Source organism: Pseudomonas sp. GM33, from assembly GCF_000282295.1.
GTDB classification, from domain to species: Bacteria; Pseudomonadota; Gammaproteobacteria; order Pseudomonadales; family Pseudomonadaceae; genus Aquipseudomonas; species Aquipseudomonas laurylsulfatiphila.
Genome location: NZ_AKJO01000003.1, coordinates 1 through 111,830, shown reverse-complemented (window position 1 = coordinate 111,830; position 111,830 = coordinate 1). Strand labels below are relative to the sequence as shown.

Sequence of the window (111,830 nt, the reverse complement as noted above, 5' to 3'; positions counted from 1 at the left end):
CAGGCGTTTCCAGAGTTTGCCGAAATGCTGAATCAATTCGGGGTTTTCTACGTCACCCAAACCTTTGCGCGCGACGATAACAATGTCCCAGCCGACCAGTGAATCCTGGTTCAGGCGAAACGATTCGCGCATCAGACGTTTGAGGCGATTGCGCTCGACGGAGAGCTTTACGCTCTTTTTCCCGATAACCAACCCGAGACGGGGGTGATCAAGATCGTTGTTGCGCGCAAGGAGCAGGAGATTTTTCCCCGGAACCTTGCCGGTAGGGGAGTCAAAGACTGCCTTGAAATGCCGGGGAGTAAGCAGACGCTTTTCCCGACTGAAGTCCTGACTCACCTCCAGTGCCGGCTTATCAAACTGCCAGACGCGCACGACCTTTGGCGCGACGACGCGACAGTACGGCACGACCGTTCTTGGTAGCCATGCGAGCACGGAAACCGTGGGTACGAGCGCGTTTGATAGTGCTTGGTTGGAAAGTACGTTTCATTGTCGTGTTACCTGGTTCGTCCACAACGGGCCGGAATGGCCCCCGTTTTAAGAGACCGGGGATTCTAGAGAAAGCAAGCCTTCAGGTCAATTTCCAACCAGCGTTTCCTTATAAATAGATCTCCAGGCGTTTTGCGCTGAACGAACCGCCGCTAAATATAAAAATAAGAAAGGAAAGTATTTAAAGCTTTTCTGTAAAGCTTATAAAAGCTGGGCCCGCACCATTCTGTGGATAAGTGGTTTCAGGCCTTGTTTTACCTAGTGTACAGAGAATGACAACTACAGTGGAAAACCGTGTTCAGCCTGTGCTGCGCTATCGGATAACCTGTGTGTGGAAAGCCAGTTTATCCACAGGCCGGTTATCCACCGACTTTCGCCCCCACTTGTGCAATGACCTTAACCCCGGTTATCCACAGAGCTTATGCACAGACCACTGGTCGTCTTTTTTGCGTATGAAACGGTGATTCTTCTTGGTCGATGAACCACCTTCGTGTGGATAAGTCGGCGTCTGGTCGCTACAATGGCCGCTTGTTTTTGCCTCACCGGCTTTCAACTTAGGGGATATCCGTGTCAGTGGAACTTTGGCAGCAGTGCGTGGAGCTTCTGCGCGATGAGCTGCCTGCCCAACAATTCAACACTTGGATCCGTCCACTACAGGTCGAAGCCGAAGGCGACGAGTTGCGTGTCTATGCACCCAATCGTTTTGTTCTGGACTGGGTCAACGAAAAGTACCTGGGGCGTGTTCTCGAATTGCTCGATGAGCACGGCAATGGCATGGCGCCTGCGCTCTCCTTATTAATAGGCAGCAAACGCAGTTCGGCACCGCGTGCCGCGCCAAATGCTCCCCTGGCAGCCGCGGCTTCCCAGGCCCAGGCTGCTCAAACACTTGCCAGCCCGCCGCCGCCAGCACCTGCTGCGGCTTCGACCAAGCGCGCCACGCAAAAAGTGGCCGAGGTCACCGAGGAAGAACCTTCCCGTGACAGCTTCGATCCGATGGCCGGCGCCAGTTCGCAACAGGCCCCGGTTCGCGCCGAGCAACGTACCGTGCAGGTCGAAGGTGCGCTCAAGCACACCAGTTACCTGAACCGCACCTTTACCTTCGAGAATTTCGTTGAAGGTAAATCCAACCAGTTGGCGCGCGCCGCCGCCTGGCAGGTGGCCGACAACCCGAAGCACGGTTACAACCCGCTCTTCCTTTATGGTGGTGTGGGCCTGGGTAAAACCCACTTGATGCACGCTGTGGGTAACCATCTATTAAAGAAGAACCCGAATGCCAAGGTGGTGTACCTGCATTCCGAGCGATTCGTGGCGGACATGGTCAAGGCCCTGCAACTGAACGCGATCAACGAGTTCAAACGCTTCTACCGTTCAGTGGATGCGTTGCTGATCGATGACATTCAGTTCTTCGCCCGTAAAGAGCGTTCCCAGGAAGAATTTTTCCACACCTTCAACGCCCTGCTCGAAGGTGGCCAGCAGGTCATTCTTACCAGTGACCGCTACCCGAAAGAAATCGAAGGCCTTGAAGAACGCCTCAAATCCCGCTTTGGCTGGGGTCTGACCGTAGCGGTCGAGCCACCGGAGCTGGAAACCCGTGTGGCGATCCTGATGAAGAAGGCCGATCAGGCCAAAGTCGAGCTGCCGCATGACGCCGCGTTCTTCATTGCCCAGCGTATTCGCTCCAACGTCCGTGAGCTGGAAGGCGCGCTCAAACGCGTGATCGCCCACTCGCACTTCATGGGGCGCGATATCACCATCGAGCTGATTCGCGAATCCCTGAAGGACTTGTTGGCGTTGCAGGATAAACTGGTCTCTGTGGATAACATTCAGCGCACCGTCGCCGAGTACTACAAGATCAAGATCTCCGACTTGCTGTCCAAGCGTCGTTCTCGCTCGGTCGCACGTCCGCGTCAGGTTGCAATGGCCTTGTCCAAAGAGTTGACTAACCACAGCCTGCCGGAAATCGGCGACGTGTTTGGCGGCCGCGACCATACGACTGTTTTGCACGCCTGCCGCAAGATCAACGAACTTAAGGAATCCGACGCGGACATCCGCGAGGACTACAAGAACCTGCTGCGTACACTGACCACTTGATGAACACCAGCGCAGCTAATTAAGGCAAGGGACTAGACCATGCATTTCACCATTCAACGCGAAGCCCTGTTGAAACCCCTGCAACTGGTCGCAGGCGTCGTCGAACGCCGCCAGACCTTGCCGGTGCTCTCCAACGTGCTGCTGGTTGTCGAAGGCCAGCAATTGTCGCTGACCGGTACCGACCTGGAAGTCGAGCTGGTCGGTCGTGTTCAACTCGAAGAGCCGGCGGATCCGGGTTCCATCACCGTGCCTGCGCGCAAGCTGATGGACATCTGCAAGAGCCTGCCAAACGATGCGCTGATCGACATCAAGGTCGATGAGCAGAAGCTTGTGGTCAAGGCCGGCCGTAGCCGCTTCACCCTGTCGACCCTGCCGGCCAACGACTTCCCTACCGTGGAAGAAGGCCCTGGCTCGCTGACCTGCAGCCTGGAGCAAAGCAAGCTGCGCCGTCTGATCGAGCGCACCAGCTTCGCCATGGCCCAGCAGGACGTGCGTTACTACCTCAACGGCATGCTGCTGGAGGTTTCCGCGGGTGTGATCCGCGCCGTGGCCACCGACGGTCACCGCCTGGCCATGTGCTCGATGCAGGCCGATATCGGCCAACCGGATCGTCACCAGGTCATCGTACCGCGCAAAGGTATCCTTGAACTGGCACGCCTGCTCACTGAGCCGGATGGCAATGTCAGCATCGTGCTGGGTCAGCACCACATCCGCGCCACCACCGGTGAATTCACCTTCACCTCGAAACTGGTCGACGGCAAATTCCCGGACTACGAACGCGTTCTGCCAAAAGGCGGCGACAAGCTGGTACTGGGCGATCGCCAGGCGCTGCGCGAAGCCTTCAGCCGTACCGCGATCCTCTCCAACGAGAAGTACCGTGGTATCCGTCTGCAACTGGCCAGCGGTCAGTTGAAGATCCAGGCGAACAACCCGGAGCAGGAAGAAGCGGAAGAAGAAGTGGGCGTTGAATACAACGGTGGCTCTCTGGAAATCGGCTTCAACGTGAGCTACCTGCTCGACGTGTTGGGCGTGATGACCACCGAGCAGGTTCGTCTGATCCTGTCCGATTCCAACAGCAGTGCGCTGGTGCAGGAATCGGATAACGATGACTCGGCCTACGTTGTCATGCCGATGCGTCTGTAATCATGCCCAGCAGAAGCTAGATGTCCTTAAGTCGCGTCTCGGTCACCGCGGTGCGCAATCTGCACCCGGTGACCTTCTCCCCCTCCCCCCGCATCAATATCCTTTACGGCGCCAACGGCAGCGGCAAAACCAGTGTTCTGGAAGCCATCCATCTGCTGGGGCTTGCCCGTTCGTTTCGCAGCACCCGATTGTTGCCGGTCATTCAATACGAGCAACTGGCGTGCACGGTCTTTGGCCAGGTTGAACTGGCCGAGGGTGGGCACAGCGCGTTGGGCATTTCGCGGGATCGCCAAGGCGAATTCCAGATCCGTATCGATGGGCAGAACGCCCGTAGCGCCGCGCAACTGGCGGAGATATTGCCGCTGCAACTGATCAACCCGGACAGTTTTCGATTGCTGGAAGGTGCGCCGAAGATTCGCCGACAGTTTCTCGACTGGGGCGTGTTCCACGTGGAACCGCGCTTCATGTCAACCTGGCAGCGCTTGCAGAAGGCCCTGCGCCAGAGAAACTCTTGGCTGCGGCATGGTACACTTGACGCCGTTTCGCAAGCGGTTTGGGACAGGGAACTGTGCCAGGCCAGCGCTGAAATTGATGAATACCGCCGCGCTTATATCAAAGCCTTGAAACCAGTCTTTGAACAAACCTTGAGCGAACTGGTTGAGCTTGAAGGCTTGACGCTCAGCTATTACCGCGGCTGGGACAAGGACCGTGAACTGAGTGCTGTGCTCGCCGGGTCTTTGCAGCGGGACCAGCAAATGGGGCATACCCAGGCCGGACCACAACGTGCTGATTTGCGTCTCAGGCTGGGCGCACACAACGCTGCGGACATCTTGTCCCGTGGCCAGCAGAAGTTGGTGGTTTGCGCATTGCGGATTGCCCAAGGGCACCTGGTCAGCCAGGCTCGACGCGGTCAGTGTATTTATCTGGTGGATGACTTGCCGTCCGAGCTGGACGAGCACCACCGTCGCGCGCTTTGCCGCTTGTTGGAAGACTTACGCTGCCAGGTATTTATCACCTGTGTAGATCACGAATTATTGAGGGAAGGCTGGCAGACGGAAACGCCAGTCGCTCTGTTCCACGTGGAACAGGGCCGTATCACCCAGACCCACGACCATCGGGAGTGAAGGCATTGAGCGAAGAAAATACGTACGACTCAACGAGCATTAAAGTGCTGAAAGGCCTGGATGCCGTACGCAAACGTCCCGGTATGTACATTGGTGATACCGACGATGGCAGCGGTCTGCACCACATGGTGTTCGAGGTGGTCGATAACTCGATCGACGAAGCGCTCGCCGGCTACTGCGACGACATCAGCATCATCATCCACCCGGATGAGTCCATCACCGTTCGCGACAACGGCCGTGGCATCCCGGTAGACGTACACAAAGAAGAAGGCGTTTCGGCAGCCGAGGTCATCATGACCGTGCTGCACGCCGGCGGTAAATTCGACGACAACTCCTACAAGGTTTCCGGCGGCCTGCACGGTGTGGGTGTGTCGGTCGTGAACGCCCTGTCGGAAGAGTTGGTTCTGACCGTTCGCCGTAGTGGCAAGATCTGGGAACAGACTTACGTCCACGGTGTTCCGCAAGAGCCGATGAAAATCGTTGGCGACTCCGAAACCACCGGCACGCAGATCCACTTCAAGGCTTCCAGCGAAACTTTCAAGAACATCCACTTCAGCTGGGACATCCTGGCCAAGCGGATTCGTGAACTGTCCTTCCTCAACTCCGGTGTCGGTATCGTCCTCAAGGACGAGCGCAGCGGCAAGGAAGAGCTGTTCAAGTACGAAGGCGGCCTGCGTGCGTTCGTTGAATACCTGAACACCAACAAGACCCCGGTCAACCAGGTGTTCCACTTCAACATCCAGCGTGAAGACGGCATCGGCGTGGAAATCGCCCTTCAGTGGAACGACAGCTTCAACGAGAACCTGTTGTGCTTCACCAACAACATTCCACAGCGCGACGGCGGTACTCACCTGGTGGGTTTCCGTTCCGCACTGACGCGTAACCTGAACACCTACATCGAAGCAGAAGGCCTGGCGAAGAAGCACAAGGTCGCCACTACCGGTGACGATGCCCGTGAAGGCCTGACCGCGATCATTTCGGTGAAGGTACCGGATCCGAAGTTCAGCTCCCAGACCAAAGACAAGCTGGTGTCTTCCGAAGTGAAGACTGCGGTCGAACAGGAAATGGGCAAGTACTTCTCGGACTTCCTCCTGGAAAACCCGAACGAAGCCAAGCTGGTCGTCGGCAAGATGATCGACGCGGCCCGTGCCCGTGAAGCGGCACGTAAGGCCCGTGAGATGACCCGCCGCAAAGGCGCGCTGGACATCGCCGGCCTGCCGGGCAAACTGGCGGACTGCCAGGAAAAGGACCCTGCCCTGTCCGAACTGTACCTCGTGGAAGGTGACTCCGCGGGCGGCTCTGCCAAGCAGGGACGCAACCGCAGGACCCAGGCGATTCTGCCCCTCAAGGGTAAGATCCTGAACGTCGAGAAGGCACGCTTCGACAAGATGATCTCTTCCCAGGAAGTAGGCACCCTGATCACCGCGCTCGGCTGCGGCATCGGTCGCGAAGAGTACAACATCGACAAGCTGCGCTATCACAACATCATCATCATGACCGATGCTGACGTCGACGGTTCGCACATCCGTACCTTGCTGTTGACCTTCTTCTTCCGTCAGTTGCCGGAGCTGATCGAGCGTGGCTACATCTACATCGCCCAGCCGCCGCTATACAAAGTGAAGAAAGGCAAGCAAGAGCAATACATCAAAGACGACGACGCCATGGAAGAGTACATGACGCAGTCGGCCCTGGAAGATGCGAGCCTGCACCTGAACGAGGAAGCACCGGGTATCTCCGGCGAAGCCCTTGAGCGTCTGGTGAACGACTTCCGTCTGGTCATGAAGACCCTCAAGCGTCTGTCGCGCCTGTACCCACAGGAACTGACAGAACACTTCATCTACCTGCCGGCGGTCAGCATGGATCAACTGTCCGATCACGCAGCGATGCAGGATTGGTTGGCCCAGTACGAAGTGCGTCTGCGCACCGTCGAGAAGTCGGGTCTGGTCTACAAGGCCAGCCTGCGTGAAGACCGTGAGCGTAACGTCTGGCTGCCAGAGGTCGAACTGATCTCCCATGGCCTGTCGAACTACGTCACCTTCAACCGCGACTTCTTCGGCAGCAACGACTACAAGACCGTGGTTTCCCTGGGCGCTCAACTGAGCACCTTGCTGGACGACGGCGCGTACATCCAGCGTGGCGAGCGCAAGAAGCAGGTCACCGAGTTCAAGGAAGCCCTTGAGTGGTTGATGGCCGAAAGCACCAAGCGCCACACCATCCAGCGATACAAAGGACTGGGCGAGATGAACCCGGATCAGCTGTGGGAAACCACCATGGACCCGGGCTCGCGCCGCATGCTCAAAGTGACCATCGAAGACGCCATTGGCGCGGACCAGATCTTCAACACCCTGATGGGTGATGCGGTCGAACCTCGTCGTGACTTCATCGAGAGCAACGCACTGGCGGTGTCCAACCTGGACTTCTGATCCCGGTCGCCCCGCCATACAAAAGGCCAACGCTCATGCGTTGGCTTTTTATTTGTTGAGGTCAAAAGATCGCAGCCTTCGGCAGCTCCTACAGGCTGCGATCTTTTGATTTTTCCCCACCGGTTTCACTCTCGACTCGCTTTGTACACCGCCTGAAACATCCACATTACGGGCATAAAAAAACCGGCTATATCAGCCGGTTTTTTTACGTCCGAAAAAAACTTATGCACGTTTTTATGGGATTTATCATTCTAAGAAATATGTAAAAAAATCATAAAGTTACGTGCAAATAACAACGGTTTTAAAGGAAACGGTACACAGGTTATCCACAGAATCTCAGACAGTCACCTGATCGTTTGAAACCGGCGCTTTCGGAGCCGGTGGCAGTGAGCCCATATCCCGTTGCATCTGCTCGTTCCACGCCTGGACCCGGTCGTTCAATTCAGCAATGGCTCGCGGTCCGGTGCCTTCGGCATACATCGGTGTGCCAATGATCACGGTGATGACGCCCTGCTTCTTCGCCCAACCGGTTTTCGGCCAGAACTTGCCGGCGTTGTGCGCAATCGGCAGCACGGGCAATTCGGCGTTGACCGCCAATGCGCTGCCACCGCGCGAGAACTTTCCGATGGTGCCGTAAGGAACGCGCGTGCCTTCGGGGAAGATCAGCACCCAGACATTGTCCTTGAGCAACTCATCGCCTTTCTGCGCTACATGCTTGAGTGCGGCTTTCGGGTTGTCGCGATCGATGGCGATCGGTCGCAGCATGGCCATGGCCCAACCGAAAAACGGCACATAGAGCAATTCACGTTTGAGCACCTGGCTCAGCGGTGAGAAGTAGGCAGAGAGAAAGAACGTCTCCCAGGTGCTTTGGTGGTTCGACTGAATGACGCAAGGCCGTTCAGGGACGTTCTCGGCACCCTTCACTTCGTAGCGGATACCCAGAAACACTTTGCTCAGCCACAAGGCGCAGCGGCACCAGTACACGTTGATGAAGCGATAGCGTGCCTTGAACGGCAGAAACGGCGCGATAAAAAAGCTCAGGCTGCACCACAGCAAGGAGCTGGTGCCCAGCAGCAGGTAAAAGAGGAATGTTCTGATGGCCTGCAGTATCGACATGGTGACGTTTACCAATGCGGGCAATGCCCGTCTATATAAAGCGCACTTCCCTTTCATCCTTTGTCAGGAACAATCGAAGCGCACCACTTATTAACGGCAGTTGTGGATAAGTTCTGCGGCAATCGCCGCCAGATCGTCAAAAATCAAGGTGCCTGCCGGAAGGGTCTTGCCCAAAGTCTTTTCGCCTTTTCCGGTCTTTACCAAAACTGGCTGTGAATCGACGGCTTTAGCGGCTTCCAGGTCACCAAGGCTATCGCCGACGAACCATAGATCAGTCAGCGACACGTTGTAATGTGCGGCGATGTTTTTCAACATCCCGGGTTTCGGCTTGCGGCAATCGCAGCCTTCGTCCGGCCCGTGGGGGCAGTAGACGATCAGGCCGACTTCACCACCCTGCTCCGCCACCAGCGCGCGCAAGCGCTCGTGCATGGCATCCAGGGTGGCGAGGTCGTAGTAGCCGCGAGCGATGCCCGACTGGTTGGTAGCGACGGCTACCGTCCAGCCGGCCTTGCTCAACTGCGCGATGGCTTCGATCGAACCGGGGAGTGGGATCCACTCCTCCACCGACTTGATGTAAGCGTCGGAGTCGTAATTGATCACTCCGTCCCGATCGAGAATCAGCAGTTTCAAACAGTCTTACCCCAGCAACGAAATATCGGCGACGCCGAGGAACAACCCACGCAGACGCGCCAGCAACGCATAACGGTTGGCGCGGACTTTGGCGTCCTCTGCGTTGACCATCACGGCTTCGAAGAACGCATCCACCGGCTCGCGCAGGGCGGCCAGGCGTGCCAGGGATTCGCTGTACTGACGCGAGGCGGCCATTGGCTGTACAGCCTGGTCAGCCTGCTGGATCGCCGAGTACAGGGAGAACTCGTTGGCATTGTCGAAGTACTTGGCTTCCACGACGGTAGGCACCGAACCTTCGACCTTGCTCAGCAGGTTCGACACACGCTTGTTCACCGCGGCCAGGGCAGCGGCTTCCGGCAATTTGCGGAAGGCCTCTACCGCTTGCACGCGCTGGTCGAAGTCCAGGGCCGAGCCTGGTTTCAGGGCACGTACCGACAGGTAGGTGGCGACATCGACGCCTTCGTCTTCGTAACGGGCACGCAGACGGTCGAAGATGAATTCCAGTACCGAGTCGTTGAGGCCGGCAGCCTTGACCTTGGCACCGAACGCATCCACGGCGAAGGCCACGGCCTCGGTCAGGTCCAGGTCCAGTTGCTTCTCGATCAGGATGCGCAACACGCCCAGTGCGGCACGGCGCAGGGCATACGGATCCTTGCTACCGGTCGGCAGCATGCCGATGCCGAAAATACCAACCAGCGTATCGAGCTTGTCGGCGATGGCCACGGCCGCACCGGTCAGGGTGGACGGCAGTTCAGCGCCGGCACCGCGCGGCATGTACTGCTCGTTCAGGGCCAGGGCGACGTCTTCCGGCTCGCCATCATTGAGGGCGTAGTAGTAACCGGCGACACCTTGCATCTCCGGGAACTCACCGACCATTTCGGTCGACAGGTCGCACTTCGACAGCAGGCCGGCACGAGCGGCCCACGCGGCGTTGCCGCCGATGCGTTGAGCGATGAACGCGGCCAGTCTGGAAACACGTTCGGCCTTGTCGTAGACGCTGCCGAGTTTTTCCTGGAACACCACGTTCTGCAGGCGCAGGTTGAAGTCTTCGAGCTTCTGCTTCTTGTCCTGCTTGAAGAAGAACTCGGCGTCGGTCAGGCGTGGGCGAACCACTTTCTCGTTACCGGCGATGATCTGCTGCGGGTCTTTGCTTTCGATGTTGGCCACGGTAATGAAACGTGGCAACAACTTGCCGTCGGCGTCCAGCAGGCAGAAGTACTTCTGGTTGTCTTGCATGGTGGTGATCAGGGCTTCTTGCGGCACGTCGAGGAAGCGTTCCTCGAACGAGCACACCAGCGGCACCGGCCATTCGACCAGAGCAGTCACTTCGTCGAGCAGGGCCGGCGGAACGATTGCCGTGCCTTCCTGGCGGGTGGCCAGTTCTTCGGTGCGCTTGCTGATGATCTCGCGACGCTCGTTGGCATCGGCCAAAACGTAGGCGGCACGCAGGTCGGCCAAGTAGCTGGACGGCGAACCGATACGCACGCTTTCCGGATGATGGAAGCGGTGACCACGGGAATCGCGACCGGCTTTCTGGGCGAGGATGGTGCAGTCGATGACCTGGTCACCGAGCAGCATCACCAGCCATTGGGTCGGACGCACGAACTCTTCCTTGCGCGCACCCCAACGCATGCGTTTCGGGATCGGCAGGTCGTTCAGCGAATCTTCGACGATGGTCGGCAGCAGGCTCGCGGTCGGCTTGCCGGCGATGCTCTGGCTGTAGCGCAGTTTCGGGCCGCTCTGATCGATTTCGCTCAGTTCGACGCCGCACTTCTTGGCGAAACCCAGGGCTGCCTGGGTCGGGTTGCCTTCGGCATCGAATGCAGCCTGACGTGGCGGGCCATCGAGGTTGATGCTGCGATCCGGCTGCTGGGTGGCCAGCGAGGTGATCAGCACAGCCAGGCGGCGTGGCGCGGCATAAACGGTTTTAGTCTCGTAGTTCAGGCCGGCAGCTTGCAGGCCCTTGTCGATACCGGCAAGAAACGCCTCGGCCAGGGTATTCAGGGCTTTGGGTGGCAGTTCTTCAGTGCCCAGTTCAACCAGAAAATCCAGAGCACTCATTGTGCAGCCTCCAGCTTGGCCAGTACTTCGTCACGCAGGTCCGGGGTCGCCATCGGGAAGCCCAGCTTGGCGCGAGCCAGCAGGTAGGCTTGCGCAACGGAACGCGCCAGGGTGCGCACACGCAGGATGTATTGCTGACGCGCGGTCACGGAAATTGCCCGGCGTGCGTCCAGCAGGTTGAAGGTATGGGAAGCCTTCAACACCATTTCGTAGCTCGGCAACGGCAGCGGCTGGTCGAGTTCGATCAGGCGCTTGGCTTCGCTTTCGTAGAAATCGAACAGTTCGAACAGCTTGTCGACGTTGGCGTGTTCGAAGTTGTAGGTCGATTGCTCCACTTCGTTCTGGTGGAACACATCGCCGTAGGTCACTTTGCCGAACGGACCATCAGCCCAGACCAGGTCGTAGACCGAGTCCACGCCTTGCAGGTACATGGCCAGACGCTCGAGGCCGTAGGTGATCTCGCCGGTCACCGGGTAGCACTCGATGCCGCCCGCTTGCTGGAAGTAAGTGAACTGGGTCACTTCCATGCCGTTGAGCCAGACTTCCCAGCCCAGACCCCAGGCGCCGAGGGTCGGCGATTCCCAGTTGTCTTCGACGAAGCGGATGTCGTGGACCAGCGGGTCCAGGCCGACATGCTTGAGGGAGCCCAGGTACAGTTCCTGGAAGTTGTCCGGGTTCGGCTTCAGGACCACCTGGAACTGGTAGTAGTGCTGCAGACGGTTCGGGTTTTCGCCGTAGCGGCCGTCAGTCGGACGGCGGCTTGGCTGCACGTAGGCGGCGTTCCAGGTTTCCGGGCCAATGGCGCGCAGGAATGTAGCAGTGTGGAAAGTGCCGGCGCCTACTTCCATATCGTAGGGCTGAAGTACCACACAACCTTGCTCGGCCCAGTATTGCTGGAGGGCGAGGATCAAGTCTTGGAAGGTACGCACGGCTGGCGTAGGCTGGCTCACGAAATTCACCTGTTTCTTGGGCTGCGATTTAAAGAGCGGGAGTATACCCGATTCATTGCTGCGCACGCCCCCTGGAGCCTTATGCCACGCTGCTTTTGGTGTTCCGAAGATCCGCTGTACATGGCTTATCACGATCAGGAGTGGGGCACGCCGCTACGCGATGCGCAGGGATTGTTCGAGTTGCTTTTGCTCGAAGGGTTCCAGGCCGGGCTTTCCTGGATCACCGTGCTGCGCAAACGCGAGCATTATCGTCAGGTGATGTTTGGTTTTGATGTCCAGCGCGTGGCGCAGATGAGCGATGCCGAAATCGACGAGTTGATGCTTGATCCGGGCATCATCCGCAACCGCCTCAAGCTCAACGCGGCCCGGCGCAATGCCCAGGCCTGGCTGGCGCTGGAGGACCCGGTGGCGTTTCTCTGGTCGTTCGTCGGTGGCAGGCCGGTGATCAATCATTTCAAGGACCGCAGCGAAGTCCCGGCCGTGACGCCGACCGCCGTGGAAATGAGCAAAGGCCTGAAAAAAGCCGGTTTCACCTTCGTCGGACCGACCATTTGCTACGCGCTGATGCAGGCCTCGGGCATGGTCATGGATCACACTCGGGACTGCGACCGCTACGCGCAGTTGGCGAACGGCGGTTAGAATGGCCGCCTCGCGCACAGCACAAGATCAGGAGTGACCTGTGGATAAGTTGAAAGGCGCCTTGCTGGTAGGCGCTCTGCGGCTGTTTGCCCTGCTTCCGTGGCGGGCCGTGCAGGCCGTGGGCTCGGCGATTGGCTGGGTCATGTGGAAAACCCCGAACCGTTCCCGCGACGTGGTACGGATCAACCTGTCCAAGTGTTTCCCGGACATGGACCCCGCCGCGCGTGAACGTTTAGTCGGACAGAGCCTGAAAGACATCGGCAAGTCCCTGACCGAAAGCGCCTGCGCCTGGATCTGGCCGGCCCAGCGCTCCATCGACCTGGTGCGCGAGGTCGAAGGCCTCGACATTTTGAAGGACGCCCTCGCCTCCGGCAAAGGCGTGGTTGGCATCACCAGCCATCTGGGCAATTGGGAAGTGCTCAATCACTTCTATTGCAGCCAGTGCAAACCGATCATTTTCTACCGCCCGCCAAAATTGAAGGCGGTGGACGAGTTGCTGCAAAAGCAACGGGTGCAACTGGGTAACAAAGTCGCCGCTTCCACCAAGGAAGGCATCCTCAGCGTCATCAAGGAAGTGCGCAAAGGTGGTGCAGTGGGCATTCCTGCTGACCCGGAACCGGCCGAATCCGCCGGGATCTTCGTGCCGTTCTTCGCCACCCAGGCACTGACCAGCAAGTTCGTACCCAACATGCTCGCCGGCGGCAAAGCGGTTGGCGTGTTCCTGCATGCGCTGCGCCTGCCAGACGGTTCAGGCTACAAAGTGATCCTGGAAGCCGCGCCAGAGGCCATGTACAGCACCGATACGGCGGAATCCTGTGCGGCCATGAGTAAAGTGGTCGAGCGTTATGTCGGGGCTTACCCGAGCCAGTACATGTGGAGCATGAAGCGCTTCAAGAAGCGGCCACCGGGTGAAGAGCGCTGGTATTGATTCAATTGGCATGATCTGTGGATAACCCGGGATTCGGGGTTATCCACAACCGTTCATCAAAGGGCGCAGAAGATGTCCGAACATCGCAAGTCATTCCGCATCAAGATCAGTCACGAAAACATCGGCGAATGCCTGGGCCAGACGCGCAATCTGTCGACCACCGGGGTGTACGTCAAGCATCCGAAACTGTCGTCGTTGCCCCGGGGCGCGGTGGTCTACGGGCAGGTGCAAGACTTACCCACAGGCGCACCGCGGGTACGCATGGAAGTGGTGTTGGTGGATGCCGAAGGGATTGGCTTGCGCTATCTCTGAGCGGTGCGGTCCAGCTTTTTCAGAAACACCGTCATTTCCTTTTCTGCCTGCTTGTCGCCATGGTTGCGTGCGGCCTCCAGGCCTTGTTCCCAGGCCTGACGCGCGGCCGCAAAGTCCGCTAGCGCCAGATGGGCCTTGCCCAGCAGTTTCCACGCCGCCGAATACTTCGGATCGAACTCGACGCAGCGTTGAAAATGCTCCGCCGCCTTGGCGTTCTCCCCCAGATCCAGATAACCCTTGCCCAGGCCGAAGCGCAGCAATGAGTTATCCACACCCTTGGCGAGCATTTTTTCCAGGGATTCGATCATCGGTGGATTCCTTTTTGAGGTAGGTCGGTTAGAGGTCAGGTGCCAGTCCGACCGCTATCGCGAGCAAGCTCGCTCCCACAGGGGTTTTGTGATCGACATATAACCAATGTGGGAGCGAGCTTGCTCGCGATGAGGCCAGTCTGATCACCGAAAAATCCGGATCAGAAAAAGCTCAACCCCACATGGAACAACTTCTCCACATCGCGAATATGCTTTTTATCCACAAGGAACAGAATCACATGGTCGCCCGCTTCGATCACGGTGTCATCGTGGGCGATGATCACTTCTTCGTCGCGGATAATCGCACCGATGGTGGTACCCGGCGGCAGGCCGATGTTCTCGATGGCCTTGCCGATCACCTTGCTTGATTTCGCATCGCCATGGGCAATCGCCTCGATGGCTTCCGCCGCGCCCCGGCGCAGCGAGTGCACGCTGACGATGTCGCCACGGCGCACGTGGGCCAGCAAGGTGCCGATGGTCGCCAGTTGCGGGCTGATGGCGATGTCGATGTCGCCGCCCTGGATCAGATCGACATAGGCCGGGTTGTTGATGATGGTCATCACCTTCTTCGCACCGAGGCGCTTGGCCAGCAGCGACGACATGATATTGGCTTCGTCGTCGTTGGTCAGTGCGAGGAACAGGTCCGCGTCGGCGATGTTCTCCTCCAGCAGCAGGTCGCGGTCCGAGGCGCTGCCCTGCAACACCACGGTGCTGTCGAGGTGGTCCGAGAGATGGCGGCAACGTGCCGGGTTCATCTCGATGATCTTTACCTGATAACGGCTTTCGATGGCCTCGGCCAGACGCTCACCGATCTGCCCGCCACCGGCGATGACGATGCGCTTGTAGGTTTCGTCGAGACGGCGCATTTCGCTCATGACCGCGCGAATGTTCGCTTTGGCGGCGATGAAAAACACCTCGTCGTCGGCCTCGATCACGGTATCGCCCTGGGGCAGGATCGGCCGGTCGCGGCGGAAAATGGCGGCCACGCGGGTTTCGACGTTCGGCATGTGTTCACGCAACTGTCGCAGTTGCTGGCCTACCAGCGGCCCGCCGTAATAGGCGCGAACCGCGACCAGTTGCGCCTTGCCTTCGGCGAAGTCGATCACCTGCAAGGCGCCCGGATGCTGGATCAGACGCTTGATGTAGTTGGTGACCACTTGTTCCGGGCTGATCAGCACGTCCACCGGAATCGCTTCGTTCTGGAACAACTGCTCTTCGCGGGTCAGGTACGCAGCCTCACGAACCCGGGCGATCTTGGTCGGGGTGTGGAACAGGGTATGGGCGACCTGGCAGGCGACCATGTTGGTTTCGTCGCTGTTGGTCACGGCGACCAGCATGTCGGCGTCGTCGGCGCCGGCCTGGCGCAGCACGGTCGGAAACGAACCGCGGCCCTGCACCGTGCGGATGTCCAGGCGGTCGCCAAGGTCTCGCAGGCGTTCGCCATCGGTATCGACCACGGTGATGTCGTTGGCTTCGCTGGCCAGGTGTTCTGCCAGCGAACCGCCGACCTGCCCTGCGCCGAGGATGATGATTTTCATCCAGTCACTCCATTGAATCCGTTTAACCGCGCGCGGCGGCGATCTTGATCAGCTTGGCGTAGTAGAACCCGTCGTGGCCGCCTTCCTGGGCGAGCAACTGGCGACCATGGGGCTGCTTGATGCCGGCCGCCGTGGCAAGGTCCAGTTCACGGGCGCCCGGCGTGCGGGCGAGGAACGCTTCGATGACTTCGGTGTTCTCGGTCGGCAGCGTCGAGCAGGTGGCGTATAGCAGAATGCCGCCGACTTCCAGGGTGTTCCACATGGCGTCGAGCAGCTCGCCTTGCAGCAGCGCCAGAGCGGCGATGTCGTCGGGCTGTCGGGTCAGCTTGATGTCCGGATGACGACGGATCACGCCCGTCGCCGAGCATGGCGCGTCCAGCAGGATGCGCTGGAACGGCTTGCCGTCCCACCACGCCTGCGTGTCGCGGCCGTCGGCGGCAATCAGTTCGGCGCTCAGTTTCAGGCGTTCGAGGTTTTCCCGCACCCGCACCAGACGCTTGGCTTCCAGGTCTACCGCCACCACCCCGGCCAGTTTTGGCTCGGCTTCGAGAATATGGCAGGTCTTGCCGCCGGGTGCGCAGCAGGCGTCCAGTACCCGTTGGCCCGGTGCCAGGTCGAGCAGATCAGCGGCCAGTTGCGCAGCTTCGTCCTGCACGCTGATCCAGCCCTCGGCGAAACCCGGCAGGCTGCGCACGTCGGCGGCGGCTTCGAGCACGATACCGTCACGGCTGTAGACACAGGGTGTGGCGGCGATACCGGCGTCGATCAGCAAACCGAGGTAGGCATCCCGGCTGTGATGGCGACGGTTGACCCGCAGGATCATTGGCGGATGCGCGTTGTTGGCGGCGCAGATGGCTTCCCATTGCTCTGGCCAGAACGCCTTCAGGGATTTCTGCAGCCAGCGTGGGTGGGCGGTTCGCACCACCGGATCGCGTTCCAGTTCGGCGAAAATCGTTTCGCTTTCGCGCTGAGCGTTACGCAGGACAGCGTTGAGCAAGGCCTTGGCCCATGGCTTTTTCAACTTGTCGGCGCAACCGACCGTCTCGCCAATCGCGGCATGGGCCGGGACGCGGGTGTAGAGCAACTGATAGAGGCCGACCAGCAGCAGCGCCTCGACATCGGCATCGGCAGCCTTGAACGGCTTTTGCAGCAACCTGGCCGCCAGCGCCGACAAGCGTGGCTGCCAGCGTGCGGTACCGAACGCCAGGTCCTGGGTGAAGCCGCGATCACGGTCCTCGACCTTGTCCAACTGCGTTGGCAGCGAACTGTTGAGCGAGGCTTTTCCGCTCAGGACGGCGGCAAGTGCCTTGGCGGCGGCCAGACGCGGATTCATTGAGCGTCCACCGCTTGACCGAGGACAGTGCCGGTGGCGAATTTCTCACGGCGGCTGTTGAACAGGTCGCTGAAGTTCAGCGCCTTGCCGCCGGGCAATTGCAGACGGGTCAGGCACAACGCCTGCTCGCCGCACGCGACGATCAGGCCATCCTTGCTGGCGCTGAGGATTTCACCGGGTGCACCTTTGCCCTCTGCCAGGTTCGCGGCCAGCACTTTCAGGGCTTCGCCATTCAGGGTGCTGTGGGTGATCGGCCACGGGTTGAAGGCACGCACCAGGCGTTCCAGCTCAACCGCCGGGCCACTCCAGTCGATGCGCGCTTCGTCCTTGTTCAATTTGTGCGCGTAGGTGGCCAGGCTGTCGTCCTGCACTTCGCCTTCCAGCGTACCCGCGGCGAGGCCGGCAATTGCCTGAACCACGGCCGGTGGACCCATTTCGGCCAGACGGTCGTGAAGGCTGCCGCCAGTGTCTTCGGCGCTGATCGGCGTGGTGACTTTAAGCAGCATGGGCCCGGTGTCGAGGCCGGCTTCCATACGCATCACGGTCACGCCGCTTTCGGCATCACCTGCTTGCACGGCACGCTGGATCGGCGCCGCACCGCGCCAGCGCGGCAACAGCGAGGCGTGGCTGTTGATGCAACCCAGGCGCGGAATATCCAGCACCACTTGCGGCAGGATCAGGCCGTAGGCGACCACCACCATCAAGTCCGGTTTCAGCGCGGCCAGTTCGGCTTGCGCGTCTTCGTTGCGCAGGGTTGGCGGCTGCAACACCGGGATGTTGTTCTCCAGCGCAAGCTGCTTGACCGGGCTCGGCATCAGTTTTTGCCCGCGACCGGCCGGACGATCCGGTTGGGTGTAGACCGCGACGATCTCGTAAGGGCTGCTCAGCAGGGCCTTGAGATGTTCGGCGGCGAATTCCGGGGTGCCGGCAAAGACAATGCGCAGTGGCTCAGTCATGGGTGACGTCTCTTGAAAAGAAAAAGGCTTGCCGCAGCAAGCCTTTGAAGATGGGCATCAGGCGTTCTGGCGATGAAGCTTTTCCAGTTTCTTCTTGATGCGGTCGCGTTTGAGCGTGGACAGGTAATCGACGAACAATTTGCCATTGAGGTGGTCGCATTCGTGCTGGATGCACACCGCGAGCAAATCTTCGGCGATCAGTTCGTATGGCTTGCCGTCGCGGTCCAGTGCCTTGACCTTGACCCGTTGCGGGCGATCGACGTTTTCGTAGAAGCCCGGCACCGACAGGCAGCCTTCCTGGTACTGGCCCATGTCGTCGGTCAGCGGTTCGAGCTCGGGGTTGATGAACACTCGCGGCTCGGTGCGGTCTTCGGAGAGGTCCATCACGACGATACGTTTGTGCACGTTGACCTGGGTAGCGGCGAGGCCGATGCCAGGCGCTTCATACATTGTTTCAAACATGTCGTCGACCAACTGACGCACTTCGTCGTCCACTACGGCCACTGGCTTGGCGATAGTGCGCAGACGCGGATCAGGGAATTCGAGGATGTTTAAAATGGCCATAAGCTTGATCAGTGCACGTGTGAAGTAAGGTCGGGTCGATGGCCTGGCGGGTCCGAAGAAATGCAGGCTACCGTTGTAAAACGTAGCTCCCTTCTGTTGACAAGCAAGTTTTGACAAGCAAGCCGGGAGCGAGCCACTGACGGCTCTGGCGTTTCACGCGAATGCACATAATAAAGGGATTCACCGCATGAGGAAATCACTACTCGCCCTGCTGCTCCTGGCGTCGGCAGGCTGGGCGTACGGGCAGGGGCAACTTCGGGAAGATATTCCCACCATAAAGCTGTCGCCTCAGGTTCGCAGCAGCCCGGTGGCCGAGGTTATCCCCGGCATTGCGCTCAAATCGATCAACAGCTTTCTGCTGAGCAACCGCATCGTCGACAAGGCCGAGGATTTCACCAAGGCGCCTTACATCGTCGCTGGTGATTCCGAACGGGTGCTCAGCGGCGCGGGTGACCGCATCTTTGCCCGCGGCCAATTCGATCCGGCGCAACCGGCGTACGGTATCTTCCGCCAAGGCAAGGTCTACACCGATCCGCAGAGCAAGGAAATCCTGGGGATCAACGCCGACGACATCGGCGGCGGCGATGTCGTGGCCATTGAAGGTGACGTCGCTACCCTGGAGTTGCAACGCACGACCCAGGAGGTCCGCCTCGGCGATCGCTTGTTCAGCGGTGAAGAGCAGGCGATCAACTCGACCTTCACGCCCAGGGCGCCGAGCCAAGAAGTCAACGGTTTGATCATCGATGTTCCGCGCGGGGTCACGCAGATCGGCGAGTTGGACGTGGTTACCCTGAACAAGGGGCAGCGCGACGGTCTGGTCGAAGGCAATCTGCTGGCAGTGATGAAAACCGGCGAAACAGTGCGGGACCGGATCACGGGCCAGCCATTGAAGATTCCCGATGAGCGCGCCGGTCTGCTGATGGTTTTCCGTACCTACGACAAACTCAGTTATGGGCTGGTGCTCAGCGCTTCGCGCTCGCTGTCGGTGATGGACAAGGTACGAAATCCGTAAGAGTGCTTCACAAGTTACCAACAGAGTTATCCACAGCTTATTCCCGTTTGTACGGGTGCTCATAACGATCAAGGATGATCCATGTCGCTGCCTGCCGTTACACCGGTTTCCCCCGCGGAACTGGAAGCTCGTTTACGTCTGCACCGTTTGCCGGAACTCGGCCCGGCGCGTTTCAAGAAATTGCTCGAAGCCTTCGGCTCGGCATCCAAAGCCCTCAGTGCACCCGCCAGTGCCTGGCGCGCGCTGGGTTTGCCATTGACCTGTTCCGAGGCCAGGCGTAGCGCTGAGATCCGTGACGGCGCCAGTCATGCATTGGCCTGGCTGGAGCATCCGGCCCAGCATTTACTGATGTGGGACCAACCGGACTACCCGGCGCTGCTGGCACAAATCAGCGATGCACCACCGCTGTTATTTGTCGCCGGCGATCCCGGCATTCTGGAAAAACCACAACTGGCGATGGTCGGCAGCCGTCGCGCTTCCCGGCCGGGGATGGACACCGCTGCCGCGTTTTCCCGCAGCCTGGCGGGTGCCGGTTTTGTCATTACCAGCGGCCTGGCCCTGGGCATTGACGCCGCCGCACATCAGGCCGCATTGGATGTCGGCGGGCAAACGGTGGGTGTGCTCGGCACGGGGCTCGAGAAGTTTTATCCACAGCGAAATAGACGTCTGGCGGACGCCATGATCACCTCGGGCAGCGCGGTACTTTCGGAGTTTCCGCTGGATGCCGGCCCCAGCGCAGGCAACTTCCCCCGGCGCAACCGGATCATCAGCGGTTTGTCCCTCGGCGTGCTGGTGGTCGAAGCCAGTGTCGCCAGCGGTTCACTGATCACCGCGAGGCTGGCGGCGGAACAGGGACGCGAGGTGTTTGCTATGCCCGGGTCGATCCATCATCCCGGTGCCCGCGGCTGCCATCAGTTGATTCGCGACGGTGCGGTGCTGGTGGAAACCATCGAACATATCCTCGAAGCCTTGCGCGGCTGGCAACGACTGCCGTTATCCACAGAATCCTTTACCCCTGAAACGACTCACCCCCTGTTGAAGTTGCTGCATGCCGCACCTCTGACCAGTGAAGCGCTGGCCGACGCAAGCGGCTGGACCTTGCCGAAAGTGCTGGCGGCGTTGACGGAACTGGAAATGGATGGTCGCGCTATTTGCGAAAGCGGGCGCTGGTTTGCACGGGTGAGCTAGGTTTTATAAACAAGATCGGTAAACTGCGCAGAGCCTTATTCTGGAGAGTTTTTCATGGTCAACAGTTGGCGTGTGCAACAAGCCGCGCAAGCAATTCGCGCCGGGGCGGTGATTGCCTACCCAACCGAAGCAGTCTGGGGCCTGGGTTGCGACCCGTGGGACGAGGAAGCGGTGGAGCGTCTGCTGCTGATCAAGGGGCGGTCCGAGGATAAAGGGCTGATCCTGGTCGCGGACAACATCCGTCAGTTCGATTTCCTCTTCGATGACTTCCCCGAGTTGTGGATGGACCGCATGGCCAGTACCTGGCCAGGTCCGAACACCTGGCTGGTGCCGCACCAGAACCTGCTGCCGCAGTGGATTACCGGTGTGCATGAAACCGTGGCGCTGCGGGTCAGTGATCACCCTCTGGTGCGGGACTTGTGCGCACTGGTCGGGCCGCTGGTGTCGACGTCGGCCAACCCGCAGGGACGCCCGGCGGCACGCACGCGGCTTCGCGTCGAGCAGTACTTCCGTGGGCAGTTGGATCTGGTACTGGGTGGCAATCTGGGCGGGCGCAAGAACCCGAGCGTGATTCGCGATCTGGCGACCGGCAAGGTTGTGCGCCCGGACTGAGACCGGGTTGACCTCCTTCGCGAGCAAGCCCGCTCCCACACTGGATCTGTGAACGACACAGATCCAGTGTGGGAGCGGGCTTGCTCGCGAAGGGCCCTACCAGTCAACTACCCATTCAGGGCAACAGAACCACCGAACCCGTCGTACGCCGTGCCGACAACTCGGTCTGCGCCTTCGCCGCGTCAGCCAGTGGAAAACGCTGACTGATGTCCACGGTCAGCTTGCCGCTGATGATCATCTCGAACAACTCGTCGGCCATGCGTTGCAGGTTCTCGGCGTTGTTCGCATAAGTGCCCAGGGTCGGCCGGGTCACGTACAGCGAGCCTTTCCCCGCCAGGATCCCCAGGTTCACACCGTCGACCGCACCGGACGCATTGCCAAAACTCACCACCAGGCCACGCGGTGCGGCACTGTCGAGTGATGTCAGCCAGGTGTCCTTGCCAACGCCGTCATACACCACCGGGACTTTTTTGCCGTCGGTCAATTCCAGCACGCGCTGGGCGACGTTTTCATGGCTGTAGTCGATGGTCGCCCAAGCGCCGTTGGCCTTGGCCAGTGCGGCTTTCTCGGGCGAACTGACCGTACCGATCAGCTTCACGCCCAAGGCCCTTGCCCACTGGCAGGCCAGTGAGCCTACCCCGCCGGCTGCGGCGTGGAACAGGATGGTTTCGCCACCCTTGAGCTCATAAGTCTGACGCAGCAGGTACTGCACGGTCAGGCCCTTGAGCATTACGCCAGCGGCCTGTTCGAAGCTGATGGCGTCCGGCAGTTTCACCAGATTGGCCTCGGGCAACACATGAACTTCGCTATAGGCGCCCAGAGGGCCGCTGCCATAGGCCACGCGATCGCCGATCTTGAAGCGGGTCACGTCGCTGCCGACCGCCTCGACCACGCCCGCACCCTCCGAGCCGAGGCCAGATGGCAGGGATGGCGGCGGGTACAGGCCGCTACGGTAATAGGTGTCGATGAAGTTCAGGCCGATGGCCTTGTTGGTCACGCGCACTTCCTTCGGACCTGGCTCGGCAGGTTGGTAATCCACATACTCGAGCACTTCGGGGCCGCCATGGGCACGGAACTGGATACGCTTTGCCATCGGAACTCTCCATAGGTCGTTTTGCCAAGCGCCCTATCGGACTCCTAAGCTTGATTTTCGTCAACTGCGAAGGGGTAACTTGCGATGTTATGCTACGCGCCCATTTGCGCAGGCTGAGCTCCAATGGAGCGCCGCGTTGTTTTGCCCGATTCAAGGTGATGACATGACGACCCGCACCGAGGCCGTAAAAGCCTACCTGCTCGACCTGCAAGACCGTATCTGCGCCGCCCTGGAAGCCGAAGACGGTGGCACGCAATTCGTCGAAGACGCCTGGACCAGGCCGGCCGGCGGTGGCGGTCGCACCCGCGTGATTGAAAACGGCACGGTGATTGAAAAGGGTGGCGTGAACTTTTCCCACGTCTTTGGCAGCGGTCTCCCACCCTCAGCCAGCGCCCACCGGCCGGAGCTGGCGGGCCGTGGCTTTGAAGCCTTGGGCGTGTCGCTGGTGATTCACCCGCACAACCCCCATGTGCCGACTTCCCACGCCAACGTGCGCTTTTTCATTGCTGAAAAAGAAGGTGAAGAACCGGTCTGGTGGTTTGGCGGCGGCTTTGACCTGACCCCGTATTACGGTAACGAGGAAGACTGCATCCACTGGCATCGCATCGCCGAGCAGGCCTGTGCACCGTTCGGCCCGGACGTCTACTCGCGTTACAAGGCCTGGTGCGACAGCTACTTCCACATCAAGCATCGTCACGAGCCGCGTGGCATCGGCGGGCTGTTTTTCGACGACCTGAACGAGTGGGATTTCGACACCAGCTTCGCCTTCATGCGCGCCATTGGCGACGCGTACATCGATGCTTACCTGCCGATCGTGCAGCGCCGCAAGAACGACGCGTTCACGGCCAAGCAGCGCGAGTTCCAGGAGTTCCGCCGTGGCCGCTACGTTGAATTCAACCTGGTCTACGACCGCGGCACGTTGTTCGGCCTGCAATCGGGCGGGCGTACCGAGTCGATCTTGATGTCGCTGCCACCGCAAGTGCGCTGGGGCTACGACTGGAAGGCCGAGCCTGGCAGCGAAGAAGCGCGCCTGACCGAGTACTTCCTGCAGGACCGCGATTGGTTGGCCGAAGCTTGAACGAGGAATCCTGATGGACCGTTATGTCGTATTCGGTAACCCGATTGGCCACAGCAAATCACCGTTGATCCACCGCCTGTTCGCCGAGCAGACTGCGCAAAAGCTGGACTACAGCACAATGCTGGCGCCACTCGACGACTTTTCCACCTGTGCCCGGACGTTTTTCCTTGAGGGACGCGGTGCCAATGTGACGGTGCCGTTCAAGGAAGAAGCCTACCGGCTGGCGAACAGCCTGACGGCGCGGGCGCAGCGCGCCGGTGCGGTCAATACCTTGAGCAAACTGGCCGATGGCAGCCTGCTGGGCGACAACACCGACGGTGCCGGGCTGGTGCGGGACCTGACGGTCAACGCCGGATTCAGCCTCAAGGGCAAACGCATCCTGCTGCTCGGCGCTGGCGGCGCGGTGCGCGGTGCTTTGGAGCCGTTGTTGGCCGAGCAACCGGCTTCGGTGATCATCGCCAACCGCACGGTGGACAAGGCCGAGTTGCTCGCGGAGCTGTTCTGCGATCTGGGGCCGGTCTCGGCCAGTGGCTACGACTGGTTGCAGGAGTCGGTGGACCTGATCATCAACGCGACTTCCGCGAGCCTCACGGGCGATGTGCCGCCGATTGCGCCCAGCCTGATCGAACCGGGCAAAACAGTGTGCTACGACATGATGTACGGCAAGGAGCCGACTTCGTTCTGCCGCTGGGCCAGCGAACACGGGGCTGCGGTGTCGATGGATGGCTTGGGGATGCTGGCCGAGCAGGCCGCGGAAGCGTTTTTCCTGTGGCGCGGCGTGCGACCGGATACAGCACCGGTGTTGGCTGAGTTGCGTCGGCAGTTGGCCCTTTAAAAGCTTCGCGAGCAGGCTCGCTCCCACAGGGGGCACCAAAAACCTGTGGGAGCGAGCCTGCTCGCGAATGGTGCGACACCGATTTCGGCTCAGTCCTCAAACCGGATCGGGCATTTCTCCGCGCCTTCGAGCTTCCTCAGCTCTTCCACCACCTGCGGCCGGGCCCGGCGCAACGTCAGGCTGCGGTCCTGGCGCAGCAATCGTCGCGCTTCCTGGTGCAGCATTTCCACCCCTGAGTAATCGATGAAGTTGATCTGCTGCGCCTCGATCACCACGCGTGCGCCGTGCATGCGTTGCAGGCGTACTTGCAGGTAGTGGCTGGCACCGAAAAAGATCGAACCGCCGACCCGCAGAATGTCCTCCTCGCCATCGCGTACGTGCTGCACCCGTGGCTGCGATGTGCGTTTGAGATAGAAAAAAAGCGAGGCCAATACGCCAGCGTAGATCGCCGTCTGCAACTCCAGCAGCAGCGTGGCGACGCAGGTCAGCGCCATGACCACGAACTCGGCGCGGCTGACCCGCAACAATGCGCGAATGCCACGATGGTCCACCAGGCCCCAGGCGATCAACAGAATGCTGCCGGCCATGGCCGGAATCGGGATGTGTTCGATCAACCGCGCGCCGAATAGGGCGAACATCGCCACCCACAGTGCCGAAAAAATCCCCGCCAGCGGTGAGCAGGCGCCGGCCTCGTAGCTGAGACCCGAGCGGGTGAAGGAGCCAGCGGACAGCGATCCGGAAAAAAACGCGCCGACCATGTTCGACAAGCCCTGAGCACGAACTTCCTGGTTGGCGTCGAGTAATTGCTGCGAACGTGCAGAGATCGAGCGGGCAATCGACAGACTGGTGACCAGCCCGAGCATGCCGACCGCCACGGCGCTGGGCAGCAGGCGCAGGATCAGATCGAGATCCAGCGGCAAAGGACTGAAAGGCGGCAGCTTGCCGGTGAAGGCGCTGACCAGTTGCACGTGCCCGAACATCGATGGCCAGAGCCAGACCAGCAATCCGCCAAGGATCAGGGTGATCAGCAGCGTCGGCCAGCGTGGCAGCAGCTGTTTGAGGATCACGCCCACCACCACCGTTGCCAGTCCCAGCGCCAGCGAAGGTTTGTCCATTTCGCCGAGATGGCGCAATAACGTGATGAAACTGTCCAGCGCGGTGGCTTGGCTGGGCAAGTCCAGTCCCAGCAGGTTAGGCAATTGACCGATGGCAATCACCACGGCAGCACCCAGGGTGAAGCCGAGCACCACCGAGTGCGAGACGAAATTCACCAGCGCGCCAAACCGCAACAAACCCAGCAGCCATTGAAAGATGCCGGCCAGGAAGGTGAGCAACAGGATCACGGTGACGTAGTCCTGCGTCGCCGGAACGGCCAGAGGACTGACGCTGGCGTACAGGACAATCGAGATGGCCGCTGTAGGACCGCAGATCAAATGCCACGACGAGCCCCAGAGGCAGGCGATCAGCACCGGGATGATTGCGGCGTACAGGCCGTATTCCGGTGGGAGACCGGCGATGAGCGCGTAGGCAATGGATTGAGGCAACGCCAGAATCGCGCCGCTGAGGCCGACGACCAGGTCACGGCCGACGCTGGTGCGGGTTTGCTTGGGCAACCAACTGAGGAATGGAAAGAGTGAATGGCGGCTTGGCAGGGCCATGGGGCCTCTCGGTGAATAGACGGCGCAATTATGTCAGGGTGGTGGGTCAGAACCAGTTGTGCAAGGGCGACCATCGAATCGCGGGCAAGCCCGCTGCCACAAGGATCTCCGAAAACCTGTGGGAGCGGGCTTGCCCGCGATGGCGTCCTTGACGGTTACAACTTGGCTTTGACCGCCGGCAGCGCGTCCTTGCCATCCACGGTCTTCACGCCATCAAGCCACTTGTCTAACACCGCCGGGTTGGCCTTGATCCATGCCTTGGCTGCGTCGGCGTTACTGACCTTGTTGTTCACCACCTCGGCCATGATGCTGTTTTCCATGTCCTGGGTGAAGCTCAGGTTGGTCAGGAGTTTGCCGACGTTCGGGCAGGCCTGTGCATAACCTTTGCGGGTCAGTGTGTGCACGCTGCCGGTGTCGCCGAAGTATTTCTCGCCGCCCTTGAGGTAATGCATTTTCAGCTGCACGTTCATCGGGTGCGGGGTCCAGCCGAGGAAGGTCACGAATTTCTGCTTTTTCACCGCGCGGGACACTTCCGCCAGCATGGCCTGCTCGCTGGACTCGACCAGTTTCCACTGGCCCATGTCGAAATCGTTTTTCTTGATGATCTCTTGCAGCGAGATGTTCGCCGGTGCGCCGGAGCCGATGCCGTAGATCTTGCGGTCGAACTTGTCGGCGTATTTGTTCAGGTCGGCAAAGTTATGCACACCCGCGTCCCACACATAGTCTGGAACGGCAAGGGTGAACTCGGTGCCGTCGAGGTTCTTCGCCAGTTGCGTGACATCGCCATTGGCGACGAATTTGTCATAGAAGCCCTGCTGCGCCGGCATCCAGTTACCCAGGAACACATCAACCTGGCCATCCTTGAGCCCGCCAAAAGTGATCGGCACCGCGAGGGTGTCGACCTTGGCCTTGTAGCCCATGCCGTCCAGCAGGAACCCGGTGATGGCATTGGTCGCGGCGATGTCGCTCCAACCCGGGTCGGCCATCTTCACGGTCTCGCAACTCTGGTCGGCAAACGCCGATGCGCTGCCCAGAGCCAGGAGCCCGACCGTCAGTACTGTGGATAACCTTTGCATGGACTTCCCCTTACATTATTGGTTTTGGCAGGGTTGTGGATAACGTGCTTTACGTTCCAGATCGTCGAGGTCGATGTGGTTGCGCATGTACTGCTGACTGGCGTCTACCAGCGGCTGGTGATCCCAGCTCTTCAGCTTGCCGAGGGTCAGCGCCTCGGCCACGAAACGCCGGCGTCGCTGGCTGGCGAGCACCTGCTGGTGGATCGCCGGAATGTTCCATTTCGCCCGCGCCTCAGCGAGAAAATCGTCGAACAGCTGGCGATGTTGCGGCGAATGGCTGAGTTCTTCCAGTTCGCGAGGGTCATTGTTTACGTCGAAGAGCAGACAAGGATCGTCTTCGCTGTAGATGAATTTATAGGCACCGCGGCGGATCATCATCAGCGGGCTGATGGTGCCTTCGGCCATGTATTCGCCGAATACTTCATCGTGGCCACCCTGCCCTTGCAGGTGCGGCACCATCGAACGGCCATCCAGCGGCAGGCCTGGTTCCAGCGAGCCGCCGGCCAGTTCGACGAATGTCGGCAACAGGTCCGCCGTGGAAACACTGGCGCTGACCCGGCCAGCGCCAAACTGCCCCGGTGCGCTGATCAGCAGCGGCACCCGTGCGGCCATTTCATACCAGTGCATTTTGTACCAGAGGCCGCGCTCGCCGAGCATGTCGCCGTGGTCACCGGAAAACACGATGATGGTGTCATCGATCAGCCCTGTGTCCTCGAGGGTTTGCAGGAGTTTGCCGACGTTGCTGTCGATATAGCTGCACGCGCCGAAATAGGCACGGCGGGCATCGCGAATCTTGTCCACAGGCAGTGGCTTGTCCCACAGGTCATAGACCTTGAGCAAACGCTGCGAGTGCGGATCAAGGTCATGCGGGTCCGGGGTTGCAGGCAGCGGGATATCGGCATCGTCGTACAAATCCCAGAAAGCCTTGGGAATCGTGTACGGATCGTGTGGGTGAGTCATGGAAACGGTCAGGCAGAACGGCTGGTCGCCCTCCTCGCGGATATGGTCGAACAGGTACTGCTGAGCCTTGAATACCACCTCTTCGTCGAAATCCAGCTGGTTGGTGCGCACGCACGGGCCGGCTTGCAGAACCGAGGACATGTTGTGGTACCAGGTCGGCCGCACATCCGGTTCATCCCAGTTCACTGCCCAGCCGTAGTCGGCCGGGTAGATGTCACTGGTCAGGCGCTCTTCGTAGCCGTGCAACTGGTCCGGCCCGCAGAAATGCATCTTGCCCGACAGGGCGGTGCGGTAGCCGAGGCGGCGTAAATAATGGGCATAGGTCGGTACGTCGGCGGGGAAATCGGCAGCGTTGTCATAGGCGCCGATCTTGCTCGGCAACTGGCCGCTGACCAGGGTGAAACGCGACGGCGCGCACAGCGGGCTGTTGCAATAAGCCGAGTCGAACACCACGCCTTGTGCGGCGAGGCGGCTGAGATGGGGCAGCTTGATGGGCGATGGACCGTAGAACGGCAACATTGGCGCGGCCATTTGATCGGCCATGATGAAAAGAATGTTCTTGCGCTTCATGTGATCGCGGCATTCCATAGTGGATGTTTATGCGAGAGTGCTGGCTTCGAGAATGAAACCCAAGCTCTTCACGGTAAAGCCCATGCACGGCAATGACTAGGATAAGCACAGCTTATGTATGACGCCCTTGGTGACCTGTCACTGGACCTGCTTCGTGCCTTCGAAGCGGCAGCCCGTCAGCGCAGCTTCACCGCGGCGGCGGTTGAGCTCGGCACCACGCAGCCGGCCATCAGTCAGCAGATCAAGCGCCTTGAAGAACAACTGGCGACCCGATTGTTCGACCGCATTTATCGAGGAATCGAACTGACTGAGGCCGGGCTGATACTTTTTCAGCAGGTTCAGCTCGGATTGCAGAATATCGACGCAGGATTGAGCGCAATCAGCACCCAGCAACAGCATGAGGTGCTGCAGGTGGCCACGGATTTTGCCTTCGCCGCCTATTGGTTGATGCCGCGTCTGCACCGCTTTCACGCGGCCAATCCGCAGGTGGATGTCAGCCTGGTTACCAGTGAGCGTAGCCATAACATGCTACGTACCGATATCGACGTGGCGATATTGTTCGGCGATGGCCGCTTCAAGCAGGGTGAAAGCCATTGGCTGTTCAGTGAGGAAGTGTTTCCGGTGTGCAGCCCGCAGTTGCTGGGTGAGCGTTCCCTGCCTTTGCCCCCCCAGGCATTGCTCGAGTTTCCGTTGCTGCATCTGCGTGGGGAACACAGCAGTAACTGGTTCGACTGGAGCGGTGTATTCCGCGAGTTGGGCATCACCTCGCCCCCGGCACCCGGTCAACTGCGTTTCGACAACTACACCTTGCTGATTCAGGCGGCGATTGGTGGTCAGGGCGTGGCCATCGGCTGGCGCCACCTTGTGGATAACTTGCTGGCGCAAGGATTGTTATGTCGACCGATCGGCGAAACGGTGATGTCCCGGCTGGGCTATTACGTGGTTTTGCCCCAGCGTAAACGGCGCGGGGTGTTGATCCAGCAGTTTGTGGACTGGTTGATGGCTGAGCAGGCGGGTAGCGCGGAGTCGTTGACGGGGTTGGCGTTTCCTTCGATTGCGGTTTGAGTGTCAAAAGATCGCAGCCTTCGGCAGCTCCTACAGGAGCAGCCGATTCAAGGTTCCGAGGTCGCGATGAAACTGACGTGCTCGCCGATGTGCAGTTTCAGGTGCAATTCATCGGCAATGCCCACGGCAGTGCGGGCCAATCGCCCAAGCGGTTCGGCCAGCCCCGGCTCGAGGTTGCCGCCGGGTTTGGCGAAATGTTCGATGGTCAGCCCCGGTACCCCGCGCGGTTCGTTGACCAGCGTCCACTGCAAAGGACTGCTTTGCAGTGCCTCGCGAATTTCCTCTGCGGCGTGACGTTGCAGGCTGTCCTCGAGCTCCGGCTCGTCCAGCACCGCGAAATCTCCCACCAGAAACAACCGGGCAACGCCTGCCCCCTGCAGGCCTTCAATCAAGGCGTCGACTGCCAGCACTTGCTCGACCGGACCCGGTACGATGGTTTTTTCCACGTGTTCGCTGTTGAACGGTAAGCCCGGGGCGTCCAGTAAGCAGATGACCACGGAGCTGCCGGCCACACTCTGCTTGACCCGTTGCGCGTCAAACAGGTCGCCAGTCTTGGTGCGCAGCCCCGGACGAGGTGCCAGCGCATTGAGGTCATCGAGAATCGCGATCACTTCATGCTGGCGCCGCAGCATTTCAGCCATCAGCGCACTGCCCAGGCTACTCATGGCACCATAAAGCACCACTTTCACAACGGGGGTTTCGGCATTTTTCATGGCTGAACCCTTTTTCCAGCGTCTATATGATGTGTGACCCGCAGGAAAGGGTGAGGGTTCGAACAGCTTTCAGAGGGATTGCAATGCAGCAGATCACGGGCTATCACGCCCATGTTTACTTCGATGCCGACTCGATCGGGCAGGCGCGGGCGCTGTGTGAGCAGGCGGCGCAATTGTTTCCAGTGAAAATGGGCCGTGTGCACGAGCGCCCGGTCGGTCCACACCCGGACTGGAGCTGCCAGTTGGCGTTCGAGCCGCAGGTGCTGGGCGAAGTGCTGCCGTGGCTGGCGCTCAACCGCAAGGGCCTGGTGGTGTTTTTACACCCGGACACCGGCGACGATCTGCGTGACCACACCGAGCATGCGATCTGGATGGGTGCGATTCGACCGCTGGACCTGTCTATTTTTTGATCAGAGTGTTTCTTCGGCTTCGCCGGGCAAGTGTTCGTCCAGATGCAGCCATGGCAAGCGGCTGTCGGTCCAGATGTGCCGCTGCGCCGGTGCCTGCTCAGGGTGGTCAAGGGTGGCGATGGTCAGGTCGATGCTGTCCGGGCTCAGGTGCGTTACCACCGCCAGCTGCGCCCCGCAGTGACCGCAGAAATAACGCGCGCAGGTGGATGAAGAGTCGTACCGCGACGGTGTCCCGGCCAGCCATTTAAAGGCGGATGCCGGCACGGTGATCCAGGTGGTGACGATGCCGCCGCTGACCCGTCGGCAAATCGAACAATGACAGTGGACGATGTCGTGCAGTGGCCCGCTGAATTGATAGCGCAGCTGCCCGCAGTGGCAACCGCCGGTGTGAACATTGTTCATGACATTCCTCCTGCTGTGTAATGACTGACGCCTTCGCGAGCAAGCCCGCTCTCACATTGGCTTTGTGTACGACACAGATCCGGTGTGGGAGCGGGCTTGCTCGCGAAGGCCGTAACCCGGTTCACCTCCCTGCTCCCGTCCGACGACCGGTCGTGCATCCGGTCAAAGCTTTTAATTGCGAAAGCTGGCTGAAAGCTTCCCCGATTAGGATCGCCGCCACTACCGGCAAAAGACCGGTGGCCAATGCGAGTGTTCGATTGCTCGAAAGGCCCATTTAACAACAACAATGGTGATTCTGATGTCCTCTTCTACCCGCCACTTCGCTGTGCCTCCGTCCGTACCTCTCGTGCTTCCCGTTCTGCGCTGATCCCGCCCGATCCGCCCATTCCCTAGCCGCGCTACGCCTGGAGTACTCCCATGCTGACTTTCCTTGGCTTCGCCATGGTCATCACGTTCATGTTCCTGATCATGACCAAGCGCTTGTCTGCGCTGATCGCCCTGATCCTCATTCCAATCATCTTCGCCCTGTTCGGCGGCTTCGGCCCCAAAATCGGCCCGATGATGCTCGAAGGCATCACCAAGCTCGCGCCGACCGGCGTGATGCTGATGTTCGCTATTTTGTATTTCGCCCTGATGATCGACTCCGGCCTGTTCGACCCGGCCGTGCGCAAGATCCTGAAAATGGTCAAGGGCGACCCGCTGAAGGTGTCGGTCGGCACCGCTGTGCTGGCGCTGGTCGTTTCCCTCGATGGTGACGGCGCGACCACCTACATGATCTGCGTGGCCGCCATGCTGCCGCTCTACAGTCGCATCGGCATGAGCCCGCGGATCATGGCCGGCCTGATCATCCTCGCCGGTGGCGTGATGAACATGACCCCATGGGGCGGCCCGACCGCCCGTGCCGCCAGCGCACTGCACGTGGATCCGTCGGCTATTTTCGTCCCGATGATCCCGGCGATGCTGGCCGGTGTGGTGGCGATCCTGGCCATCGCCTACTTCTACGGCAAACGTGAACGTGCGCGCCTGGGTGAATTGCACCTGGTGGGCGATGAAGTCGACCACAGCGAAATCAGTGTTTCGCAGTTCCCGGATGCCCGTCGTCCGAAGCTGATCTGGTTCAACGGTGCCCTGACACTGGGCCTGATGTGCACCCTGATTGCCGGCCTGCTGCCGTTGCCGGTGTTGTTCATGGTGGCATTCAGTATCGCCATGATCGTCAACTATCCTTGCCTGCAACAGCAGAAGGATCGCGTCGCGGCTCACGCCGGTAGCGTACTGGCCGTGGTCGGGCTGATCTTTGCGGCCGGCATCTTCACCGGTATCCTGTCGGGCACCGGCATGGTCGATGCCATGTCGAAAAGCCTGTTGTCGGTGATTCCGGATTTCCTCGGCCCGTACCTGGCGGTGATCACGGCGCTGGTAAGCATGCCGTTCACCTTCTTCATGTCGAACGATGCATTTTATTACGGCGTGTTACCGGTACTTGCCGAAGCCGCCAGTCACTACGGTATAACCGCAGTGGAAATGGCACGTGCCTCGATCGTCGGTCAGCCCGTCCACCTGTTGAGCCCGCTGGTTCCATCGACTTATCTGTTGGTGGCCCTGGCCGGTATCGATTTCGGTGACCACCAGCGCTTCACCCTGAAGTGGGCAGTGCTGGTTTGTATCTGCATACTGATTGCTGCACTGCTGTTGGGGACTTTCCCGATGTTCAGCACTCTATAAGCCCAAGACTCACCACGTCGGGTCCAGGCTTCGCTGTTTGAAGCCCGGGCCCTTTGTGGTTTAACAATCGCTCAAAGGAATACACATGGAATGGCTGACCAACCCTGAAATCTGGGTTGCCTTCTTTACCCTGACCGCCCTGGAAATCGTTCTGGGCATCGATAACATCATCATGATTTCGATCCTGGTCAGCCGCATGCCCAAACATATGCAGGCGCGCACCCGGATTTTCGGTCTGGCGCTGGCCATGATCACGCGAATCCTGCTCCTGCTGTCGATCACCTGGGTCATGCGCCTCACCGCCGACCTGTTCGTCGTGTTCGGCCAGGGCATCTCCGGACGTGACCTGATCCTGTTCTTCGGTGGTCTGTTCCTGCTGTGGAAGAGCTCGCAAGAGATGTACCACGCGCTGGAAGGTGAAGACGAAACCAACGAAGAGCCTTCGGGCAAGGGCGGCAACTTCCTCTACACCATCATCCAGATCGCGATCATCGACATCGTGTTCTCGCTGGACTCGGTCATCACCGCGGTCGGCATGGTCTCCCATGTACCGGTCATGGTCGCGGCGATCATCGTGGCGGTGTTGGTGATGATGTGGGCTTCCGGCACCATCAGCGAGTTCATCGACAAGCACCCGTCGCTGAAGATGCTGGCGCTGTCGTTCCTGCTGATCGTCGGTACCGTGCTGATTGCCGAATCCCTCGACGTGCACGTGCCAAAAGGCTACGTCTACTTCGCCATGGCGTTCTCGCTGGCGGTGGAAGCGATCAACATCAAGATGCGTACGGCCATCGCGAAAAAGAAGAAACAGCAGGATCCGGTAAAGCTGCGCAAGGACATTCCGGGCCAGTAACCCGGTAGTACGCAATACCCTGTGGGAGCGGGCTTGCTCGCGAAGGCGGTGTGTCAGACAACATTAATGTCGACGGACACGACGCCTTCGCGAGCAAGCCCGCTCCCACTTTGTTTTTTGCGGGTTGCTTAAACGGGATTTCATGACAGTTTTGTTTCTATCCCTTCTTTGGCTGTGCGATGCTGGCGCGCAGACCGTTAGCCAACTACAGCTTAAGTACAGAACGTAGAACGTCGCGCGGTACCGTCAATTTGCTCCTTTGGGGCGCTACACCACAGGGGGTCATTATGCTCACCCTGCTCAATTTGCTATCCGCCGTGGCCCTGCTGATCTGGGGCACGCACATCGTCCGAACCGGCATCCTGCGGGTCTACGGCACCAATTTGCGCCATGTCATCAGCCATAACATGGCCAACCGCTGGCTGGCTTTCGCCTCCGGGATCGCTGTGACGGCGATGGTCCAGAGCAGCAACGCCACTGCCATGCTCGTCACCTCCTTTGTCGGCCAGGGCCTGATGGCGCTGACCCCGGCGCTGGCCACCATGCTTGGCGCGGACGTCGGTACGGCGCTGATGGCGCGGGTGCTGACGTTCGATCTGTCATGGCTGTCGCCATTGCTGATTTTTGTCGGGGTGATTTTCTTTCTGTCGCGCAAACAGACCCGGCTCGGGCAGTTGGGCCGTGTCGCCATTGGCTTGGGGTTGATCATTCTGGCGTTGCAACTGATTGTCGAGGCGGCGCATCCGATTACCCACGCCAAAGGAGTGAAGGTGATTTTCGCCTCGCTCACCGGCGACATCCTGCTTGATGCCCTGGTCGGGGCGTTGTTCGCGATGATTTCCTATTCCAGCCTGGCCGCCGTCCTGCTGACCGCGACCCTGGCGGGTGCCAACGTGATCAGCCTGCCGGTGGCCATCGGACTGGTGATCGGTGCCAATATCGGCAGCGGCGTACTCGCCTTCCTCAGTACCAGCATGCAGAACGCCGCCGGACGCCAAGTGGCGCTGGGCAGCCTGCTTTACAAAATGATTGGTCTTTTATTGATCATTCCGGTGCTCGACCCGCTGGTGCACTGGCTCGATGGCCTGGATTTCAGCCCTCAGGAAATGGTCATTGGCTTTCACCTGCTCTACAACACCGTGCGTTGCCTGATCCTGCTGCCCAGTCTCGAGCCGATGGCCAGGTTTTGTGCCTGGGTGCTGCCGGAGCGCCCGCAAGCCAACGGCACGGCCAAGCCCCGGCATCTTGACCCCACGGCCTTGGTCACACCGGGTCTGGCGCTGGCCAACGCGGCCCGGGAAACCTTGCGCATGGGCGACCTGATCGACAACATGCTCGAAGCCATGCTCGACGTGTTGCGTGGCAAGCAAACCGCCGTCACCCAGGAAGTCCGCCGCCTGTGCGACGATGTCGAAGCGCTCTACAGCGCGATCAAGTTGTACCTGGCGCAAATGCCCCGGGAAGACCTCAGCGATCAGGACAGCCGGCGCTGGGCGGAAATCATTGAGCTGGCGATTAACCTGAAGCTCTCCAGCGACTTGATCGAACGCATGCTGCGCAAGATTCAGCAGCAGAAAACATCGCAGCGCCGGTCGTTTTCCGAAGTCGGGCTGGACGAACTGACCGGACTGCATACTCAGTTGATTTCCAGCCTGCGGCTCGGGATGTCGGTGTTTCTCAGCGGTGATCCGGAAAGTGCGCGCCAACTGGTGCGTGAAAAACGTCGTTTCCGCGCACAGGAACGGCGCCTGGCCCACGCTCATGTCAGCCGTTTGCAACGTAAAATCGTGCAAAGTATCGAAACCAGCTCGTTGCACCTGGAGTTGATCGCCGACATGAAGCGTCTGAACTCGCTGTTTTGCAGCAGTGCCTATGTGGTGCTGGAAACATCGGACACTGGTGCGCTGGTGGTCGACGATTTGAGCGACATCACTCATTCACCCTGAACGTCCACAGTCGCCTGAAGTCTGTTGAACTTACGCTGGTCGTATGGAAACTTGTTATGCGTTGTCTGTTGTTCGCCTGCCTGCTGCTTGGTTCTCTCCCGTCATTCGCCCTGGATCGCTTTCAGGTCGAGGGCTACACGCTGCCCAACGGCTTGCAGTTGCTGCTCAAACCCGGCACTGATCGCGGGCATGTGGCAATCCGGCTGGTGGTCGGCGTTGGCCTGGACGATTTCGGCTGCGAAGAAAAGGAACTGCCACATCTGCTGGAACACTTACTGTTCAGCGGCATCGACGCCAGTGGCGAAGGTGGCCTGGAGGAGCGCATGCAGGCCTTGGGCGGAGAGTGGAATGCCTTCACCAGCAATGCCGATACGACTTTCGTCATCGAGGCCCCGGCGAAAAACCAGCGCAAGGTACTCGACCTGTTGCTGGCGCTGTTGACCCAGACCCGCTTCGACGACAGCGCCATCAACGCGGCCAAGCAAGTGGTCGAGCGTGAAGATGGCGGTCACTACTCGCACCTGCAACGCTGGCTCGATCGCCAGGACCTCGGCCACACGGCCAGCAACCAGCTGGCCGTCGAGCTGGGCCTAAAATGCCAGGAGCGTGCGCAAGTCGATGACTTGACCCGTGAGCAACTGGAGCAGGTGCGCAAGGACTGGTATGCGCCGAACAACATGACCCTGATCGTGGTCGGCGACCTCGACAAGTTGCTGCCAGCCTATCTGGAGCGGGCGTATGGCGCGCTGGAAGCGATCACCCCCGGCGAGCATCCGCCGCTGCCGCAAATCCGGGCCAGCGCCGCCCATGAGCGCACCTTGCCCCACGGTCTGGTCGGCAACGGCGCCAAGTTGCACTGGCTGGTGCCGGAGCCGGTGCTGGAAGACGGTCACGACCAAACCTTCGATTTACTCAAGGACTATCTGGATTGGGCGCTCTATCGCCAACTGCGCCTGGCTCATGGTTTGTCCTATGGCCCGTGGGCGGAACGCGAAGTGTTCGGCGGCGTGGGTTTCATGAGCCTCAATGCCGACCTTGAACGCGACGACGTGCCAGAGGCCGAGCAAGTGCTCGATGACTTGAAGGCCGAACTGCTCAGGGACGGCCTCAATGCCGACACGTTCAACCGCCTGAAACAGGCCGCGATCGCCCGCCAGACCTGGGCCGTACAAGGCAACAGTGCGTTGGCCGACTACTACTGGAGCGCCATCGGCGACTACGAGGACGGTCGCTTCACCAATCTGGCCAGGGAGCTGCAGGGGGTGACGCTGGAAGAGGCGAACAAGGCGGTGCGTGAACTGCTGTTGCAGCCGGGGTATTTGCGGATCGAGAAGCCGTTGTTCAGTTATGACCAGTTGATGTGGTTGGTGGTTGGTGGGGCGGGCTTGATCGCGTTGATGCTGGTGGGCTGGCGTTTGCATCGCAGGAAGTAACTATTCTGTTTGGCAAGAAAACTCCTTGTGGGAAACACAATCCCCTGTGGGAGCGAGCTTGCTCCGGGCGGCGTTCCGACGATGAGGCCATGTCATTCAACATCAAAGTTGACTGATCCGTCGCCATCGCGAGCAAGCTCGCTCCCACAGGTTGCGTGGTGTAACTGACCGTGAACCCTCGCCACAGCGCCGCACCAGCGGTACCCTGTCGAGGTTTTTTCCTACAACCACTGTGAACCCGCCGAATGCAAAACCTGACCCGTTTCGTACAGCGCATCCTCGAATTGATGAAGCGCTACCCCGGGGTCATTGCGCTCGCCGGTTTCATCTCCGGGGTCGGCAGCTTCATCCTGGTCGATCGCCAGCAAGGCCTGGCGAGCTGGATCACCACCATCATGCTGATCAGCTGGATCTGGCTGATGCTGGAGAACAGCCTGACCAAGTTGTTCACGCGCATTTTCAAGCGTGAAATTCCGGAACCCTTGCTGCGTTACGCAACGCAGATGATCCATCAGGAAAGCCTGTTCTTTGTCCTGCCGTTCTTCTTCATCACCACGACGTGGAACAGCGGGCAGTTGTTTTTCACCGGGCTGCTGGGCGTCGCGGCACTGATTTCGATCATCGACCCGTTGTACTACAAGTGGCTGGCGCCACGGCGCTGGGCGTTTCTGGCCCTGCACACCCTGACCCTGTTCGCCGCGCTGCTTACCGCGTTGCCGGTGATCATGCACCTGACCACCGCGCAAAGTTTCAAATGGGCGCTGGGTATCTCGGTGCTGCTGTCGTTCCCGAGCCTGGCGTCGATCTTCCCGATTCGTACCCTGCGCAGTGCGCTGGCGATTTTGAGTATCACCCTGGGCATTGGCGCCGTCGGGTGGGAGCTGCGCTCGTGGGTACCACCGGCGACGCTGTGGATGACCGACGTGGCCATCAGTACGCAAATGCAGGACCGCACGCCTGGTGCCAGCCTCGACGAAGTCAGCGCCGAGCAGATCCGCAATGGCGGGCTTTACGCCTACACCGCGATCAATGCCCCGCGTGGCCTGGACGAGCGGATTTATCACGTCTGGCAGTTCAACGGCAAAGAGGTCGACCGCATCCCTCTGGATATTCGTGGCGGGCGCAAGGAAGGTTACCGGGCCTGGACCCACAAGCAGAATTTCCCGGGCAACCCGGCCGGCAAATGGCAGGTCCGGGTGTTGACCGAAGATGGCCAGGTCATCGGTGTGCTGCGTTTCAAGGTCACGGACAGCACAGCGATCAAAGAAAAGTAGTACGGTTCGTGCTATTACGTAGAGCTGCCTAATCACTGAACAAGCACGGAGCTTATGATCAGCAGCACGATGGCCGGCAACGCCCGATTGGACACGTCGTTCACCCCTGCACGGTTGCGGGTGACGGGCGATTGGACGCTTGCCCACTACGCTGACCTCAAGCTGGTGAGCGAAAAACTCCACGGCCAGTACGACGCCAACACCCCTATCGACCTCAATGGTCTCGGCGCCCTCGACACCGCTGGCGCCTCGCTGTTGGTCGAACTGCTCGGCTCCGAGCGCCTCGGTCGCTCCGCCGAACATCCTGATTGCACACTCTCCGCCGCCGATCGTGCGTTGCTGCAAACCGTCTACTGTTCGTTGACCGATTTCTGCGTACCGATCAAGGAACCGGAAATCAGCGTTTCCATTCAGTTGCTGACCCGCATTGGTCGGGCGGTGGACGCCGTCTGGCAGGACACCCTGCAACTGCTGGGTTTCGTTGGCCTGATCATCGAAACCATCGTCCGCGGCCTGTTCCGTCCCAAGCGCTGGCGCGTCACGCCGATGATCGCCCACATCGAACAGACCGGTCTCGACGCCGCGCCCATCGTTGCGTTGCTGACTTTTCTGGTGGGCGCCGTCGTGGCGTTCCTCGGGTCGACAGTGCTGGCCACCTTCGGCGCCACGGTCTTCACCGTGGACCTGGTGGGATTTGCCTTCCTGCGCGAATTCGGTGTGTTGCTGACCGCGATCCTGATGGCCGGGCGCACCGCCAGTGCGTTCACGGCGCAAATCGGTTCGATGAAGGCCAACGAGGAAATCGATGCCATCCGCACCCTGGGCCTCGACCCCGTGGAGTTGCTGGTGGTGCCGCGGGTCCTGGCGTTGCTGATCGCCTTGCCGATGCTGACCTTTCTGGCGATGCTGTCGGGGATTATCGGGGGTGCTGTGGTCTGCGCGGTGGCGCTGGATATCTCGCCGGCGATGTTCCTGTCGCTGCTGCAAACGGACATCGGCGTACAGCACTTTCTGGTGGGGATCGTCAAAGCGCCCGTGTTCGCCTTCCTCATCGCTGCCATCGGTTGCCTCGAAGGCTTCAAGGTCAGCGGCAGCGCCGAGTCTGTGGGCGCGCACACCACGTCGAGTGTGGTGCAGTCGATTTTCGTGGTGATCGTGATGGATGCGGTCGCCGCGATGTTTTTCATGGAGATGGGTTGGTGAGTCGTATCCCCAGAGCGCCCTCCGAGGCGGTGATTGAAGTCCGTGGACTGTGCAACCGCTTTGGAAGCCAGAGCGTGCACGAGAACCTCGACCTGGACTTGTACAAGGGCGAGATCCTCGCTGTGGTCGGCGGTTCCGGCAGCGGCAAATCGGTGCTGCTGCGCAGCATTGTCGGGTTGCGTCAGCCCAGCGAAGGGGTGGTGAAAGTCTTCGGCAAGAACCTGCCAAGCTTGTCCGAGCACGAGCGCTCGCTGGTGGAGCGGCGATTCGGTGTGCTGTTCCAGAAAGGCGCGCTGTTCTCTTCGCTGACCGTGACCGAGAATGTTGCCCTGCCGCTGATCGAGCACGCCGGCTTGAGCCGCAGTGACGCCGAGCATCTGGCAGCGGTGAAAATGGCCTTGGCCGGGTTGCCGCTGTCGGCGGCGGAGAAGTACCCCGCGTCGCTGTCCGGCGGCATGATCAAGCGTGCCGCGCTGGCCAGGGCATTGGCGCTGGACCCGGACATCCTGTTTCTCGACGAACCCACCGCCGGTCTCGACCCGATCGGCGCTGCCGCGTTCGACCAATTGATCCTGACCCTGCGCGATGCCTTGGGCCTGAGTGTCTTTCTGGTGACCCACGATCTCGACACGCTCTACACCATCACCGACCGGGTGGCGGTGCTGGCGCAGAAAAAGGTGCTGGTGGCGGACGCCATCGACAAGGTCTCGGAAACCAACGATCCGTGGATTCACGAATACTTCCATGGCCCTCGCGGCCGCGCGGCGTTGACGGCCGCCCAACAGCTCAACGAGGTCTGACATGGAAACCCGAGCCCATCATGTATTGATCGGCCTGTTCACCGTGATTGTGGTGACAGCCGCGCTGTTGTTCGGTCTGTGGCTGGCGAAGTCCAGTGTCGACACCGAGTTCAAGGACTACGAGGTCGTATTCAACGAGGCGGTCAGCGGTTTGTCCAAGGGCAGTTCAGTGCAGTACAGCGGGATCAAGGTCGGCGATGTGATCTCGCTGCGCCTGGACCCGAAAGACCCGCGCCGGGTGTTGGCGCGAATTCGCCTGGCTGGCGATACCCCGGTCAAGGAGGACACCCAGGCCAAACTGGCCCTGACCGGTGTTACCGGGACCTCGATCATCCAGCTCAGCGGCGGCACGCCACAGAGCCCGACGCTCAAGGGCAAGGACGGCCACCTGCCGACCATTGTCGCCTCGCCCTCGCCCATCGCCCGTCTGCTCAATGACAGCGAAGACCTGATGGCCGGGGTGAGCACGCTGATGCATAACGCCAACCTGATGTTCTCCACGGAAAACATCGCGCGCATCAGCAACACCCTGGAGCATCTGGAGCAAACCACCGGAACCATCGCCGAACAGCGCGGCGATATCCGCCAGGCCATGCAGCAATTGGCTTCGGTGGGCAAACAGGCCAACAACATGCTGGAGCAGACCACGACGCTGATGCGCAATGCCAACGGGCTGCTCAACGAGCATGGCAAGGAAGCGCTGGGCAGCGCCGAGCAGGCGATGAAGTCGCTGCAGGAGAGCAGCGCCACCCTCAACACACTGATCAGCGCCAATCAGGATTCGCTCAACAGCGGCATGCAAGGCCTCAATGGCCTGGGCCCGGCCGTGCGCGAGATGCGTGAAACCCTGTCCTCGTTGCGCGTCATTACCAAACGTCTGGAGGCCGACCCCAGCGGTTACCTACTGGGCAGTGACAAGACCAAGGAATTCACGCCATGAAGCTGATTCGGATTGCCCTCCTCGCTGGCTTCACGCTGATCGGCGCGTGCTCGATACTGCCCAAGCCAGAGCTTTTCGAGGTCTATCGATTGCCCTCAGCCCAAAGCAGCACGGCGGCCAGCCATGGCACGCCGCAGCACTGGTCGCTGCGCCTGACCAAGTTCCAGTCCAGTGAAGCGTTGAACAGTCCGAACATTGCAGTCATTCCTCAGGGCGACGTGATCAGCCACTACAAGGGCTCGCGCTGGAGCGACCCGGCGCCGGTGCTGGTGCGCAATCGCCTGTTGCAAGGTTTCCAGCATGACGGGCGTGTGCCGTTGTTGAGCACCGATGACAGCATTTTCCAGACCGATCTTGAATTGGGCGGCAGCCTGCAGGCTTTCCAGACTGAATACCAGGGTACGAGTGCCAGCGTGGTCGTGCGTCTGGATGCATTACTGGTGCGCAGTTACGACCAGCGAATCCTCGCCAGTCGCCGCTTCGAAGTGCGCCAGCCGTTGAGCGATGTGCAGGTCCCGGCGGTGGTGGTCGGGTTCGGTCAGGCGAATGATCAGTTGACCACGCAGGTGGTGGATTGGGCGGTGGAGCAAGGACAGAAACTCGCACCGCCACCTCGGCCATGAAGGCCTGCGCAATTCCTTTGTAGGAGCGAGCTTGCTCGCGAAAAACCTGAGAGCGCCGCGGGGCGTCAGGCTTCCAGCGTTATCGTTCACGACCATCGCGAGCAGGCTCGCTCCTACAGGGAGACGTCGTATCAGCGCAAAAACGCCTGATGCAACTCAGCCAGCGTTTCAAAGTGATACGCCGGCCCTTCGGCGCTCAGTTCTTCGTGGCTGCCGAACCCGTAACCCACCGCTGCCGCATCCAGGCCGTTACTGCGCGCGCCGATGAGGTCGTGCTTGCGGTCGCCGATCATCAGGGTGTTGGCCGGGTCCAGGTTTTCTTCGGCCATCAGGTGAGCAATCAGCTCGACCTTGTTGGTCCGGGTGCCGTCCAGTTCGCTGCCGTAAATCACCTTGAAGTGTTTGGCAAAGTCAAAATGCCGGGCGATTTCACGGGCGAACACCCAGGGTTTCGAGGTCGCGATGTACAGCTGCCGGCCTTGTCCGCTCAGGGTCTCCAGTAGCGGCGTGACGCCGTCGAACACACGGTTCTCGTAGAGTCCGGTGACCTTGAAGCGCTCGCGGTAGAAATTCACCGCCTCCCACGCCCTGGCTTCATCGAAGTCGTAGAACTGCATGAAGGCCTGCAACAGTGGCGGGCCGATGAAGTGTTCGAGTTTGCCCAGATCCGGCTCATCGATACCCAGTTTGCCCAGGGCGAACTGGATCGAACGGGTGATGCCCTCGCGCGGGTCGGTCAGGGTGCCATCGAGGTCGAACAAAACGGTTTGGTAATGCATGTTGAGTCCTGAATAAGGGGGCCGGGTCAAAGCTGGTCGTAGCCTTCGGCCAGATGCAGATCCTTGAGCTTCACGTAGTTCGCCGCACTGTAGGTGAAAAAGGCGCGTTCCTTGTCCGTCAGCGGGCGGATCTGCTTCACCGGGCTGCCCACATACAGGAAGCCGCTTTGCAGATGCTTGCCCGGTGGCACCAGGCTGCCGGCGCCGATGATCACGTCATCGTCGACCGCGGCGCCGTCCATGACGATGCTGCCCATGCCGATCAACACCCGGCTGCCCACCGAACAGCCATGCAGCATGACCTTGTGGGCGATGGTCACGTCATCGCCGATCAGCAACGGAAAGCCATCAGGGTTGAACGGGCCGGCGTGGGTGATGTGCAACACACAACCATCCTGCACGCTGGTGCGCGCGCCGATGCGGATGCGGTGCATGTCGCCACGGATCACCGTCAGCGGCCAGACCGAGCTGTCTTCGCCGATTTCGACGTCGCCGATCACCACCGCCGAGCCATCGACAAAAGCGCCTTTACCCAACAGCGGCGTGTGGTTCTGATACTTGCGAAGGTTCACGATAGGGTTTCTCTCTGTTGCTGATAGCTGCGGTGAACGTCGATTGTAATTAAGATGGCTGCATGTTTCTCCAGCCAAGGTATCAACCGTGAGCGTGAACAACCCTCTTTTGCAGTCCTATGACCTGCCGCCGTTCTCCGCCATCCGCGCCGAACACGTACAACCGGCCATTGAACAGATCCTGGCTGACAACCGCGCCGCCATCGTCGAGATCCTCAAGACCCAGGCCAAGCAGCCAACGTGGGCCGGCCTGGTGCTGGCGATGGACGAACTCAACGACCGCCTGGGTGCCGCCTGGAGCCCGGTCAGCCACCTCAATGCCGTGTGCAACAGCGCCGAACTGCGTGAAGCCTACGAGTCGTGCCTGCCTGCCTTGAGCGCCTATTCCACCGAAATGGGCCAGAACCGCGAGCTGTTCCAGGCCTTCGAAGCCCTGGCCAGCAGTCCCGAAGCCGCCGGTTTCGACGTGGCGCAGAAAACTATCCTGGAACACTCCCTGCGTGACTTCCGTCTGTCGGGTATCGACCTGCCGGAAGCCGAGCAGAAACGTTACGCCGAAGTGCAGAGCAAGCTGTCGGAACTGGGCAGCCGTTTCTCCAACCAGTTGCTCGATGCCACTCAGGCGTGGACCAAGCACGTCACCGATGAAGCCGCCCTCGCCGGCCTGACCGATTCGGCCAAGGCGCAAATGGCTGCCGCGGCGCAGGCCAAGGACCTGGACGGCTGGCTGATCACCCTGGAATTCCCGAGCTATTACGCAGTGATGACCTATGCCCAGGACCGCGCACTGCGCGAAGAAGTCTACGCGGCTTACTGCACCCGTGCGTCGGACCAGGGGCCGAATGCCGGCCAGAACGACAACGGCCCGGTCATGGAAGAAATCCTCGATCTGCGCCAGGAATTGGCAAAGCTGTTGGGGTTCAGCAGTTTCTCCGAGCTGAGCCTGGCGACCAAAATGGCCGAATCCAGCGATCAGGTGCTGAGCTTCCTGCGTGACCTGGCCAAGCGCAGCAAGCCGTTCGCCGCCCAGGATCTGGAACAGCTCAAGGCCTACGCGGCCGAGCAAGGTTGCCCGGACCTGCAAAGCTGGGACAGCGGTTTCTACGGCGAAAAACTCCGTGAACAACGTTACAGCGTGGCTCAGGAAGCCCTGCGTGCCTACTTCCCGATCGACAAGGTGCTCAGCGGCCTGTTCGCCATCGTCCAGCGCCTGTACGGCATCGAGATTGCCGAGCTCAAAGGCTTCGACACCTGGCACCCGGATGTGCGCCTGTTCGAAATCAAGGAAAACGGCCAGCACGTCGGCCGCTTCTTCTTCGACCTCTACGCTCGCGCCAACAAGCGCGGTGGTGCCTGGATGGATGGCGCCCGCGACCGTCGCCGCACGGCTGGCGGCGTGCTGCAAAGCCCGGTGGCGAACCTGGTGTGCAACTTCACCCCGGCTGACAGCGGTAAACCTGCGCTGCTGACCCACGATGAAGTCACCACCCTGTTCCATGAATTCGGTCACGGCCTGCATCACCTGCTGACCCGCGTCGAGCATGCTGGCGTGTCCGGCATCAACGGTGTGGCGTGGGATGCCGTCGAACTGCCAAGTCAGTTCATGGAAAACTGGTGCTGGGAGCCGGAAGGCCTGGCGCTGATTTCCGGTCATTACGAAACCGGTGAGCCACTGCCTCAGGACTTGCTCGGGAAAATGCTCGCGGCGAAAAACTTCCAGTCCGGCCTGATGATGGTCCGCCAACTGGAGTTCTCGCTGTTCGACTTCGAACTGCACGCGACCCATGGCGACGGCCGCAGCGTGCTGCAAGTGCTCGAAGGCGTGCGCGACGAGGTCTCGGTGATGCGTCCGCCGGCCTACAACCGCTTCCCCAACAGCTTTGCGCATATCTTCGCCGGCGGTTATGCCGCGGGTTACTACAGCTACAAATGGGCGGAAGTGCTCTCGGCCGATGCGTTCTCGAAGTTCGAAGAAGAAGGCGTGCTCAACGCCGACACCGGCCGTGCCTTCCGCGAAGCGATCCTGGCCCGTGGCGGTTCCCAGGAGCCGATGGTGCTGTTCGTCGACTTCCGTGGCCGTGAGCCATCGATTGACGCACTCTTGCGCCACAGCGGCCTGAGTGAGGACGCGGCAGCATGAGTGAGGGACCTGTGATTACGAAAAAACGCTTTATCGCCGGGGCGGTCTGCCCGGCATGCAGCGAGCCGGACAAGTTGATGATGTGGAACGAAGACCAGGTCCCGCACCGGGAGTGCGTGGCCTGCGGTTATTCCGACACACTCAATGAGCAAGGGCTGTCGGTGCCCAAGGAGTTAGGTACGCGGGTCAACACCACCGCACCCAAAGCCCCGGACACCAAGGTTCAGGCGGTTCAGTTCTTCCCGAATCCGAAGCTGAAGAAAAAGCCCGACGAACAGCACTGAGTGTAAAAAAGCCCCCGTTGCTCCATGCAACGGGGGCTTTTTTATTCGATATGAGCGGACTTGAACCAGCTCTTCATCGAGCACGCGGCAAACGGGCTGGTGCTGCAATCGCCATTGGCCAGGGCCGTGCGCAGTTTTTCGACGTCGGCCTGCATCATGTAGCGGATGCCGTCCTTGAAGTGGGTACTGTCACCAAAGCCGCCCTGGGTCATTTCGTTCAGGGCCTCTTCCTTGCTCCAGCCCTGGATGACAACCCGATACATGGCGGCCATCAGTCCGGTACGGTCAGAGCCGTGTTTGCAATGCATCAGCACCGGGCCTTTGGCTTCGGCAGACTGGATGGCGCGCAGGGCCTTGAGCACATCGGCGTCATCCACATGGTTGGTGCGATAAGGCAGTTGTACTTGCGTGATGCCTGGCGTGGACAGCCAACTGGAGTCCGTTTCAGGCAGGAAGTTTATCACCGTACCGACCTTGAGTTTCTCCAGCAAAGGCATCGCGTCCTTGTCCGGCAAGGCGCTGCGGTAGAGGGTTGGCGACATTTGAAAGAGGTTGTATTGCTTCTCGATCGGTTGAGCCCAGTCTGCCGGACGGTGCATCGCGCTGTCGTCAGCAAGTGCCGGTGTCAGGTTAACAAGTGTGATCAGCGACAGGCATATTGCAGATAAAAAACGTGATAGAGGCATGCTTGAGCGACCGTTCTGAAAGGGACGGGAAGATGCTGGCAAGGATCAGGCATGCACGGTCAAAGGCCTGTGAGCGGACCGTCAAAGAATCGTGAAGTCCGTGCTCAGGTTACAGTTTCAGTTTGGTGAATGCTTTGAGTAACTCGTTCAGTGCGGACCCATAGTCAAACATCTGTCCAGTTTCAGGGTTGCGCTTACTACCTTCAAAAGGTGAGCCAGAATCCGCAGATCGGGTGTCGTACACACCAAGGCTATACAGTTGATGGTCCTCTACATCAATGTCAAATTCCTCAATATCTACTCGAAGTCTTGGTGGTTCAGCGGGAAGACGATAAAGATACGCTATGCCCTCTGGAGTAATTACTTGTTGATGATAAAAAGCGAGTGCAAGTTGTGTAAGCGCGGCAATGTCCTTTTCGTCGATGCTATTGTCTGGGATGACATCAATATCGGACCATGGGTCAAAATCAAGCGTTGAGGTCTTGCCATCGTCTTTTATATGGAGTGTCACAGAGGGGGCATTTGCGAGAACATCAGCGAACTGCTCCATTGTTTTGTTCGGATGCTCGCCTGCCCTTATTAACTTGATAATTACCTGAGCATCTTTCGGTGTTTCTATTAGTTGTAAAAAAGCACCTGTTTTTATGAGCATGGACATTTTTTATCCTCTTGGCTGTCTGGAATGCATGCGCGAGTCCGCATGCATTCGGCGATAGCGCTATTACAGTGATCGGAAAGTCATGACTCAGGGATTGACGATACTGGCATAAGCCTTTGCCAGCGCCTTTAACTTGGCTTCGTCATCGGCACCGATGGTCCCGTCTCCATCGACATCCTTGCCCACGGTCTCGATGCTGAAAGAGTTGCCAAGATCGGTGGATTTGGCAGTGTAGTAAGTTGAGTCGACCAGTTCTTCAATTTGCATTTTATTTTCCGCATCCCAACTCAACTCTTTGCGAGCCAGTTGCAAAGAAACACGGGTGTTGGGTTCGGAAGGGCTTGGTTGCATGAGTTGAAGGAAAATACCGCGCTGATTAAAGAAAGACATTAATAAATCCTTTTATTTGATTTCTGTTGAGGGTGTTGCGTGTCGGGCTGAATATACGGAGGGGTATTGATTCTAACCAGTGACTATATGTTTCCTCAGTTTTCTGATTATTAGTAAAAAACTAAGCACATGATGTCCTGTTGTCAGATGAAGGGCTGAACGGTACTGGTCGAAAGGTAGTGAATCGGCTACTGTATTAATATACAGTTAAAAGGAGTCCGCTGATGGTTAGCTCTCTGCCTCCCCGGGGCCGCGGCACTGCGACCAACCTGCACAACCGTTTCGCCCCCAGTCATTCGGTGGCCGAAGACGACGGCTGGTATCAGGAAGTACCGCTCACCCAGGGCACCGAGGTGCGCATTGAAACGGCGAAAACCATCATCACCCGCAACACGTCGCCGGACTTGCCCTTCGATCGCTCGATCAACCCCTATCGCGGTTGCGAGCACGGTTGCATTTATTGCTACGCAAGGCCAAGCCACGCCTTTTGGGATATGTCGCCGGGGCTGGATTTTGAAACCAGGCTGATCGCAAAAACCAACGCTACGGACGTGCTTGAGGAGCAGCTGTCCAAACGTGGTTATCAATGTGCGCCGATCAACCTCGGTTCCAACACTGACCCTTACCAGCCGATCGAGCGCGAATACCAGATCACCCGCAAGACCCTTGAGGTGCTGCTGCGCTATCGGCATCCGGTGACCATCGTGACCAAGGGCTCGCTGATTCTCCGCGACCTGGACCTGCTGACCGAGCTCGCCAGCCAAAGACTGGTGGCGGTCATGATCAGCCTGACCACACTGGACGACGAGCTCAAGCGCATCCTCGAGCCCCGCGCCGCAGCGCCCAAGGCGCGGCTGCGGGCGATCCGGGTGATGCGCGAGGCGGGTATCCCGGTCGGCGTTCTGTGTTCACCGATGATCCCGATGATCAATGACAGTGAACTCGAAAGTCTGCTAACCGAGGCCCATGCGGCCGGGGCGCAGAGTGCCGCCTACATGATGCTGCGCTTGCCGCTGGAGGTGGCGCCGCTGTTCGAAGAATGGCTGGGTGCCCACTATCCGCAACGGGCGACGCATGTGCTGAGCCTGATTCGCCAGAGCCGTGGTGGTGAACTCTATGACAGCCGCTTTGGCGCTCGAATGCGCGGCGAAGGTCCCTTCGCCGACCTGTTGGCACAGCGCTTTGCCAAAACCATCAAGCGCCTGGGGCTCAATCACCGGGAAGGCTTTGACCTGGACTGCAATGCCTTTTGTCCGCCCGGTCGCCAAATGTCGTTGATTTGAGGACAATTGACCTATGGTTGAGTACTGAAGATTGCGCTCGAGCTTTAGGCTGGTCACTTTTTTTGTGACCTGGAACACGCATTCTAGAGCGTTTTATTCAGTTTCAATTAAGATTCGGCCGCTACCTTGTTCATCGAGTGACTGATGGGTCGAGATGTTTGGCCTGGATGTTTTTTAACCAGCCACTGGCTTCACACCGGACCGCACGGGATGACTCCCTGAGCCCGCCAATGAGGATGAATTGATGAGTGACAAGGATAAACAGCCGTTGGCTGCGTCGGCTTCAGCCCAACCCGAGGCCGAAACCGCCGATGCAGCGTTGCAGCATATCGTTGACGGTTTTTTGCATTTTCATCACGAGATCTTTCCTCAGCAGGAAGAGCTCTTCAAGAAACTCGCCACGGCCCAGCGGCCACGCGCGATGTTCATCGCCTGCGCCGATTCGCGCATCGTTCCTGAATTAATCACACAAAGCTCCCCGGGCGATCTGTTCGTGACCCGTAACGTCGGCAACGTTGTGCCGCCTTACGGGCAAATGAACGGTGGTGTTTCCACGGCCATCGAGTACGCCGTACTGGCTCTGGGGGTGCATCACATCATCATCTGCGGGCATTCCGACTGCGGCGCCATGCGCGCGGTACTCAACCCGGACAGTCTGGAGAAAATGCCCACGGTCAAAGCCTGGCTGCGTCATGCCGAAGTGGCCAAGACCATGGTGCAGGAGAACTGCAACTGCTCTAACGAAAGCGAAAGCATGCACATCCTCACCGAGGAGAACGTGATCGCCCAATTGCAGCACCTGCGTACTCATCCGTCGGTTGCCTCGCGCATGGCCAACGGTCAGCTGTTTATCCACGGCTGGGTTTACAACATCGAAACCAGCGAAATCAAAGCGTACGACGCCGATCAGGGCTGTTTCCTGCCGCTCAATGGCAGCCTGCCAATTCCCGTGGCGACGCCCAAAGCGCGCTTCTAACTCCTCCTAAATCGTTGTGTGGTTTAGCCGAGGCTGCCGTTCAGGCAGCCTGGCTTTGCCATGCCTGAAGAAAACTTCGGGAGACTCATCATGCGTGCTGCTCGACTCAAAGCTGTTCTGCCACGGGAGCTGTTGGCTTCGGTGGTCGTGTTTCTGGTCGCCCTGCCCCTGTGCATGGGCATCGCCATTGCCTCGGGGCTGCCACCGGCCAAAGGTTTGATCACCGGCATCATCGGCGGTCTGGTGGTCGGCTGGTTGGCCGGCTCGCCGCTGCAAGTCAGTGGCCCCGCGGCGGGGCTGGCCGTTCTGGTCTTCGAATTGGTCCGTCAACACGGTATCGCCATGCTTGGGCCCATCCTGTTACTGGCGGGTTTGCTGCAACTGGTGGCGGGTCGATTGAAGCTGGGATGCTGGTTTCGGGTGACGGCGCCTGCGGTGGTGTACGGTATGCTGGCCGGGATTGGTGTGCTGATCGTCCTGTCCCAAGTGCATGTCATGCTGGATGCCGTGCCCAAACCTTCGGGCCTCGATAACCTGGCAGCCTTCCCGGCGGCGCTGGCTCAGGCATTGCCCACGTTTGGCTGGCAAGCCGGTTTGCTCGGGCTGTCGACGATTGCTGTCATGTGGCTGTGGGAAAAATTCCGTCCGCAATCCCTGCGCTTCATTCCCGGTGCGCTACTGGGTGTCGGTCTGGCCACGCTTGCCAGCCTGGTGCTGGCGTTGCAGGTCAAGCGGGTTGAGGTACCGGCCAACCTGACGGAGGCCATCGACTGGCTGAAGCCGGTGGACCTGCTCAACCTGGCCGATCCGACATTGCTGATCGCGGCGTTTGCCGTGGCCTTTATCGCCAGCGCCGAAACCTTGCTCTCAGCCGCGGCAGTTGATCGCATGCACAGCGGCCAGCGCTCGGACTTTGACCGGGAATTGTCGGCGCAAGGTATCGGCAACATGCTGTGTGGCCTGCTTGGGGCATTGCCGATGACCGGGGTTATCGTGCGCAGTTCGGCGAATGTTCAGGCCGGAGCAACCACGCGGTTTTCGACCATATTCCACGGCCTGTGGCTGCTGGCGTTCGTGCTGTTGCTGTCCAGCGTCCTGCAAAGCATCCCGGTGGCAAGCCTGGCGGGTGTGCTGGTGTACACCGGCTTCAAACTGGTGGATCTCAAGGTCTTTCGGGGTTTGGGCCGGTATGGTCGGGCGCCGATGTTCACTTACGCGGCAACCGCGTTGGCCATCATTTTTACCGACCTGCTGACGGGCGTGTTGATTGGCTTTGGCCTGACCCTGGTGAAACTGGCGCTGAAAGCTTCGCGCTTGAAGATCAGTTTGATCGACCTGCCCCGGGAAGGGGAAATGGAGTTGCGCCTGACGGGCGCGGCGACCTTCCTCAAAGTACCGGCGCTGACTCAGGTGCTGGGCAGCATTCCGGTGGGTACGACGGTGCATGTGCCGCTCAATAACCTGAGCTACATCGATCACTCGTGCCTGGAGTTGCTGGAGGAATGGGGACGAGCCAATGCGGGCAAGGGTTCGAAGCTGTTGATTGAATCGCGCGGGTTGAAGCGTCGGCTTGAGGGGCGGGTGCGGACGAATACCGGCGTCGGTGCGACTGGCTGAGGTACCTGTGTGGGAGCGGGCTTGCTCGCGAATACGGTCAATCATTCAACGTTTATGTCGACTGACACGCCGCATTCGCGAGCAAGCCCGCTCCCACAGGTTTCAGGGATCAAGCCGCCGGCTGATCCAGCTCCAGGCCTACGCCCAGGCGGCGGGACATGCACGGCCAGCGTTTCCATGCGGCGCCGGTGTCCGGGCTGTTGAGCTTCTCGCGGTAGGCTTCCACCGACTCCAGTGCGAAGCTTTCGTCGTTGAGCATCTCGTCGATGGCGTGATGCACCACTTCGTCCAGTTGGTTGGCGAACGACTCACCGATCAATTGGTGAGCAATCAGGTTGGCGACAGTCATGTCCAAGGGGATCAGTGGCTGGCCGAAATGCTTGATGTACAGGTCGTTGACCTCTTCGACAAACCGGTGTGCCAGATAGGCTTCATCCAACAGGCTGTCGAGCCCGACATGGCCGGCCATGATGGCTGGCGGCTGGAGGAAGTACTGCTCGGCAATTTTCAGCACCGGTTTGATCTGTGACTCGATGCCCGCTTCCCTGGCGACTTCATTGGCTGCATCCAGCAGATCGGGCACTTCTTCGATGTAGGCGGCGACAAATCGCGTCAATACGCCGTTGGTATCGGCCTCCGGCAATTGGATCGCCGGGTGCAGATGAGGCAATTTACTTTCCAGCTGACGCGTCAGCAGGCCGGTCTCGGCTTCGTGTTGTTGGGCTTTTTGGATCTGCTCGCGCAATGCGGCGGTGTTCATGAAAACTCCAGGAAACAAGGCAATGAAATAGGGAAGACATAACTTAGCTGGCTTACGAAAAATGCTAAGACGCATTTGTCATAATTATTTCATCCTTGAGACGGCCCCGTTATATCGGTTTGCCACCATTCGTCTGCATCCTTCTCCATTCGTGCCCTGCAATGCAAGTTAATGCTGTTTCAGATGATTTACGCCTTCGCATTGCGAGGTCGGAGGTGCTGTCTATACTCGGGGTGGAATGGAGTTAGCTGATGACGCCCGACTGCATATGCAGCAAGGCCCGGTGCTCAAGTTCGTAGTCTGATGCAGCCGCTCCCTTGCCGCAGGTGAAAGCCGGCGGGATAACAAGAACGATAAGGGGAACCCGCAATGATGCGACATCCACATGTCTGGATGGGCCTCCTGTTGTGGTCGATTTTCAGTCAGGCGCAAGCGGCCTGGACTGTGAATATGGCGCCTGGAGCGACTGAAATCAGTCACGCAGTATTCGACCTGCACATGACCATTTTCTGGATCTGTGTGGTGATCGGCATCATCGTTTTTGGTGCCATGTTCTGGTCGATGATTCTCCACCGCCGCTCGACCGGGCAGGTGGCCGCCAAATTTCATGAAAGCACCACCGTCGAAATCCTCTGGACCATCGTACCCTTCCTGATCCTGGTGGCCATGGCGGTTCCCGCTACCGCGACCCTGATCAAGATGTACGACGCCAGCGAACCGGAGATCGATATCCAGGTCACCGGCTACCAGTGGAAGTGGCACTACAAATACCTGGGCCAGGACGTCGAGTTCTTCAGCAACCTGACCACCCCCCAGGATCAAATCCACAACAAGGAAGCCAAGGGCGAGCACTACCTGCTCGAGGTCGACAAGCCATTGGTGCTGCCGGTCGGCACCAAAGTGCGCTTCCTGGTGACCTCTGCCGACGTGATCCACTCCTGGTGGGTGCCGGCTTTCGCGGTCAAGCGCGATGCGATACCCGGGTTCGTCAATGAAGCCTGGACCCGCATCGACAAGCCCGGCATCTACCGTGGCCAGTGCGCCGAGTTGTGCGGCAAGGATCACGGCTTCATGCCGACCGTGGTCGAGGTCAAGGAAAAGGCCGATTACGAAAAATGGCTGGCCGATCGCAAGGTCGAGGCCGCGCAGCTCAAAGAGCTGACCAGCAAGGAATGGACCCTCGACGAGCTCAAGGAGCGCGGCGACAAGGTCTATCACACGACCTGCGTGGCCTGTCACCAGGCCGAAGGTCAGGGCCTGCCGCCGATGTTCCCGGCACTCAAGGGCTCGAAAATCGCCACCGGACCGAAAGAAGGTCACCTGAGCATTGTCTTCCACGGCAAGCCTGGCACCGCCATGGCCGCGTTCGGCAAACAGCTCTCGGAAGTCGATATCGCAGCGGTCGTGACCTATGAACGTAACGCCTGGGGCAACAACAAGGGCGACATGGTCACGCCAAAAGAAGTGCTGGAGCTGAAACAGGCGGAAAGCAAATGACCCGGTCTATTGCGCACGTAAGGAACCGGTCGGGGCTACGCATCCCGACCTGCCCAGCCCATCTGTTTGCAGGAGACAGGACATGACTGCTGTAATCGATGAACATGTTCATACCGCCACCGACCACGCCCACGGCCCCGCCAAAGGCCTGATGCGATGGGTGCTGACCACCAACCACAAGGACATCGGCACCCTGTACCTGTGGTTTGCGTTTTCCATGTTCCTGCTCGGCGGCTCGTTCGCGATGGTGATTCGCGCCGAGTTGTTCCAGCCGGGGCTGCAGATCGTCCAGCCGGAATTCTTCAACCAGATGACCACCATGCACGGTCTGGTGATGGTCTTCGGTGCGGTGATGCCGGCCTTCGTCGGCCTCGCCAACTGGATGATCCCGCTGATGATCGGCGCGCCGGACATGGCCCTGCCGCGAATGAACAACTTCAGCTTCTGGCTGTTGCCGGCGGCGTTCCTGCTACTGGTTTCGACCCTGTTCACCCCCGGTGGCGGACCGAACTTTGGCTGGACGTTCTACGCACCGCTGTCGACGACCTACGCACCGGAAAGCGTGACCTTCTTCATCTTCGCCATTCACTTGATGGGGATCAGCTCGATCATGGGTGCGATCAACGTGATCGCCACCATCCTCAACCTGCGCGCCCCCGGCATGACGCTGATGAAAATGCCGCTGTTCGTCTGGACCTGGCTGATCACCGCGTTCCTGCTGATCGCGGTGATGCCGGTGCTGGCCGGTTGCGTGACGATGATGCTGATGGACATCCACTTCGGCACCAGCTTCTTCAGCGCCGCCGGTGGCGGTGACCCGGTGCTGTTCCAGCACGTGTTCTGGTTCTTCGGCCACCCCGAGGTGTACATCATGATCCTGCCGGCCTTCGGCGCCGTCAGCTCGATCATTCCGGCCTTCTCGCGCAAGCCGCTGTTCGGCTACACCTCGATGGTCTACGCCACGGCGAGTATCGCGTTCCTGTCGTTCATCGTCTGGGCGCACCACATGTTCGTGGTCGGCATTCCGCTGGTGGGCGAGCTGTTCTTCATGTACGCCACCCTGCTGATTGCGGTGCCAACGGGCGTGAAGGTGTTCAACTGGGCCAGCACCATGTGGCAGGGTTCGCTGACGTTCGAGACACCGATGCTGTTTGCCGTGGCGTTCGTGATCCTGTTCTCCATCGGCGGTTTCTCGGGATTGATGCTGGCCATCGCCCCGGCGGACTTCCAGTACCAGGACACCTACTTCGTGGTCGCGCATTTCCATTACGTGCTGGTACCGGGGGCGATCTTCGGGATCTTCGCCTCGGCCTACTACTGGTTGCCGAAATGGACCGGCCACATGTATGACGAAACCCTCGGCAAGCTGCATTTCTGGCTGTCGTTCATCGGCATGAACCTGGCCTTCTTCCCTATGCACTTTGTGGGGCTGGCGGGCATGCCGCGACGGATTCCGGACTACAACCTGCAGTTCGCCGACTTCAACATGGTGTCGTCGATCGGCGCATTCATGTTCGGCGCCACGCAGATCTTCTTCCTGTTCATCGTGATCAAGACCATTCGCGGCGGCCCGCCGGCACCGGCCAAACCGTGGGATGGGGCTGAAGGCCTGGAGTGGAGCATCCCGTCGCCGGCGCCGTATCACACCTTCACCACGCCGCCGGAAGTGAAATGAACGCCTGCCCCTTTGTAGGAGCGAGCTCGCTCGCGATGGTCGTCAACGATAACGCTGGAAGCCTGATGCCCCGCGGCGTTCTCAGGTTTTTCGCGAGCGGGCTCGCTCCTACAGGGGTTGGCGTAGAGGTTTGCAATCATGGCTGACTCGATTTCGCTGAAGAAACTGGTCACCCGTCTATTGCTGGTAGTGGGGGCAATGTTTGTGTTCGGGTTTGCGCTGGTGCCGATCTACGACGTGATGTGCAAGGCCTTCGGCATCAATGGCAAGACCGCCGGGCAGTACGAGGGGGAGCAGACAGTCGACATCTCGCGGCAGGTGCGTGTGCAGTTTCTGTCGACCAACTCCGCCGATATGCCGTGGGATTTTTACCCCAAGCATGACGAACTGACCGCGAACCCGGGGGCGGTGAACGAGATGATCTTCATCGCCCACAACCCCACCGATAAGCCGATGAGTGCCCAGGCCGTGCCGAGCATCGCGCCAAGCACCGCGGCGGCGTACTTCCACAAGACCGAATGTTTCTGCTTTACCCAGCAAGTGCTGCAGCCCGGTCAACGGATCGAGATGCCGGTACGTTTCATCGTTGACCGTGACATGCCCAAGGATGTGAAGCACCTGACGCTGTCTTACACGCTGTTCGATATCACCGCCCGACATCCACCGGTAGCTGTAAACACTGGCGGCTGAGCGTGCCCGATAAGGAGAACAATAAATGGCAACTCATGAGCATTATTACGTACCGGCCCAGAGCAAATGGCCAATCATCGCCACGGTCGGCATGTTCGTCACGGTGTTTGGCCTGGCCACCTGGTTCAACGATCTGAAAGCGGCGCGCCCGGAATCCCACGGGCCACTGATCTTTTTCGTCGGCGGGTTACTGCTGGCCTACATGTTGTTCGGTTGGTTCGGCACGGTGATCAAGGAAAGTCGCGGCGGCTTGTACAGTGCGCAAATGGATCGCTCGTTCCGCTGGGGTATGAGCTGGTTCATTTTCTCGGAGGTGATGTTCTTCATCGCCTTTTTCGGCGCACTGTTTTATGTGCGCCACATCTCCGGGCCGGCGCTTGGCGGTGAAGGCGCCAAAGGCATCGCGCACATGCTGTGGCCGAGCTTCCAGTTCACCTGGCCGCTGCTGGACAACCCCGACTCGAAACTGTTTCCGCCACCCAAGGAGGTCATCAGCCCCTGGGGCCTGCCGCTGCTCAACACCGTGTTGCTGGTGAGCTCCAGCGTGACGGTGACCATCGCCCACCACGCCTTGAAAAAAGGCCATCGCGGCGCACTCAAGCTGTGGCTGGCGCTCACCGTAGTGTTGGGCTGTGCATTCCTCACCTTCCAGGCCGAAGAGTACATGCACGCCTACCGCGAACTGGGCCTGACCCTGGGTTCGGGCATCTACGGCGCGACGTTCTTCATGCTCACCGGGTTCCACGGCGCCCACGTGACCATCGGCACCATCATCCTGTTCGTGATGCTGATGCGAGTCATGCGCGGGCACTTCGACAGCGAGCACCAGTTCGGCTTCGAAGCGGCGAGCTGGTACTGGCACTTCGTGGATGTGGTGTGGATCGGGTTGTTCGTTTTCGTCTACGTACTGTAGGAGCGAGCTTGCTCGCGAAGGTGTGTCAGTCGAAATCAACGTGTCTGACACACCATCGCCAGCACGGCTACCAGGGGGCATGAGAAACCAGCTGGCCGCTGAAAAAACCCCAGGTGATCAGACCGAGGGTAATGGCGGCCAGCGTGACACGCACACTCAAGGCAATGACGAGGCGGTTTGAGCGGCTGTCGTCCTTGACCAGAAAAAACAGGCCGCTGAACAGGCTGACAACCGTGGCAATCAGCATCAGGACGATGGCTGCTTTGAGCATGGTGGGACTCCGGGGGACAGGCGATGCACTTGAGTATAGCTATCGCGATGACCGACTTTCTGGCGATGCCATGAAGCGCTTTCGGCCGGGTATCGTGCCAACGCTGGTGGTCGCACTGTTGCTGCCGCTACTGGTGTCCCTGGGGTTCTGGCAATTGAGCCGGGGCGCAGAAAAAAGCGCGCTGCTGCAAACCTACGCCGAGCGCCGGGCCGCCGAGCCGATGGCCAGCACCGAACTGCAATACACCGCTGACCCGGCTTTCCGCCGGGTTCGCCTGCACGGCCGCTTCGATGCCGAACACAGCCTGCTGCTCGACAACAGTCAACGTAACGGCAGGGTCGGCGTCGAGCTGTTGCAACCCTTTCATGATCAGGCCAGCGGGCTCTGGTTGCTGGTCAATCGCGGCTGGCTGCCCTGGCCGGAACGCCGCATACCCGTGCAATTCAAGACACCTGCCGAGGCCGTCAGCTTCGACGCGTGGGTCTACGTCTCCCCCGGTGCGCCGTTTCAATTGCATGCAGACCCGGCGACAGCGACGTGGCCGAAGCTGATTACCGCCGTTGAACCGGCCAGTCTCTGGAAGACGCTGAACCGCGAAGGCTTTGCCTTTGAGCTGCGCGCAGAATCCGGCCCGGCCACCTATCAGGCCGACTGGCCAGTAGTCGCCACGGGCCCGGAAAAACACATCGCTTATGCCGTGCAGTGGTTCGCCATGGCGATCGCCCTGTTCGGTCTTTATCTCTATCTAGGCTGGCACAACGCAAAGGAGAAACACCATGGGAGCGGCCATGAATCCACCCAGCATGTCTGAGGCGAAACCTTCGGTGAACCGGCGCAAGGGCCGTATGCAACTGTTGCTGATCCTGCTCGGGGTGATCGGTCCGATGATCCTTGCCACCGGCATGTACAAGCTGAATTTCTGGGTGCCCGAGGGTCGCAGTTATCACGGCGAACTGATCGGCAACGGTCAGACTCGCGCGGACATTGGCGTGCAGGCCCAGGAAGAGCGTTGGCAGATCCTGGTGACCGCGCCCAAGGATTGCGCGGTGGACTGCCAGCAACTGGTGTACCTGGCGCGGCAGATCCAGATCGGCCTCGGCCGCGATGCGTCCCGCGCCAGCCATGCATTGGCCGCCGCGCAGACGCTGAACAGCGATTACGAGACTAAACTTCAACGCGAGTACCCGCAGTTGCAACGCTATCCACTGGACTTGCCTGCCTACACAAAAGGCGCTCAGAGCAATGACGCGCCGCACCTGTGGATCATCGACCCCCACGGCAATCTGGTGCTGCGCTACGACCCGTCGGTGAAGGGCAAGGACCTGCTGAACGATCTACGCCACCTGCTGAAACTGTCGAACATCGGATAAGGGCATCGTCATGGCCAAGCCTGGATTTCGTCTCGCATTGTTTGCCACCTTGCTGGCACTGATCGTGGTATTGCTCGGCGCCTACACCCGCCTGACCCACGCCGGCCTCGGCTGCCCGGACTGGCCTGGCTGCTACGGTTTCATCAGCGTGCCGAAAAGCGAAGCCCAGCTGGCCCATGCCGAATTGCATTTCCCGGACGCTCCGGTCGAGGCCCACAAGGGCTGGAACGAGATGATCCACCGCTACTTCGCTGGCACGCTGGGCGTGTTGATTGCGGTGTTGGCCGGTCGCGCGTGGTTGCATCGCCGTCATCCGGGGCAACCGGTGAAGTTGCCGTTGTTTCTGTTGGCGGTGGTCTTTGGCCAGGCCGCGTTCGGCATGTGGACGGTAACGCTCAAGCTTTGGCCGCAGGTGGTCACCGGGCATTTGCTTGGCGGCTTCGCGACCTTGAGCCTGTTGTTTCTGCTGACCTTGCGCCTGTCCGGCGTACTGCCGGCGCTGACCGTGCCACGACGTTTGCAGCACTGGGCGACGGCGGGGCTGTTGTTGGTGATCGGGCAAATCGCCCTCGGTGGCTGGGTCAGTTCCAACTACGCCGCCGTGGCCTGCATCGACTTTCCAACCTGTCACGGCCAATGGCTGCCGCCTGCCGATTTTGCCAATGGCTTTCATCTGACCCAACACATCGGCCCGAATTACCTCGGCGGGCAACTGGACAGCGACGCCCGTACGGCCATCCACCTGACCCATCGCATCGGTGCCTTGCTGGTCACCCTGGTATTGCTCGGCCTGGCCTGGCAATTGAAGGCGGTCGGCATGACGCGCCTGGCAGGCCTGGTGCTGATTGCCCTTGGCGCACAAATCACCCTGGGCATCAGCAACGTGCTGTTCCATCTGCCGCTACCGGTGGCCGTCGCGCATAACGCGGGCGGCGCCGCGCTGTTGCTGACCATGGTGCTGGTCAACTACCACGCCCGAACCAGTCTGGTCCGGGTCAAGCAGCCAACGCGCTGGCGCTTCAGCCTGCGTAAACACTCAGCCGGGCCCATAACAATAAAAGGAGAGATGCCATGGCGATTCTGATCGGCGAACGTCCCAGTCAGGCGATCTGGCGTGATTACCTGGAGCTGACCAAACCCAAGGTCGTGGTGCTGATGCTCATCACTTCGCTGGTGGGGATGTTCCTCGCGACCCGTGCCGGGGTGCCGTGGACGGTGCTGGTGTTCGGCAACCTGGGCATCGCCCTGTGTGCCGGTGGCGCCGCGGCGGTCAATCATGTGGTGGACCGGCGCATCGACGCGGTGATGGCGCGCACCCACAAACGGCCGCTCGCCGAAGGCCGGATTTCTCCGACTGCTGCGCTGACGTTCGCGCTGGTATTGGCGGCCCTCGGGCAAGCCATGCTGCTGGCGTTTACCAACCCGCTGACCGCGTGGCTGACCCTCGCCTCGCTGCTTGGCTATGCGGTGATCTACACCGGATTCCTCAAGCGTGCGACCCCGCAGAACATCGTCATCGGCGGTCTGGCCGGTGCCGCGCCGCCCTTGCTCGGCTGGACCGCCGCCACCGGTCACGTCAGCGCCGAACCGCTGCTGCTGGTGCTGATCATCTTCGCCTGGACCCCGCCGCACTTCTGGGCGCTGGCGATTCATCGCAAGGAGGAATACGCCAAGGCCGACATCCCGATGCTGCCGGTCACCCATGGCGAGCACTACACCAAGATTCATATCCTGCTGTATACCTTTGCGCTGCTCGCCGTCAGCCTGATGCCCTACGTGATCCACATGAGCGGTACGCTCTACCTGGTCTGCGCGCTCGGGCTGGGGGCGCGGTTTCTGCAATGGGCCGTGGTGTTGTACCGTGGCACTCGGCCGCACGCGGCAATCAACACGTTCAAGTACTCTATTTACTACTTGTTCCTGCTGTTTATCGCCCTGCTCGTAGACCACTACTTACTGTTGAACCTATGACTCGAACCCAGAAAACCGTCTTCATCCTCGTCGCCCTGGTCGCACTGATCCTGGGCCTGACCGTCAACAAGGTGCTGTCCGGAAAAAACCAGGGCGATCCGACGGCGCTGATCGACGCCGGTATCATTTTGCTGCCGCAGAGCCGCAATCTGCCGGACGTGACGATGACCAATCAGGACGGCCAGCCGGTCACGATCAATGAATTGAAGGGTAAGTGGAGCCTGCTGTTCTTCGGCTACACCTTCTGCCCGGACGTCTGCCCGACCACCCTCGCCCAGCTGCGACAGATCAAGAGCGAGTTGCCGCCCGAGGCGGTGGACAAGCTGCAGATCGTGCTGGTCAGTATCGACCCCAATCGCGACACGCCCCAGCAGCTCAAGCAGTACCTGAGTTACTTTGACCCGCAGTTTGTCGGCCTCGCGCCAAAGTCGATCGATGAGCTGCAAAAGGTCGCCAACGCGGTGAGCATTCCGTTCATTCCGGCGGACACCAACAAGCCAAACTACACGGTCGACCACAGTGGCAACCTCGCGGTGATCGGGCCGGACGGCACGCAGCGCGGCTTCATCCGGGCGCCGTTGAACAACGCGAAGCTGGTGGCGCAGTTGCCGGTGATGCTCAAGCGCAACTAAAGACACCGCTAAACCTGTGGGAGCGAGCTTGCTCGCGATGAGGCCGTAATATTCAACATCTACATTGACTGATACACCGCCATCGCGAGCAAGCTCGCTCCCACAGGGGGACGTTGTTTCAGGCACAAAAAAGGGCGCATTCAATGCGCCCTTTTTTCGTTGCAGCAATGGATCAGAACGCCGGCACTACCGCGCCTTTGTACTTCTCGAGGATGAAGGCCTTCACTTCCGGGCTGTGCAAAGCGGCAACCAGCTTCTTCATCGCGTCGCTGTCCTTGTCATCCGGGCGAGCCACCAGGATGTTCACGTACGGCGAGTCGTTGCCTTCGATGACCAGCGCGTCCTTGGCCGGATCGAGCTTGGCTTCCAGCGCGTAGTTGGTGTTGATCAGCGCCAGGTCGACCTGGGTCAGCACGCGCGGGATGGTCGCGGCTTCCAGTTCGCGGATTTTCAGGTCCTTGGTGTTCTCGGTGATGTCCTTCACGGTCGACAGGATGTTGTTCGAATCCTTCAACTTGATCAGCCCGGCCTTGGCCATCAGCAACAGTGCACGGCCGCCGTTGGTGGCGTCGTTGGGGATCACCACGTTGGCGCCGCCAGGCAGTTCAGCGAGGGTCTTGTACTTGCTGGAGTAAGCGCCCAGGGGTTCCAGGTGCACACCGGCGACGGATACCAGGTTTGTGCCCTTGGCCTTGTTGAACTCATCCAGGTACGGCTGGTGCTGGAAGAAGTTGGCGTCCAGGCGCTTTTCCGCGACCTGCACGTTCGGCTGGATGTAGTCGGTGAAGACCTTGACCTTCAGGTCCACGCCTTCTTTGGCCAGGGTCGGCTTCACGAATTCGAGGATCTCGGCGTGTGGCACCGGGGTGGCCGCGACGGTCAGGGTGTCAGCCGCGTGGGCCGAGAATGCAGCAACGGCAGCGAAGGCGACGAGTAGTTTTTTCATTCAGCTAACTCCTTGTGAGGCGCCCGTTTGGCGCCTGCCAGCGAATGGCCGGCTCATGTCTTACTTACGGGAAAAGTGGACGACCAACTTGTCGCCAACGGTTTGTAGTACCTGGACCAGGACCAGCAGCAACACCACCGTCACGACCATCACATCGGTCTGGAAACGCTGGTAACCGAAGCGGATCGCCAGGTCACCCAGGCCACCGGCGCCGACGACACCCGCCATCGCCGTGTAGGACACCAGTGTAATTGCGGTCACCGTAATCGCCGCGAAGATGCCCGGACGGGCCTCAGGCAGCAGCGCATTGGTGATGATCTGTCGCGTGGTCGCACCCATGGCCTGGGTGGCTTCGATGATGCCGCGGTCCACTTCACGCAGGGCGGTTTCCACCAGGCGCGCGAAAAACGGCGTGGCGCCCACCACCAGCGGCGGGATCGCACCGGCAACACCGAGGGATGTGCCGGTGATCAACACGGTGAACGGAATCATCACGATCAACAGGATGATGAACGGCAGCGAACGCAGAACGTTCACCACCAGCGACAACATCGCGTAGACACCTTTGGCTTCCAGCAACTGGCGCGGGCTGCACAGGAACAGCAGCACGCCCAGCGGCAGGCCGAGCAACACTGTGAACAACAGCGAACCGCCGAGCATCAGCAGGGTGTCGCCAGTGGCCAGCCAGATTTCGAACCAGTCGATATTGGCGAAGAAACTTGTCAGGGCTTCCATTAGCGCAGCACCTCCATGTGGACGTCGGCTGCGGTGAAGCGGGCGAACGCCGCCTCCATGTCACCGCCGGTCACGGCCAGGGTCAGTTGCCCGTAAGGGATGTCTTTGATGCGGTCGATACGGCCGGCCAGGATGCTGTAGTCCACCCCGGTTTCCCGGGCGACGGTGCCCAGTAACGGCGCGTAGGTCGCTTCGCCCTGGAAGGTCAGACGCACGATGCGACCCGGTACGTGAGCGAAGTCGTCACGCTGTTCGCTTTCGTCGATCTGCTCGTCTTCCTGCACAAAGCGTTTGGTGGTCGGGTGTTTCGGATGCAGGAACACTTCGGCCACCGAGCCTTGCTCGACGATCACACCGGCGTCCATCACTGCCACCTGGTCGCAGACCCGGCGGATCACGTCCATTTCGTGGGTGATCAACACGATGGTCAGTTTCAGCTCGCGATTGATCTCGGCCAGCAGTTGCAGGACTGATGCAGTGGTTTGCGGGTCGAGGGCGCTGGTGGCTTCATCGCACAGCAGGATTTTTGGCTTGGTCGCCAGGGCGCGGGCAATGCCGACACGCTGCTTTTGCCCGCCGGACAATTGCGCCGGGTACTTTTTCGCGTGGTCGGACAAACCGACTCGCGCCAGCAACTCGGCCACGCGCGAATCGATCTCGCTGCGCGACAGTTCGCCGGCCAGGGTCAGCGGCAGTGCGACGTTGTCGGCGACGGTCTTGGAGGCCAGCAGGTTGAAGTGCTGGAAAATCATCCCGACCTGCTGACGGAAGCGGCGCAGACCGTTGGCGTCGAGCGCGGTGACTTCTTCACCGTCGACGGTGATCTTGCCGCCACTGGCGTTTTCCAGGCGATTGATCAGACGCAGCAGGGTACTTTTTCCTGCGCCGGAATGACCGATCAAGCCGAAAACCTGCCCGTTCTCAATCGTCAGACTGGTCGGATGCAGCGCGGGGATTTCCTTACCGGCGACGCGGTAGGTTTTATGGACGTTTTGAAACTCGATCACGTAGCGAACCTTGTGGGGCGCGTTGGAAAAGGGTCAGCGGTTAGCCGGGCGCGCATTTTAGCCTGTCCGTATAGAGGTTCTTAGCATTTATTTCGCATTTGTCCTGTCATTTGGCAATAACGCGATCAAAGGTCAGAAAAAAGGAACGGCTGAATAAGCTCGCCAGTCACTACTTAGGCCACTGGAATATGCCTGAGGAGTTCACGCCTGATGAGTACCAAGAAGCCTGCCGCCACCAAGAGCGTCCTGGCCGGGACCGATGCCCCGGACCGCCGCAACACCAACACCAAGCTCGACAGCCTGGAAACATTTCGCTCCGATGCCACTGAGCAGGCCTTGCGCACCAACCAGGGCGTGAAGGTGGCGGACAACCAGAACACCCTGAAGGCCGGGGCCCGAGGGCCGTCGCTGCTGGAAGACTTCATCATGCGTGAAAAGATCACGCATTTTGATCACGAGCGCATTCCCGAACGCATCGTTCACGCTCGCGGCACCGGCGCCCATGGTCATTTCCAGAGCTATGAAAACCACTCGATGCTGACCAAGGCCGGTTTCCTGCAGGACCCCGCAAAGAAAACCCCGGTGTTCGTGCGCTTTTCCACGGTACAGGGGCCGCGAGGGTCAGGCGATACCGTGCGTGATGTGCGGGGTTTCGCCGTGAAGTTCTTCACCGACGAAGGCAACTTCGACCTGGTGGGCAATAACATGCCGGTGTTCTTCATACAGGATGCGATCAAGTTTCCCGACTTCGTGCACGCGGTCAAACCCGAGCCGCATAACGAGATCCCTACCGGCGGCTCGGCCCACGACACTTTCTGGGACTTTGTTTCGCTGGTGCCGGAGTCGGCGCACATGGTGATGTGGGCAATGTCCGACCGGGCGATCCCGAAAAGCCTGCGCAGCATGCAGGGCTTTGGCGTGCACACCTTTCGCCTGATCAATGCCGAGGGCAAGTCGCGCTTCGTCAAGTTCCACTGGCGCCCTACGGCCGGCACTTGCTCCCTGGTGTGGGACGAAGCGCAGAAGCTTGCGGGAAAGGACGCCGACTACCATCGGCGTGATCTGTGGGAGTCGATTGAGATCGGCGACTATCCGGAATGGGAGTTGGGGGTGCAGGTCATCGAAGAAGAAAACGAACATGCCTTCGATTTCGACATCCTTGACCCGACCAAGCTGATCCCCGAAGAACTCGTGCCCATCACGCCGTTGGGAAAGATGGTGCTGAACCGCAACCCGGACAACTTCTTCGCCGAAACCGAGCAGGTTGCCTTCTGCCCCGGACATATCGTTCCGGGGATCGATTTCTCCAACGACCCTCTGCTGCAAGGCCGATTGTTTTCCTACACCGACACGCAAATCAGCCGACTCGGCGGTCCGAACTTTCACGAGATCCCGATCAACCGCCCGGTGTCGCCGTTCCACAACGGCCAGCGGGATGCCCAGCACCGCACCACCATCGACAAGGGGCGTGCGTCTTATGAGCCGAACTCCATCGATGGCGGCTGGCCAAAGGAAACGCCTGTTTCGGCGCAGGATGGAGGCTTCGAGAGCTATCCGGAGCGCATCGACGCCAACAAGATTCGCCAGCGCAGCGAATCGTTCGCTGACCACTTCTCCCAGGCTCGCTTGTTTTTCCACAGCATGAGTGAGCATGAACGGGAGCACATCATCTCGGCCTACAGCTTTGAGTTGGGCAAGGTGGAGCGTGAGGCGATCCGCGCCCGGGAAGTGAACGAAATTCTCGCCAATATCGATCTGGAGTTGGCCAAACGCGTGGCGCAGAACCTTGGGTTGCCTGCGCCGGCTCGAGGAACCGTCGAGGTGCGTAAAACCGCACCGGATCACTCGCCGGCATTGAGCCAGGCCAATCTGTTGCCGGAGAACATCAAGACGCGAAAAGTCGCAATTCTGGCGGCCAATGGCGTTGATAGCGCTGCGATTGATGCGATGAAGAAAGCGCTTGCAGCTGAGGGGGCTCACGCGAAGTTACTGGGGCCGACCTCTGCACCCGTGAAAACCGCCGATGGCAAAACCCTGGCGGTCGATGCTTCGATGGAGGGCTCGCCGTCGGTGGCATTCGACGCGGTGTTCGTGCCGGGCGGAGCCGCGTCGATCAAGGCGCTGAGTACGGACGGCGTGGCGTTGCATTACCTGCTGGAGGCGTACAAGCATCTCAAGGCTATCGCTTTGCAGGGTGAAGCGAAGCAGTTGCTGGATGTGTTGAAGCTGGAGGCTGATGCGGGATTGATCGTGGGGACGGATGGCAAGCTGATCAAGCCGTTTCTGACCGCGATCGGGCAGCATCGGGTTTGGGACAGGGAGGTGAAGGCCAGGGCGATTCCGGCCTGAGGATCTTCGGAGCTAGATAGATCATCGCGAGCAGGCTCGCTCCCACATTGGATCTGTATAAAGACGCAGAACCATTGTGGGAGCGAGCCTGCTCGCGAAGCTTTTTAAGGTTTACGCGGACTCAGAACCATCTGCGCCGGAACACTGCGCAAAATCTGCCGCTCCAGCTTCAGGTCAAACTCGGGATCGAGCTTTTTCACCCGTTTTGTCAGCAATGTCGCCAGCCAAGGGTAATCATTGGTGCGTGGAGCCTGAATGCTCACCTCGCACTGAAAATTCACCACATCGGCGGCGATGGCATCCAGTTGGCGACGCAGTTTGCCCATATCGTTGATATTCAGCGAGACCGTGGTGCTTTCAGCCGTCAGATCGATGACCTTGGCTTTTGGCTTGGCTTCGGCAGCTTTCAGGGCCGCTTCGGCTTTTTCCAGCTCGGCCTTGCGCGCCTGGGCAATCGAGCCGTTGACTCCGCCGGTCAGTGCCGGAGCCTTGGGCATCAGCGCGCGGGCACGGCTCAGGGCGGTCGCAGCGGCATCCACATCACCCTTTTGCAGCACGATCTGGCTGCGGCGCAGGTAGGCTTCGGCCAGTTGCCGCTGGTACTGCTCAAGGGAAGCATCGTTGGGCGTTTCGGCCTGCAAGGCCGCCAATTGGTCTTCGGCGGTGGCCAGTTCATCGCTGGCGATATTTTGTTCCAGCTGTACGATGGCCGTGGCCCGCGCATTGGCGGCCTCGGTGGCCGCCGGTGGCGTGCTTTGGCAGGCGCCCAGCAGCAAAGAAAATGCGACAAGGAGCAGATAACGGGAGGCGAACGACTTCATTCCTGCGACTCTCTATTTGCGCAAAAAACGAGCAAGTCTACACCCCTCGACGGGGCAGAACAAAACTCAGCAGAAACAGCGCGGCGGCTGCCACCACAATCGACGGGCCGGCCGGGGTGTCCTTGAACCAGGACAGCGCCAGCCCGCCACACACGGCGAGTATGCCCAGCAGGCTCGCACCCAGTGCCATCTGCTCCGGCGAGCGGGCGTGACGTTGTGCCGCAGCCGCCGGGATGATCAGCAACGAAGTGATCAGTAATACGCCGACGATTTTCATCGCCACGGCGATTACCACGGCGATCAGCAACATCAACGCCAGGCGCAATCCGGCTACCGGAAGGCCTTCGACCCTGGCCAGTTCTTCATGCACCGTGATCGCCAGCAATGGCCGCCACAATGCAATCAGCAAGGCCAGCACGGCCGCACTGCCGCCAAGAATCCAGGCCAGATCGGTTGGACTGATTGCCAGCAGGTCGCCGAACAGATAGGCCATCAGGTCAATCCGCACTTCGTGCATGAAGCTTAGTACCACCAGGCCCAGAGAGAGCGTGCTGGGTGCGAGAATTCCCAAAAGCGTATCGGATGCCAAGGGCTGACGTTGTTGCAAGGTCACCAGTAACACCGCCAGCAGCAGGCAACCAACGGTCACGGCAACCGTCGGGCTGACATCCAGCAGGAAGCCCAGGGCCACACCGAGCAATGCCGCGTGGGACAGGGTGTCGCCAAAATAAGCCATGCGCCGCCAGACCACGAAAGACCCCAACGGGCCTGCGACAACGGCCAGGGCCAGGCCTGCAAGCAGGGCGTAGAGCAGAAAATCAGCCATGCTTGCAGCCATCTCCGTGAACATGGGGTTGGCCCGGTGCGGGCGCCTTGACCACCGAGCCATGCAAGTCGTGGGCGTGGTCGTGATGGTGGTGATAAATCGCCAGGCTTTGTGCGTTTTTCCCGAACAGCTCGACGAACGCCGGATCGCCGCTGACCTGCTCGGGATGGCCTGAACAGCAGACGTGACGATTGAGGCAAACCACTTGATCCGTGGTGCTCATCACCAGATGCAAATCGTGGGAGACCATCAGCACGCCGCAACCGTGACGGTCGCGCAGGCGGGTGATCAGGCTGTACAGCTCCGCCTGGCCGGCCACGTCGACACCCTGTACCGGTTCGTCGAGTACCAGCAGTTCCGGTTCGCGCAACAAGGCCCGGGCCAGCAGCACGCGTTGCATTTCGCCACCGGAAACACTTTGCACCGGGCTGTCGATGACCTGTTCGGCGCCGACTTCCTTGAGTGCCGCCAAGGCCATCGCACGATCTACGCCCGGCACCAGGCGCAGGAAGCGCAGCACCGACAGCGGCAGGGTCGGGTCGACATGGAGTTTTTGCGGCATGTAGCCGACCCGCAGTTTCGGCTTGCGCCAGACGTTGCCGCTGTCCGGTTTCAACAGCCCGAGCACGGCACGTACCAGTGTGGTTTTGCCGGCGCCGTTGGGGCCGATCAGGGTCACGATCTGCCCCGGCTCGACACTCAGCTCAATGTTGTCCAGCACCGGTTGCCCGGCGAACGTGACGGCAACCTGCTCTAGACGGATCAGCGCGTTGCTCATCAAGCCCCCTGGCAACCCGAGCACAGACCGACCACTTCGACGGTCTGGCCTTCGACGATAAACCCGACATCCCTGGCGCTGGCGATGATCGCGTCGCTGATGGACTTTTGTTCGAGCTCGATGGCGGCGTGGCACACACGGCAGATCAGGAACTGACCCTGGTGTGCATGTTCCGGGTGATTGCAGCCGATGAAGGCGTTGAGCGAGGAAATGCGATGGACCAGGCCGTTTTCCAGCAGGAAATCCAGCGCGCGATAGACCGTCGGCGGCGCGGCGCGGCGACCGTCCTGCTCGCTGAGGACCGCGAGAATGTCGTAGGCACCCAGCGGCTTGTGGCTTTGCCACACCAGTTCCAGCACCCGCCGACGCAATGCGGTCAGGCGCAGGCCTTGACGAGCGCACAGGGCATCGGCCTCGGACAAAGCGCTGTGAACGCAATGTGAGTGGTCGTGGGGGCGGCTGGCAATCGGTGTTTTTAGCATGAGCGGCGACGAGTTTTGTGAGAGACGTTATTATGTTACCCGTTCTCGCCTCTTCGAGTGGTCATCGTGTCCCGTCTTTTTTCTATCTTTGTCGCATTTTTCGCAAGTTTTCTGCTGATCGGTCCGGCGCAGGCCGAGGTCAAGGTCCTTACCAGCATCAAGCCCCTGCAGTTGATCGCCGCGGCGGTGCAGGACGGCGTGGCGATTCCTGAGGTCTTGCTGCCACCGGGTGCCTCGCCGCACAACTATGCGCTGCGCCCTTCCGACGTACGCAAGGTGCAATCGGTGGACCTGCTGTACTGGATCGGCCCGGACATGGAAGGTTTCCTGCCTCGCGTGCTCAATGGGCGTACGCTGCCCAGCGTGGCCGTGCAGGATTTGCCAGGCATGAAACTGCGTCGTTTTGCCGAAGATAGCCACTCCCACGCCGAAGAAGCCGACGATCACGACCACGATCATCGCCCAGGCAGCCTGGATGCGCATTTGTGGCTGTCGCCGGTCAACGCCCGGGTCATCGCCACGAAAATGGCGGCTGACCTAAGTGCCGCCGATCCCGACAATGCCGCGCGCTATCAGGCCAACCTGAAAGCCTTCGACGAGCGTCTCGATGCGTTGGATGCGCGCCTGAAGAAACGCCTGGCCGATGTTCAGGGCAAGCCTTACTTCGTGTTCCACGAAGCGTTCGATTACTTCGAAGACGCCTACGGCCTCAAGCACGTGGGTGTGTTCAGCGTCGCGGCCGAAGTGCAACCCGGTGCCCAGCATGTCGCGGCGATGCGCGCGCGCTTGCAGGAAGTCGGCAAGACCTGCGTGTTCAGCGAACCACCGCTGCGTCCGCGCCTGGCGGAAACCCTGGTGGCGGGTTTGCCCGTGAAGCTGGCGGAACTGGATGCGTTGGGCGGGTACACGCCGGCGACGGCCCAGGGCTATGAGCAGGTGCTGGAGAAATTGGGGAATGATCTGGCGGGGTGTCTGGAGTCGTTGTAACCGCTGAAACAAAAAGATCGCAGCCTTCGGCAGCTCCTACAGAGATCGGTGTAGGAGCTGCCGAAGGCTGCGATCTTTTGCTTTTTAAAGGGCGAAAGGCAACGGCGTATTGACCGTCTGCCGCTGCGCCAGGCGCAGCTGGAACTCCATCGGATCGTGAATCAACACGTCCTGCCCGGCGAACGACTCCGCTGCGATCAGGCGTGACAACCAGAACCGTACGCAAGCCACCCGCAGCATGGTCGGCCACAACTCGGCTTCGGCAGCGGTGAACGGTCGCAGGGCCGCATAAGCGCCCAGCAAGGCCCGTGCTCGGGGCCCATCGATTACGCCATCGTCGTCCGAGCACCAGTCGTTCAAGGCAATCGCCACGTCGTAGAGCATCGGCCCGGAGCAGGCGTTGTAGAAGTCGATCAGTCCGGTCAGGTGGGTGCCTTCGAACATCGCGTTGTCGCGGAACAGGTCGGCGTGAATGTTCGCCCGCGGCAGAGCGAGGATTTTTTCTTTCTGTCGGGTGATTTCTTCCAGCGCCCGTTGCAGCAGGTCTTTCTGTTCGGCATCGAGGTGCGACAGGAACTGCGTGCCCTCTTCCAGCATCCAGTCCAGGCCGCGATCGGTTTTGCGTTTGATCATGTTGGCCTGGGTCGCCAGGTGCAGATGGCCGAGCAGTTCACCGACCTGAGCGCAATGTTGCGCGTTGGCTTGCTTGATATGCTTGCCGGCCAGGCGTGGTTGCAGCAACGCCGGTTTGCCCGCCAGTTCGCGCAAGGCCACGCCGTCGGTGGTGCGCAGGGCGTAAGGCACCGGCAGGTCGGCACCGTGCAGCACGTCGAGCAACTCGATGAAGAACGGCATTTCCTGAACCGGGCCGCGCTCGACCAGGGTCAGGACAAATTCGCCCTGCTCCAGGCTGATAAAGAAATTGGTGTTTTCGCTACCGGCGGCAATCCCCTGGAAATCAAGCAGGCGGCCGAGGCCATAAGGGGCGAGAAAAGCTTCCAGCTCGGGCCGAGCCAGGGGGGTGAACACAGACATGTTTAAACTGCCAGTACGGGCGCCGCTGTTGAGCCAGCGCCGATTAAAGTTAGGGACGACTTACCACTTAAAAATTTCCCACGCCGGAATCAGCATATCCGGGTAATCAGAGCGGATGAAGTTTCCCTCCGAGCCATCCGCACGCACCAGGAAATACGGTTTGCCAACCTTTGGGGTGACCTTGATGGCGTACAAAAAGCCGTTTTGCCGGTATTCCTGAATGGTTTTATCGCCTTCCGTGCGAATGGTCACATCCGGGTCTGCCGACGGTGCATCATCCGCCGCCATGACGGTCAATGGTGTGATTGCAAACATGCCAGCCAGCAACAGGCGATTTAGTGTGCGCATGATAACCTTGTCCCTTTGTCGTCAACGGTCCCGCTATTCTAGCGCCGGACCCGCCGAAAAGGTTGATCCTGCTCATGAGCCAAGCCCCCCTCGTCCTGGTGGACGGTTCTTCTTACCTGTACCGCGCCTTTCACGCACTGCCGCCGTTGACCACGTCCAAAGGCCTGCCGACCGGCGCGGTCAAGGGCGTGTTGAACATGCTCAAGAGCCTGCGCAAGCAATATCCGAACAGTCCGTTCGCCGTGGTGTTCGACGCCAAGGGTGGGACTTTTCGCGATGACATGTACGCCGAATACAAGGCCAACCGTCCGAGTATGCCTGACGACATGCGTGTGCAGATCGAGCCGCTGCATCAGAGCGTGATCGCCCTGGGCTTCCCGCTGCTGTGCGTCGAAGGCGTCGAGGCCGATGACGTGATTGGCACCTTGGCCCGCAGCAGCGCGGCGGCGGATCGTCCGGTAATCATCTCCACGGGCGACAAGGATATGGCGCAACTGGTCGATGGTCACATTACCTTGGTCAACACCATGACCGGTAGCAGCATGGACGTGGAGGGCGTGAAGGAGAAATTCGGCGTCGCTCCGGAGCAGATCATCGATTATCTGGCGCTCATGGGCGATTCTTCCGACAACATTCCGGGTGTTCCGGGGATTGGCCCGAAGACGGCTTCAGGCCTGCTGGTTGGTGTGAACGGCGGTCTGACCGAGCTCTATGCGCAGCTCGACATCGTGCCGACCCTGCCGATTCGCGGTGCCAAGACCCTGCCGGCCAAGCTTGCAGAGCACAAGGAAATGGCCTTCCTGTCCTATCAGTTGGCGACCATCAAGGTCGACGTGCCGCTGGACATTGGCCTCGACGACTTGCAAATGGGCGCGGAAGATCCGGCGAAACTCTACGAGTTGTACAGCCTGCTGGAGTTCAAGAGCTGGTTGAACGACCTTGATCGCGATGCCAAGCGCCTGGAGCTGAGCACTCCCGCCGAGCCTGCGCCGGCCGTCGATCTGTTCAGCGAACCAGAGGCCGAAGCACCCACCGCCGCTGCTGAAGCCGCCTATGAAACCATCCTCGATCAGGCGCGTTTCGATGCCTGGCTGGAAAAGCTGAACAACGCCAAACTGTTTGCCTTCGACACCGAAACCACCGGCATCGACGCGCAGCAGGCGCAATTGGTGGGGCTGTCATTCGCGGTTCAGGCTAACGAAGCGGCCTACATCCCGTTGACCCATTCCTACATCGGCGTGCCGCAGCAACTGGACCGCGACACGGTCCTGCGCGCGCTCAAGCCGATTCTGGAAGACCCGAACAAGCTCAAGGTCGGCCAGCACGCCAAGTTCGACATGAACATCCTGGCCAACTGCGCCATCGGCGGCGTACAGGACAACGGCATCACCGTGCGCGGCATCGCCTTCGACACCATGCTCGAGTCCTACGTGCTCAACTCCACGGCCACGCGCCATGACATGGACAGCCTGGCGCAGAAGTATCTGGACCACACCACGGTGAGCTTCCAGGACATCGCCGGCAAAGGCGTGAAACAGCTGACGTTCGATCAGATCGCCCTTGAGCAGGCCGGGCCTTACGCCGCCGAAGATGCGGACATCACCCTGCGTCTGCACCAGGTCCTGTTCGAAAAACTCTCGGCCATTCCGAGCCTGGCCAGTGTGCTGACCGACATCGAAATCCCGTTGGTGCCAGTGCTGGCGCGCATCGAGCGCCAGGGCGCATTCGTCGACGCCGCCCTGCTGGGAGTGCAAAGCATCGAACTGGGCGACAAGATGGTCGCACTTGAACGCGAAGCCTTCGAGATTGCCGGCGAGGAATTCAACCTCGGTTCGCCCAAGCAGCTCGGCGTGATCCTCTACGAAAAACTCGGCCTGCCGGTGCTGAAAAAGACTGCCAAGGGCCAGCCGTCCACGGCCGAAGAGGTGCTGGCCAAACTGGCGGAAGACGACTATCGACTGCCGAAAGTGCTCATGGAATATCGCTCCATGAGCAAGCTGAAAAGCACCTACACCGATCGTTTGCCGGAACAGATCAACCCGCGCACCGGGCGGATCCATACGTCGTACCACCAGGCTGTCGCCTCCACCGGGCGCCTGTCCTCCAGCGATCCGAACCTGCAGAACATCCCGGTGCGCACCGCCGAAGGGCGTCGCATCCGCCAGGCCTTCGTGGCTCCGGCCGGCTACAAGCTGCTGGCGGCGGACTACTCGCAGATCGAGTTGCGGATCATGGCGCACCTGTCACGGGATGAAGGGCTGATGAACGCCTTCCGCCACAATCTGGACGTACACACCGCGACCGCCGCCGAAGTGTTCAAGGTCGAACTGGCCGATGTCACTTCCGACCAGCGCCGCAGTGCCAAGGCGATCAACTTCGGCCTGATCTACGGCATGGGGGCGCAGAAGCTCGGCAAGGACATTGGCGTCGACACCAAGACCGCCAAGGCCTACATCGATACCTACTTCGCCCGATACCCCGGCGTACGCCAGTACATGGACCGCACGCGGGCCCAGGCCGCCGAGCAAGGTTATGTCGAGACGTTCTTCGGTCGTCGCCTGTACCTGCCGGACATCAACTCCAACAAGCCGCAAGAGCGTGCCGCCGCCGAACGCACGGCGATCAACGCACCGATGCAAGGCACCGCGGCGGACATCATCAAGAAAGCCATGGTCGCTGTGGATAACTGGCTGACCGCATCCGGTCTCGACGCCAAAGTCATCTTGCAGGTGCACGATGAACTGGTGCTGGAGGTGCGTGAAGACCTGGTCGACCAGGTTCGCGATGAAATTCGCGTACACATGAGCGAGGCCGCGAAGCTGGATGTGCCGTTGCTGGTGGAAGTGGGAGTTGGAAATAACTGGGATGAGGCTCACTGAGCCTTCCTGTAGGAGCGAGCTTGCTCCTACAGAAAAATGTCGTGTTCTGCTGCGGCATGGTGCCGCGGCAGAAAGGCGTAAACAACTTAGTCCGGAAGGTTATCGGGGTTATTTCAAAGCTATTTGAAAAAAATCTGAACTAATCTTGCGAAGCACTACTCAGAGGTACTGAATGGCTGGTGAAGCCCTTCGATGCTCCTATGTTGTGTTAAGTGTTGGCAGATATCTGGACCCCGCCCTAGCGGTCTAGAGCTTGAACCCCGGAACTTCTCCCTCCCCATATGAAGTCCGGGGTTTTTTTTGCCTGCAGAAAGCTGTCTGGGGGTGCCCCAGACAGCTTTCGCGGCCTTACCGGGTTTCTACCTCGACACCCTTGTCCGCCAGCTCCATCCAGCCTGCCAGTACGGTATAGGCTTCTTCCAGGCCCATGCGTTTCGGGGCCGAGAACAGCTGAATCGTCACCAGATCGCCCCAGCCCTTGCGGATTTCCGCCTGAACCTTGAGCAGCGTGTTCTTGGCCGCGCCATAGGTCAGCTTGTCCGCTTTGGTCAGCAGAATGTGCATCGGCATGCCGGCAGCCACGGCCCAATCGAGCATCAGCAGGTCGAAATCGGTCATCGGATGGCGGATGTCCATCATCAGGATCAGGCCTTTCAAACTCTCGCGGCCACCCAGGTACGCTTCCAGGTGACGCTGCCAGTGTTGCTTGAGCGGGATCGGTACTTTTGCATAACCGTAGCCCGGCAGGTCGACCAGACGGCGTTCATCGTCTAGCTTGAAGAAATTCAACAGTTGCGTGCGCCCCGGGGTTTTCGAGGTGCGCGCCAGGCTGGCGTGGGTCAGGGTGTTCAAGGCACTCGATTTGCCGGCGTTGGAACGCCCGGCGAAGGCGACTTCGAAGCCCTCGTCATCCGGACATTGGTCGACTTTGGCGGCGCTGAGCATGAAGGTGGACTGTTGGCACAGACCGAGGATGGGATTCTTGAGTTGCATGGGATTTCCGATGTGGGCGGCGCCAGGAATGGGTGCGGCAAGCAGTGTCGCTTCCGTTTCAGTGACGCCAGTATATAATGCCGCAGATTTTGTGTGCGCTTTGTCCCAGCGTAGGATGAAGTTCACGAGAGCGACAGACCTTGATTGCGCACTAGAACGCAGCACGCTCTCAACCCTGAAAAGGTCGTTTTATGACGAAATGGCTGCTAGCTGCCGGTGTCTTGATACCGCTTTACAGCGCTCAGGCTACACAGGATCCGGAAGCTGTGTACAACCGTGTTTGTGGTGCCTGTCATTCCGGCCAATTACCCATGGCGCCGAAAAAAGGCGATCAGGATGCTTGGACGCCGAGGTTGGCGAAAGGTATGGAGACGCTGGTGCAACACGTGACCCAGGGTTTCAAGGCGATGCCGCCGCGTGGTTTGTGCATGGACTGCAGTGCCGAGGATTACCAAGCCATCATCCATTGGATGAGCGAGTAAGCCCGGTCCATAACTCTTAACCCTTAGCCGTAGTTGGATTAGCTGATGAAGAAATTGATCGTGAGTCTGCTGTTGACCGTGGGCATCTCCGGCATAGCCCATGCTGCAGGTGAGGCAGTACAACCGGGTGATGCTAAAGCTGGCCAGGCCAAAGCCGCCGTCTGTGGCGCCTGCCACGGCCCGGATGGCAACAGCATGGCGCCAAACTTTCCAAAACTGGCGGGTCAGGGTGAACGCTACCTGACCAAGCAATTGCACGACATCAAGTCGGGCAAGCGCACCGTTCTGGAAATGACCGGCCTGCTGACCAACCTGAGCGATCAGGACCTGGCGGACATCGCCGCCTACTTCGCCAGCCAGAAAGGCAGCGTCGGTGCCGCCGATCCTAAAGTCGTCGCTCGTGGTGAAGCCCTGTTCCGTGGGGGTGACCTGGCCAAGGGCCTGCCATCCTGCACCGGCTGCCACTCGCCAAATGGCGCAGGTAACGCACCAGCGGGCTTTCCGCACTTGGGTGGCCAGCACGCTCAATACGTCGCCAAGCAACTGACCGATTTCCGCAAGGAAGAAGGCGGCCGCACCAACGACGGCGATACCAAACCTATGCAGAGTATTGCCAAGAAGCTGAGCGACGAAGACATCGCTGCGGTGTCCAGCTACATCCAGGGCCTGCACTAAGGCCGGCGGATCGGGCGTTGAGCGCTGTACATATCGCCTGCAACGTTAACGCTCGATTAATCCGTTGCAACGAGTATAAAAAGGGTGGCCTTGGCCGCCCTTTTTTGTGGCCGCTGCCGTTACACTACAGAACTCAAGCCCGCCAGGACCTGTCTGAAAACACGTCGCGCGAGGCGAAAAATTTGTCCAGGAGTGAAGCATGCGTAATCTGATCATCAGCGCCGTTTTTGCCGCTGCCAGCCTGTTCGGCATGACTGCCCAGGCCGCTGAAGCCCCCGCCGCACCTTATGTCGAACTGAGCAATCCGGTTCCGGTCGCCGTGCCTGGCAAGATCGAAGTGGTAGAGCTGTTCTGGTACGGCTGCCCGCATTGCTATGCCTTCGAACCGGTGATCAATCCCTGGGCCGAGAAGCTGCCTTCGGACGTGAACTTCGTGCGCATTCCAGCCATGTTCGGTGGCCCGTGGGACGCTCACGGCCAGATGTTCCTGACCCTTGAAGCCATGGGTGTCGAGCACAACGTTCATGCTGCGGTGTTCAACGCGATTCAGAAAGAGCACAAGAAACTGACCGACAAGAATGACATGGCCGACTTCCTCGCTACCCAAGGCGTGGACAAGGACAAGTTCCTCGCGACTTTCGACTCTTTCGCTATCAAGGGCCAGATCGTCAAGGCTCGCGAACTGGCCAAGAAGTATGAAATCTCCGGCGTTCCAACCATGATCGTCAACGGCAAGTACCGCTTTGACGTAGGCTCCGCCGGCGGTGCCGAACAGGCCCTGCAACTGGCCGACAAACTGATCGACAAAGAGCGAGCGGCTAACAAGGCTGCCGCCAACTAAGGGCAGTCACTGCCATGCGCCGATGGGGTACTGAACGCATCGTTGGCCTGCATGATCCGCGGGTCAACGAGCATCATCTGGAGTCCACGGGCCTGCCCGCAGACAGTCGTCTGCGCTTGCTCAGTTTCAATATCCAGGTCGGCATCAGCACCGAGCGCTACCGGCATTACCTGACCCGGGGCTGGCAGCATCTGCTGCCGCACACCGGGCGTGCCGACAATCTGCAGAAGATCGGCAATCTGCTGGGCGACTTCGATCTGGTCGCCTTGCAGGAGGCCGATGGTGGCAGCCTGCGTTCAGGCTACGTCAATCAGGTTGAGCATCTGGCCCAGCTCGGCGCCTTCCCCTACTGGTATCAACAACTCAATCGCAATCTCGGACGCCTGGCCCAGCACAGCAATGGTGTGCTCAGCCGTTTGCGCCCGTGGGCCATTGAAGATCATCCGCTGCCGGGCCCAAAGGGGCGTGGAGCCATCCTGGTACGCTTCGGTGAAGGCCCGGAAGCACTGGTGGTCGTCATGATGCACCTGGCGCTGGGCGCCCGTGCGCGCAGCCTGCAACTGGCCTACATCCGCGATCTGATCGGCGACTACAAACACCAGGTACTGATGGGCGACATGAACACCCATGCCAGTGACCTGCTGCAAAATTCCGCGTTGCGCGATCTCGGCCTGCTCGCGCCGCAAATGGAAGCAACGTTCCCCAGCTGGCGCCCACAGCGCTGCCTGGACCATATCCTGCTGAGCCCGAGCCTGACCCTGGAAAAGGTCGAGGTGCTGGCACAGCCCATTTCCGATCACCTGCCGGTCGCGGTAGAGATTCGTCTGCCGGGTTCGCTCACGGCCGATGCATTGCCCGCGTTGAGTCCTGCCCCTCGCGGAACCCATGAATGAGCGACGAAACACAGCGCTGGAAAGAGAAATACCTCAAAAGCATCGAACAACAGGAAAAGCTCGAACGTCGCTGGGACGCGCGACTCGACTTGCTGCGTCGCGGGCTGGTGCGCAGTACCCTGGCGGCGGAAGGTACTGACCGCGCGGTTGACCAATGCATGAAGGAAATGCGCGAGGTCGTGCGTACCGATGACATGGACGCCGGCCTGGCCGCGCTGATTCCTCGCCTGGAAAAAGCCGTGCTCGACTCCGAACAGCGTCGGGAAACCCGAATCAATCAGACCAGTGCCGCCCTGACCGCACTGGTCACTCAACTGCAAACATTGCCGCTGCCACGGGATGTGAGCCGGCCACTCAAGAGTTTCGCCAAGCAACTGGATGCGCGGGTCAGTCAGGCGCGTGAGATACCCTTGTTGCTCAGCGAGCTGAGTGGCTTGCAAGGCAAGGCCCTGAGCCAGCTGGAGACCCCGACGGAACCTGGTCGGCCGGGCTTGCTCCAGCGATTGTTCGGCGGTCGTGAAGCAGACGAAGCTGTGGCATCGACAGCTTCTCCTGCGCAGGCGGCCCTCGTAGCCGAGAGCCCTGCGGCGATTATCGAGTCGGCCCCGGTCGCGATTGAGACGGCAATCTGCGAAGTGTCCATGGCGGAGCCAGTTGCAAAGGAGTCCGCGCCGACCGAGCCAGGCGAGGTTTCCCCCGCTCCGGCAGCCGTGGCCCTGGCACCTGCCGTCGCGCCGCCTCAAGCCGTCATTGCAGGCGCGGCAGAAACCGAGCAAGCCGAGAAGCCGACCCCGGAAACACCTCTTGAGTCGCAAGCGAACCCCGACGAGCTGACCGCGCCAGCATCGCCGGACAGCCTGGCCTTGCTTGCGAATCCAACAGCGGAGGTGGTCGCCGCAGATCAGCCGCTATCCGGGCGCGACACTTTCTACGCACTCCCGGATTCCCCAGAGCCCTCCTACAGCTCGGTGGCCAGACACATCGAAGACACGCTGCTGGGGCTGCTCGAAGACCTGACATTGCCCGAGCGTCATCGCCCGCAAGCCGAATCCATGCGCGATCGTCTGAAAAACGGTCTTAACTGGTACGAATTACTACCGATTCTCGACGATTTCGCCACGTTGATGCTGGCCATTACCGACAGCGGCCAGCATGAGTTCGAAGCCTACCTGCAGCGACTGAACGAGCGCCTCGAATCGTTCCAGAGCAACTTGCAGGCCGCCACCGCAGGACACGCCGACAACCGTTCGGCTGCGCGGCAGATGGACACGCAGATCCGCGAACAGGTTGATGGCCTGCAAAGCAGCATGCAGGACGCCGCGGACCTGGAAGATCTCAAGCACGTTCTGGAAAACCATCTCGAAGGCTTGCTGGGCACCATGGACCAGCACCAGAAACAACGCGATGAGCGCGAGCAAGAGGTCGCTGCGCGCCTGCACAGCCTGGCCGAGCGCGTCGCCCATATGGAACAGGAGGCCCAAGGTTACCGTGAGCATCTTGAGGAGCAACGGCAGAAGGCGTTGGTCGACCCGTTGACCGGTCTGCCCAACCGCGCGGCCTGGAGCGAGCGCCTGGATCATGAAGTCAAACAATGGCAGCAACATGGCAGTACCCTGTTGCTGGCCATGCTCGACCTCGATCATTTCAAGCGCATCAACGATAACTACGGGCACCTGGCCGGTGACAAGGTGCTGAAGATCATTGCCAGCGTGTTGCGCAAGCGTCTTCGCGGAACGGACTTCATTGCCCGGTTCGGCGGCGAAGAGTTTGTGCTGTTAATGCCATCCACGGTGCCGGCGGCGGGGCTGAAGTTGCTGGAAAGCCTGCGTGCCTCCATCGAAGCCTGTCCGTTCCACTTCAAGGGAGAGCCGGTGACCATTACCGTGTCTGTCGGAATGTCGGCGTTCAGGCCGGGTGAGCACAGCGATCAGGTGCTCAAAAGAGCCGATCAGGCGTTGTACCGGGCAAAAAATGCCGGACGCAACCGCGTGGAGCCGGGCTGAGCATTATTTGCTCCATTTTGTTTAATTCGCGGCGATTGCCGTCGGCGCGCAAGGCATTACGTTACACTGTTGCATTATTGTCTTGTGTGTACTGCCTTTCGCCATGAAATATCTTGCTCTGATCGTGTCACTTGTAGTGCTGGCCGGCTGCGCCAGCGGTCCGCGTTTTGATACCAGTCATCCTTCAGCCAATTACGACAGCCGTGTGCAGTTCGTGGTGCTGCATTACACCAACGCCTCGCTGGAGCGTTCGCTGCAACTGCTGACCCACGGCGAAGTCAGCAGTCATTACCTGATCGGTGACGACAAGGGCGCCACAATCTACAAGCTGATGGATGAAAACGTTCGCGCCTGGCACGCCGGGGAGAGCGAATGGGATGGCCGGACCTGGCTGAATTCCAGTTCCATCGGTATCGAAATCGTCAACCCGGGGTTCAAGGACACTCCAGCCGGGCGCGTGTGGTACCCCTACAGCGAAGATCAGGTTCAGTCCTTGATCGTATTGCTCAAGGACATCAGCAAGCGCCAGGGTATCAAGCCTCGCGACATCATTGGCCATAGCGATATTGCGCCGTTGCGCAAACTGGACCCGGGACCGCTGTTCCCGTGGAAGCGTCTGGCTGCCGAAGGTCTGGGCATCTGGCCGAGCGAACAGGCGGTTGCGCGCCAGCAAATGCTGTTCGCCGAACAGTTGCCGAGCATCAGCTGGTTTCAGGCGCAATTGGCCCGCCTGGGTTATGCCACGCCGCAAACCGGCGAGCTCGATGTTGCGACACGCCATGTGATAGCAGCCTTCCAGATGCATTTCCGCCCGGCACGTTTCGATGGCACTCCGGATGCGCAAACTGCCGCGCTGCTTTTGGTGTTGAACCAGACAAAATAATGGCGCCCGCCCGGCGGTCAGGGCTTTTTCCCAATCAGCAGCTATAACTCATTGGTAATCCATCGGATATTGCGCAATGACTGCTGCTCGAGAGACCTTCCGTAGTTGGTTCCATCGCCCCTGGTTCCTGGGGCTGATGTCGGCTGTCTTGAGCGCAACGTTGTTGATGGCCGGCAGCCTGTTCGTCGCCATTCATCAGGTCGAGCAAAACGAAAGCGAAGAAATGAATGCTCAGGGCGAGCGCTTTCTCGCCCGCCTGGAGCAGCTGTTCGGGCAACTGCGTGAAAGCCTCGACGACCTTGAAGCGCAACCGTTGCGCGGTTGCGATGCTGAAATGATCGCGACCTTGCAACAGGTTACGTTCAATTATCGCTTCGTCTACGAAGCCGCCTACATGGACTCTTCGCGAATCTGTTCCAATCGCCCTCGCCAGGAAGGGCTGTCGCTGATTCGAGCGCCAGACATCAAAGGCCCGACCTACAGCTATTGGCTCAACACCACCACCGAACCCGATGAAAACCGCGCCGCACTGATGCTGGGGCGCGGGAATTTTCGGGTCGCGACCTCTCGCGGGCATTTGACCGATATGGTCGACCTGTCGCCGGGCAGCAGCCTGCTGGTAGTGCTGGACCATGGTGCACGCGCGATTCCGGTATTGGGCTCATCCCAGATCTGGCCCCCGGTCGAGGCCTGGCCCCCGAAAAACCGTGATGCGCTGCAGATCACCCAGACACGCCTGATATACCGCATGCCCACTGACAACCCTGAGTATCAATTGGTGCTGATCAGCCTGCGTACGGGCATGCATATCCCGTCGGTCTGGTGGTGGCTGCTGCCGGCCAGCCTTGCGCTGGGCATATGCGTCGGGTTCCTGGTGTTCCTGCTGGTGCAACAGCGGCAGTCGCTGGATGCCGAACTGGCCGGGGCGATTCGCCGGGGTGAGTTGCAGGTGCTGTATCAACCGATCTTCGACCTCGATAGCCGCAACTGTGTCGGGGCTGAAGCGCTGCTGCGCTGGCGCAGGCCGGACGGCACCCTGACCAGTCCCGACCTGTTCATTCCGATGGCGGAGGACACCGGGCAGATTCGCCAAATGACGGATTTCGTCTTGCAACGCTTGCTCGAGCAACTCGGTCAGTTGCTGCGTGCCAACCCGCAACTGTACATCTCGGTCAATCTCGCGGCGTGTGATGTGATGGTCCCGCGCATCGGCCAGGTCATGGCGAGGCTGCTGACCCTGCACCGCGTCGCTGCGCGGCAAATCGCCTTCGAGGTTACCGAGCGTGGGCTGGTCGATGTGGTGGTGGCCCGGGAAAACCTGCAATCGCTGCGGGATGTCGGGCACCAGGTGTTGATCGATGATTTTGGCACCGGCTACTGCAGCCTCGCCTATTTGCAAACCCTGCCGGTGGATTGCCTGAAAATCGACAAGGCGTTCATTGATGCGTTGGGCCATGACGCCGCCAGCAGCGGTGTGGCCCCGCACATCATTCACATGGCCCAATCGCTGCATTTGAAGGTGATTGCCGAGGGCATCGAACATGAGGCCCAAGCCGAGTTCCTGAGCAGTGAAGGCGTGAAGTTCGGCCAGGGCTGGCTGTTCGCCCACGCCCTGAGCGCGGTTCAGTTCATTGAATTGATAACCCGGGGGCGACGTCGGGCGGGCGGTCGGCGCCTGGATGACGAAGCGTGACCGCGATCTAGACCGTCAGCGCCATGTAGAACTGAGTACCCTGCCCCGGCCGTGAATAGACGCCCATCCGACCGCCATGCAATTGCACGATTTCCTTGCACAATGCCAGGCCGAGACCGGCTCCGCCTTTCTTGCGCCCGACCTGCACGAACGGCTCGAAGATCCGCCCCTGCTGACCGTAGGCGATGCCTTCGCCGTTGTCCTCGACGCTGACGATGACGCGGTCGCCGTGGCGCCGGGCGTGCAGGCGTATCCGCCCGCCGGAACCGGTGTGACGCAAGGCGTTGTCGAGCAAATTATCGAGTACCCGCTCCAGTTGTGGCTGATCGGCCTGCAAACGCGGCAAAGGCCCCTGCACCTCCACCAGCAGACTGATGTCTTTCTCGGCGGCCGATACGGCAAAGCGTGACTCAGCCTGTTCCAGCAGCGCCTCGATGGAACACGGCGCCAAGGTGAGTTTCTGCAGACCGTTCTGGTAACGGGAGAAATTCAGCAGGTCATTGATCAGCTGCATCAGCCGCTGCATCTCTTCATTCACGGTATCGAGCAGGTCGGCTTCCCGGGAGTCCGGGGCAAAGTGCGCGCGCTCGCGGAATAATCCGAAGGCCATGTGCATGCCGGTGACCGGTGTGCGCAATTCATGGGAGGCGCGCAACACAAATTCGCTGCGTACCCGTTCGAAGGCACGCTGCTCCGTGACGTCATGCAGCACCATCACGGCCCCGAGAATATGGCCCTGGGTGTGGCTGACCGGGGTCAGGCTATAGGTCAGCAGTCGCGACTCGCCATCGACTTCGACACTCAAGTCCTCCGGCGCCCGCTCCAGAGTGCCGCCGCGCAGCACCAGTTGCAGCTGCTCATCGAGTTCAGGGCGCTCCAGCGCCGTGCCCAATCCCTGTCCCAGGCGATCGGATTCCCAGCCCAGCTGACGCTGGGCCACAGGGTTAAGGTGTTCCAGATGGCCCTGACGGTCGATCATCAGCAGCCCGTCGTCGATGCTGTCGAGCACGGCCTGCAAACGCTGCTGGCCGGCCAGCAACTCGTCGACATTGGTGGCCTGATGTTCACGCAGCGCCTGGGCCATGATCCCGAAACGCCGGGTCAACTGGTTGAGCTCCACTGCCGAGGAGATCGGCAGGGTGACATCGAAATTGCCCTGGCCGATATTGTCCGCTGCCTTGGCCAAGGCTTCGATGGGCGCCCCGAAACGCCGGGCAATGGCCTGCGCGGTCACGAAGCCGATGATCAGCACCGCCAGCCCCACCAGGGCGAGCAGCCCGGCGATCAGCAGTGCCCGCTCCCGGGCCTGGCGCTCGGTATCGTTGATGTTATCCAGCGCGCGCTTGTGCTCGGCGATCAGACCATTGCGCAGTGCGTTGAATTTTTCCGTCAGGTTGTCATGGCTGCTGAGCACAGTCGAAGGGTCCGGAGACGCCTCATAAGCTTCGATAAAGCGCTCGTAGTCAGCCTTGGCTTTTCTGAAACCGTACTCGCTTGCATTCTGCTCGGGCTCCTGGGCGATGCCTTCCTCCAGCAATTGGAAGTAACGCTGCTTCGAGGCGGCGAAAGCGGCGGAGTCAGGCTTCTCGCTGAGGATAATGATCAGTTGATCACCCAGGGTCTGGCGCAGCTTGAGTCCCAGGTCCAGGGTGATGAAGTTACTGCGGGTCAGTGCTTCCTGGCTGCCGGCCATCTGCATCACGCTGACCAGCCCGAGCAGGAGCCCGAGCAAGGCGACGGTGATCAGTGCGGAGATGCTCAGGAAAAGCCGGGTCCGCAGTTTCATCGCCAGTTTCATCGCCTATTGCTCACAAGTTGTACTGCTTGCGTTTGCGGTACAGCGTCGAAGCATCGATGCCCAGGGTTTTTGCCGCTTGATCCAGCGTGTCGGCGGTGGCGAGGACCGCGCCGATGTGGGCCTTTTCCAGCTCATCCAGGCTCAGCGCTGCGCCGATGCGCGGTGCATTGTTGACCGGGGTTTCGGCCATGCCCAGATGACTGATCTCGACCCGCTCCTGCGGACAGATGATGCTCGCGCGCTCGATCACGTTGCGCAGCTCACGGATGTTGCCCGGCCAGCGATAGCCCAGCAGGGCTTCCCGGGCCTCGTCGCTCAACGCGCGCGCGGGACGGGCATACTCCTTGACGAAGCGCGCCAGGAAACGATCGGCCAGGTTGAGAATATCTTCACGGCGTTCGCGTAGTGGCGGCAGGTGCAGGGTAATGACATTCAGGCGATAGAGCAGGTCTTCACGGAAACGACCATCGCGGACCATGTCCTCGAGGTTGAGGTTGGTGGCTGCAAGGATGCGCACATCGGCACGGCGGGTCACCGGGTCACCGACGCGCTCATATTCTTTGTCCTGAATGAAACGCAGCAATTTCGGCTGCAATGTCAGCGGAAAGTCGCCGATTTCGTCGAGAAACAGCGTCCCGCCGTCCGCCTGGTTGACTCGGCCCAGGGTGCTTTCGCTGGCGCCGGTGAAGGCGCCACGACTGTGGCCGAAGAGCTCGCTTTCCATAAGCTCGGCGGTCAGCGACGGGCAGTTGATCGTGACGCAGGATTTCTTCGCGCGTTTGCTCCAGCCGTGAATGGCTTGGGACAGCTCGCCCTTGCCGGTGCCGGACTCACCGAGAATCAGGATATTGGCATCGGTCGTGGCCACCTGGCGCGCGGTTTCGAGTACCACTTTCATGGCCGGGCTGTGGGAGTCCAGACCATCCTTGGGCTTGCGCACTTCACCTTCCAGGGCTTCCAGTCGCGCCGACAACTGCCGCACTTCCAGTTGCTTGGCGGTTGCCAAGCGCAATTGATCGGGGCTGCACGGCTTGACCAGGTAGTCGGCGGCACCGGCCTGAATCGCATCCACCGCCGTGTCGACAGCTGAGTGCGCAGTGACGATCACCACCCGCATCCAGGGCGCCTGGATACGCATCTGGGCCAGCACATCGAGGCCGTTGTCTTCGCCCAGACGCAAATCGAGGAAGCACAGGTCGAAGACCTGCCGCTGCAACAGGGCTTCTGCCTGCGCGGCGCTGGTGGCGGTGGCAACGCTGTAGCCTTCGTCTTCGAGGCAGTAACGGAAAGTACGCAGGATGGCGGACTCATCATCCACCAGCAGAATGCGGCCTTGGTGCTCAGTGGCTGATTCCATTTTCCTACGCTCCTTAATGAATGATCTTGATTTAGTCCCGGAGAAATCGGGCAAGTTGCATGATTGATTCTGAGCCATTCCTGTCATGGCAGGGTAGCTTTCATCCGATGCATCGGTTAGCCAGCTGATGTCGCGGCTCTTTTAATAGATGTCCGGTTTCTGACAGCGGCCAGCGTGTATTTCTGACATCTGCGTCCTCCTCTCAATTCAAAAAATTTACACCTTCCTTCAAACGAATCGTGCAATACGCACGACCACACACGTGGCATCGTGCAGGATGCGTACGATGTGATTTCTTTGATGATCTTAAGATATTGATATTAAAGGAAATTAATTCATTTCAATGCTGGCATGCGGGCTGCAATTGTCTGGTTGACCAGGGCATTCAAATACAAACGCCCGCTATCGAATACCGACCCGAGTGGTAGGAGCTCCAGGATGAACCGTCAACGTGCCGCCCACCTGCACCTCTCACCTGTGCATATTCAGCAAGGACTGTTTGCTGTTTTGGCGCTGTTGCTCACCCTTATCGGCGGCCAACAGTTTCTGCGCTGGGAGCAGAGTCAGCAGCCGCAAGCGCCACAACTGTCGATTCAGCATCCGACCCAAACCCATTTCAGTGCTGTTGGCAGCGTTCAGGCCGATAGCCCCCCGCTGCGAATGATGGACGTCGACCAGGCCGGGCCTGCAGGCGAGATACGTCATCAGGAGCGCTGGGTGTTCTAGGTAAAAAATTTCCGCCGCAGCGATGTGCCGGGAAACGCAACACCTCTAAATAGAAGCGTAAGGAGAATCACCATGTTGAGTTGGGCAATCACATTCCTGATCATTGCCATCATCGCTGCAGTACTGGGCTTCGGTGGTATCGCGGGCACCGCCACGGGTATCGCCAAGATTCTGTTTGTCGTGTTCCTGGTGATGTTCATTGCTTCCTTCTTCTTTGGCCGTCGCGGTCGAGGCTGACATGAAAGGTTTGTTCAAGACGCTGGCAGCCGCCCTGCAACCGGGGCGGTAGTGCCATGGCATGCGGGCCTGGGTTTCCCCGGCATGCCTGAGACCCTCATGCAGGGTCCGGAATTTGTACACGAAGGAGGTCACAGCGCCTCTTTCTATCTGCGTCACCTGAGGAAGGCTGGCGCATGACCAAGGGGTCGGGACGTTCTGCCTGTTTCAGGGGCGGAGTGACCTACGGGTACAGGGAGTACCTGCGTAAGGGCCGGGTCAGGAAAAGCTGCTGCGCAAGTTCGCCGGACCACCATGGCTCGACGAGCTTGCGAAGGGCTGGATCACGCAACACATTGAAATAGAGCGCTCGTCTCGATTTCATCACTGTTATCGCCTCGTTGTCACTGTTACGTCGGAAATTACTTTTCCCGGTGTTTCACAGGCGACCGTATATCGAGAAAAATCCATTTTTTTGGGCTGCGATTATTCGCTTTGTCCTGCGGGATTCTGTTGAAAAATCAACGCTCGGCCACTGCTCAAAAAACATTCAATCTGCTCTGTGATGACCGGTTCACGGCACTTATGCCTGCCGAAATGTCGCAATCGAACCGATTGCGACGTCACATTCAGTAAAAAAACCTCATGCCGATTCGGCATAGGGTAGGCGTTTACGGCATTAGACGGCGCTTCCTTGCATCGGAATAGTTGCGCCTTTTTTCGCCTGCCAGAGAGCCGCAAACACGCGTTCCGGGGCACCTTATACGGGGGGTAGATGCACTAGACTTTTTCGCCACGAGCGTTCCAGTTCGCGCATCTCCCTGAGTCAAACGCAAGTAAGGGTAAAGATATGAAGAAGGCAAAGCTTAGCCTCGCCTGGCAGATCCTCATCGGTCTGGTATTGGGGATAGCAATCGGTGCGCTGCTCAACCATTTCAGTGCCGAAAAAGCCTGGTGGATCAGCAACGTCCTGCAACCAGCAGGCGATATCTTTATCCGTCTGATCAAGATGATCGTGATCCCGATCGTCATCTCCTCTTTGATCGTCGGCATTGCCGGCGTTGGTGATGCCAAGAAGCTGGGGCGCATCGGCTTCAAGACCATCATCTACTTCGAAATCGTCACCACCATCGCCATCGTGGTCGGTCTGCTGCTGGCCAACCTGTTCCATCCGGGTGCCGGCATCGACATGAGCACCCTGGGCACTGTGGACATTTCCAAGTACCAGGCGACTGCCGCCGAGGTCCAGCATGAACACGCGTTCATCGAAACCATCCTCAACCTGATCCCGTCGAACATCTTCGCGGCCATGGTTCGCGGCGAAATGCTGCCGATCATCTTCTTCTCCGTATTGTTCGGTCTCGGGCTGTCGAGCCTGCAGGCGGACCTGCGCGAGCCGCTGGTGAAGATGTTCCAGGGCGTGTCGGAAAGCATGTTCAAGGTCACTCACATGATCATGAACTACGCCCCGATCGGCGTGTTCGCACTGATCGCAGTGACCGTGGCCAACTTCGGTTTCGCGTCGCTGTTGCCGCTGGCCAAACTGGTGATCCTGGTTTATTTCGCCATCGCTTTCTTCGCGTTCGTGATCCTGGGCCTGATCGCCCGCCTGTTCGGCTTCTCGGTGATCAAGCTGATGCGCATCTTCAAGGATGAGCTGGTACTGGCCTACTCCACCGCCAGCTCCGAAACCGTGCTGCCGCGCGTGATCGAGAAGATGGAAGCCTACGGCGCACCGAAAGCCATTTGCAGCTTCGTGGTACCGACCGGTTACTCGTTCAACCTCGACGGTTCGACCCTGTACCAAAGCATTGCGGCGATCTTCATTGCCCAGCTGTATGGCATCGACCTGTCGATCAGCCAGCAACTGCTGCTGGTCCTGACGTTGATGGTCACCTCCAAAGGCATCGCCGGCGTACCGGGCGTGTCCTTCGTGGTCCTGCTGGCCACCCTCGGCAGCGTCGGTATTCCTCTGGAAGGCCTGGCGTTCATCGCCGGTGTCGACCGCGTCATGGACATGGCCCGTACCGCGCTGAACGTGATCGGCAACGCCCTGGCCGTTCTGGTTATCGCTCGTTGGGAAGGCATGTACGACGACGCCAAGGGCCAGCGTTACTGGAACTCCCTGCCGCACTGGCGTAGCAAGGAAAAGCTGCCGGCGGGTGAAACCTCCAGCAACTGATACAAAACCTGTGGGAGCGAGCTTGCTCGCGATGACCGACTAAAGCCCGACATTGATGTCGACTGATACACCGCTATCGCGAGCAATCGAGCGTCGACCGGCTGCTCCCACAGTGATCTACGAAAGCCGCACCAGACAAACCCCGAATAAATCCGGGGTTTGTCGTTTCTGGTCACCCCGCTATCATTCGCGGATCTTTTGGGGGATTTGACTGATGCTCAATGGCCTTTGGCTTGGCTTCTTCATCGTGGCAGCCGTTTCAGCGCTGGCGCAGTGGCTGATTGGCGGCAACGCCGGGATATTCGCAGCGATGGTGGAGAGCATTTTTGCCATGGCCAAGCTGTCGGTCGAGGTCATGGTGCTGCTGTTCGGCACCCTCACCCTCTGGCTGGGTTTTCTGCGCATTGCCGAGAAGGCCGGCATCGTCGAATGGTTGGCCAAGGCCTTGGGGCCGTTGTTTTTGCGTCTGATGCCTGAAGTCCCGCCGGGTCATCCGGCCATCGGCCTGATCACCCTGAACTTCGCCGCCAACGGCCTCGGTCTGGACAACGCCGCCACGCCTATCGGCCTCAAGGCCATGAAAGCGCTGCAAGAACTCAACCCCAGCGCTACCGTCGCCAGCAACGCGCAGATCCTGTTCCTGGTGCTCAATGCCTCTTCGCTGACCCTGCTGCCGGTGACCATCTTCATGTATCGCGCCCAGCAAGGCGCGCCTGACCCGACGCTGGTGTTCCTGCCGATCCTGCTGGCGACCAGTTGCTCGACCATTGTCGGCTTCCTGTCGGTGGCGTTCATGCAGCGCCTGCGCGTCTGGGACCCGGTGGTGCTGGCCTACCTGATCCCCGGCGCCCTCGCCCTCGGTGGTTTCATGGCGTTGCTGGCGACCCTTTCGGCGACCGCGCTGGCCGGCTTGTCATCGATCCTCGGCAACCTGACGCTGTTTGGCCTGATCATGCTGTTTCTGCTGATCGGTGCGCTGCGCAAAGTGAAGGTGTACGAGGCCTTCGTTGAAGGTGCCAAGGAGGGTTTCGACGTCGCCAAGAACCTGCTGCCTTATCTGGTGGCAATGCTCTGCGCGGTGGGTGTCCTGCGGGCCTCCGGGGCGCTGGACTTCGGCCTGGACGGGATTCGTCATCTGGTGGCGTGGGCCGGTTGGGACACGCGCTTCGTCGATGCGCTGCCGACGGCGATGGTCAAACCCTTCTCCGGCAGCGCCGCCCGGGCGATGCTGATTGAAACCATGAAGACCTCGGGCGTGGACAGCTTCCCGGCGCTGGTGGCGGCGACAATCCAGGGCAGTACCGAAACGACGTTCTATGTGCTGGCGGTGTACTTCGGTGCCGTGGGCATCCAGCGCGCGCGCCATGCGGTTGGCTGCGCCTTGCTGGCGGAGCTTGCCGGGGTGCTGGGTGCAATCGGCGTTTGCTACTGGTTCTTTGGTTGATCGGCGCCGTCAGCCAGCGTCTTGAGCGCGGCCTTGCGCTCATCCGTCGGCAAGCTACCGAGCTTTTCCACGGCGACATAGAACCTGGGCCAATCGCCATCCATCTGATGGAACAGCGCATCAAATGCCGGTACCCACTGGTCGTACAAGCCAAACGGCAATAACCGGGCATTGTTCATGGGGGCATGGACCCAGGCGTCGTAGCGTTTGTCTCCAGCCCACTGACTGTCACGCAGTTGCCGGTATTCGCTGCGCAAGCGTTCGAACTCGACCGCCTTGCGCTGGCGCATCTGTTCGGTTGGCAACGGCAAGGCGTAGAGCTTTTCCAGCCGGGCGCGGGTGTCCAGCACCAACTCTGTAAACTGGTCGCGCTGACGCGCCTGTGCATTGTTATCCGGTGGCAGGTGGCGATAGGCACGCCATTGGCGAGTACCTTCCTGCTCGACGAAGGTGGCAAAGGATTCGTTGAACTCCGTGTCGTCCTTTACATAGGCGCGCTGATGGGCCAGCTCGTGAAAGATCAGCGTGGCCAGTCGCTCATCCCCCCAACCCATCATCGAACTGATGATCGGGTCGTTGAACCAGCCGAGTGTCGAATAGGCCTCGACACCGCCAATCGACACGTCCATGCCCTGCAAGCGTTGCAAGGCTGCTTCGCCGCGCGCTGCGCTCTGACTGTAGTACCCGCGGTAGGCCACGCAGCCGGCAATGGGAAAGCAGTGGTTTACAGGCTTGAGGGAAAATTCCGGCGTGACGAAGACATTCCAGACGACGAAGGGACGGCCAATGTCCGCGTACAAGCGGTAACTTTGGTTATCCGGCAGGTGCAATTGCCGGCTGGCGAACGTTCGGGCCTTTTGTGATTGCTCCAGGTGTATACGCAGTTTCTGGTCGCGCGCCGGGTCGGCAATCACGCTGGAAACCGGCTCCCTGGCCCGCAGCAACTGCAGTTGGCCGCTGGCCAGTTGGCTGTAATAGCTGATGCTGGTGCAACCGTTGAGCAACAAAAACAACACGCCCGGAAACAAAACGCGAAAAACGCGATCAAGTAACCCAAGGCTAGGAAGCGGCCTGAACACAATAATTCTTCCTTGGAGAGTCTTCCCGCAAGACTATCCCGCCTGACTGGAGCTCCGCTATGCGCACGATGATACTGACAGGAAGTCTGCTGTTGCTGGCCGGCTGTGCCGGATTCGGAATACCCCGCCATGATCCTGCGCAAGCCTGGATCGACCTGGACTCGAAGCAAGAAGATACGGCGTTGCAGGCACTGGAGGTCGATGACAAGGCCACCGACGACAAGCGCTACTTCGAGGTTCAGCCCGGTAGCCATGAATTGACAGTCCGCTACCAGTTTCCGGTGCAGCCCACCAACATCGGCCCCGACGCCGAGCCGTTGTGGCGCGATTGTCAGTTGAACGTGAAATTCAAGGATTTCAACGCTGGCGAACGCTATCAACTGCAAGCGGGGAACATTGGTTTTCGGCCGTGGGCCAAGCTCTATGATCAGCAGCGAAAAGTGATCGGCCAGGGTACCCCTGCGGGCTGTCAACGAACCTGATCGGCGTTATGCTGGATACATATCCCCTGGGACATCCATCATGCGCAGGTTGATGCTGTTACTCGCCGTCGGTGTCGTCGCGGGCTGTCAAAGCCCGATGCCGACACCTGATCCAAAAATGGCCTGGGTTGATTTTTCGACGCCCTTCCCTAACGACAAGTTGTTGATGGCCGAACGCCTGGACAAACAGCGATTGCGCGATGGGCGTTATTTCGAAGTGACGCCCGGCAGCCACGAACTGATCGTGCGTTTCGACTTTGAAGTCCCCGGCGGCGGCGGCTTGAGTATGATGAGCGGGCCCTCTGAGCGGCTGTGCTACCTGACCATCCGTTACGATCATTTCGAAGCCGGTCAGCGTTATGTACTCGAAGGCCGCTCCATTGCGTTTACCCCCGGCGCCCGCCTGTACAACGCCAAGCGCGAGATCGTCGCTGAAGACCGGGAAGCCAACTGCCTGATGTGAGATGTCAGCGGTCGTTCTTCTGGTAGATGATTTTTTTGGTGCCGTTTTCGCACGAACCCACGACCATGTTCTGGTCGTGCACTTCGTCGTTGGTGACGACTTCAAGCGTGTAGGAAGTGACGCCACTGGCCTGGATCTTGGCTTCGATCTCGGCCTTGAGCTCTTCGCAGGGTTTCGGTGCTGCGAGGGCCGACGTGGCCAGTACGCAACAGATAACCGCCAGGGCAAAACGTTTCATGGTTGAAGCTCCTTTGAGGCAGCACGCCTATTCACAGGTTTTTGCTGCTGTCATTTATTCGACCATATTATTGGCGGGCAAATCTGTCACGACACAAAAAAGATCGCAGCCTTGGGCACCTCTTACCGAATGATCCCGGCAGGTTACGCAAGGCTGCGATTTTTTCTTTGCAAAAATGAAAGATCTAGCTGACCAATGTTGCCTCCAGGCTGATCTTGGCATTCAGCACTTTGGACACTGGGCAGCCTTCTTTGGCCTTGTTGCTGAGTTCTTCGAACTGCGCCTGGCTTGCCCCGGGGATTTTCGCCTTCAGAATCAATTTCACTGCGGTGATCGCAAAACCGCCGTCCACTTGATCCAGAGTGACTTCTGCCTGGGTATCGATGCTATCGGCCTTCAGGCCGGCGTCACCGAGGATCATGGAGAACGCCATGGAGAAACAGCCGGCGTGGGCTGCGCCGATCAACTCTTCCGGGTTGGTGCCCCGGCCGCCTTCGAAGCGCGCCTTGAAGCCGTAGGGGGCTTCCCGGAGCACGCCGGTTTCTGTGGAAATCGAGCCGATGCCGGTTTTCAGATCACCTTCCCAATGGGCCGATGCTTTCTTGACGATAGCCATGCCAGTCTCCTAAAGGTCGGCGCGAAAGGTCACGCCTGCAGGGTTTTCGGTTGCCAGGATTGTGAGGATAGACGAAGGGGCAAAGTTCACTTCGTCCGATCAATCTGCTTTTTTCGCGGGATTTCTTACCTGGCTATTGAAACTCGGGTATATGCCCACATTGCATGAACACGCTTTTGGATTCGGCAGGTTTGCGTTCGCAAGAACAAACCTGCGCCCTCAATTGGAGAAGCAGGTTTATGAAACGACTGTCCGATATCAAGTTCTCGACCCTCGATCTGGTGCCGGTGCGCGAGAACGGCAGCGCGGCCCAGTCGCTGCGCAACTCGCTGGACCTGGCGCAGCATGTCGAGAAGTTCGGTTACAACCGCTTCTGGGTGGCTGAGCACCACAACATGGATGGCATCGCCAGTTCCGCGACTTCGGTGCTGCTCGGTTATCTGGCCGGTGGTACATCGACCATTCGAGTCGGTTCAGGCGGGGTGATGCTGCCCAACCACGCACCCCTGGTGATTGCCGAGCAGTTCGGCACCCTGGAAAGCCTTTATCCGGGCCGGATTGATCTGGGCCTGGGGCGAGCGCCCGGTTCCGACCAGATGACCGCACGCGCGTTGCGCCGTGAGCGCTCCGGCAGTGCCGACGACTTCCCGGAAGATGTGGCGGAACTGGTGCGCTACCTCGGGCCACGTACCCCGGATCAACGGATCATCGCCATGCCCGGAACCGGGACCCATGTGCCGGTCTGGTTGTTGGGATCGAGCCTGTTCAGTGCACAGCTGGCCGGTGAGCGCGGTTTGCCCTACGCCTTCGCTTCGCATTTCGCGCCGCGCTACATGCATGAAGCGATTCGGGTCTACCGCAATCACTTCAAGCCATCAGCCGTTTTGGACAAGCCTTACGTAATGCTCGGCGTGCCCTTGGTGGCGGCCGATACGGACGAGCAGGCCGAGTACCTCGCGACTTCGGTGTTCCAGCGGATTCTCGCCCTGATGCGCGGCCAAAGCCTGGTACAGCGTCCGCCGGTGAAGACCATGGACGGCCTGTGGCTGCCCCATGAGAAAGAGGCTGTGCACGATTTTCTTGGGTTGGCCATGATTGGCAGCCCACAGAAAATCCGCGCCAAACTCGAGGTCTTGATCGAACAGACCCAGGCTGACGAGCTGATTTTCACCTGTGACCTGTATGAGCATTCGGATCGCGTGCATTCCTACGAGCTGCTGGCGCAGGTCATGCGCGGCTGATACTCAAACGACAGGCATGAAAAAGCCGGCGCCAGGGCGTCGGCTTTTTCTTTCAGGCGAGGATTGGCCTACTTTTTGTAGACGATCACTTTGGCGCCCTTTTCGCATTTACCAACAACTTTTCCGCCGGCAGCGCTCCCTTTATCGACAATCTCCAGCGAATAACCGGAAACGCCCTTGGCATCAAGTTTCGCTGCGATTTCGGCTTTCAGCTCTTCGCATGGCTTGCCATCACCCGCCAATGCGGTCCCCGCAAGGCTCAACAAACCTACCGCCAACATAAACTTCTTCATCGGTTGCATTCCCTGGTCGGATCATAGGGGTAACCAGCCGTCAGCCGGACGCACTCATGCAGCGCTTTGCCATTCCCTATGGCATTCGGCTGGCGTGCAAGTTCAGAAGACTAGCCCAAAGTCAGCTGCTGGCAATCCGGAATCCGACTTTCAGGGTCACCTGAAAGTGCGCAGCCTTGCCGTCCCTGATGTGCCCACGGGTCTCGGTGACTTCAAACCATTCCATGTACTTGATGCTTTTGTTGGCTTCGGTCAATGCGTTGTTGATCGCATCTTCGATACTGCTGGTGGACGAGCCGACCAGCTCGACTTTCTTGTAGGTGTGATGGTCAGACATGGCGTTCTCCTTGGCGTGTGAATTACAGCCTAGCAGTGATTTTTCCTATTTCTTCTGTTGGCCGTTCTGAGAGTGAAGTTCAGATTTTCTGCACTTTCTCGAACCTCTGAAGTCCCAACCAACACACGCCACTCATCACCAATGCAGGAGAGCCACCATGGCCAACACCTCGTTACGCAAAGCCTCATTGCAAAGCATGGAAGCCGAGATCGAGAGTCTGCTCAAGTCTTTGGAAAGCCTGAAGGACGACGCCTCGGACGAGTCGCGTAAAACCCTCAAGACCCTGAAAAGCAATGCCGAGAATGCCTTGAAGCACTCGCGCCATCTGCTTGCCGACGCCTATGAAGAGGTCAAGGTCAAAACCCGCGAAACAGGGATTGCCACCCGGGACTACGCCCAGGAGCACCCCTGGACTACAGCCGGTGTCGCCGTGGGCGCATTGGGCCTGCTGGCCGCTTATCTATTGTGCAAGCGTGATTAATCTACCCGGCGCAGCTCGTTTTTCAGCCACTGCGCCAGTTGCCGGGCGCGCCCGTCCGCGGCGCGCTTGGGTAGCCACAACGCCAGTTGTGCCGGGGTTTCACTGAAGCCCCATGGCGCAACCAGGCGGCCGGCCTTCAAGTCTTCCGCCACCAAGGGTTCGGGGGCAATCGCCACGCCCAGACCCGCGACGGCGGCTTCCAGTAAGTAATACAAATGTTCGAATCCCTGACCGTACTTCAGTGCCCTGGCGTCGAGGCCGCATTGTTGCGCCCAGTTTGGCCAGGCTTGCGGGCGTGAGGTGGTGTGCAGCAAGGTTTCGTTCAGCAGTGCGCTTTCCGGCGCTAGTTTGAGCCGCTCATAGCCAGCGAACCGAGGGCTCATGACCGGACCGATACGTTCGCTGGCCAGTTCGAAAACCTGCATGTCCGACGGCCAGGGGGGCTCGGCAAAGACCAGCAAGGCATCCAGTCCCGGTCTTCGCGGATCGAGATCGCCTTCTCCGGCCGACAGGTGCAGGCGCAGGTCCGGCAGGTCGGCATTGAGTCTCCCCAGTCGCGGAATAAACCAGCGCGCCAACAGGCTTCCCGAACAACCGAGCACGAACGGAGCATCGGCCGTGCTTTGTGTGAGTTCCGCGCAGACGCTGCGCAGGCGCTCGAAGGCTTCACTGCTGGCGTCACGCAGGCGCAAGCCGGCATCTGTGAGTTTCAGGCCGCGACCGTCCTTGATGAACAGGCTGACGCCAAGGTGTTCTTCAAGCACCTTGAGCTGGCGGCTGACCGCACCATGGGTGACATGCAGCTGCTCGGCCGCCTGACTGACGCTGTTCAAGCGGGCAGTGGCTTCGAAGGCGCGAAGCGCATTCAGCGGAGGAAGGTCATGGCTCATGGGATCTGTGAGTTTTCCTGACAGGTTGTGGCGATCTTATCGGTTTTCAGGCCGGGACGTCAGGGGTAGAGTGAAGCCCACTATCTCTTTATGCATCACTTCACGCATTCAACTGGAGCGCCAAATGACCCAGCCTAATCTGCGCAACGGCCCTGATGCCAACGGCCTGTTTGGCGCGTTCGGTGGCCGCTACGTCGCCGAAACCCTGATGCCGTTGATCCTCGACCTGGCCCGTGAATATGAGTTGGCCAAGGAAGATCCTGCATTCAAGGAAGAACTGGCCTACTTCCAGCGCGACTACGTCGGACGTCCAAGCCCGTTGTACTTCGCCGAGCGTCTGACCGAGTTCTGTGGCGGCGCGAAGATCTATCTCAAGCGCGAAGAGCTGAACCACACCGGCGCGCACAAGATCAACAACTGTATCGGCCAGATCCTGCTGGCGCGACGCATGGGCAAGAAGCGCATCATCGCCGAGACCGGCGCCGGCATGCACGGCGTGGCGACGGCCACCGTGGCTGCGCGTTTCGGCCTGGATTGCGTGATCTACATGGGCACCACTGACATCGAACGCCAGCAGGCCAACGTGTTCCGCATGAAGCTGCTGGGCGCCGAGGTTATCCCGGTGGTCGCTGGCACCGGCACGCTGAAGGATGCAATGAACGAAGCCCTGCGTGACTGGGTGACCAACGTCGACAGCACCTTCTACCTGATCGGCACCGTGGCCGGTCCGCACCCTTACCCGGCGATGGTTCGCGACTTCCAGGCCGTGATCGGCAAGGAAACCCGCGAGCAGTTGCAAGCCCAGGAAGGTCGCCTGCCGGACAGCCTGGTAGCGTGCATTGGCGGTGGCTCCAACGCCATGGGCCTATTCCATCCGTTCCTGGACGACAAGAGTGTCGAGATCATCGGCGTTGAAGCGGCCGGTTACGGCATTGAGACCGGCAAGCATGCGGCCAGCCTGAACGGCGGCGTTCCAGGCGTGCTGCATGGCAACCGCACTTTCCTGCTGCAGGACGACGATGGCCAGATCATCGACGCCCACTCGATCTCCGCCGGCCTCGACTACCCGGGCATCGGCCCGGAACACGCCTGGTTGCACGACATCGGCCGCGTTCAGTACACCTCGGTGACTGACGACGAAGCCCTCGCCGCATTCCACCAGTGCTGCCGCCTGGAAGGGATCATCCCGGCCCTGGAAAGCGCCCATGCCCTGGCTGAAGTATTCAAGCGCGCACCGACCCTGCCAAAGGATCACCTGATGGTGGTCAACCTGTCCGGCCGTGGCGACAAAGACATGCAGACCGTGATGCACCACATGGAACAATCCAAGCAGGAGAAACACTGATGAGCCGCCTGCAAACGCGTTTTGCCGAACTCAAGGAACAGAACCGCGCCGCCCTGGTGACTTTCGTGACCGCTGGCGACCCGGGCTATGACACCTCCCTGGCCATCCTCAAGGGCTTGCCGGCGGCCGGTGCCGACGTGATCGAGCTGGGCATGCCCTTCACCGACCCGATGGCTGACGGCCCGGCCATCCAGCTCGCCAACATCCGTGCGTTGGGTGCCAAGCAGAATCTGGCGAAAACCCTGCAAATGGTTCGCGAGTTCCGCCAGGACAACAACGAAACACCGCTGGTGCTAATGGGATACTTCAACCCGATCCACATGTACGGGGTGCCGCGCTTCATTGCCGAAGCCAAAGAGGCCGGCGTTGACGGCCTGATCGTGGTCGACCTGCCGCCGGAGCACAACGGCGAGCTGTGTGACCCGGCCCAGGCTGCGGGCCTGGATTTCATCCGCCTGACTACGCCAACCACCGACGATGTGCGTCTGCCGACTGTTCTCAACGGCAGCTCCGGTTTCGTCTACTACGTGTCGGTGGCCGGTGTGACCGGCTCCGGTGCCGCCACGCTGGAACACGTCGAGGAAGCGGTCGCCCGTCTGCGCCGCCATACCGACCTGCCGATCAGCATCGGTTTCGGTATCCGGACGCCGGAACAGGCAGCGTCCATCGCACGCCTGGCTGATGGCGTGGTGGTGGGCTCGGCGTTGATCGACCAGATCGCCAATGCGGCAACCGCAGAACAGGCCGTCGACGGTGTATTGAGCCTGTGCTCGGCACTGGCGGATGGCGTGCGTAAGGCCCGTTCCTGAAACAGAGGAATTAGAGCCTCGCGGTACAGGCTAAACAGCAAAACGCTGTAAACCTTGTGGGAGCAAGCTCGCTCCCACAGGTCGCGGTATCAAGGCAACTCTATGCCGCCTGCTGCCTTGTGCAATTTGCGCAAATGCTCGCCAATCTGCTTCACGTTGGCTTCGTTGGCGGCCATTTCGGCGGCACGACCCGGTTCGAGCAACGCTCTCACCTCCTTGTCCAGGTCCCCGGACAGCGCCAGCAGCTGCTTCTGGCGCTGGCTGCTTTCCGATTCCAGATGCTCCCACTCGCTCGGCTGTGGCAAGCCATAACCGTTGGTGCCCAGCAGTTCCGCAGGACGGCTGAGGAAGCCGCTATTGGCGAGAATGTCCTTGAGCGTTTCGTTGGCCTTGTCCATGCCGCCATTCTGCAATTCCCGGGCGCCCAGATAGCGCTGCTTCACTTCATCCTGAGCCAGCAGCAATTGCTGACGGAAGCTGGCCTGCTCCAGCAGGAGCAACGCCGCGCTGGTGCGCAGGTCCGCCTGCTCGAACCATTGCCGACGTTCCGCGGCTTTCAAGTCCAGCCACTCTTCGACGGTTTCCTGTTTGATCGGCAAGTGCTTTTTCAGGATTTCGAACATCGCCTGATAGCGTTCGCGGAAGGAATCGAAACGATAACCCAGGCGCAAGGCTTCCCGCGGATCGTCCAGCACACTGGTGTCCGCCAGCCCTCGACCTTTGAGCACTTCCAGCAAACCGTTGGGCATGATGTTGTCGAGCCCTACCAGTTTCGGGTTGTTGGTGCCGCCACGCAGCAATTTCAGTTCTTCCACCGCGCAGTTGTTCGACAGGAAGAAGTAGTTGCCGTCGTAGCTCCAGTGCATCTCGGCGGCACGTTCCACCACGTCTTCAATTTCTGTGCGCGACAGGTTCAGGGGCACGGAGGCCAGGCTGCGCAGTTCGGTCTTGGTATATTCGTCGATGACCTGGGACAGCGGCAGGATAAACAACCGCGACGGGTATTTGCCGACCAGGCCATCCCAGCTCGACAACTGTACGTCGCCGACGAAGGCGCGATACGACAGCACCAGATGCTGGTCCAGGTCCAGCCGACAATCCGGGCCACGGGGGCGGCCCGGCGCGCAGATCACCAGACGCAACATGCTGTGGCCCCAGCGGCTGAACAGGTTCTGGTTGGCCTCGGCCAGCAGATAGTCAACGGCATAGACCCGCTCCGGATCGACCTGCCCCAGCGGTGTCTTGGCGAAGTCGTTGCCGGCATTGAGGAACGCGACGGTTTTGCTGCAGGTATCACTGGCGGCGGGTGCCCAGCCGAAATGCTCTTTGTAGTAGCGATACAGTGCGGGACGGCGGCAGGCGTAGCTCGGGTCGAGGAGGAAATACTCCATGTTGACCGCGACGAACTCCTTGGGACTGCTGGTCTCGTAGATATCCGGACTGCGGGCAATCTGGCGATTGTGCTGTTCGCGTTCACCCCGACGGCCTACGTATTGCTGCCAGCCGGCCAGGTCGAGCAGGCGCGGATCGTCGCTGAGGGTAAAGCGCCGATCGGACTGGCCCCGACATTGGTCGGGTATGCCAACCAGCCCTGAGCTGTTGTTGCGCCGGGTGCAGCGCTGAATCAGCTTGCGCTCGTCATCCGGCCACAGGCGCGAACGGTCGTAGATGTGAGTCAGCTCGTGCAACACAGTGGCCAGCATTTCCCGGCGCACGGTGCCATGGGGGCGATGGGTTTTTTTGCTTGCGGCGCTGCCATCGGTGAGGCCGGCCAGCAGGTTGCGGTTCAGATCGAGCTCGGACACCAGCGATGCCTGGCCGTAGGCATTGCGCGGCATGTCATCGGTCCAGCCGACGACGATACGTCGGTCCAGCTGCTCGATGAAGCGTGGTGGAAGCGCCTGCATGGCTTCATCAAGCAACGCCTGGCTGGCTTGCTGTTGCGCGGGCGTCAGGCCTTCGGTCTTGAGTTGTAACTGCAGGCCTGCGTGGGCCGTGTTGCCGAGCAGCAACAGGGCCCCGGTCAGCAGCCAGGCGCGTGGACACCTCACAGTGCGAGGATGGCTTCGGCGAGATCCTGATCGCTGGCGTCGCGCGCTTCGGGCACGCGGGTGCGCAGCAAGTTGAAAGCGGACTCCAGGTGAGCGCCACGAATGTCGCCATCGCTGGCGACGAAACTGGCGGCGTCGTCCTGGGCTTCGCGTACGATTTTCGAATCGCGAATGGACGTGGTGGTGTCGGAGGTGAAATCGAGGGTGCGCTGGGTCGCGCGGATCAGGATGTTACTGGTGGCAACCAGAGTATGTGCCTGGGCCACATCGGCCAACAGCAGCAGGCCGAGGATGGCAGCAATCAGCGGGTTACGCATGGAACGAACTCCAGAAAAGCAGGGATAACTATTGGACGAGAATTGCTTGCGCCAGTTCAAGGTCGCTGGCATGAAGTTTTGCCTGGGTCTGGCGCAGATACCGAAGGGCCGACTCCAATCGTGCGCCTCTCAGTTGGCCGTCACTGGCAATGAATGCCGCGGCATCATCGTGGGCGGCGAGCAGTAGTTTATGGTCGAAGGGGGCGGAGGTCACGAGGCTTGTGGCGTAACCACTGGCGACGGTGCCCTGGGTGGACAGGTTGAAGGCGTCATAAGCGTGGGCTGATGCGCAGTAACCCAGGGTGAGAAAGACTGGCGTGATCAGGAAGCGGGAAGGAAAACGCATGAGGCTCGACAGTTGAAAGTGAGTCCCAAGGCTAGCGCAAGGGCCGGTCTAGAGCCAGCGCCGAAACATTGGGGCACGTTGGACGTGCCCCATGTCTGTACCGCCGTTTAGATCGTCAGGATCGCCTGCGCCAGTTGTGCGTCTGTTGCACTCAGTTGTGGCGCCTTATGGCGAATGTGATCGAGGGCGCTTTCCAGCTTCACACCGCGGATGGAGCCTTCGCTGGCGACGAAGCTGGCGGCGTCGTCACGGGCGGCGAGGACGATCTTGTCATCCTTGAACGACGACGAAACGATGTTGGTGGTCGCATCGGAGGTGGCCTTGAGTGCGTTGACCACCGCATCCGTGGTCACGATGAAGCTGGAGGCTTGGGCACTGGCAGCCACGGCAAACAGAGCCGCGGCGCTAAGCAGGCGAAGACGGGACATGGGGTAACTCCTTTTGGTAGACCATTTGAAATATGGCGCAGTGTCTGCAAAATCAGACGCCAGGCACTCGGCGTTCGCCACGTTCTGAAGTGATATTAGGCCTGTATGTGTCGGTTCGAACAGTCCTGACCCTGTATGCAGGAAGTCAACGCCAGAACGGTTTATCCAATTCATGGCTGCGGTCGGCGTGGCTGATACCCAGATCCGCTAGCTGGCGATCATCGAGTTGAGCCAGCAAACGTCGCGTTCTCGCCCTTTCCAGGCTGGCGCAGAGCCCTTTGAGCAGCCCTCGAAGCCTCTGCTGGCAAGGTCTCGATTGAGCCGATGGAATGGAAAAATCCTGTACGTTCTTCATGGCACGGTCCCTGTCCTGATAAGTGGAGAGCTCCATGCTGACACCCGCCGAATAGTCACTACAGACACACAGAGGCTAAATTGTACTCATTCAGTTTGTTGTTTTTGAAAACTGTACTGGTTGTCGGGGTAGTCTTCTGTAAGACCGGGTTTGCCGGGCCAAAACGACAAAACCCGTCGTGGTTGCCCACGACGGGTTTTGTTTTTTCAATTCGGGTTGCTGGCGGTGGACCTTAAGGTCAGAGCCAGCGACGCTAACTTAGCGCCAGAACGGCTTGCTCAGCTCTTCGTAGCGTTGTGCTTCGCTAATCCCGGCGTCAGCCAGCAGACGCGAATCCAGGCGAGCCAGTTGATGGCGGCTGGTAATGCGGCGCTGCCACAACATCAGGTTGGCGATAACGCGCAGAGGCAGGGAAGCCTGGGTTTTTGCAGCAGTGTCTTCGAAAAACAGATCGGAACTGAGTGTACGTTCCATGGTGGTCATCCTTCCGCTTGTGGCGGGATTAGGTAGTGGTTTAACTGGTGCCCATGATCCTCTTGTTTGCCTAGTCTCTGTAGATACAGTTCATCTGTATTGTGAGAGCTCAGTTAACTGTTTATAGGGGGTGTACTGGTCGAAATTGAGGCAACTGTACCTGTCTGCACTGTTTGAGTGCAAAAATGTTGTTTTACCCCGATGAGGCAGGAATTTTCCGTAGGAAATGACCAGTACAGCAGTACAGTTTTTTTCATATTGTGAGAGCGGCAAGTGCAAGCTGGCGAAACTGTGTTTGCGCCAGCTGCTATCTGTAGCAATTACTTCTTCAGCATGCGCCCGGTTTCTTCCAGGTTTATGTGCCAGCTGAGTGCGTCACGCAGGATGTGCGGGGTGTGTCCGCCGATGGCGCACGCTGCAGTGAAGTAATCATTCAGCGCCTGGCGGTAATCCGGGTGCACGCACTTGTCGATGATGATCCGCGCACGCTCCCGGGGCGCCAGGCCTCGCAAGTCCGCCAGGCCCACTTCGGTCACGAGGATGTCGACGTCATGTTCGGTGTGGTCAACATGGCTGACCATCGGCACCACACTGGAGATCGCACCGCCCTTGGCGATCGACTTGGTCACGAACACGGACAGGTGCGCGTTGCGCGCAAAATCGCCCGAGCCGCCGATGCCGTTCATCATCCGGGTGCCGCAGACGTGGGTGGAGTTGACGTTGCCGTAGATGTCGAACTCCAGCGCCGTGTTGATGCCGATGATGCCAAGGCGGCGCACGACTTCAGGGTGGTTGGAGATTTCCTGCGGGCGCAGGACGAGTTTGTCCTTATAGCGCTCCAGGTTGCCGAACACATCGGCGTTGCGCCGGCTCGACAGGGTGATCGAGCTGCCCGAAGCAAAGCTCAGCTTACCGGCGTCGATCAGGTCGAAAGTCGAGTCCTGCAGCACCTCGGAATACATCGTCAGGTCTTCGAACGGCGAGTCGATCAGGCCACACATCACCGAGTTGGCGATAGTACCGATACCGGCTTGTAGTGGGCCGAGCTTGTTGGTCATGCGTCCAGCGGCCACTTCCTGTTTGAAGAAGTCGATCAGGTGGTCGGCAATGGCTTGGGTCTCGGCGTCTGGCGCCAGCACCGTGGAGGGTGAGTCAGCCTGATTGGTGACCACGATGGCGACGATTTTTTCCGCTGGAATCGGGATGGCGGTGCTGCCAATGCGGTCGTCCACTCTGACCAATGGAATCGGAGTGCGGGTCGGGCGATAGGTCGGGATATAGATGTCGTGCAGGCCTTCGAGGTTCGGATTGTGCGCCATGTTGATCTCGACGATCACGTGCTTGGCGAAAATCGCGAAGCTGGCCGAGTTGCCTACCGAAGTGGTTGGCACGATATGCCCTTGCTCGGTGATCGCAACGGCTTCAATCACGGCGATGTCCGGCAGTTTCAATTGCTGGTTGCGCAATTGCTCCACGGTTTCCGACAAGTGCTGGTCGATGAACATGACTTCACCGGCGTTGATCGCCTTGCGCAGGGTGCTGTCGACCTGAAACGGCATGCGTCGCGACAGGACGCCAGCTTCGGTCAGCTGCTTGTCGAGGTCGTTGCCCAGGCTGGCGCCAGTCATGAGGCTGATCTTCAGCGGCGTGACCTTGGCGCGCTCGGCCAGCGCCTGAGGAACGGCCTTGGCTTCGCCAGCGCGAGTGAAGCCACTCATGCCGACGGTCATGCCGTCCTCAATCAGAGCGGCAGCGTCGGCAGCGCTCATCACTTTGTCCAACAACGAAGGCAGGCGAATACGGTCACGGTACATGGATTGTTATCTCGGGCAACAGGTAGCAGGACGTGCAGTCTAGTGAATTGCGTCGACTTCTGTCCCGCTACCAAGGTCGCAATCGAGGCGTCTATTCAGGGCCTTTCAAGCAAAACACCGTTACCGGATCGGTAATAAAAGAATAGTTTGTCCGACGATTTGCGCAAACAAAAACGCCCCGACGAGTCGGGGCGTTCTGTGTGCCGCAGAGGATTAGTCGACGGCTTTTACCATGTCTTCGATGACCTTTTTGGCGTCACCGAACACCATCATGGTTTTGTCCAGGTAGAACAGTTCGTTGTCCAGGCCGGCATAGCCGCTGGCCATCGAACGCTTGTTGACGATGATGGTCTTGGCCTTGAACGCCTCGAGGATCGGCATGCCGGCAATCGGCGATTTCGGATCGTTCTTCGCGGCCGGGTTGACCACGTCGTTGGCGCCCAACACCAGCACCACGTCGGCCTGACCGAACTCGGAGTTGATGTCTTCCATCTCGAACACCTGGTCGTAAGGCACTTCGGCCTCGGCCAGCAACACGTTCATGTGGCCTGGCATACGACCGGCAACCGGGTGGATCGCGTACTTCACGGTCACGCCGCGATGGGTCAGTTTCTCGGTCAGTTCCTTCAACGCGTGCTGCGCCCGTGCTACCGCCAGGCCGTAGCCCGGAACGATGATCACGGTGTCGGCGTTGGTCAGCAGGAAAGTCGCGTCGTCAGCCGAGCCGGATTTCACCGGACGGGCTTCCTTGGCGCCTGCCGGACCTGCGTCGGCTGTATTGCCGAAACCGCCGAGCAGTACATTAAAGAAGGAGCGGTTCATCGCCTTGCACATGATGTACGAGAGGATCGCACCGGACGAGCCTACCAGCGAACCCGCGATGATCAGCATCGAGTTGTTCAGCGAGAAGCCGATACCTGCCGCTGCCCAGCCGGAGTAGCTGTTGAGCATCGACACGACCACTGGCATGTCCGCGCCACCGATCGGGATGATGATCAGCACACCCATGATGAAGGCCAGGGCCAGCATCAAGGCGAAGGCGCTGAGGTCGCCGGTCAACATGAAGGTGATGCCCAGGCCCAGGGTGGCCACGCCGAGCAGCAGGTTCAGTTTGTGTTGACCGGTGAACTGTACCGGTGCGCCCTGGAACAGACGGAACTTGTACTTGCCCGACAGCTTGCCGAAGGCGATTACCGAACCGGAGAAGGTGATCGCACCAATGGCGGCACCGAGGAACAGCTCCAGGCGGTTACCGGCCGGGATCGCGTCACCCAGTTGCGCGACGATACCCAGCGACTGCGGCTCGACGACCGCCGCAATGGCGATGAACACCGCGGCCAGGCCGATCATGCTGTGCATGAAGGCGACCAGTTCGGGCATCTTGGTCATTTCAACGCGTTTGGCCATGATCGAACCGGCGGTGCCGCCGATCAGCAGACCGACGATCACGTAGACGATACCGTCATGGGCCAGTTCGGCACCTAACTTGTAGATCAGGCCGACCGTGGTGAGGATCGCCAGGCCCATGCCGAGCATGCCGAACAGATTGCCGCGACGCGACGTGGTGGGATGCGAAAGGCCCTTGAGCGCCTGAATGAAGCAAACCGAGGCGATCAAATACAGGGAAGTAACCAGGTTCATGCTCATGCTTGCTGCACCTCAGCCTTGACTGCATCGGCCTTGGCAGCCGGAGCTTTTGCCGGGGCCGCTTTCTTCTTGAACATTTCCAGCATGCGCCGGGTGACCAGGAAGCCACCAAACACATTGACCGCGGCCAGGGCCACGGCCAGGGTGCCCATGGTCTTGCCCAGCGGGGTCACAGTGAGGGCGGCGGCGAGCATGGCGCCGACGATCACAATGGCCGAGATGGCGTTGGTAACAGCCATCAGTGGCGTGTGCAGTGCAGGTGTTACGTTCCAGACCACGTGGTAGCCGACATAGATGGCCAGCACGAAGATGATCAGGTTGTAGATACCGTGAGAGATCAGCATGTCTTCCATTGTTTTTATCCTCAGCCGTTCTTGCGCACGATCTGGCCGTCGCGGCACATCAGGCACGCGGCGACGATATCGTCTTCAAGGTTGATCACCAGTTGTCCTTCTTTATCGAACAACAGTTTCATGAAGTCCAGCAGGTTGCGTGCGTACAGCGCCGAAGCATCGGCCGCCACTGCGCCCGCCAGGTTGGTCGGGCCAACGATGGTCACGCCGTTTTCGACGACCACCTGATCGGCCACGGTCAGCGGGCAGTTACCGCCCTGGGCGGCCGCGAGGTCGATGACCACCGAGCCCGGTTTCATCTGTGCCACGGTTTCTGCGCTGAGAAGCGTCGGTGCCTTGCGGCCGGGAATCAGTGCTGTGGTGATGACGATGTCAGCTTGTTTGGCGCGCTCGTGCACGGCTGCGGCCTGACGCTGCATCCAGCTGGCCGGCATCGGCCGGGCGTAACCACCGACACCAACGGCGCATTCACGCTCTTCGTCGGTCTCGTAAGGCACGTCGACGAACTTCGCGCCGAGGGATTCGATCTGCTCTTTCACCGCAGGACGCACGTCGGAGGCTTCGATCACCGCACCCAGGCGTTTTGCCGTAGCAATGGCCTGCAATCCGGCCACGCCGGCACCCAGGATCAGCACGCGCGCCGCTTTCACGGTGCCCGCAGCTGTCATCAACATCGGCATGAAACGAGGGTAATGGTGAGCGGCCAGCAAGACAGCCTTGTAACCGGCAATGTTGGCTTGCGACGACAGCACATCCAGGCTTTGGGCGCGGGAGGTACGTGGCGCAGCCTCCAGGGCGAAGGCGGTAATGCCGCACTCGGCCATCTTGGCGATGGTTTCGTTGTTGAACGGATTGAGCATACCCACCACAACGGTGCCGCTTTTAATCAGCGCCAGCTCGCTGTCGCTGGGGGCGACCACCTTCAAAATCAGCTCTGCTCCAAACGCATCATTGGCGCTGCCAATGGTTGCGCCTGCCGCTTCATAGGCACTGTCGACAACGCTGGCATTAACGCCGGCGCCGCTTTGTACAGTGACCTTATGACCCTGGCTGATCAGCTTCTTGATGGTTTCCGGGGTTGCAGCAACCCGTGTTTCACCGGTCTGGGTTTCGAGAGGAACACCAATGTGCACGTCAAATCTCCTGCGTGATCTTATTGAGTAAACCCATGCACTACGGATGGTGCGGCTGGGGCGGCCGATCAGCACGATCCCGCCAAATCAGGGCGGGGCGCGGCATTTTGCAGGCGAACTTTGTGCCCTTCAAGGGATTATGACGGGTGACGGAAAATTAACTACAAGTCACCCCGTGACCGAATGTCGCAACCAACCGGCTCGATCCCTTGCAGACCGTGCTTTACAAGGATTCTGGTCGAAATTGAAGAATTTATACATCGGCCGTATGAATGATGCGGCATCGCCTCGAAATAGTGGCGCAAAGCCGCATGATCAGGCGCTTGTGGGACGTTTGTACGACTTTTCGATACAGTTTGCTGTTATGCGACAAATCCGTATATCTGTAGGGATTTGTTTTTGCTGACTACGGGGTCAGGTAACGTGGGAAAGCCTTTACTCCTCTAGGCTGTAGCTGTGCGCCTGGTTTACCAGCCAGTCGCGAAATGCCCTTAAAGACGCGGATTCGACCTTTCGCTCAGGAATCATCAGGTAATAAGCCTTGATGCTGGACAGTGCTTGCGGGTTGGCGATCACCAGACGTTTTTCTTTCAACTCCCTTTGAATCAGGAACGGCGGAATCAGGGCAATGCCCATGTCATGCATGGCCGCCTGGGCGAGCATGGAGAATAGCTCGTAGCGGGGGCCTGTCATGTCTCGCGGGACATTCAGGTGTTGGGAATCGAACCACTGACGCCAGGCATAAGGACGGGTGGTTTGTTGCAGCAGGGGCAAATCGGCGATTTCGCCGGGCGTAAGGCTGGTCTTGTTTGCGAGCAGGCTGGGGCTGCAAACGGGCATCGGATTTTCACCCATCAGCCTGTGGGATTCTGTACCCGACCAATCCGCGTCGCCGAAGTAGATCGCGGCATCGAAATCAGTGTCGGCGAACAGGAACGGGCGTGTGCGGTTGGTCAGGTTGACCGTCACTTCCGGGTGCTTGTGCTGGAAGTCCTTGAGCCGTGGCAGCAGCCATTGGGTACCGAAAGTCGGGACCACGGCCAATTCGATTACGTTGGTGCCCTGCTGACCCATCACGGACAAGGTGTCGCGCTCAACCGCATCCAGTTGAGTGGCGACCCGGCGGCTGTAGGAAAGCCCGGCCTCCGTCAGCTTCACTCCACGCCGCGAACGTCGGAACAGTTCTACGCTGAGGAACTCTTCAAGGCTGGCGATCTGTCGGCAAATCGCCCCCTGGGTCAGCGAAAGTTCCTGGGCGGCCTTGGTGAAGCTTTCATGGCGCGCCGCGGCCTCGAAGCTGATCAGGGCGGTGGTGCTGGGTATCTTCCTGCGCATGTACGTCAACCTCACTAATGCATCGCATAAAAGCTCTTTTGCGATGTTTCGGAGTGAGAAATTAGCACAACAGTATGCGAAATCCTCGTTTGCCGTAGCGTCGATCCAGGCCTAGGATCAGTCCACGTTATTTGACCCGATTCGAGAGGACACACACATGGGCGGTAAAGCTAGCTTCAACTGGATCGATCCCCTGCTGCTGGATCAACAGCTCACTGAAGAAGAACGCATGATTCGCGACACGGCTGCGCAGTTCGCTCAGCAGAGCCTGGCGCCGCGCATTCTTGAAGCTTTCCGCCATGAGAAGACCGACCCGGCGATCTTCCGCGAAATGGGCGAAGTGGGTCTGTTGGGCGCAACCATTCCTGAGCAGTACGGTGGCAGCGGCCTGAACTACGTCAGCTATGGCCTGATCGCTCGCGAAGTCGAGCGTATCGACTCCGGCTATCGCTCGATGATGAGTGTTCAGTCCTCGCTGGTGATGGTGCCGATCAATGAGTTCGGTACCGAAGCGCAGAAGCAGAAGTACCTGCCGAAACTGGCCTCGGGCGAGTGGATCGGCTGCTTCGGCCTGACCGAGCCTAACCACGGTTCCGACCCGGGCGCGATGATCACTCGTGCGCGCAAAGTGGAAGGCGGCTACAGCCTCACCGGCAGCAAGATGTGGATCACCAACAGCCCGATTGCCGACGTGTTCGTGGTCTGGGGCAAGGACGATGCCGGCGACATCCGTGGCTTCGTTTTGGAGAAAGGCTGGAAAGGCCTGAGCGCTCCGGCGATTCACGGCAAGGTTGGCCTGCGGGCATCGATCACCGGTGAAATCGTCATGGACAACGTGTTCGTGCCCGAAGAGAACATCTTCCCGGATGTCCGTGGCCTGAAAGGTCCTTTCACCTGCCTCAACTCGGCACGGTACGGCATCTCCTGGGGCGCACTGGGTGCGGCCGAGTTCTGCTGGCACACCGCTCGCCAGTACACCCTGGATCGTCAACAGTTCGGCCGTCCATTGGCAGCCACTCAGTTGATCCAGAAGAAACTGGCCGACATGCAGACCGAAATCACCATGGCGCTGCAAGGCTGCCTGCGTCTGGGTCGTATGAAGGATGAGGGCACTGCTGCAGTCGAAATCACTTCGATGATGAAGCGCAACTCCTGCGGCAAGTCCCTGGACATCGCGCGCATGGCTCGCGATATGTTGGGTGGCAATGGCATCTCCGATGAGTTCGGCGTTGCTCGCCACCTGGTGAACCTGGAAGTGGTGAATACCTATGAAGGTACTCATGACGTCCACGCGCTGATCCTCGGTCGTGCGCAAACCGGCATCCAGGCGTTCTATTAACAGGAGGACGTCCATGGGCGCGCTATCGCATCTACGGGTACTGGATTTATCGCGGGTGCTGGCCGGACCTTGGTCCGGGCAGATCCTGGCCGACCTCGGCGCCGAAGTGATCAAGGTCGAGCGTCCCGGTAACGGTGATGACACGCGCGCCTGGGGGCCGCCGTTCCTTAAAGATGCTTATGGGGAAAACACCAGCGAGGCCGCCTATTACCTGTCGGCCAATCGCAACAAACAATCGGTCACCATCGACTTCACTCGCCCCGAAGGCCAGAAGCTGGTGCGTGAGCTGGCGGCGAAGTCGGACATCCTGATCGAAAACTTCAAGGTTGGTGGTCTGGCGGCCTATGGCCTGGACTATGAATCGCTGAAGGCGATCAATCCGGACCTGATCTATTGCTCGATCACCGGGTTTGGCCAGACCGGTCCTTACGCCAAGCGTGCGGGTTATGACTTCATGATCCAGGGGCTGGGCGGTCTCATGAGCCTCACGGGGCGACCTGAAGGCGAAGAAGGCGCGGGGCCGGTGAAGGTTGGCGTGGCGCTGACGGACATCCTGACCGGGCTGTACTCGACTGTAGCGATCCTGGCTGCACTTGCGCATCGGGATCACGACGGCGGGGGCCAGCATATCGACATGGCGCTGCTGGACGTGCAGGTGGCCTGCCTGGCCAACCAGGCCATGAACTACCTGACGACAGGCAATGCGCCTAAACGCTTGGGTAATGCTCATCCGAACATTGTGCCCTATCAGGATTTTCCTACGGCGGATGGCGATTTCATCCTTACCGTCGGGAACGACGGGCAGTTCCGCAAGTTCGCGGAAGTGGCCGGACAGCCGCAGTGGGCGGACGATCCGCGTTTTGCCACCAACAAGCTGCGGGTGGCGAACCGCGCGGTACTGATTCCGCTGATCCGCCAGGCAACGGTGTTCAAGACCACCGCTGAATGGGTGGCGCAGCTGGAGCAGGCGGGCGTGCCTTGCGGGCCTATCAATGACCTGGCGCAGATGTTTGCCGATCCTCAGGTCAAGGCACGCGGGTTGGCCATCGAGCTGCCGCATGCGCTGGCGGGAATGGTGCCTCAGGTGGCGAGCCCTATTCGTCTGTCCGAAACCCCAGTGGAGTACCGGTTTGCGCCACCTCTGCTGGGTGAGCATACGCTGGAGGTATTGCATCGGGTCCTGGGGCTGGATGCAGGAGCGGTGTCTGCGCTCAAGGCGTCTGGCGTGCTCTGATTGCTCTCTTCTATATAGGGAAGCGCTTTTGCTTCTCTATATAGGTCTCAAATCAGGCGTTTTAGCGCTTTCTGCAAGTTATTGATAGAAGAGCAAAATCAGTGCTTGACGGCAGA

At 59.8% G+C, this 111,830-nt stretch carries 111 protein-coding genes and 2 pseudogenes (1 of these 113 running past the window's edge); 59 read left to right on the top strand and 54 right to left on the bottom strand.

The window, feature by feature from the left end:
• Together rnpA and rpmH are read right to left on the bottom strand one after the other, a co-directional pair.
• Positions 1-336 carry the 5' portion of a ribonuclease P protein component gene (gene rnpA, locus PMI26_RS28700; protein WP_015097448.1) on the bottom strand. The gene continues 66 nt to the left of window position 1, outside the view, so 336 of the gene's 402 nt are visible here — the first part of the coding sequence; its start codon is at positions 334-336; its stop codon lies beyond the left edge, outside the window.
• Between the two features lie 16 nt (positions 337-352).
• The gene (gene rpmH, locus PMI26_RS30205) at positions 353-487 is read right to left on the bottom strand and encodes a 50S ribosomal protein L34 (protein WP_003213577.1); all 135 of its coding nucleotides are present in this window, start codon (positions 485-487) and stop codon (positions 353-355) included.
• Positions 488-1,053: 566 nt separating this feature from the next.
• Between rpmH and dnaA the strand changes: the two genes are divergently transcribed.
• From dnaA to gyrB, 4 genes are read left to right on the top strand one after another with little or no spacing between them, the layout of a single operon-like run.
• Positions 1,054-2,577, top strand: coding sequence for a chromosomal replication initiator protein DnaA (gene dnaA / locus PMI26_RS28705; RefSeq protein ID WP_007969887.1), 1,524 nt, complete (start codon positions 1,054-1,056; stop codon positions 2,575-2,577).
• A gap of 39 nt (positions 2,578-2,616) precedes the next feature.
• Positions 2,617-3,720: a DNA polymerase III subunit beta gene (gene dnaN / locus PMI26_RS28710; RefSeq protein WP_007969885.1), complete on the top strand. Its 1,104-nt coding sequence runs from the start codon at positions 2,617-2,619 to the stop codon at positions 3,718-3,720.
• Positions 3,721-3,740: 20 nt separating this feature from the next.
• On the top strand, positions 3,741-4,844 hold the full coding sequence (gene recF / locus PMI26_RS28715) for a DNA replication/repair protein RecF (RefSeq protein ID WP_007969883.1): 1,104 nt from the start codon (positions 3,741-3,743) through the stop codon (positions 4,842-4,844).
• Between the two features lie 5 nt (positions 4,845-4,849).
• On the top strand, positions 4,850-7,267 hold the full coding sequence (gene gyrB / locus PMI26_RS28720) for a DNA topoisomerase (ATP-hydrolyzing) subunit B (protein WP_007969881.1): 2,418 nt from the start codon (positions 4,850-4,852) through the stop codon (positions 7,265-7,267).
• A gap of 336 nt (positions 7,268-7,603) precedes the next feature.
• Here gyrB and PMI26_RS28725 read toward each other — a convergent pair whose 3' ends face one another.
• The 4 genes from PMI26_RS28725 to glyQ all read right to left on the bottom strand — a co-directional run bounded on the left by PMI26_RS28725 (position 7,604) and on the right by glyQ (position 12,024).
• A complete protein-coding gene (locus tag PMI26_RS28725) occupies positions 7,604-8,383 on the bottom strand; it encodes a lysophospholipid acyltransferase family protein (protein ID WP_007969880.1) in 780 nt (259 codons plus the stop codon).
• 90 nt (positions 8,384-8,473) lie between these two features.
• Positions 8,474-9,013, bottom strand: coding sequence for a D-glycero-beta-D-manno-heptose 1,7-bisphosphate 7-phosphatase (gene gmhB / locus PMI26_RS28730; RefSeq protein WP_007969879.1), 540 nt, complete (start codon positions 9,011-9,013; stop codon positions 8,474-8,476).
• 6 nt (positions 9,014-9,019) lie between these two features.
• Positions 9,020-11,074 carry a glycine--tRNA ligase subunit beta gene (gene glyS, locus PMI26_RS28735; protein ID WP_007969878.1) on the bottom strand — a complete coding sequence of 685 codons (2,055 nt, stop codon included), beginning with the start codon at positions 11,072-11,074 and terminating at the stop codon, positions 9,020-9,022.
• Positions 11,071-12,024 carry a glycine--tRNA ligase subunit alpha gene (glyQ, locus tag PMI26_RS28740; RefSeq protein ID WP_003187265.1) on the bottom strand — a complete coding sequence of 318 codons (954 nt, stop codon included), beginning with the start codon at positions 12,022-12,024 and terminating at the stop codon, positions 11,071-11,073. The genes glyS and glyQ overlap by 4 nt, the downstream gene beginning before the upstream one ends.
• A gap of 81 nt (positions 12,025-12,105) precedes the next feature.
• Between glyQ and PMI26_RS28745 the strand changes: the two genes are divergently transcribed.
• From PMI26_RS28745 to PMI26_RS28755, 3 genes are all read left to right on the top strand, one after another.
• Entirely contained in the window at positions 12,106-12,663 is a 558-nt protein-coding gene (locus PMI26_RS28745; protein ID WP_007969876.1) for a DNA-3-methyladenine glycosylase I, read from the top strand.
• Between the two features lie 40 nt (positions 12,664-12,703).
• A complete protein-coding gene (locus PMI26_RS28750) occupies positions 12,704-13,591 on the top strand; it encodes a lysophospholipid acyltransferase (protein WP_007969875.1) in 888 nt (295 codons plus the stop codon).
• A gap of 72 nt (positions 13,592-13,663) precedes the next feature.
• Positions 13,664-13,903 carry a pilus protein PilZ gene (locus tag PMI26_RS28755; RefSeq protein WP_007969874.1) on the top strand — a complete coding sequence of 80 codons (240 nt, stop codon included), beginning with the start codon at positions 13,664-13,666 and terminating at the stop codon, positions 13,901-13,903.
• Here the strand turns inward: PMI26_RS28755 and PMI26_RS28760 are convergent.
• The 5 genes from PMI26_RS28760 to def all read right to left on the bottom strand — a co-directional run bounded on the left by PMI26_RS28760 (position 13,894) and on the right by def (position 18,602).
• On the bottom strand, positions 13,894-14,211 hold the full coding sequence (locus tag PMI26_RS28760; protein ID WP_007969872.1) for a tetratricopeptide repeat protein: 318 nt from the start codon (positions 14,209-14,211) through the stop codon (positions 13,894-13,896). The genes PMI26_RS28755 and PMI26_RS28760 overlap by 10 nt on opposite strands.
• Before the next feature lie 161 nt (positions 14,212-14,372).
• Positions 14,373-15,749: a Trk system potassium transporter TrkA gene (gene trkA, locus PMI26_RS28765; RefSeq protein WP_007969870.1), complete on the bottom strand. Its 1,377-nt coding sequence runs from the start codon at positions 15,747-15,749 to the stop codon at positions 14,373-14,375.
• 22 nt (positions 15,750-15,771) lie between these two features.
• Complete coding sequence (gene rsmB, locus PMI26_RS28770; RefSeq protein ID WP_007969869.1) at positions 15,772-17,082, bottom strand: 16S rRNA (cytosine(967)-C(5))-methyltransferase RsmB; 1,311 nt, start codon at positions 17,080-17,082, stop codon at positions 15,772-15,774.
• A complete protein-coding gene (gene fmt, locus PMI26_RS28775) occupies positions 17,079-18,038 on the bottom strand; it encodes a methionyl-tRNA formyltransferase (protein ID WP_007969868.1) in 960 nt (319 codons plus the stop codon). Before fmt ends, rsmB begins: the two co-directional genes overlap by 4 nt.
• 57 nt (positions 18,039-18,095) lie before the next feature.
• Complete coding sequence (def, locus tag PMI26_RS28780; RefSeq protein WP_007969867.1) at positions 18,096-18,602, bottom strand: peptide deformylase; 507 nt, start codon at positions 18,600-18,602, stop codon at positions 18,096-18,098.
• 271 nt (positions 18,603-18,873) lie between these two features.
• On the opposite strand from def, the pseudogene PMI26_RS28785 reads away from it, so the two are divergent.
• From PMI26_RS28785 to PMI26_RS28795, 3 genes and pseudogenes are all read left to right on the top strand, one after another.
• Positions 18,874-19,614, top strand: a pseudogene (locus PMI26_RS28785) (peptidoglycan-binding protein); the annotation flags it as partial.
• Positions 19,615-19,695: 81 nt separating this feature from the next.
• On the top strand, positions 19,696-20,802 hold the full coding sequence (gene dprA, locus PMI26_RS28790) for a DNA-processing protein DprA (protein ID WP_007969865.1): 1,107 nt from the start codon (positions 19,696-19,698) through the stop codon (positions 20,800-20,802).
• Between the two features lie 54 nt (positions 20,803-20,856).
• Positions 20,857-21,414: an L-threonylcarbamoyladenylate synthase gene (locus PMI26_RS28795; protein WP_007969864.1), complete on the top strand. Its 558-nt coding sequence runs from the start codon at positions 20,857-20,859 to the stop codon at positions 21,412-21,414.
• 115 nt (positions 21,415-21,529) lie between these two features.
• Here the strand turns inward: PMI26_RS28795 and PMI26_RS28800 are convergent, their stop codons facing one another.
• On the bottom strand, positions 21,530-22,507 hold the full coding sequence (locus PMI26_RS28800; protein WP_007969863.1) for an NADPH:quinone reductase: 978 nt from the start codon (positions 22,505-22,507) through the stop codon (positions 21,530-21,532).
• A 163-nt stretch (positions 22,508-22,670) separates the two neighbouring features.
• On the opposite strand from PMI26_RS28800, the gene hemF reads away from it, so the two are divergent.
• Both hemF and aroE read left to right on the top strand, forming a co-directional pair.
• On the top strand, positions 22,671-23,585 hold the full coding sequence (gene hemF / locus PMI26_RS28805; RefSeq protein WP_007969862.1) for an oxygen-dependent coproporphyrinogen oxidase: 915 nt from the start codon (positions 22,671-22,673) through the stop codon (positions 23,583-23,585).
• 13 nt (positions 23,586-23,598) lie between these two features.
• Positions 23,599-24,420, top strand: coding sequence for a shikimate dehydrogenase (gene aroE, locus PMI26_RS28810; RefSeq protein ID WP_007969860.1), 822 nt, complete (start codon positions 23,599-23,601; stop codon positions 24,418-24,420).
• An 89-nt stretch (positions 24,421-24,509) separates the two neighbouring features.
• Here aroE and PMI26_RS28815 read toward each other — a convergent pair whose 3' ends face one another.
• From PMI26_RS28815 to betC, 3 genes are all read right to left on the bottom strand, one after another.
• Positions 24,510-26,078, bottom strand: a complete 1,569-nt coding sequence (locus PMI26_RS28815; RefSeq protein ID WP_007969857.1) for a SulP family inorganic anion transporter — start codon at positions 26,076-26,078, stop codon at positions 24,510-24,512.
• Between the two features lie 155 nt (positions 26,079-26,233).
• Positions 26,234-27,154, bottom strand: coding sequence for a choline ABC transporter substrate-binding protein (gene choX / locus PMI26_RS28820; RefSeq protein WP_007969855.1), 921 nt, complete (start codon positions 27,152-27,154; stop codon positions 26,234-26,236).
• 15 nt (positions 27,155-27,169) lie between these two features.
• The gene (betC, locus tag PMI26_RS28825; protein ID WP_007969854.1) at positions 27,170-28,684 is read right to left on the bottom strand and encodes a choline-sulfatase; all 1,515 of its coding nucleotides are present in this window, start codon (positions 28,682-28,684) and stop codon (positions 27,170-27,172) included.
• A 114-nt stretch (positions 28,685-28,798) separates the two neighbouring features.
• Between betC and PMI26_RS28830 the strand changes: the two genes are divergently transcribed.
• On the top strand, positions 28,799-29,749 hold the full coding sequence (locus tag PMI26_RS28830; protein ID WP_007969852.1) for a choline sulfate utilization transcriptional regulator: 951 nt from the start codon (positions 28,799-28,801) through the stop codon (positions 29,747-29,749).
• Between the two features lie 47 nt (positions 29,750-29,796).
• Here PMI26_RS28830 and PMI26_RS28835 read toward each other — a convergent pair whose 3' ends face one another.
• Entirely contained in the window at positions 29,797-30,462 is a 666-nt protein-coding gene (locus PMI26_RS28835; RefSeq protein WP_007969850.1) for an NAD(P)-dependent oxidoreductase, read from the bottom strand.
• An 83-nt stretch (positions 30,463-30,545) separates the two neighbouring features.
• Between PMI26_RS28835 and PMI26_RS28840 the strand changes: the two genes are divergently transcribed.
• Entirely contained in the window at positions 30,546-30,872 is a 327-nt protein-coding gene (locus PMI26_RS28840; RefSeq protein WP_007969848.1) for a DOPA 4,5-dioxygenase family protein, read from the top strand.
• Here the strand turns inward: PMI26_RS28840 and PMI26_RS28845 are convergent, their stop codons facing one another.
• A complete protein-coding gene (locus PMI26_RS28845; RefSeq protein ID WP_007969846.1) occupies positions 30,873-31,274 on the bottom strand; it encodes a GFA family protein in 402 nt (133 codons plus the stop codon).
• A gap of 417 nt (positions 31,275-31,691) precedes the next feature.
• Between PMI26_RS28845 and PMI26_RS28850 the strand changes: the two genes are divergently transcribed.
• From PMI26_RS28850 to PMI26_RS28890, 9 genes are all read left to right on the top strand, one after another.
• Positions 31,692-32,999, top strand: a complete 1,308-nt coding sequence (locus tag PMI26_RS28850; protein ID WP_007969845.1) for a CitMHS family transporter — start codon at positions 31,692-31,694, stop codon at positions 32,997-32,999.
• Between the two features lie 85 nt (positions 33,000-33,084).
• Positions 33,085-33,852 (top strand): TerC family protein, encoded by a 768-nt coding sequence (locus PMI26_RS28855; protein WP_007969844.1) that lies wholly within the window; start codon positions 33,085-33,087, stop codon positions 33,850-33,852.
• A gap of 287 nt (positions 33,853-34,139) precedes the next feature.
• Complete coding sequence (locus tag PMI26_RS28860; protein WP_007969843.1) at positions 34,140-35,798, top strand: Na/Pi cotransporter family protein; 1,659 nt, start codon at positions 34,140-34,142, stop codon at positions 35,796-35,798.
• Positions 35,799-35,854: 56 nt separating this feature from the next.
• Entirely contained in the window at positions 35,855-37,231 is a 1,377-nt protein-coding gene (locus PMI26_RS28865; protein ID WP_007969842.1) for a M16 family metallopeptidase, read from the top strand.
• Between the two features lie 245 nt (positions 37,232-37,476).
• Positions 37,477-38,505, top strand: coding sequence for a DUF5924 family protein (locus PMI26_RS28870; protein ID WP_007969841.1), 1,029 nt, complete (start codon positions 37,477-37,479; stop codon positions 38,503-38,505).
• A 54-nt stretch (positions 38,506-38,559) separates the two neighbouring features.
• The gene (locus PMI26_RS28875) at positions 38,560-39,708 is read left to right on the top strand and encodes an ABC transporter permease (protein ID WP_007969840.1); all 1,149 of its coding nucleotides are present in this window, start codon (positions 38,560-38,562) and stop codon (positions 39,706-39,708) included.
• Positions 39,705-40,508, top strand: coding sequence for an ABC transporter ATP-binding protein (locus tag PMI26_RS28880; RefSeq protein ID WP_007969839.1), 804 nt, complete (start codon positions 39,705-39,707; stop codon positions 40,506-40,508). Before PMI26_RS28875 ends, PMI26_RS28880 begins: the two co-directional genes overlap by 4 nt.
• Position 40,509: 1 nt before the next feature.
• Complete coding sequence (locus tag PMI26_RS28885; protein ID WP_007969837.1) at positions 40,510-41,448, top strand: MlaD family protein; 939 nt, start codon at positions 40,510-40,512, stop codon at positions 41,446-41,448.
• On the top strand, positions 41,445-42,071 hold the full coding sequence (locus PMI26_RS28890) for an ABC-type transport auxiliary lipoprotein family protein (RefSeq protein ID WP_007969836.1): 627 nt from the start codon (positions 41,445-41,447) through the stop codon (positions 42,069-42,071). Before PMI26_RS28885 ends, PMI26_RS28890 begins: the two co-directional genes overlap by 4 nt.
• Before the next feature lie 18 nt (positions 42,072-42,089).
• Here the strand turns inward: PMI26_RS28890 and PMI26_RS31750 are convergent.
• From PMI26_RS31750 to PMI26_RS28900, 3 genes and pseudogenes are all read right to left on the bottom strand, one after another.
• Positions 42,090-42,167: pseudogene (locus tag PMI26_RS31750) on the bottom strand (outer membrane lipoprotein carrier protein LolA); the annotation flags it as partial.
• Between the two features lie 35 nt (positions 42,168-42,202).
• On the bottom strand, positions 42,203-42,850 hold the full coding sequence (locus PMI26_RS28895; RefSeq protein WP_007969834.1) for an HAD family hydrolase: 648 nt from the start codon (positions 42,848-42,850) through the stop codon (positions 42,203-42,205).
• A gap of 26 nt (positions 42,851-42,876) precedes the next feature.
• A complete protein-coding gene (locus PMI26_RS28900) occupies positions 42,877-43,422 on the bottom strand; it encodes a gamma carbonic anhydrase family protein (protein ID WP_007969833.1) in 546 nt (181 codons plus the stop codon).
• Between the two features lie 88 nt (positions 43,423-43,510).
• Here PMI26_RS28900 and prlC point away from each other — a divergent pair, with 88 nt between their 5' ends.
• Both prlC and PMI26_RS28910 read left to right on the top strand, forming a co-directional pair.
• A complete protein-coding gene (prlC, locus tag PMI26_RS28905) occupies positions 43,511-45,562 on the top strand; it encodes an oligopeptidase A (protein WP_007969832.1) in 2,052 nt (683 codons plus the stop codon).
• Positions 45,559-45,846, top strand: a complete 288-nt coding sequence (locus tag PMI26_RS28910) for a YheV family putative zinc ribbon protein (RefSeq protein WP_007969831.1) — start codon at positions 45,559-45,561, stop codon at positions 45,844-45,846. Before prlC ends, PMI26_RS28910 begins: the two co-directional genes overlap by 4 nt.
• A 41-nt stretch (positions 45,847-45,887) precedes the next feature.
• On the opposite strand, the gene PMI26_RS28915 is transcribed toward PMI26_RS28910, so the two are convergent.
• The 3 genes from PMI26_RS28915 to PMI26_RS28925 all read right to left on the bottom strand — a co-directional run bounded on the left by PMI26_RS28915 (position 45,888) and on the right by PMI26_RS28925 (position 47,580).
• A complete protein-coding gene (locus tag PMI26_RS28915; protein WP_033047293.1) occupies positions 45,888-46,532 on the bottom strand; it encodes a dual specificity protein phosphatase family protein in 645 nt (214 codons plus the stop codon).
• A 109-nt stretch (positions 46,533-46,641) separates the two neighbouring features.
• Positions 46,642-47,190, bottom strand: a complete 549-nt coding sequence (locus tag PMI26_RS28920) for a hypothetical protein (protein ID WP_007969829.1) — start codon at positions 47,188-47,190, stop codon at positions 46,642-46,644.
• Between the two features lie 87 nt (positions 47,191-47,277).
• Positions 47,278-47,580, bottom strand: coding sequence for a hypothetical protein (locus tag PMI26_RS28925; protein ID WP_007969827.1), 303 nt, complete (start codon positions 47,578-47,580; stop codon positions 47,278-47,280).
• A gap of 224 nt (positions 47,581-47,804) precedes the next feature.
• Between PMI26_RS28925 and PMI26_RS28930 the strand changes: the two genes are divergently transcribed.
• From PMI26_RS28930 to PMI26_RS28940, 3 genes are all read left to right on the top strand, one after another.
• Positions 47,805-48,863, top strand: a complete 1,059-nt coding sequence (locus PMI26_RS28930) for a PA0069 family radical SAM protein (RefSeq protein ID WP_007969825.1) — start codon at positions 47,805-47,807, stop codon at positions 48,861-48,863.
• A gap of 244 nt (positions 48,864-49,107) precedes the next feature.
• Positions 49,108-49,839, top strand: coding sequence for a carbonic anhydrase (locus PMI26_RS28935; RefSeq protein WP_007969824.1), 732 nt, complete (start codon positions 49,108-49,110; stop codon positions 49,837-49,839).
• 90 nt (positions 49,840-49,929) lie between these two features.
• On the top strand, positions 49,930-51,456 hold the full coding sequence (locus PMI26_RS28940; protein ID WP_007969823.1) for a SulP family inorganic anion transporter: 1,527 nt from the start codon (positions 49,930-49,932) through the stop codon (positions 51,454-51,456).
• Positions 51,457-51,565: 109 nt separating this feature from the next.
• Here the strand turns inward: PMI26_RS28940 and PMI26_RS28945 are convergent, their stop codons facing one another.
• A complete protein-coding gene (locus PMI26_RS28945) occupies positions 51,566-52,216 on the bottom strand; it encodes a hypothetical protein (RefSeq protein WP_007969822.1) in 651 nt (216 codons plus the stop codon).
• 369 nt (positions 52,217-52,585) lie between these two features.
• On the opposite strand from PMI26_RS28945, the gene coxB reads away from it, so the two are divergent.
• The 4 genes from coxB to PMI26_RS28965 all read left to right on the top strand — a co-directional run bounded on the left by coxB (position 52,586) and on the right by PMI26_RS28965 (position 56,991).
• Entirely contained in the window at positions 52,586-53,713 is a 1,128-nt protein-coding gene (gene coxB / locus PMI26_RS28950; protein WP_007969821.1) for a cytochrome c oxidase subunit II, read from the top strand.
• Between the two features lie 82 nt (positions 53,714-53,795).
• A complete protein-coding gene (gene ctaD, locus PMI26_RS28955; protein WP_007969820.1) occupies positions 53,796-55,388 on the top strand; it encodes a cytochrome c oxidase subunit I in 1,593 nt (530 codons plus the stop codon).
• Between the two features lie 138 nt (positions 55,389-55,526).
• A complete protein-coding gene (locus tag PMI26_RS28960) occupies positions 55,527-56,078 on the top strand; it encodes a cytochrome c oxidase assembly protein (protein ID WP_007969819.1) in 552 nt (183 codons plus the stop codon).
• Between the two features lie 25 nt (positions 56,079-56,103).
• A complete protein-coding gene (locus PMI26_RS28965) occupies positions 56,104-56,991 on the top strand; it encodes a cytochrome c oxidase subunit 3 (protein ID WP_007969818.1) in 888 nt (295 codons plus the stop codon).
• 67 nt (positions 56,992-57,058) lie between these two features.
• On the opposite strand, the gene PMI26_RS28970 is transcribed toward PMI26_RS28965, so the two are convergent.
• Positions 57,059-57,262, bottom strand: coding sequence for a twin transmembrane helix small protein (locus tag PMI26_RS28970; RefSeq protein WP_007969817.1), 204 nt, complete (start codon positions 57,260-57,262; stop codon positions 57,059-57,061).
• 70 nt (positions 57,263-57,332) lie between these two features.
• On the opposite strand from PMI26_RS28970, the gene PMI26_RS28975 reads away from it, so the two are divergent.
• Genes PMI26_RS28975 through PMI26_RS28995 form a run of 5 tightly spaced genes read left to right on the top strand, consistent with a single transcriptional unit; the run spans position 57,333 to position 61,235 of the window.
• Positions 57,333-58,073, top strand: a complete 741-nt coding sequence (locus tag PMI26_RS28975) for an SURF1 family protein (protein ID WP_007969816.1) — start codon at positions 57,333-57,335, stop codon at positions 58,071-58,073.
• Positions 58,039-58,632 carry a hypothetical protein gene (locus PMI26_RS28980; RefSeq protein WP_007969815.1) on the top strand — a complete coding sequence of 198 codons (594 nt, stop codon included), beginning with the start codon at positions 58,039-58,041 and terminating at the stop codon, positions 58,630-58,632. The genes PMI26_RS28975 and PMI26_RS28980 overlap by 35 nt, the downstream gene beginning before the upstream one ends.
• A gap of 10 nt (positions 58,633-58,642) precedes the next feature.
• Positions 58,643-59,716, top strand: coding sequence for a COX15/CtaA family protein (locus PMI26_RS28985; RefSeq protein ID WP_007969814.1), 1,074 nt, complete (start codon positions 58,643-58,645; stop codon positions 59,714-59,716).
• Positions 59,704-60,603, top strand: a complete 900-nt coding sequence (cyoE, locus tag PMI26_RS28990) for a heme o synthase (protein ID WP_007969813.1) — start codon at positions 59,704-59,706, stop codon at positions 60,601-60,603. The genes PMI26_RS28985 and cyoE overlap by 13 nt, the downstream gene beginning before the upstream one ends.
• Positions 60,600-61,235 carry an SCO family protein gene (locus PMI26_RS28995; RefSeq protein WP_007969812.1) on the top strand — a complete coding sequence of 212 codons (636 nt, stop codon included), beginning with the start codon at positions 60,600-60,602 and terminating at the stop codon, positions 61,233-61,235. Before cyoE ends, PMI26_RS28995 begins: the two co-directional genes overlap by 4 nt.
• Before the next feature lie 172 nt (positions 61,236-61,407).
• On the opposite strand, the gene PMI26_RS29000 is transcribed toward PMI26_RS28995, so the two are convergent.
• The 3 genes from PMI26_RS29000 to PMI26_RS29010 are packed head-to-tail and all read right to left on the bottom strand — an operon-like array spanning position 61,408 to position 63,923.
• A complete protein-coding gene (locus PMI26_RS29000) occupies positions 61,408-62,181 on the bottom strand; it encodes a MetQ/NlpA family ABC transporter substrate-binding protein (protein ID WP_007969811.1) in 774 nt (257 codons plus the stop codon).
• 60 nt (positions 62,182-62,241) lie between these two features.
• A complete protein-coding gene (locus tag PMI26_RS29005) occupies positions 62,242-62,916 on the bottom strand; it encodes a methionine ABC transporter permease (RefSeq protein WP_007969810.1) in 675 nt (224 codons plus the stop codon).
• Positions 62,916-63,923 (bottom strand): methionine ABC transporter ATP-binding protein, encoded by a 1,008-nt coding sequence (locus PMI26_RS29010; RefSeq protein WP_007969809.1) that lies wholly within the window; start codon positions 63,921-63,923, stop codon positions 62,916-62,918. Before PMI26_RS29010 ends, PMI26_RS29005 begins: the two co-directional genes overlap by 1 nt.
• A gap of 210 nt (positions 63,924-64,133) precedes the next feature.
• Between PMI26_RS29010 and katE the strand changes: the two genes are divergently transcribed.
• Positions 64,134-66,272 (top strand): catalase HPII, encoded by a 2,139-nt coding sequence (katE, locus tag PMI26_RS29015; protein WP_007969807.1) that lies wholly within the window; start codon positions 64,134-64,136, stop codon positions 66,270-66,272.
• A gap of 104 nt (positions 66,273-66,376) precedes the next feature.
• Here the strand turns inward: katE and PMI26_RS29020 are convergent, their stop codons facing one another.
• From PMI26_RS29020 to zur, 4 genes are read right to left on the bottom strand one after another with little or no spacing between them, the layout of a single operon-like run.
• Entirely contained in the window at positions 66,377-67,093 is a 717-nt protein-coding gene (locus PMI26_RS29020) for a PA5502 family lipoprotein (protein ID WP_007969804.1), read from the bottom strand.
• 37 nt (positions 67,094-67,130) lie between these two features.
• The gene (gene znuB / locus PMI26_RS29025) at positions 67,131-67,919 is read right to left on the bottom strand and encodes a zinc ABC transporter permease subunit ZnuB (protein ID WP_007969802.1); all 789 of its coding nucleotides are present in this window, start codon (positions 67,917-67,919) and stop codon (positions 67,131-67,133) included.
• Entirely contained in the window at positions 67,912-68,697 is a 786-nt protein-coding gene (gene znuC, locus PMI26_RS29030) for a zinc ABC transporter ATP-binding protein ZnuC (RefSeq protein WP_007969800.1), read from the bottom strand. The genes znuB and znuC overlap by 8 nt, the downstream gene beginning before the upstream one ends.
• Entirely contained in the window at positions 68,697-69,179 is a 483-nt protein-coding gene (gene zur, locus PMI26_RS29035) for a zinc uptake transcriptional repressor Zur (RefSeq protein WP_007969799.1), read from the bottom strand. The genes znuC and zur overlap by 1 nt, the downstream gene beginning before the upstream one ends.
• 66 nt (positions 69,180-69,245) lie before the next feature.
• Between zur and znuA the strand changes: the two genes are divergently transcribed.
• Positions 69,246-70,166, top strand: coding sequence for a zinc ABC transporter substrate-binding protein ZnuA (gene znuA / locus PMI26_RS29040; protein WP_007969798.1), 921 nt, complete (start codon positions 69,246-69,248; stop codon positions 70,164-70,166).
• Positions 70,167-70,250: 84 nt separating this feature from the next.
• Here znuA and PMI26_RS29045 read toward each other — a convergent pair whose 3' ends face one another.
• Both PMI26_RS29045 and PMI26_RS29050 read right to left on the bottom strand, forming a co-directional pair.
• Positions 70,251-71,201 (bottom strand): homoserine kinase, encoded by a 951-nt coding sequence (locus PMI26_RS29045; protein WP_007969797.1) that lies wholly within the window; start codon positions 71,199-71,201, stop codon positions 70,251-70,253.
• Between the two features lie 60 nt (positions 71,202-71,261).
• Positions 71,262-71,549: a DUF2782 domain-containing protein gene (locus tag PMI26_RS29050; protein ID WP_007969796.1), complete on the bottom strand. Its 288-nt coding sequence runs from the start codon at positions 71,547-71,549 to the stop codon at positions 71,262-71,264.
• A gap of 74 nt (positions 71,550-71,623) precedes the next feature.
• On the opposite strand from PMI26_RS29050, the gene polA reads away from it, so the two are divergent.
• On the top strand, positions 71,624-74,428 hold the full coding sequence (gene polA, locus PMI26_RS29055) for a DNA polymerase I (protein WP_007969795.1): 2,805 nt from the start codon (positions 71,624-71,626) through the stop codon (positions 74,426-74,428).
• 348 nt (positions 74,429-74,776) lie between these two features.
• On the opposite strand, the gene yihA is transcribed toward polA, so the two are convergent.
• Positions 74,777-75,421: a ribosome biogenesis GTP-binding protein YihA/YsxC gene (gene yihA, locus PMI26_RS29060; protein WP_007969794.1), complete on the bottom strand. Its 645-nt coding sequence runs from the start codon at positions 75,419-75,421 to the stop codon at positions 74,777-74,779.
• Positions 75,422-75,612: 191 nt separating this feature from the next.
• On the opposite strand from yihA, the gene PMI26_RS29065 reads away from it, so the two are divergent.
• The 7 genes from PMI26_RS29065 to PMI26_RS29095 all read left to right on the top strand — a co-directional run bounded on the left by PMI26_RS29065 (position 75,613) and on the right by PMI26_RS29095 (position 82,891).
• Positions 75,613-75,903 (top strand): c-type cytochrome, encoded by a 291-nt coding sequence (locus PMI26_RS29065; RefSeq protein WP_007969793.1) that lies wholly within the window; start codon positions 75,613-75,615, stop codon positions 75,901-75,903.
• 45 nt (positions 75,904-75,948) lie between these two features.
• Complete coding sequence (locus PMI26_RS29070) at positions 75,949-76,578, top strand: c-type cytochrome (protein WP_007969791.1); 630 nt, start codon at positions 75,949-75,951, stop codon at positions 76,576-76,578.
• Positions 76,579-76,777: 199 nt separating this feature from the next.
• Positions 76,778-77,419 carry a thiol:disulfide interchange protein DsbA/DsbL gene (locus tag PMI26_RS29075; RefSeq protein WP_007969790.1) on the top strand — a complete coding sequence of 214 codons (642 nt, stop codon included), beginning with the start codon at positions 76,778-76,780 and terminating at the stop codon, positions 77,417-77,419.
• Positions 77,420-77,433: 14 nt separating this feature from the next.
• Positions 77,434-78,312 carry an endonuclease/exonuclease/phosphatase family protein gene (locus PMI26_RS29080; protein ID WP_007969788.1) on the top strand — a complete coding sequence of 293 codons (879 nt, stop codon included), beginning with the start codon at positions 77,434-77,436 and terminating at the stop codon, positions 78,310-78,312.
• A complete protein-coding gene (locus tag PMI26_RS29085) occupies positions 78,309-80,315 on the top strand; it encodes a GGDEF domain-containing protein (protein WP_007969787.1) in 2,007 nt (668 codons plus the stop codon). Before PMI26_RS29080 ends, PMI26_RS29085 begins: the two co-directional genes overlap by 4 nt.
• Positions 80,316-80,418: 103 nt before the next feature.
• Positions 80,419-81,198 carry an N-acetylmuramoyl-L-alanine amidase gene (locus PMI26_RS29090; RefSeq protein ID WP_007969786.1) on the top strand — a complete coding sequence of 260 codons (780 nt, stop codon included), beginning with the start codon at positions 80,419-80,421 and terminating at the stop codon, positions 81,196-81,198.
• 76 nt (positions 81,199-81,274) lie between these two features.
• A complete protein-coding gene (locus PMI26_RS29095) occupies positions 81,275-82,891 on the top strand; it encodes an EAL domain-containing protein (protein ID WP_007969785.1) in 1,617 nt (538 codons plus the stop codon).
• Between the two features lie 7 nt (positions 82,892-82,898).
• Here PMI26_RS29095 and PMI26_RS29100 read toward each other — a convergent pair whose 3' ends face one another.
• Positions 82,899-84,689, bottom strand: a complete 1,791-nt coding sequence (locus tag PMI26_RS29100) for an ATP-binding protein (protein ID WP_007969784.1) — start codon at positions 84,687-84,689, stop codon at positions 82,899-82,901.
• 10 nt (positions 84,690-84,699) lie between these two features.
• Entirely contained in the window at positions 84,700-86,046 is a 1,347-nt protein-coding gene (gene algB, locus PMI26_RS29105; protein WP_007969783.1) for a sigma-54-dependent response regulator transcription factor AlgB, read from the bottom strand.
• 438 nt (positions 86,047-86,484) lie between these two features.
• Between algB and PMI26_RS29110 the strand changes: the two genes are divergently transcribed.
• The 4 genes from PMI26_RS29110 to PMI26_RS29125 all read left to right on the top strand — a co-directional run bounded on the left by PMI26_RS29110 (position 86,485) and on the right by PMI26_RS29125 (position 90,614).
• Positions 86,485-86,772, top strand: a complete 288-nt coding sequence (locus tag PMI26_RS29110; RefSeq protein ID WP_007969782.1) for a hypothetical protein — start codon at positions 86,485-86,487, stop codon at positions 86,770-86,772.
• A gap of 72 nt (positions 86,773-86,844) precedes the next feature.
• Entirely contained in the window at positions 86,845-87,009 is a 165-nt protein-coding gene (locus tag PMI26_RS30195; protein WP_003177151.1) for a DUF1328 domain-containing protein, read from the top strand.
• Positions 87,010-87,838: 829 nt separating this feature from the next.
• Positions 87,839-89,170 (top strand): glutamate/aspartate:proton symporter GltP, encoded by a 1,332-nt coding sequence (gene gltP, locus PMI26_RS29120; protein ID WP_007969779.1) that lies wholly within the window; start codon positions 87,839-87,841, stop codon positions 89,168-89,170.
• A 214-nt stretch (positions 89,171-89,384) separates the two neighbouring features.
• On the top strand, positions 89,385-90,614 hold the full coding sequence (locus PMI26_RS29125) for a nucleoside recognition domain-containing protein (protein WP_007969778.1): 1,230 nt from the start codon (positions 89,385-89,387) through the stop codon (positions 90,612-90,614).
• Here the strand turns inward: PMI26_RS29125 and PMI26_RS29130 are convergent.
• Positions 90,596-91,693, bottom strand: coding sequence for an aminopeptidase (locus PMI26_RS29130; RefSeq protein WP_007969776.1), 1,098 nt, complete (start codon positions 91,691-91,693; stop codon positions 90,596-90,598). The two genes, PMI26_RS29125 and PMI26_RS29130, sit on opposite strands and share 19 nt — an antisense overlap.
• A gap of 59 nt (positions 91,694-91,752) precedes the next feature.
• On the opposite strand from PMI26_RS29130, the gene PMI26_RS29135 reads away from it, so the two are divergent.
• Both PMI26_RS29135 and PMI26_RS29140 read left to right on the top strand, forming a co-directional pair.
• Positions 91,753-92,175 (top strand): PA0061/PA0062 family lipoprotein, encoded by a 423-nt coding sequence (locus PMI26_RS29135; protein ID WP_007969774.1) that lies wholly within the window; start codon positions 91,753-91,755, stop codon positions 92,173-92,175.
• Positions 92,176-92,215: 40 nt separating this feature from the next.
• Entirely contained in the window at positions 92,216-92,638 is a 423-nt protein-coding gene (locus tag PMI26_RS29140) for a PA0061/PA0062 family lipoprotein (protein ID WP_007969772.1), read from the top strand.
• Between the two features lie 4 nt (positions 92,639-92,642).
• Here PMI26_RS29140 and PMI26_RS29145 read toward each other — a convergent pair whose 3' ends face one another.
• A complete protein-coding gene (locus tag PMI26_RS29145) occupies positions 92,643-92,876 on the bottom strand; it encodes a DUF1161 domain-containing protein (RefSeq protein ID WP_007969770.1) in 234 nt (77 codons plus the stop codon).
• A gap of 184 nt (positions 92,877-93,060) precedes the next feature.
• Positions 93,061-93,492 (bottom strand): OsmC family protein, encoded by a 432-nt coding sequence (locus tag PMI26_RS29150; protein WP_007969768.1) that lies wholly within the window; start codon positions 93,490-93,492, stop codon positions 93,061-93,063.
• A gap of 239 nt (positions 93,493-93,731) precedes the next feature.
• Between PMI26_RS29150 and PMI26_RS29155 the strand changes: the two genes are divergently transcribed.
• Positions 93,732-94,733 carry an LLM class flavin-dependent oxidoreductase gene (locus tag PMI26_RS29155; protein WP_007969767.1) on the top strand — a complete coding sequence of 334 codons (1,002 nt, stop codon included), beginning with the start codon at positions 93,732-93,734 and terminating at the stop codon, positions 94,731-94,733.
• 68 nt (positions 94,734-94,801) lie between these two features.
• Here PMI26_RS29155 and PMI26_RS29160 read toward each other — a convergent pair whose 3' ends face one another.
• Together PMI26_RS29160 and PMI26_RS29165 are read right to left on the bottom strand one after the other, a co-directional pair.
• Positions 94,802-95,026, bottom strand: a complete 225-nt coding sequence (locus PMI26_RS29160; RefSeq protein WP_007969766.1) for a DUF1161 domain-containing protein — start codon at positions 95,024-95,026, stop codon at positions 94,802-94,804.
• Between the two features lie 121 nt (positions 95,027-95,147).
• Positions 95,148-95,363, bottom strand: coding sequence for a dodecin (locus tag PMI26_RS29165; protein ID WP_007969765.1), 216 nt, complete (start codon positions 95,361-95,363; stop codon positions 95,148-95,150).
• 157 nt (positions 95,364-95,520) lie between these two features.
• Between PMI26_RS29165 and PMI26_RS29170 the strand changes: the two genes are divergently transcribed.
• A complete protein-coding gene (locus PMI26_RS29170; RefSeq protein ID WP_007969764.1) occupies positions 95,521-95,844 on the top strand; it encodes a DUF883 family protein in 324 nt (107 codons plus the stop codon).
• On the opposite strand, the gene PMI26_RS29175 is transcribed toward PMI26_RS29170, so the two are convergent.
• The gene (locus PMI26_RS29175) at positions 95,841-96,734 is read right to left on the bottom strand and encodes a LysR family transcriptional regulator (RefSeq protein WP_007969762.1); all 894 of its coding nucleotides are present in this window, start codon (positions 96,732-96,734) and stop codon (positions 95,841-95,843) included. The genes PMI26_RS29170 and PMI26_RS29175 overlap by 4 nt on opposite strands.
• Positions 96,735-96,858: 124 nt before the next feature.
• Between PMI26_RS29175 and trpB the strand changes: the two genes are divergently transcribed.
• Both trpB and trpA read left to right on the top strand, forming a co-directional pair.
• Positions 96,859-98,079, top strand: a complete 1,221-nt coding sequence (gene trpB, locus PMI26_RS29180; protein WP_007969761.1) for a tryptophan synthase subunit beta — start codon at positions 96,859-96,861, stop codon at positions 98,077-98,079.
• Positions 98,079-98,888 carry a tryptophan synthase subunit alpha gene (trpA, locus tag PMI26_RS29185; protein WP_007969759.1) on the top strand — a complete coding sequence of 270 codons (810 nt, stop codon included), beginning with the start codon at positions 98,079-98,081 and terminating at the stop codon, positions 98,886-98,888. The genes trpB and trpA overlap by 1 nt, the downstream gene beginning before the upstream one ends.
• Before the next feature lie 89 nt (positions 98,889-98,977).
• Here trpA and PMI26_RS29190 read toward each other — a convergent pair whose 3' ends face one another.
• From PMI26_RS29190 to PMI26_RS29235, 11 genes are all read right to left on the bottom strand, one after another.
• Entirely contained in the window at positions 98,978-100,939 is a 1,962-nt protein-coding gene (locus PMI26_RS29190; RefSeq protein WP_007969757.1) for a DUF7844 domain-containing protein, read from the bottom strand.
• On the bottom strand, positions 100,936-101,256 hold the full coding sequence (locus tag PMI26_RS29195; RefSeq protein WP_007969755.1) for a DUF2388 domain-containing protein: 321 nt from the start codon (positions 101,254-101,256) through the stop codon (positions 100,936-100,938). Before PMI26_RS29195 ends, PMI26_RS29190 begins: the two co-directional genes overlap by 4 nt.
• A 28-nt stretch (positions 101,257-101,284) precedes the next feature.
• Positions 101,285-101,602 carry a DUF2388 domain-containing protein gene (locus PMI26_RS29200; RefSeq protein WP_007969754.1) on the bottom strand — a complete coding sequence of 106 codons (318 nt, stop codon included), beginning with the start codon at positions 101,600-101,602 and terminating at the stop codon, positions 101,285-101,287.
• A gap of 107 nt (positions 101,603-101,709) precedes the next feature.
• Positions 101,710-102,030, bottom strand: coding sequence for a DUF2388 domain-containing protein (locus PMI26_RS29205; protein ID WP_007969752.1), 321 nt, complete (start codon positions 102,028-102,030; stop codon positions 101,710-101,712).
• A gap of 145 nt (positions 102,031-102,175) precedes the next feature.
• On the bottom strand, positions 102,176-102,385 hold the full coding sequence (locus tag PMI26_RS30190; protein WP_081500920.1) for a DUF1127 domain-containing protein: 210 nt from the start codon (positions 102,383-102,385) through the stop codon (positions 102,176-102,178).
• Between the two features lie 258 nt (positions 102,386-102,643).
• Positions 102,644-102,859 (bottom strand): DUF1127 domain-containing protein, encoded by a 216-nt coding sequence (locus PMI26_RS29210; RefSeq protein WP_007969750.1) that lies wholly within the window; start codon positions 102,857-102,859, stop codon positions 102,644-102,646.
• 320 nt (positions 102,860-103,179) lie between these two features.
• Entirely contained in the window at positions 103,180-104,673 is a 1,494-nt protein-coding gene (locus tag PMI26_RS29215) for an acetyl-CoA hydrolase/transferase family protein (protein WP_007969749.1), read from the bottom strand.
• 213 nt (positions 104,674-104,886) lie between these two features.
• Positions 104,887-106,320, bottom strand: a complete 1,434-nt coding sequence (locus PMI26_RS29220) for an NAD(P)(+) transhydrogenase (Re/Si-specific) subunit beta (RefSeq protein WP_007969748.1) — start codon at positions 106,318-106,320, stop codon at positions 104,887-104,889.
• On the bottom strand, positions 106,317-106,673 hold the full coding sequence (locus PMI26_RS29225; protein ID WP_007969747.1) for an NAD(P) transhydrogenase subunit alpha: 357 nt from the start codon (positions 106,671-106,673) through the stop codon (positions 106,317-106,319). The genes PMI26_RS29220 and PMI26_RS29225 overlap by 4 nt, the downstream gene beginning before the upstream one ends.
• 11 nt (positions 106,674-106,684) lie before the next feature.
• Positions 106,685-107,806 (bottom strand): Re/Si-specific NAD(P)(+) transhydrogenase subunit alpha, encoded by a 1,122-nt coding sequence (locus PMI26_RS29230; protein WP_007969746.1) that lies wholly within the window; start codon positions 107,804-107,806, stop codon positions 106,685-106,687.
• A 435-nt stretch (positions 107,807-108,241) separates the two neighbouring features.
• A complete protein-coding gene (locus PMI26_RS29235; protein ID WP_007969745.1) occupies positions 108,242-109,141 on the bottom strand; it encodes a LysR family transcriptional regulator in 900 nt (299 codons plus the stop codon).
• A 157-nt stretch (positions 109,142-109,298) separates the two neighbouring features.
• Here PMI26_RS29235 and PMI26_RS29240 point away from each other — a divergent pair, with 157 nt between their 5' ends.
• The gene (locus PMI26_RS29240; protein WP_007969743.1) at positions 109,299-110,480 is read left to right on the top strand and encodes an acyl-CoA dehydrogenase; all 1,182 of its coding nucleotides are present in this window, start codon (positions 109,299-109,301) and stop codon (positions 110,478-110,480) included.
• Positions 110,481-110,493: 13 nt separating this feature from the next.
• On the top strand, positions 110,494-111,714 hold the full coding sequence (locus PMI26_RS29245; RefSeq protein WP_007969741.1) for a CaiB/BaiF CoA transferase family protein: 1,221 nt from the start codon (positions 110,494-110,496) through the stop codon (positions 111,712-111,714).
• Positions 111,715-111,830 lie beyond the last annotated feature (116 nt).

Excerpts from the sequence above, each read along its gene's own strand:
- PMI26_RS28980 (WP_007969815.1), top strand. The coding sequence starts at position 58,039 with ATGGGAGCGGCCATGAATCCACCCAGCATGTCTGAGGCGAAACCTTCG.
- PMI26_RS29205 (WP_007969752.1), bottom strand. The coding sequence starts at position 102,030 with ATGTCCCGTCTTCGCCTGCTTAGCGCCGCGGCTCTGTTTGCCGTGGCT.
- PMI26_RS28865 (WP_007969842.1), top strand. The coding sequence starts at position 35,855 with ATGCGTTGTCTGTTGTTCGCCTGCCTGCTGCTTGGTTCTCTCCCGTCA.
- PMI26_RS29160 (WP_007969766.1), bottom strand. The coding sequence starts at position 95,026 with ATGAAGAAGTTTATGTTGGCGGTAGGTTTGTTGAGCCTTGCGGGGACC.
- PMI26_RS28975 (WP_007969816.1), top strand. The coding sequence starts at position 57,333 with ATGAAGCGCTTTCGGCCGGGTATCGTGCCAACGCTGGTGGTCGCACTG.
- coxB (WP_007969821.1), top strand. The coding sequence starts at position 52,586 with ATGATGCGACATCCACATGTCTGGATGGGCCTCCTGTTGTGGTCGATT.
- PMI26_RS29200 (WP_007969754.1), bottom strand. The coding sequence starts at position 101,602 with ATGCGTTTTCCTTCCCGCTTCCTGATCACGCCAGTCTTTCTCACCCTG.
- algB (WP_007969783.1), bottom strand. The coding sequence starts at position 86,046 with ATGGAATCAGCCACTGAGCACCAAGGCCGCATTCTGCTGGTGGATGAT.
- PMI26_RS29240 (WP_007969743.1), top strand. The coding sequence starts at position 109,299 with ATGGGCGGTAAAGCTAGCTTCAACTGGATCGATCCCCTGCTGCTGGAT.
- PMI26_RS29045 (WP_007969797.1), bottom strand. The coding sequence starts at position 71,201 with ATGTCTGTGTTCACCCCCCTGGCTCGGCCCGAGCTGGAAGCTTTTCTC.
- PMI26_RS29165 (WP_007969765.1), bottom strand. The coding sequence starts at position 95,363 with ATGTCTGACCATCACACCTACAAGAAAGTCGAGCTGGTCGGCTCGTCC.
- PMI26_RS28760 (WP_007969872.1), bottom strand. The coding sequence starts at position 14,211 with ATGATCGAATCCCTGGAAAAAATGCTCGCCAAGGGTGTGGATAACTCA.
- PMI26_RS28965 (WP_007969818.1), top strand. The coding sequence starts at position 56,104 with ATGGCAACTCATGAGCATTATTACGTACCGGCCCAGAGCAAATGGCCA.
- PMI26_RS28910 (WP_007969831.1), top strand. The coding sequence starts at position 45,559 with ATGAGTGAGGGACCTGTGATTACGAAAAAACGCTTTATCGCCGGGGCG.
- dnaN (WP_007969885.1), top strand. The coding sequence starts at position 2,617 with ATGCATTTCACCATTCAACGCGAAGCCCTGTTGAAACCCCTGCAACTG.
- PMI26_RS29125 (WP_007969778.1), top strand. The coding sequence starts at position 89,385 with ATGCTCAATGGCCTTTGGCTTGGCTTCTTCATCGTGGCAGCCGTTTCA.
- PMI26_RS28840 (WP_007969848.1), top strand. The coding sequence starts at position 30,546 with ATGCAGCAGATCACGGGCTATCACGCCCATGTTTACTTCGATGCCGAC.
- choX (WP_007969855.1), bottom strand. The coding sequence starts at position 27,154 with ATGCAAAGGTTATCCACAGTACTGACGGTCGGGCTCCTGGCTCTGGGC.
- znuC (WP_007969800.1), bottom strand. The coding sequence starts at position 68,697 with ATGAGCAACGCGCTGATCCGTCTAGAGCAGGTTGCCGTCACGTTCGCC.
- def (WP_007969867.1), bottom strand. The coding sequence starts at position 18,602 with ATGGCCATTTTAAACATCCTCGAATTCCCTGATCCGCGTCTGCGCACT.
- glyS (WP_007969878.1), bottom strand. The coding sequence starts at position 11,074 with ATGAGTGCTCTGGATTTTCTGGTTGAACTGGGCACTGAAGAACTGCCA.
- PMI26_RS29005 (WP_007969810.1), bottom strand. The coding sequence starts at position 62,916 with ATGGAAGCCCTGACAAGTTTCTTCGCCAATATCGACTGGTTCGAAATC.
- PMI26_RS29110 (WP_007969782.1), top strand. The coding sequence starts at position 86,485 with ATGAACCGTCAACGTGCCGCCCACCTGCACCTCTCACCTGTGCATATT.
- PMI26_RS29065 (WP_007969793.1), top strand. The coding sequence starts at position 75,613 with ATGACGAAATGGCTGCTAGCTGCCGGTGTCTTGATACCGCTTTACAGC.
- PMI26_RS29085 (WP_007969787.1), top strand. The coding sequence starts at position 78,309 with ATGAGCGACGAAACACAGCGCTGGAAAGAGAAATACCTCAAAAGCATC.
- katE (WP_007969807.1), top strand. The coding sequence starts at position 64,134 with ATGAGTACCAAGAAGCCTGCCGCCACCAAGAGCGTCCTGGCCGGGACC.
- yihA (WP_007969794.1), bottom strand. The coding sequence starts at position 75,421 with ATGCAACTCAAGAATCCCATCCTCGGTCTGTGCCAACAGTCCACCTTC.
- PMI26_RS28970 (WP_007969817.1), bottom strand. The coding sequence starts at position 57,262 with ATGCTCAAAGCAGCCATCGTCCTGATGCTGATTGCCACGGTTGTCAGC.
- PMI26_RS29080 (WP_007969788.1), top strand. The coding sequence starts at position 77,434 with ATGCGCCGATGGGGTACTGAACGCATCGTTGGCCTGCATGATCCGCGG.
- PMI26_RS28935 (WP_007969824.1), top strand. The coding sequence starts at position 49,108 with ATGAGTGACAAGGATAAACAGCCGTTGGCTGCGTCGGCTTCAGCCCAA.
- PMI26_RS28860 (WP_007969843.1), top strand. The coding sequence starts at position 34,140 with ATGCTCACCCTGCTCAATTTGCTATCCGCCGTGGCCCTGCTGATCTGG.
- PMI26_RS28945 (WP_007969822.1), bottom strand. The coding sequence starts at position 52,216 with ATGAACACCGCCGCATTGCGCGAGCAGATCCAAAAAGCCCAACAACAC.
- PMI26_RS28830 (WP_007969852.1), top strand. The coding sequence starts at position 28,799 with ATGTATGACGCCCTTGGTGACCTGTCACTGGACCTGCTTCGTGCCTTC.
- recF (WP_007969883.1), top strand. The coding sequence starts at position 3,741 with ATGTCCTTAAGTCGCGTCTCGGTCACCGCGGTGCGCAATCTGCACCCG.
- PMI26_RS29155 (WP_007969767.1), top strand. The coding sequence starts at position 93,732 with ATGAAACGACTGTCCGATATCAAGTTCTCGACCCTCGATCTGGTGCCG.
- rpmH (WP_003213577.1), bottom strand. The coding sequence starts at position 487 with ATGAAACGTACTTTCCAACCAAGCACTATCAAACGCGCTCGTACCCAC.
- fmt (WP_007969868.1), bottom strand. The coding sequence starts at position 18,038 with ATGACTGAGCCACTGCGCATTGTCTTTGCCGGCACCCCGGAATTCGCC.
- PMI26_RS29150 (WP_007969768.1), bottom strand. The coding sequence starts at position 93,492 with ATGGCTATCGTCAAGAAAGCATCGGCCCATTGGGAAGGTGATCTGAAA.
- PMI26_RS28850 (WP_007969845.1), top strand. The coding sequence starts at position 31,692 with ATGCTGACTTTCCTTGGCTTCGCCATGGTCATCACGTTCATGTTCCTG.
- PMI26_RS29135 (WP_007969774.1), top strand. The coding sequence starts at position 91,753 with ATGCGCACGATGATACTGACAGGAAGTCTGCTGTTGCTGGCCGGCTGT.
- PMI26_RS29175 (WP_007969762.1), bottom strand. The coding sequence starts at position 96,734 with ATGAGCCATGACCTTCCTCCGCTGAATGCGCTTCGCGCCTTCGAAGCC.
- PMI26_RS29095 (WP_007969785.1), top strand. The coding sequence starts at position 81,275 with ATGACTGCTGCTCGAGAGACCTTCCGTAGTTGGTTCCATCGCCCCTGG.
- PMI26_RS29220 (WP_007969748.1), bottom strand. The coding sequence starts at position 106,320 with ATGAGCATGAACCTGGTTACTTCCCTGTATTTGATCGCCTCGGTTTGC.
- PMI26_RS29145 (WP_007969770.1), bottom strand. The coding sequence starts at position 92,876 with ATGAAACGTTTTGCCCTGGCGGTTATCTGTTGCGTACTGGCCACGTCG.
- PMI26_RS28940 (WP_007969823.1), top strand. The coding sequence starts at position 49,930 with ATGCGTGCTGCTCGACTCAAAGCTGTTCTGCCACGGGAGCTGTTGGCT.
- betC (WP_007969854.1), bottom strand. The coding sequence starts at position 28,684 with ATGAAGCGCAAGAACATTCTTTTCATCATGGCCGATCAAATGGCCGCG.
- PMI26_RS28925 (WP_007969827.1), bottom strand. The coding sequence starts at position 47,580 with ATGTCTTTCTTTAATCAGCGCGGTATTTTCCTTCAACTCATGCAACCA.
- trpA (WP_007969759.1), top strand. The coding sequence starts at position 98,079 with ATGAGCCGCCTGCAAACGCGTTTTGCCGAACTCAAGGAACAGAACCGC.
- PMI26_RS30195 (WP_003177151.1), top strand. The coding sequence starts at position 86,845 with ATGTTGAGTTGGGCAATCACATTCCTGATCATTGCCATCATCGCTGCA.
- PMI26_RS28815 (WP_007969857.1), bottom strand. The coding sequence starts at position 26,078 with ATGGCCCTGCCAAGCCGCCATTCACTCTTTCCATTCCTCAGTTGGTTG.
- PMI26_RS28885 (WP_007969837.1), top strand. The coding sequence starts at position 40,510 with ATGGAAACCCGAGCCCATCATGTATTGATCGGCCTGTTCACCGTGATT.
- PMI26_RS28895 (WP_007969834.1), bottom strand. The coding sequence starts at position 42,850 with ATGCATTACCAAACCGTTTTGTTCGACCTCGATGGCACCCTGACCGAC.
- zur (WP_007969799.1), bottom strand. The coding sequence starts at position 69,179 with ATGCTAAAAACACCGATTGCCAGCCGCCCCCACGACCACTCACATTGC.
- PMI26_RS28875 (WP_007969840.1), top strand. The coding sequence starts at position 38,560 with ATGATCAGCAGCACGATGGCCGGCAACGCCCGATTGGACACGTCGTTC.
- PMI26_RS29100 (WP_007969784.1), bottom strand. The coding sequence starts at position 84,689 with ATGAAACTGGCGATGAAACTGCGGACCCGGCTTTTCCTGAGCATCTCC.
- PMI26_RS29090 (WP_007969786.1), top strand. The coding sequence starts at position 80,419 with ATGAAATATCTTGCTCTGATCGTGTCACTTGTAGTGCTGGCCGGCTGC.
- PMI26_RS28725 (WP_007969880.1), bottom strand. The coding sequence starts at position 8,383 with ATGTCGATACTGCAGGCCATCAGAACATTCCTCTTTTACCTGCTGCTG.
- PMI26_RS29225 (WP_007969747.1), bottom strand. The coding sequence starts at position 106,673 with ATGGAAGACATGCTGATCTCTCACGGTATCTACAACCTGATCATCTTC.
- PMI26_RS29020 (WP_007969804.1), bottom strand. The coding sequence starts at position 67,093 with ATGAAGTCGTTCGCCTCCCGTTATCTGCTCCTTGTCGCATTTTCTTTG.
- PMI26_RS29210 (WP_007969750.1), bottom strand. The coding sequence starts at position 102,859 with ATGGAACGTACACTCAGTTCCGATCTGTTTTTCGAAGACACTGCTGCA.
- PMI26_RS29000 (WP_007969811.1), bottom strand. The coding sequence starts at position 62,181 with ATGAAAAAACTACTCGTCGCCTTCGCTGCCGTTGCTGCATTCTCGGCC.
- PMI26_RS29215 (WP_007969749.1), bottom strand. The coding sequence starts at position 104,673 with ATGTACCGTGACCGTATTCGCCTGCCTTCGTTGTTGGACAAAGTGATG.
- PMI26_RS28800 (WP_007969863.1), bottom strand. The coding sequence starts at position 22,507 with ATGGCAAAGCGTATCCAGTTCCGTGCCCATGGCGGCCCCGAAGTGCTC.
- PMI26_RS29245 (WP_007969741.1), top strand. The coding sequence starts at position 110,494 with ATGGGCGCGCTATCGCATCTACGGGTACTGGATTTATCGCGGGTGCTG.
- PMI26_RS28870 (WP_007969841.1), top strand. The coding sequence starts at position 37,477 with ATGCAAAACCTGACCCGTTTCGTACAGCGCATCCTCGAATTGATGAAG.
- PMI26_RS29235 (WP_007969745.1), bottom strand. The coding sequence starts at position 109,141 with ATGCGCAGGAAGATACCCAGCACCACCGCCCTGATCAGCTTCGAGGCC.
- PMI26_RS28835 (WP_007969850.1), bottom strand. The coding sequence starts at position 30,462 with ATGAAAAATGCCGAAACCCCCGTTGTGAAAGTGGTGCTTTATGGTGCC.
- PMI26_RS28915 (WP_033047293.1), bottom strand. The coding sequence starts at position 46,532 with ATGCCTCTATCACGTTTTTTATCTGCAATATGCCTGTCGCTGATCACA.
- znuB (WP_007969802.1), bottom strand. The coding sequence starts at position 67,919 with ATGGCTGATTTTCTGCTCTACGCCCTGCTTGCAGGCCTGGCCCTGGCC.
- PMI26_RS28995 (WP_007969812.1), top strand. The coding sequence starts at position 60,600 with ATGACTCGAACCCAGAAAACCGTCTTCATCCTCGTCGCCCTGGTCGCA.
- hemF (WP_007969862.1), top strand. The coding sequence starts at position 22,671 with ATGACGACCCGCACCGAGGCCGTAAAAGCCTACCTGCTCGACCTGCAA.
- trpB (WP_007969761.1), top strand. The coding sequence starts at position 96,859 with ATGACCCAGCCTAATCTGCGCAACGGCCCTGATGCCAACGGCCTGTTT.
- dprA (WP_007969865.1), top strand. The coding sequence starts at position 19,696 with ATGTCGCTGCCTGCCGTTACACCGGTTTCCCCCGCGGAACTGGAAGCT.
- PMI26_RS29170 (WP_007969764.1), top strand. The coding sequence starts at position 95,521 with ATGGCCAACACCTCGTTACGCAAAGCCTCATTGCAAAGCATGGAAGCC.
- PMI26_RS30190 (WP_081500920.1), bottom strand. The coding sequence starts at position 102,385 with ATGAAGAACGTACAGGATTTTTCCATTCCATCGGCTCAATCGAGACCT.
- PMI26_RS29075 (WP_007969790.1), top strand. The coding sequence starts at position 76,778 with ATGCGTAATCTGATCATCAGCGCCGTTTTTGCCGCTGCCAGCCTGTTC.
- cyoE (WP_007969813.1), top strand. The coding sequence starts at position 59,704 with ATGGCGATTCTGATCGGCGAACGTCCCAGTCAGGCGATCTGGCGTGAT.
- PMI26_RS29050 (WP_007969796.1), bottom strand. The coding sequence starts at position 71,549 with ATGCGCACACTAAATCGCCTGTTGCTGGCTGGCATGTTTGCAATCACA.
- PMI26_RS28920 (WP_007969829.1), bottom strand. The coding sequence starts at position 47,190 with ATGTCCATGCTCATAAAAACAGGTGCTTTTTTACAACTAATAGAAACA.
- PMI26_RS28755 (WP_007969874.1), top strand. The coding sequence starts at position 13,664 with ATGTCCGAACATCGCAAGTCATTCCGCATCAAGATCAGTCACGAAAAC.
- PMI26_RS28855 (WP_007969844.1), top strand. The coding sequence starts at position 33,085 with ATGGAATGGCTGACCAACCCTGAAATCTGGGTTGCCTTCTTTACCCTG.
- gltP (WP_007969779.1), top strand. The coding sequence starts at position 87,839 with ATGAAGAAGGCAAAGCTTAGCCTCGCCTGGCAGATCCTCATCGGTCTG.
- PMI26_RS28795 (WP_007969864.1), top strand. The coding sequence starts at position 20,857 with ATGGTCAACAGTTGGCGTGTGCAACAAGCCGCGCAAGCAATTCGCGCC.
- PMI26_RS28745 (WP_007969876.1), top strand. The coding sequence starts at position 12,106 with ATGCCACGCTGCTTTTGGTGTTCCGAAGATCCGCTGTACATGGCTTAT.
- PMI26_RS28845 (WP_007969846.1), bottom strand. The coding sequence starts at position 31,274 with ATGAACAATGTTCACACCGGCGGTTGCCACTGCGGGCAGCTGCGCTAT.
- aroE (WP_007969860.1), top strand. The coding sequence starts at position 23,599 with ATGGACCGTTATGTCGTATTCGGTAACCCGATTGGCCACAGCAAATCA.
- trkA (WP_007969870.1), bottom strand. The coding sequence starts at position 15,749 with ATGAAAATCATCATCCTCGGCGCAGGGCAGGTCGGCGGTTCGCTGGCA.
- polA (WP_007969795.1), top strand. The coding sequence starts at position 71,624 with ATGAGCCAAGCCCCCCTCGTCCTGGTGGACGGTTCTTCTTACCTGTAC.
- PMI26_RS28985 (WP_007969814.1), top strand. The coding sequence starts at position 58,643 with ATGGCCAAGCCTGGATTTCGTCTCGCATTGTTTGCCACCTTGCTGGCA.
- PMI26_RS29140 (WP_007969772.1), top strand. The coding sequence starts at position 92,216 with ATGCGCAGGTTGATGCTGTTACTCGCCGTCGGTGTCGTCGCGGGCTGT.
- PMI26_RS28960 (WP_007969819.1), top strand. The coding sequence starts at position 55,527 with ATGGCTGACTCGATTTCGCTGAAGAAACTGGTCACCCGTCTATTGCTG.
- PMI26_RS29070 (WP_007969791.1), top strand. The coding sequence starts at position 75,949 with ATGAAGAAATTGATCGTGAGTCTGCTGTTGACCGTGGGCATCTCCGGC.
- ctaD (WP_007969820.1), top strand. The coding sequence starts at position 53,796 with ATGACTGCTGTAATCGATGAACATGTTCATACCGCCACCGACCACGCC.
- PMI26_RS29195 (WP_007969755.1), bottom strand. The coding sequence starts at position 101,256 with ATGCGTAACCCGCTGATTGCTGCCATCCTCGGCCTGCTGCTGTTGGCC.
- rsmB (WP_007969869.1), bottom strand. The coding sequence starts at position 17,082 with ATGAATCCGCGTCTGGCCGCCGCCAAGGCACTTGCCGCCGTCCTGAGC.
- PMI26_RS28930 (WP_007969825.1), top strand. The coding sequence starts at position 47,805 with ATGGTTAGCTCTCTGCCTCCCCGGGGCCGCGGCACTGCGACCAACCTG.
- PMI26_RS28890 (WP_007969836.1), top strand. The coding sequence starts at position 41,445 with ATGAAGCTGATTCGGATTGCCCTCCTCGCTGGCTTCACGCTGATCGGC.